Origin of the sequence: Janthinobacterium sp. HH104 (assembly GCF_001758715.1) — a bacterium.
GTDB classification, from domain to species: Bacteria; Pseudomonadota; Gammaproteobacteria; order Burkholderiales; family Burkholderiaceae_D; genus Janthinobacterium; species Janthinobacterium aestuarii.
The window spans coordinates 172,093-262,310 of the sequence record NZ_LRIB01000028.1; the positions used below are offsets into that span (position 1 = coordinate 172,093).

Genomic DNA, 90,218 nt, shown 5'->3' on the forward strand with positions numbered 1-90,218 from the left:
CAAGGCTTGAGGCGTTTTTCCATGTAAGGAAAAAACAGCGGCTCGATGCATATGTATATCCTGCCGAATGCAAAACTCCAGATAATGCTGGGTAACAACATCCATAAAAAACAGCGAAAATATATGAATTTTTTAGATTGAAGAGAAAAAGATTGATCTTCTTGTAGTGTATAAGGTGAACTCATGAATTTGGAAATGCAAAAAAAGGAATTTTATTGGCGCGAGGAAGAATCTCAGAAAGCACCAAAAGATGTGAATATTTGGCAATGTTTTTTTTTGGGTATTTATTGTAACACGCTTGTCATAAATTCTGCCTAGCATACCCACATTCAAAAACGCCGTATAGTCGTGCAAAAAAAAACGCTGTATTTGGTTCATTTTGGTGACAGTTCAGTGGCAGTGAACCAGCTGGTCTTGAAGCAGGCTGTCTTACACTGACGTGTCCAAGTCGGCCGGAAATGTGGTGGTATGGGCTTGTCCTGAGCTGCGGCGCAACGTCGAAGCGTGGGCTCGACGACCGGGCATCATGTCATCGACACTTCGAATATCCGGCATCGTTCCGCGACGCAGCCTCGCATGGACGGAGCTTGGTAGCAGCGATTGCCCTGGAATGGCCTGCGATAGTGTACGGCTTGGCCTTTTGATTCCTCAGCAGACCAATTTTGGACGCGAGGTTAGCAGTGTTTAGGCGAAGACATCGGCATTGGCCAGCAATGCGCCAAGTTTGTCCTTACCCGACAAGAGCGGTTCGCCATCCAGCGGCTAGTTGATGCCGATTGCCGGGTCATTCCACAGGAGACTACGTTCAAATTCCGGTGCCCAGTAATCGGTCGTTTTGTAGAGGAATTCAGCGCTGTCGCTGGTGACCAAGAAGCCATGGGCGAAGCCTTCAGGAATCCATATCTGGCGGTAGTTGGCCGCTGAAAGGTCGCGCCTGTCCAGTGGCCGAATGTCGGCGAGCTCTTGCTTAGGTCGACGGCAACGCCGAATACTTCGTCGGCGGTGACGCGTACGAGTTTGCCTTGCGGCTGCTGGATCTGATAGTGCAGGCCGCGCAACACCCCCTTGGTCGACTTGGAATGGTTACACTGTACGAAGTCGCGCGTGACGCCGGTCAGTTCGGCAAAGCGCTTCTGGTTGAAGCTTTCGCAGGAAAAGGCCCGGTCGTCGCCGAACACGGTGGGCTCGAGAATCAGGATATCAAGTATGGCGGTTGTTTGGATTGCATGATGTGAAATGAGCAGTAAGCCTTTTAGTATATTTTTTCTTCGAGCAGGCGCAGCAGGTATTGACCGTAGGCGTTCTTTTTCAAGGGTTGCGCCAATGCCTCGAGCTTGGCCGCGTCGATGTAGCCGCGGCGGTAGGCGATTTCTTCTGGGCAGGCAACTTTCAAGCCTTGGCGGTTCTCGATGGTCGCGATGAATTGGCCCGCTTCGAGCAGGGATTCATGCGTGCCGGTATCCAGCCAGGCCATGCCGCGCCCCATCAGCTCAACGTTCAACTGCCCGCGCTCCAGATAGGTGCGGTTGACATCCGTAATTTCCAGCTCGCCACGTGCTGACGGGGCGATGCCGGCAGCGATATCGCACACCTGGCTGTCGTAGAAATACAGGCCGGTGACGGCGTAGTTCGATTTTGGCTTGAGCGGCTTTTCCTCGATGCTGACGGCGCGACGTTGCGCGTCGAAATCGACGACGCCATAACGTTCCGGATCGTGCACGTGATAGGCGAATACGGTCGAGCCGCTGGTGCGTGCCGAGGCTTCGCGCAACTGCGTTTCAAAGTCATGGCCGTAATAGATGTTGTCGCCAAGAATCAGGGCCGATGGCGCATCGCCGACAAATTCTTTGCCAATGATGAACGCCTGTGCCAGTCCATCCGGAGTCGGCTGCACGGCGTAGCTGAGCTTGATACCCCACTGGCTGCCGTCATTCAGTAACTCTTGGAAGCGCGGTGTATCTTGTGGCGTGGAAATGATCAGGATGTCGCGTATGCCGGCCAGCATCAGCGTGGTCAGCGGGTAGTAGATCATCGGCTTGTCATACACGGGCAGCAGCTGCTTCGATACGGCCATGGTGACGGGATACAGGCGCGTGCCGGAACCGCCAGCGAGAATAATGCCCTTGCGTTCGATGGTGGTTCCCATTATTTTTGCTCCTGGGCCGTCTCGCGTGCCGCGTAGTTTTTCTCGACCCACTTCAGGTAATCGCCCGACTGCACATCGCGTACCCAAGCCTGGTTGTCCAGGTACCACTGGACGGTCTTGCGGATGCCGGTGGCAAAGGTTTCGACCGGCTTCCAGCCCAGTTCGCGCTCAATCTTGCGTGCGTCGATGGCGTAGCGGCGGTCATGGCCAGGGCGATCCTGCACATAGGTGATTTGTTCGCGATAGCTGCCGGACACCTTGGGATCGAGCGTGTCGAGAATGTCGCACAATGTATGCACGACTTCCAGGTTGGCCATTTCATTCCAGCCGCCCACGTTGTAGACCTCGCCCAGGCGTCCTGCTTCCAGGACGCGGCGGATCGCCGAGCAATGGTCGCCCACGTACAGCCAGTCGCGCACTTGCATGCCATCGCCATAGATAGGCAAGGCTTTACCGGCCCGGGCATTGCTGATGATGAGTGGAATCAGTTTTTCCGGGAAATGGAAGGAGCCATAATTGTTCGAGCAGTTCGTCGTCAGGACCGGCATGCCGTACGTATGGAAATACGCGCGCACCAGATGATCGGACGCCGCTTTCGATGCCGAGTAGGGGCTGTTGGGCGCATATGGCGTCGTTTCCGTGAACGGCGGGTCATTCGGCCCCAGGGTGCCATACACTTCATCGGTCGAGACGTGCAGGAAGCGGAAACCGTCCTTGGCTTCGCCTGTCAGACCAGACCAGTAAGCGCGTGCCGCCTCGAGCAGGCTGAAGGTGCCGTTAACGTTAGTCGAAATGAATTCGTCGGGACTATGGATCGAGCGATCGACATGGCTCTCAGCGGCAAAATGCACGATGGCGCGGGGCTGGTGTTCGGCCAGCAGGCGGGAGATGTGGGCGGTATCGCAAATATCGCCGCGTACGAAGATATGCCGCGGGTCTTGCTCCAGACTGGCCAGATTGCTGAGATTGCCAGCATAGGTCAGTTTGTCAAAATTGACCACGGGCTCATCGTTGAGCGCCAGCCAGTCGCGTACAAAATTGGAACCGATGAAGCCGGCGCCGCCAGTCACTAAGATCATACTGTTATCCTTTTCTCACTGTATAAGTTATCAAATTCTACATTGTATATTTTATTAATACGCGCCATCTTTCTTGAAGATGACTTTGACTGTTTTCAGCAGAATGACGATGTCGTTGAACAGAGACCAGTTCTTGACGTACCAGGCATCGAGATAAACGCGCGTATCATAGCTGACGTCGTTCCTGCCGCTCACTTGCCATAAGCCTGTGACCCCGGGTTTCGCCTCAAGATAATAGTCGATCTGGTTGCCGTAGCGTTCCAGTTCCGCATCGACAACGGGACGCGGACCGACCAGGCTCATTTCGCCTTTCAGCACGTTCCACAGTTGTGGCAGTTCATCGAGGCTGGTGCGGCGCAGGAAGTGGCCGATCGACGTGATGCGCGGGTCGTTCTTCAGTTTGAAATCACGGTCCCACTCGGCACGGGCTTCAGGATCGCGCTCCAGCAATTCCTTCAGCAAAACGTCGGCGTTCACGGCCATGGTGCGGAACTTGTAGCAGAGAAAATGCTTGCCATTCTGGCCTACGCGTTTGTGGCCGTAGAAGATGGGACGGCCTGATGCCATGACCTTGGCTGCGATCCACAGCAAGACCGGGGCGCCGATGATCAGTACACCGATCGAGGCTATCAGATCAAAGCAGCGTTTAATCAGCTGCAAGCCTGGCCGCGCCAGGTTATTGCGCATGGTCAGCAGCAGCACTTCATGTGCAAAGAAATGGTTCACTTCCATGCCGTACAGGGGAAGTCCACGGACGGCAGGTACTACTTGCATATTGGCAACGCAACGGCTGACCTGCTGGATCATGCCCTGATAAGCGTCGATGCCGCCTTGCTCCAGGGCGACAACCGTATGTGGGTCGCCCAGCAGTTTAAGCGTTTGTTCCGGTTTTTCGCCCAGCTGAATGCAGGGCACAATTTGCTTGCTGCGGTTGACATAACGATGTTCGAGGCGGCCTTGACCTTCGGGGATCAGGAACGCAATCAAGCGGTAGCCCATTAACGCTTCCTCATCGAAAGCGCGCGCTGTTTGCAAGGCGTTTTCACCCCATCCGATGATGACCATGGGCCGTATCCAGCCGCCAGCTTTCATCAGCAGGTATTTGATCATGCCACGCAGCAGCAAGACACAGCATGGCACCAGCAGCCAGGTAGCCAGCAGTGCCTCGCGTGAGGAGTCGCGCTTGTCGAGGAAGACCAGGGCAGCATCGATCAAGCCCATGACCATGACGATCTTCAGCAGTTCCTTGATTTCATTCGAGTACGGACGGCGCTTGGCATGATGCCCCTTCAGCTTGAAGATAGCCAGGGTGACCAGAGATAGCAGGCTGTAACTGAGCAGGCGCGAGCTATCCAGCCCGAAGCTGTTCAAGTCGGTGGCATCGAGGATCCATTTGCCAGCAAACCAGAATGCCATGAACATGGCAAGTGCATCGGCAAAGGTGAGAAAATATTTTTCTGCCCTATTGCTGCAATACCATTTCACTTCTTGTACAAAGACGCCTTCGATTGGTTTCATAATGACTTGCTAAACCTTATAAACTTCAGTGTGATTTTTTTTTGCGATGCCGACTGCGTGGTGATGACGTATTTGGTGGGTCAAGCGCGGCCGTAGCGGTCTTCAAAGCGGACAATATCGTCTTCCCCAAGGTAGCTACCCGATTGAATCTCAATCAATTCCAACGGTAGCTTGCCCGGGTTGGCCAGAGAATGGACAACGCCGAGGGGGATGTAGGTGGACTGGTTTTCGGTCAGCAAATATTCCTTGTCGCCATTGGTGATCTGGGCAGTGCCCGATACCACGATCCAGTGCTCGGCGCGGTGGTGATGCATTTGCAATGACAGCTTGGCGCCAGGCTTGACCGTAATCCGCTTGACCTGGAAGCGGTCGCCATTGCCGATGGAATCATAGGAACCCCACGGACGGAAGACTTCACGGTGCATGGTGGCTTCGGGGCGTTCCCTGGCGATCAGTTGCGCGACCATGGATTTCGTTTGTTGTGCCTGATCCGCATCCATGACCAGCACGGCATCGGCTGTTTCGACGATCACGGTATTGCGCATACCGATGGCGGTGACCAGGCGGCTACCGCTGTGCACCAGGCAATCGTTGCAATCCTGGATCAGTACATCGCCGTGGGTGCTATTCTGGCTGGCATCCTTTTCCGCCACATCGAGTACGGCTTTCCATGAGCCGATATCATTCCAGCCCGCATCGAGGGCGATCGTGGCGGCATGGCCGGTGCGTTCCATGACGGCGTAGTCGACGGCGATATCGGGACTGGCAGCGTAGGCATCCTTGTCCAGGCGAATGAAGTCAAGGTCGCTCTTCGCGGCGGCAATGGCAGCGCGGCAAGCGGCCAGTACGGCAGGTTGGAAACGCTCAAGCTCTTCCAGGTAACGGCTGGCGCGGAACAGGAACATGCCGCTGTTCCAGAAGTAATCGCCGCTGGCAATATATTGTTCTGCAAGCGCCAGGGCCGGCTTTTCGACGAATTCAAGTACGCGCTGGATCTGCCCGGTTGCCATGCCTTCGGCGCGGATATAGCCGTATCCTGTTTCTGGTCTCGTTGGCGTGATGCCAAAAGTCAGCAAATTACCTGCTTCAGCAGCCGTGCGTGCCAGCGCGATCGCGCGATGGAAAGCCGGGGTATCCAGTATGACGTGATCCGATGGCAGCACCAGCAAGAGTGGATCTTCGCCGTTCTCCATCGCATGCAAGGCGGCTGAGGCGATCGCCGGCGCCGTATTGCGGCGCATGGGTTCAAGTAACATGCGGCTATTTTCCAGGCCGATTTCACGCACTTGCTCCGCGATGATGAAACGCGACGATTCGTTGCATACCAGCAGTGCTGGCGACACGGTGTCTATGCCCGCCAGCCGCTGCAGCGTTTGTTGCAGCATGCTGCCCTGAGTCGACAAGCGCAGAAACTGCTTTGGGAACGCTTCGCGCGAAAGCGGCCATAAACGTGTGCCGGAACCGCCACAAAGAATTACCGGTAAGAGGGGAATAGTCATTTATGCTTCAATTTAAATTTAGTATTGGATAGAACTGAATAATTGGTCATTGGGTATTAAAACTTGCCCGGCTTGCCGCGCTTGTATGCTGCGGCGTATGTACTGGCAAAACGTCAATATTGTCAGTGGGGGCAATATTTTAATAAATTACAGGAATCTTTGTATTTTCTCTCGACGCGCTGGAATCTGAGAGGCGCGCACTTTAGCGCGTCCTGTATTGTAGTTTGCTACCCTGGTATTTCTACTTGGCACACAACGTTTCAAGCAAAAAAGCAACAAACACGCACACAGCCGTCATACTAAGGAGTAACACCGCTCCTGCCGCACAGTCCTTGGCAATCTTGATGCTCGGATGTAGCGATGGATGGAGGTGGTCAATCAGATGCTCCAGCGCGGTATTAAATAATTCCGCAGCCAGAACCATGCCGCAATTGAGCAATAGCAAGGCCCACCACATCAGGGCTGGTTTGTACCAGCAAAGTACGATGAACACCATCAAGGCAGCCAGGCATTGCAGGCGAAAGCTCGATTCCAGGCGGAAGGCGGCGCTTATTCCTTGCAGAGCAAATCCCATGCGCTTGAAGAAAGATTGGTTCTTCATGGCAACTGTAGCGATGGCGTGGGATATGTCAATGGCATGAAAGCGGATCTCTTAAGAAATGGATGAGGATCGCAGGCGTGATCATACGATATGGCATTATTCGTACACAGCAGAAAGACTGCTGCCAATCTTTTTGATGTTGGATAAAAAGTAAAAAAGCCCGTTTTCAAATGAAAAGGGCTTTTATTGCAATAGCTAAGATATTTGAGTATGTCAACTATTGCGGTACCAGGCCTTCATCTTTCGGCTTGAGATCAAGCTGCAGAATGGACCTACCTGTCGCTGCCTGGGCAGCCAGGTATTAATGGTGGGTTGGGGTGGTGTGCGCGGTGGTCGAATCCGAGCTGGCGGCACCGGCCACAACGGCAACTGCTGCGCCGATTGCGATCATGGTGCTGACGCTCAGGCCGGCAACGGTGGTGCCGGCAGCAGCGCCAGCTGCTGGTGCAGCTGCTGCTGGTGCAGGAGCTGGTGCCGATTGAGCCATGGCTTGTGCGGAAGCGAAGCACAGGATTGCCGAAGCGATCAGAATTTTCTTCATGGGATATCCTTTTAGGTTGAACAGCGGGAATGCTAAACTGTCACGCGATTGTAGCAACATTTCTCTTGCTAGTCTGCGCCACACCGTTCACGGTGACAATAATTTATTCTATTTTAGCCGTATACCGGACCATTCACCGTGCCTGGCAGCCTGTGATGTTGTTCTTTATTAACAAAAACGCTACCTCGCCGATGCGGCCGTCTTATCTTTTTATTCAATGTCGCGAGAGTTCCTGATGAATTCGACAGCGCCGCACAAGTTTGCCAAGTCCTTGCCATCGCGCGTAAAATGCAGGCTTCGCGGGTGTAGCTCAATGGTAGAGCAGAAGCTTCCCAAGCTTACGACGAGGGTTCGATTCCCTTCACCCGCTCCATTTCCCGCTGGCGCCTGGTTTTGTGCGGCGCGGCCACTATTTTCCTCATTCCCATGTCTTCTGATACCCCAGCAAACGGCCCGGTGCGGCCGATGATGTACGATCCGACCGAACACCGCATCCGCAGTTTCGTGACCCGCGCGGGACGGCTGTCTGTCGCGCAGGCGCGCGCGCTCGAGACCCTGGGGCCGCAGTTCCTGCTGCCTTTCGCCAAGGAGTCCATGGACTTCGAGCAGGTCTTCGGCCGTAAGGCGCCCGTCATCCTGGAGATCGGCTTTGGCATGGGCGCGACGACGGCGCATATCGCCAAGGCCATGCCGGAGAAGGATTTCATCGGCGTGGAAGTGCATACGCCCGGTGTTGGCAGCCTGTTGAAGCTGATCGGCGAAGAGTCGCTGACGAATCTGCGCCTGTTGCAGCACGATGCCGTGGAAGTGCTGACGCACATGATTCCTGCCAATTCGCTGGCCGGTATCCACGTGTTCTTCCCCGATCCATGGCACAAGGCGCGCCACAACAAGCGCCGCCTGATCCAGTCGCCGTTCGTCAAGCAATTGACCGATCGTCTGGCGCCGGGCGGCTATCTGCATTGCGCCACCGACTGGGAAGATTACGCGGTGCAAATGCTGGAAGTGCTGGGCGCCGAGCCGCAACTGCGCAATAGCGCTGAGGGCTACGCGCCCCAACCCGCGTATCGTCCACTGACCAAGTTTGAAAACCGCGGCTTGAAGCTGGGCCATGGCGTGTGGGACCTGGTGTTCATCAAGAAATAACCTGGCGGTTTTCCCACCTGTGCCGTTGGCACGAGAAAAAGCCTGCCGCGGCGACGCCGCAGGCTTTTTTATGTACGCGCTATCGTGCGCTGGCTAGGCAAGGTGGGCGAATTACGGTAGTCTTATCTTTTTTGCATTGATTGATATTATGTCCAAGAAAATACTCGTGACCGGCGCATCCGGTTTCATCGGTTCGCATACCTGTGTCGAATTGCTGGCTGCCGGTTTCGAGGTAGTCGCGGTGGATAATCTGTGCAACAGCGCGCGCGAAGCGATGGCGCGTGTGGAGCGCATTGCCGGCAAAAGCGTGCCCTTCTATGAGGCGGACGTGCGCGACCGCACGGCCATGGCCGCCGTCCTGCGCGAGCACACCATCGATGCCGTGATCCATTTCGCAGGCTTGAAAGCGGTGGGCGAATCCGTGGCGCAGCCACTGATGTATATGGATAACAATGTATCGGGCACCGTGGCCCTGTTGGAAGTGCTGGCGGCGGCGAACGTGAAGCGTTTTGTGTTCAGCTCGTCGGCCACCGTGTATGGCGACCCGGAAGCCTTGCCGATCCTGGAATCGTCGCGCCTGTCCGTGACGAACCCGTACGGCCGCTCCAAGCTGATGGTCGAGCAGATACTGGCCGATCTCGTGCATGCCGATGCGCAGTGGCAAGTCGGCGTGCTGCGCTACTTTAACCCCGTTGGCGCGCATACCAGCGGCTTGATCGGCGAAGATCCGGCCGGCATCCCGAACAACCTGATGCCTTTCATCGCCCAGGTGGCCGTGGGCCGCCGCGAGCGCCTGGCTGTGTTCGGCAACGACTACGATACGCCGGACGGCACGGGCGTGCGCGACTACATCCACGTGGTCGACCTGGCGCTGGGCCACGTGGCCGCGTTGAATCGCCTGTTTTCCACCGAGGGCGGCTTTACCGTCAACCTGGGCACGGGCCACGGCTACAGCGTGCTTGACACCGTACGCGCCTTCGAGGCCGCCAGCGGCCGCAAAGTTCCTTACGAGATCGTGCCGCGCCGCCCCGGCGATATCGCCAGCTGCTACGCCTCGGCCGACAAGGCGAAGCAATTGCTGGGCTGGCAAGCGCAGAAAAACATCGACGACATGTGCCGCGACCACTGGCGCTGGCAGCACCAGAACCCGCAAGGCTACGCGGCGTAAAAAAGTCCGCCAGGCCAGATATAAAAAATCCCGCTCACACGTCAGTGTGGCGGGATTTTTTTAGAGCGCCAGCAACCCAATGGCGCCTGAAAAATGTCTGGGGCGAGGCGAAGCAACTACGCCCCAGGCATTTTCTCAGGCAGCCATTATGGATACAGACCGCGCACTTCGCGAGCCTGCAGCACGCGCGTGCACGCCAGGATGAAGGTGGCGGTACGCATCGACACTTTCTTCTCTTGCGACACTTGCCATACCGAGTCGAACGCTTCGCGCATGATGCGGGTCAGGCGGCTGTTGATTTCTTCTTCCGTCCAGAAGAAGCTCGAGAAGTTCTGCGCCCACTCGAAGTAGCTGACGGTCACGCCGCCGGCGTTGGCCAGCACGTCCGGCACGATCAGCACGCCGCGGTCGGTCAGGATGTCGTCCGCTGCCGGCAGGGTCGGGCCGTTGGCGCCTTCCAGGATGATCTTGGCGCGGATGACTTGTGCGCGTTCAGCCGTGATCTGCTGTTCCAGCGCGGCCGGGATCAGGATGTCGCAATCGATGCCCCAGAAATCTTCGCGTGGCACGAATGCCTCGGCGCCCGGGAAGCCTTCGACGCTGCCCACTTCGGCCACGTGTGCCAGCAATTGCGGGATGTTCAAGCCGCCGGAGTGCACGACGGTCGTTTTGTGGTCTTGTACCGCGACCACTTTCGAGCCGGCTTCAGCGAACATGCGGGCAGCGACGCCGCCCACGTTGCCGAAACCTTGCACGATGACTTTTGCGCCTTCGAGCGACATGCCGACCTTGGCGGCCGCATCGCAACCGACGACGAATACGCCGCGGCCCGTCGCGTCGCGGCGGCCCAGGCTGCCGCCCAGCGAGATTGGCTTGCCCGTCACCACGCCGGTCGACATATTGCCGCCGATCATGGCGTAGCTGTCCATCATCCACGCCATGACTTGTTCATTCGTGTTGACGTCCGGCGCCGGGATATCCTTGTTCGGTCCGATGATCATGCTGATCTCGCTCGTGTAGCGGCGGGTCAGGCGTTGCAGTTCGTTGCGCGACAGGGTCTTCGGATCGACACGGATACCGCCCTTGGCGCCGCCGTATGGCACGTTGACCGCTGCATTCTTGACCGTCATCCAGGCCGACAGGGCCATCACTTCCGACAGGGTCACGTCCTGGTGGAAGCGCACGCCGCCTTTGCCCGGGCCGCGCGACAGATTGTGCTGCACGCGGTAGCCTTCGTAGTGGGCAATGGTGCCGTCATCGCGCTCGATAGGCACGTCGACCGTCAGGATGCGCTTTGGACGCTTCAGCGTTTCCACCCAGCGCGACAGGTTGCCCAGGTATGGCGTAACGCGGTCGATCTGCTCGAGGTAGACGCCCCATGGGCCAAGGTCTTCAGGATTGAGGTAGGAAGGAAGTGCGTGCTTGCTGGTCATGCTTGATAAGCTCCTGGACAATACGAATACGTTAGAGGCACAGCCGAGATGCAGCTGCGCGCAGCGGAACCGCATCGTAGGCGATAGCCTCATGCCCCGGCCAATGCTTTGTGCGCATCCGGTTATGCATTTATTGCATAGTTATATTGCCAGGATTGCCAGTCAGGATCGGGCAGCCTCGGCTGCGCGCTTGCGGCGCTTGCCCATGCGCGCTTTGCCATCTTGCGCCTGCACCAGGTACTGCCACAGGCTTTCGACGATCTGCTTGCCAGGGCGCAGGCTCGATGGGCGCTCGCGATATAAACGGATTTCCAGCTCGATTTCCCAGCCTGGCGCTCCGCCGTCGGCGCGTGCCAGATGCTTGTATTTGACGTCGCGCATGACGGCCGATTCGGGCAGGAAGGCGATGCCGCGGCCTTCCAGGGCCATCATTTTGAGGCCTTCGGCCATGTCCGTTTCGTAGCAGGTTTCCAGGAACAGTGGCGCCTTGGCGTCGGCCAGCAGCAATTCCACCATGCGTCCCAGGTAGGCGTTGCTGGTGTAGGAAAGGAAGGGCAGCGGCTCCTTGGCGCTGCCTGGCAGGACGAAGTCCGGCACCTTGTCCTGGCCGCAGCGCGCATACGCGCGCAGGGTTTCGCGGCCCATCACCAGCATGTCGTAGCGGCCGGGATCCAGCTGCACCGGTTGGCGCGGATGGTGGTAGCACAGCAGCAGGTCGCAGCCGCCGTCGACCAGCTGCAGCACGGCGTCGTGCACGTTCAGGGCCATCAGGCGGCTGTTGATCGGCGCGAAACCCTCTTCCAGCGCCGTCAGCCACTTCGGCATGAAGGTCAGCGACAGGGTATGCGGCACGGCGAAATCGACGCTCGTTTGCGTGGCCGCCCGCTTGCCGCGCAACAGGGCGCGCACGCCGTTGATCTGTCCCAGCATTTCCAGTGCCTGCTCGTAGAACACGGCGCCGGCCGGCGTCAATCGCGTCGGGTAGGAGGTGCGGTCGACCAGGTCGATGCCGAGCCAGTTTTCCAGCGACTGGATGCGCCGCGAAAAGGCGGGCTGGGTCACGTGGCGCAGGGCTGCGGAACGGCTGAAATTATGTGTTTCAGCGAGCGAGATGAAGTCTTCCAGCCATTTGGTTTCCATCGCGGGACCGTTCCGTTATCAAGGGCAAAGGCAAGGTAAAGTGGTCAGGGCGTCTCGGGCGATGCCGCCGGCTGGTACAGCGCGGCGGGCAGGCCAAAGAAGGACGGCGGACCCAGGGTCGTGCCATCGAGCGAGCCGCCCGCGTTCAAGCCCTTGTTGATGGCCGCCAGCAGGGAGCTGCGGTCGGCCAGGTTTTGCAGCAGCGCGCGCGGGCCGTTGTGGAAAGTGTGCTGGGCGATATCCGCGGCGACGACAAAGATCGGCTCGCGGCGCAAGGGGAACTCCACCCATTCGCCGTCTTCGTCCTGGGCGCAGAACGTGTCGGGCAGGGTCATGTTTTCAGCGCCGGGAAGGTGCGACGCCAGCACCAGGCCGAAAGCTTCCGGCACCACGTCGGCCAGGCGGCGCACGGTGAGGTCGTCCTGCACCAAGGCGCGTACTTGCGCTTCCACCGCATCGTCGGCGTCAGGCTGGGCGCCCAGGATTTTCACGGCCTGATAGATCAGGTCCGGCGAGAGTGCTTCCATCAAATCATCTCCAGAATCATGGCGACGATTTCGTCGCCGTACGAGGCCAGTTTTTTCTCGCCCACGCCGCTCACGCCGCGCATCTGCTCGAGCGAAGTGGGCTTGGCTTTGGCGATTTCACGCAAGGTGGCATCGACGAAAATCACATAGGCGGGCACGTTGTGCGTGCGCGCCGTCTCCACGCGCCACCAGCGCAGCTTGTCGAAGATCGCCTGTTCGCTGGTGGACAAATCCGTCTCCACATAGCCCTTCGCCACGCTGGTGCTGCGCTTGCTGGTTTTCACCGGTTTCTGGTACTGGCGCAGCTGTACTTTCTGGCCGCCCTTGAGCACGGGGCGCGAGGCGTCCGTCAGTTTCAGCGAGCTGTATTGTTCATGGTCGACCGAGACGAGACCCAGCGCGATGGCCTGGCGCAGGATCGATTTCCATTCCGCCTCGCCCAGGTCCGAGCCGATGCCAAACACCGACAAGGAATCGTGGTGCCAGGTCTTGATGCGTTCCGATTCCACGCCGCGCAGCACGTCGATCACGTGGCCGCCGGCGAAGCGCTGGTCGACGCGGTAGATGGCCGACAGCAGTTTTTGCACGGGCACCGTGCCGTCGAACGATACGGGCGGCACCAAACAGGTGTCGCAATTGCCGCACGGCGAAGCCGGTTCGCCGAAGTATTCGAGCAATCGCATGCGCCGGCAGCTGAGCGTTTCGCACAGGCCCAGCATGGCGTCGAGTTTCACGCCCAGCACACGCTTGAAGGTGTCGTCCGCTTCGGACTCGTCGATCATGCGCCGCTGCAGCACCACGTCCTGCAGGCCGTAGGCCATCCAGGCGTTGGCGGCCATGCCGTCGCGGCCCGCGCGCCCCGTTTCCTGGTAATAGCCCTCGATGCTTTTCGGCAGATCCAGGTGGGCCACGAAGCGCACGTCGGGCTTGTCGATACCCATGCCGAAGGCGATGGTGGCGACCATGACGATGTTTTCTTCACGCAGGAAGCGCGCCTGGTTGGCACTGCGCTTGGCGTACTCCATGCCGGCGTGATACGGCAGGGCGCGGATACCGCTCTGGTTCAGAAATTCCGCCGTCTCTTCGACTTTTTTGCGCGACAGGCAGTATACGATGCCGCAGTCGCCCGCGTGTTCCGTGTTGATGAAGTCGAGCAGCTGCTTGCGGCCATTCGCCTTTTCCACGATCTGGTAGCGGATGTTCGGGCGGTCGAAGGACGAGACGAACTGGCGCGCGTCTTCCAGCTGCAAACGCAAGGCGATTTCGGCGCGCGTCTGCGGGTCGGCCGTGGCGGTGAGCGCGATGCGCGGCACGTCCGGGAACTGCTCGTGCAGCACAGACAGCTTGATGTATTCGGGACGGAAGTCGTGGCCCCACTGGGCCACGCAATGCGCCTCGTCGATGGCGAACAGGGAGATCTTCGAGGCCTGGAACAGGTCCAGGCAACGCTGCGTCATCAGGCGCTCGGGCGCCACGTAGACGACATCGATGCCGCCCGTGCGCACCAGGCGCTCGATGCGGCTCGCTTCTTCGTAGGTTTGCGTGGAATTGAGGAAGGCGGCGCGCACGCCGACTTCGGCCAAAGCGTCCACCTGGTCCTGCATCAGCGCGATCAAAGGCGAGACGACGACGCCGACGCCATCGCGCAGCAGCGCGGGAATCTGATAGCACAGCGACTTGCCGCCGCCCGTGGGCATCAGTACCAGCGCGTCGCCGCCATGGCTGACGTGGTCGACGATGTCGGCTTGCTGGCCTCGGAAGGCCGGGTAGCCGAAAACGGTTTGCAGCAGGTGCAGCGCGCGCTGGTTAAGATCTTGATTCATAGTGCCTTATTCTGCCCAAACAACCCAGCCGTAGTGGGCGCTGGCCAACACCAGCAAGCCGAACACAATGCGGTACCAGGCGAAAAACGTGAAGTCGTGCGAGCTGATATAGCGCAGCAGCCAGCGCACGCACAGGAAGGCGGAGATGAAGGCGGACACGGTGCCCAGGCCGAACAGGGGCACGTCGGTGGCCGACAGGATATCGCGCGCCTTGTACAGCGAGTAGAAGGTGGCCGCCAGCAGGGTGGGGATGGCCAGGAAGAACGAGAATTCCGTGGCCGTCTTGCGCGACAGGCCCAGCAGCATGCCGCCAATGATGGTCGAGCCGGAGCGGCTGGTGCCGGGAATCAGCGCGAACGCCTGCGCGCAGCCCACTTTCAAGGCGTCGAATGGCGTCATTTCATCGACCGAGTTGACGCGCACGGTGACGGGATTGGTGCGCGCGCGGCGCTCCACCAGCAAAATCACGATGCCGCCGATGATGAAGGCCATGGCCACCGGTACTGGTTTGAACAGCGCATGCTTGATCATCTTGCCAATCGCCAGACCGATGACGGCCAGCGGCAGGAAGGCGATGGCCACGTTCAGCACGAACTTGCGCGACTTCGCTTCGCTGCCAAAGGTGGTCAGCACGCTGCCGATGCGCTGGCGGTATTCCCAGCACACGGCCAGGATGGCGCCGGCCTGGATGGCGATCTCGAAGACATCCATGACTTCTTTCGATACATCCTTGGTAAAGTCGAGCAGGCTGCCGGCCAGGATCAGATGACCGGTGGACGAAATCGGCAAGAATTCGGTAAAACCTTCGACCAGCCCCATGATGATGGCTTTTAACGCAAGAATGAGATCCATAGATGTATAAAAGGGTATAAGTACGGGTATAAGTGACAGGATGGGGTGAGTGTGCGGCGCCCGCAATGTGCGCGGGGTCGAAGCTTACCATGCCGCAGGCCCGGCTAGCCGATTTGGGCGCTGGCGGACAGCGGTTTTTTGCCGCTGCCAGCCAGGCAAGGGAAGGGTTCAGGAAGCCTGTTTTGCCGGCGCCACCAGGCGCGCGCTGGCCGCCACCAGCAGCAGGGCGGCGCCCAGCATGGCGAAGGCGATATTCAGGCTGGTAGCGTGCGCCACGAAGCCGATCACGGCCGGACCGGCCAGGATGCCCGCATAGCCGATGGTGGTGATGGCCGCCACCGCCAGGCTGGCCGGCATGGCATGTTGCTGGCCCGCCGCCGTAAACAGGATGGGCACGATGTTTGCCGCACCGAGGCCGATCAGCACGAACCCAAGCATGGCCAGGCTGGCATGCGGCGCCAGCACGGCCAGGAAGAAGCCTGCCGCCGCGCACAAGCCGCCAAAAGTAAGCACCCGCTTGCCGCCAAAGCGGCTGACCACCTTGTCACCCGTGAAGCGGCCCACCGTCATGGCGATGGCGAAGGCAGCGTAGCCGAGGCCGCCTTTGGCTTCTTCCACGCCGCGCGTGGTGGTGAGGAACAGGGCGCTCCAGTCGAGGATCGCACCTTCGGCCAGGAAGACGATAAAGCACAGCAGGCCGATGAAAATGACGGCGCCATGCGGCATGACGAACAGCGGCGTCTTTTCGCCGGTTGCGGACGCCGTGGGCAGCAGATGGCCCTGCGCCGCGCCCAGCACGCCGCACAACAGCAACATCACCACGACGCAGGACCAGGCCGGCGTCAGGCCCAGCCACAGCAGCAGGGCCATGCAGGCCGCGCCGGCAAAGCCGCCCACGCTGAACAGCGCATGAAAGCCCGACATCATGGCGCCGCCGTTGGCTTTTTCGATGATCACGGCCTGGATGTTGATGGCCACGTCAAACGTGCCCATGGCCGCGCCGAACACCAGCAGCACCAGACCCAATTGCAACGGCGTGGCGGCCAGCGCCAGGCCGGGCAAGACGGCGGTCAGCAGCAGGCCGGCGCAGACGATGACCTTGCGGCAACCGAAGCGTGCCGTGAGCATGCCCGTGAACGGCATCGCGCACAGCGAGCCTGCGCCCAGGCACAGCAGCAAAATGCCGAGCGTGGCTTCATCGAGGCCCAGGCGCGACTTGGCGTAGGGAACCAGCGGGGCCCAGGCGGCCATGCCGAGGCCGGCGGCAAAGAAAACCAGGCGCGTGGCGCGTTGTTGCAGGATTCCTGTGAGATGCATGGGGGGAGCTTTTCAAGAGTCGGGTGGATAAAATCAGGCGCGGGCGCGCAAGATCTGCACGCCCAGCCGTTCAAAGGCGGCCACGTGGGCCGCATCGGCATCGGCTTCCAGCACCAGGTGCTGCAGCAAGCCCGTGGCCAGCACGCCGAATGGCGCGGCCGTGCCCAGCTTGTCGCTGGTGACGGCGACCACTACCGCCTTGCTGGCACCGGCGATGCTGCGCTTGAACTCGGCCTCGTCGTAGTTGAATGCCGTCACGCCCGCGTCCGCATCGGCGCCGCAGGCACCGAGGAAGCACAGGTCGGGATGCATGCGCTCGACCGTGCGCAAGGCTTGCGGACCCAGGCTGGCGCCCGCGCGGCGGTCGACCCGGCCGCCAGCCATGATCAGTTCGATTTCCGGGCGTTCCATCAGTGCCATGGCGATCGCAGGCGCATTGGTGATGACAGTGAGCGCCAACTCTGGCAAGGCGCTGGCGATGGCCAGGTTGGTTGAACCCGCATCAAAAAACAATACCTGGCCCGCGCGCACGAGCGACACGGCGGCCTGCGCCAGGCGCGCCTTGCGTTCGGGCGCTTCCTGCTTGCGCTGCGTCAAGGTGCCGCCGTCGGGCGCCAGCGGCAGCGCGCCGCCATACACGCGCTGGCACAGGCCGGCCGCCGCCATCTCGCGCAGGTCGCGGCGTATCGTATCTTCGGAAACGTCGAGCTGGCGCGCCAGGTCCAGTGCCAGCACGCGACCATCGGCGTGCAATTGTTGCTGGATCAGCGCGTGGCGTTGTTTGAGGAGCAGGGTGGCGGACATGGTGAACTTGTAAACGTGCAGGAATGTGCATGAATATACGCAAACGTGCAGATGTGGTCAACCGTTATCTGCCAGCCGCCGCCGCGCCGTTCAGGGCGCCGTCAGCCGTTCCAGCTCGGCCAGCCAGCTAATCGCGTGTTCGCGGCTGTTGCCGCACATGTCCTCGGATGGCTGCAAGCCGCCGCAAAACGCGGGCCGTTCCGGCCGGCCAAAGATCTTGCAGCGGTTGTCGTCAGCCAGCTGTACGCAGCGCACGCCCGCGGGTTTTCCATCCGGCATGCCAGGAATCGGGCTGGTGATGGACGGTGCGGTGCAGCAGGCGCCGCAGGAAGGACGGCATGCCAGGGTGGCGGAGGGTGACATGGGATTTCAGGCGAGCGGTGAGGAGCCGACAGTATAGCAAGCCGGCTCCCATGCGTCGCCAAGGCGCGTTCAGCGCACGATGCTGACGCGCTTGCCCGACAGTGTGCGGCGGGCCGGATCGCCATGCACGGTGATACGGCCGGAACCGCTGGCGCGGGCGTTGACTTCATTCTGGACGGTGACATCGACGTCGCCGGAACCGTTGCTCGCCAGATAGGCAACGTCGCTGCGCAGGGCGGCCAGGTTGATATCGCCCGAACCATTCACGTTGGCGTCGAGGCGCTGTACGGCGCCGCTGGCGCTGATGCTGCCCGAGCCGTTGACAGCCACGTTGACGCGCTCGCCGCGCACATTGCCCAGCTGGATGTTGCCCGAACCGTTCTGCACCGCGTCCGTGTTGCCGCTGGCGAGGGCCGCCGCGTTGATGCTGCCGGAACCATTGTTGGCCACGTCGAAGCGTCCCACGGTGCCCGACAGTTCACTCTTCATCGAACCGCGTTGTTCCAGGCTGAAATCGTCGCCATTGAAACCGCTGGCCACCAGGCGGCCCGAGCCGGAAATGGTGATCTTCTTCAATTGCGGCGTCGTGTAGATGACGTGGATGCCATTGCTACTACGAATGTTCGTATCGCTCCAGATGCGCAGGGTATTGCCGCTCACTTCGCTATGGATGCGCGGCTGCAGATTGCTGTCCGCTTCGATCACCAGCGATGCAGCTGGCCCGACGCGCACGTCGATCTTGATATCGATGCGTTTCATGCTGTCGATGTCGAGCGTGCTGATGTTGCTGACCTGGCGCACGTCGCGGCTCACTTGCTCGTTGCCCTGGATGGCATTGCCACCCGTGTCGACATGGCGCACTTCGCCATCGTTGGGGTTGATGACGATGGCGCAACCGCCAAGGGCAACGGCACAGCACAGGGTCAGCAAGGTACGCATGGTGTTTCCTTTATGATTGTTTTAGTTTGGGAACAGAAAAAGCCGGCTGCCGCGCCGCGGCTGCCGTGCTGTCGATGACAAGGTAGCAAATCGGATACGCTTGCTGAGTGGAAATGCGATGAACTGCGCAAAATGGGGACTGAAACGCATTCTGCTTCACCCGGCGCCGCAGGCCCGGCGTCGGCACGGAGCGTACAATGCCTGTATTCGGCGTGCCCGCGTTGGACGACACATCCACTTGCACGCGTGTACTCAAAAAATCAATGGCTTACAGAAAAAGACGACACATCATATTGCACGGAACGACACATCAGATTGCACGGCCATGTCCAAACGACATATCAGTTTGCACCAGCATTTTTGGGGTTGGCGTGGATTTCGGCTGTTAGGAGTCTTTGTTGCCAAGAGTGAGCTAAAAGTATAAAACCGTTGCTGGTTGATCGGTGAACTGATAGTCGCACCAAACATATGGTTCAACCCCGCACGGCCGTATTTAGAGACTCGGAAGCGGGAGCGCAGTCGTGGCTTGGATTAATCTGATGTGCGATCCATTTTTGGTTGCACTATTGCACCAAGACTTCCGCATGGTTTGCAATGAATGAAACGTTGGAGTCCTGGCCATCCTCCTGTGCCTCCACAAAGCGCACACGCTAGGCCTTGCCTAGAGAGCAGTGCTGCATTGGATAAGCGCCTCTCCCACTCTTCTACCGAGCATTGTGAAGGGTTTGTCTCATTCATAGAAAGTTCCAAATTAATTTTTAGACAATGCTAAAGGTATTGCCAAAAAAGGCAGAATTGTTGCTATTAAAGAAATTTTTCTTTTGTCCAGGTGATATCTTGCAATGATGAAACACCGGGCTATTGGTGTAGATTATCCTATTTTGGGATAAAGTGGGCCCAGTGTTCAGATATGTGGATGAAATCTATCCATGATCCTCGCTATTGCACGTTTATAGAGCACCTAGTGGCAGCTAGAGTGAGGCAAAAAATTACTCAAACGCAACTTTCGAAATTTCTTGGGAAACCTCAATCTTACGTTGCGAAAGTTGAGAATCTCGACCGACTGTAGTGGTCAACCCATCCCGGACACTACGTTAAGTTTTTCTTCGGCGACGGCCGGTGCCAATCCGTGATTAAACTGATGTGGCCGTATCCAGTTATACCGGTGCATCAGGTAATGGCTGATGTCCCGTTGTGCTTCCTGTGCCGTCATGTAACCAGTTGACGGCAGCCATTCAGTTTTGAAGCTGCGGAACAGCCGTTCCATCGGAGAGTTATCCCAACAATTTCCCCGACGGCTCATACTCTGTCGTATCCGATAGCGCCACAAGCGCTGACGGAATTTTCGACTGGCGTACTGGCTGCCTTGATCCGAATGAAACAGCAGGCCCTGCGGTCGACCTCGCTGCTCGTAAGCCATTTCCAGCGCTTGCACAACAAGGTCGGCGTCGGGCCGTAGCGAGAATGCCCAGCCCACCGCTCGGCGAGCGCACAAATCCAACACCACTGCCAAGTAATACCATCGGCCTTGCGCCCAGACATAGGTGATGTCCCCGCACCAGGCCTGATTTGGCGCCTCCACTGTGAATTCACGATTGAGGTGGTTCGGAATATCGACCCGCTCCACCGTAGCCTGCTTATAGGCATGGCTGCCAGGCTGTTTGCAGACCAGCCCTAGCTCTTCCATCAAACGACTGACTTTGAAGCGGCCAATTGCCGTGCCTTCTTCGCGCATCATGCCCATGATGCTGCGGCTTCCCGCCGAACTGCGACTCTCGACGAACAGCTCGTGCACGCGGCTACGCAATGCCATGCGCTCAACATCAATGTGCCGGGCGCGCTCCCGATGCGCGTACAGGCATGACCGCGCTACGTCGAACACCGCGCAGATCAACTCGATTGATTCGTTACCACAAATCTGATCGATTACCTCGTACGTTCTATCCCTTCCGACATCAAGAGCGCGGTAGCCTTTTTTAAAATGGACTTCTCCCGCTCGAGACGCTCAATGCGCGCTTCGAGTTCCTGTATTCGCTGCTGATCAGGCGTCATTGCCTTACTCTGTGGCGTGATGCCTTGCCGCTCCAACTGAAGCTGCTGCACCCAGCGGCGCAGCACTGATTCGCCGATGCCGACCGACCGGCTTGCCTCCGTATGGCTATATCCTTGGTCCAGTACCAGGCATGCCGCCTGCTGTTTGAACTCAGGGGAAAACGTACGTCTTTGCTTACTCATCAAACACCTCTCCATGGCGAGCATTCTCGCCTAAATCAGTGTCCGGGTACATTAAACCACTACAACTTCAGGTAAACGAGCAACTTCGCAGGCGATTCACACATCGCCTTTCCCTCTCTGTTCAACAGAGTGAAGAGGCCGGAGACAAGGAGTGCCTCAAACTCTTCACATCGATGGCGGGTTCCCTTCCCATAACGCTCGATCCACGTCCATATGGATGGGGGGAGTTCGCCAAGAGGGTTCACTATGCAACCGACGGTCGTGTCGCCTACATCAAGAAGCTCCTGATTGGGGCATACGGTCATGCCGCCTCGGAATCCCTGAAAAGTATTTCCGTTAGCGAAATGAGCGAAGCGTTTAGCAGTGCAATCTGGCCGGAAGGTGTTGGCGCCTTAAACCCATTTCACCCAACGTTCCCATTTCGTCCATTAGATCGGCAGGGCGAACCATTTCAGATCGGAGATATGAACAGATCCGCGTATGGCCGAGGAAGGAAATGAAACCTCTACCGCTACGACCTTTGCCTGCACCATCAGAAGCGCTTACCGACTATTTTGAACGGCTTGCGTGCGCGAACGGCTACCTGGGACTTGAGCTATGGCACATTCTTGACCAGGGAGACTATTCGCACCCTGACCTGCTGTCGCAGGCTCTCAACGGTCAGCCACTACCGGTATTCTCCGGCCCATCGAGTCCCTACATCAATATTCCGGTCAATGACTTTGGGTTGCATCCATCGGATTTCACTCGCGTGCATCGGCGGTGGTGCCCTTTGTGTATTGAAGATTCCAGATGGATGCGGCCCATCTGGCGTCTGAAGCTGGCGACAATCTGTGCGACGCATCGAGTGCACCTGCTTCAGCAGTGCCCAGCATGTCATGCATACCAGACACAATGTTCGATATTGCGCGGCGCATGCGAGTGCGGAATTCAATTCGCGCGCGTGCTGGTGCGCGCATACCGTCAAGAAGTCAGAATTGCCGAAATACTGGCTAAATCGCTTGAAGTCCCTGCGACGCTGGATTTGGGTGAGACTGCACCATTACTAAACACGCCGCAAATAGTGCGCCTAGTCTGTTACGCGGGAAGGTTGATCGAAGGCCCGACATTGCAACGCCCTGGACAGGTTCGGGGACTCGAAGAATTGCCGGTCGCCTCAACGTTGATTGCCGGGACAGCGACACTTCTAGCAGACTGGCCATCTTCATTCTGGCGATGCCTAGAGCGATTTGTTGAGGCGGCTCCAGCCGATGCCAGCGTGCGCCGGGTATTCAGCCCGCTGTATCAGGTCATCTACCAAGATCTACGAGATTCCGTATTTCAATTCTTGCGCGATGCATTTGAACTGTTCCTTCTTGACCATTGGCGCGGCGAACTCTGCGGGCGCCATCGCCTATTGAATATAGAAACGATTCGAGATCACCGCCACCAAGGTGTCGCCCGCGCAGCGCGAGCGGCCGGCGTTGGCAGTCAAACGCTTCGTCGCCTGATTCACCAAGACAGGTTTCCTGCAAATCAGTTCAGTCCAACGGCGAAGAGGCATCTCGTTACGGTAGACAAAGAAGTTCTTGCACAGCTACTGCCGGTCTCCGCTGATTACCTGGATCTAAGAAGTACTGCCCGCCTCCTCGGACTAAAGCGGAGTCGCTTACGTCAATTGGTTGCAAATGGCTCTCTCATAGCGGATGCAAAGCCAAATTTTGGGCGCAGTAATCGGTGGCATTTCAGACGAAGTGAAATCGTGGCCTTTCTTGACGAAATCCGAAATAAGGCGACCTCCATTCCCTCAACGGAAGACCGAACGAGTCTGGACCACGTGCTTCGATACATGCGTGTCTCTGCCTCTGAACTAGGTAGCCTCATTCGAGCTGGGCGGCGCGGTGATATCGAATATGACCTGGAGCTTGGCGGCAATCTCAGCAAGATAAATTTCCGCGCAGCCGATCTACACGCCTGGCTGACAAGTGTACGGAATGCGACCGTTGAGTGGGTATCAGTGACTAGGGCAGCTGAGATACTTAAACTGAAGGAGCAAGTTGTCTACGAGCTGGTGTCGAGAAACCTTATTGTGGCCGAGATCAACGCTGGCAGTGGGCACGTACGTCGCCGCATAGCGCTAACTAGCCTCCAGCAATTCAAACAAGACTTCATATCCGTTGTGGAGCTAGCCCGGCTACGAAATACATCCTCGAACGCACTACTCAAAGCCATTTCTGTGCGCCCAATTACCGGCCCTTCGATTGATGGTGGTCGCCAGTATTTCTTCCGTAGAACAGACATCGTTGAGAACCCTTGTCGGCTTCAACACTGGCCTGAAGTCGTAGTAGAAAAAGCAGAATTCGGCTAACCGTTCGTCGCAAACCACAGCCATCAGAGAGGAATACTTGATCCCGAGCAAACCATTGGACCAAATACAGAAGGTAGCTTCTGAACTTCCAGCTTCAATAGCGCACGCCAGGGTTCTGCTACTGGCATTGGAGAACGAATCAATCAAATTGAAAGAGGCGGGTCTTATTCATGCAACTGCGTATTGGCGACAAGGCAGGTATTTTTGCCTTGTTTATCCGTCCAAGCCTGGATGGCCTCGCAAGATCCAATACGTGGGGCGTGACCTTAAGAAAATTCGAGCCAGTCAGGCGGCAATGCAACGAGCCGCTGAATACGACGATCTGATGGCGCGCATCGCAAGGCTTGAGCGGATTGCCGGCCAATGCTGCGGTCAGCTTGCAGAGGTAAACCGCATGTTGCTTGACTTCGGTACCTCACGACCTAGTACCTTTCGGCGAGCACATCAAAATCTTTGAGGAAATCCGTTCCCGCGGGCATCCTGTGCAACGCGCGCCGAGCGCCATTGCATTTTGTCACATTGCGAATTTGACTAAGCATCTAAGTACCACTGTTTGCCCATGCGGTTGCTCGTTTGCGAATGGACAGGCCAGCGACGTGCCTGTCGATCATCAGATCCGGCTAGGATTCAACATCTCGTCCCGGGGAGCGAAAAGAGTTTTACGAATTAGTCATAACAACTCAGTTTTTAAGCGCCAAATGGGCCTGGCGGAATCGATCATGCATGACGACCGTGAAATCCTGCAGAAGCTCGCAAGATGAGCTTGTAAAGACCTATCGACGACCTTTCCACCTTGGTCATCCACGCATTAAGTTGTTAGGGTGCTATGCGTGGACCTCAAAAAATTGGCAAGCGAGATCTCACCATTGATGAATTTACACGTCGCGACTTCCACAGTCTCAGATGGTTTCAAGCCTTCCAGTCCAATGGACGCACGGGCGAAGTTCACAGCCTCTTCACGGCGTCGCCTTTCCGCCGGAGAGATGGGGCCACTGGCCCCGCTCTGGAAGCGCTCGCACGACTGGTCCACATAGGCCCGCATAAACTCGCGCAACATATTGGCGGCCGTTTGACCCTCCAGTAAAGCAGCGGCGGAAAAAGCTGCGCGCAATTCGGCATTAACTCGGAGCGTAATCTTCACATCTTTAGCCATGGCGTGCGCCTCTCGCAAAATACAGCAATTTAGAGTGTAAGCACAGCCTCCATTTTAGCGCATGGCATCGCACAATGCGTGCGCCTAAACCACGGGTCGGGCCGGTGCGCAAGGCAGCGACCTTGGGTTTTTTTTCAGTTTTCATGTCGCGGTTCCGAGATTTTTTCACGTTTCGTGTCAAATGCGGTAAGCGACTAACTTTCGCGCACATCCATGCTGCGCAATTTGCTTGTGCGTTCTATGCTGCTACGGTCGAATGTTTCTCTGTTTCGAACGCATTCCTTCTCAGTACGGTACAGAATGACTCGCATCGGCGACGATTACTCACCTTTAAGCCAAACCTACCGCTCCAGGCCGCTCAAAATTTTGCCATAACTGCCATCGCCAAGCCTCCCCTACGAGGTTTCGAAATTTTTCAGTTATCGTGACAAGAATCTACGGATTTTTCACATTCCGTGCCAAATGCGAATTGCGCCCTTGACGAAGAAAATGGAAAATCCTTTATAAATCAAGATGCTGTTTTTCAATTTTAATGGCACACGACAAGACATAACAGCAACGAGATGTTGCCATGGCGGCCCTCTTGCAGGGCCGCTTTCTTTTTCAACATCCAGACCGTGCCCTTCGGGGATGCAGCGATCACGCTCACAGTACCTGTATCCATACCGCCGCATTTCCACGCTCTCCGTCCCCACTACCCCCAAGAAACCAGTACACTAGTTCCTGAGCGCAACTAATTTTGTACGCGCGCCATGCCGCCTGCCGTTGCCGGGAGGCGTCCCTGCCGCAAGGCCTGTTGTCTGCCTGGACGAATGGAATGTTCACTTCGCGCAGTCTGTCTCCTGCCTTCTATTACCTGTTCTTTTCAGGAGAACGGGAGCAGCAGCAGCGCTTTTTCAAGGAACTGCATTTCATTTCGATAGCCATCCTGACGTTTGGCCTGGCTTGCTGGCTGGTCACGTTCAGCCTGACCTTGCCGCGCGCTTCGTTCGATCATGCGCAGGCGGCGCTGGGTGTGACGGGCATGCTGGGCGGGCTGCTGCTGACCGTGTATGCGAAGTCCTTGCAGGCGATTATCGCCAGCGGCACCATCAGTGTGCTGTTCATCGCGTTCGGCTTTCGCGTGCTGATGCTGAGCACGGAAGACCCTGCTTTCTGGGTGTTGCCGCTGGGGGTGATGATCACCCTGACGACGGCGCCCATCTTCAGCGGCATCGCGTATTACCTGGGCGTATCGCTATGCGTGTGGGCCATGTTGGGGCTGGGGCAATTTCCCGTGCATGCGGGCCAGGCCGACCAGCATTGGCCCGTGCTGGCCGTCACCATCAGCGTCATCATCGGCCTGGCGCTGAATATCTATTTTCTCGTCCTGCGCATCCATAACTACCGCGCCCAGCGCGAGCTGGCGACGATGGCTTACAAGGATGGCTTGACCGGGCTCAACAATCGCCGCATGTTCACGCAGGGCGCCCGCACCCTGCAGCGCACGGCGCGCACGCCCGCCTATTTCCTGATGATCGACATCGACGACTTCAAGCAGATCAACGACGTGTACGGCCATGACGTGGGCGATGAAGTACTGAAAAAAATCGCCGATGTGATCGCCAAACTGTCTGGCGAGCACCTGTGCGGACGTCTTGGTGGCGAGGAGTTTGCCGTCATTTACCTGGGCGAAAAAAACGCGGCCTGCGCCTTTGCCGCGCAGCTGGTCGACAGCGTCGAGGCGGCCTTCGTGCCGGAACGCAAGGTGTCCGTCAGCATCGGCGTCGCAGAGCTGCTCAAGGAAGCGGACTTGTCGCACAGCTACCGGCGCGCCGATGAATCCTTGTACCAGGCCAAGAAAAGCGGCAAGAACCGCTACGTGCTGAACGCCGCCTGAACACCGCCGTCCGGAGTCGCGTCGAGCAGCGCCAGCAAGGCTTGCGGAGAAATCTTCCAGGGATCGCGCTGCGCGGGGTCCACCTCGTACCAGCTGTCCCGGGCACCGATCTTGAGGATGGTCAAGGGAATGTCCTTGCTCTCGAAGAATGCCAGCATGGGGCGGATCAAACGGCTCACCTTGGCGTGGTCTTCTCGGTACAACGAACTGGTATAGAAGCAGCCCTTCTCTCCCATGCGCAATTTCCTGGCCGCGCCGACACACGAGATCTGGGCCATGGCAATGGGGGCAGTGATTCAATAGCCAAGCTTGGCAGAAAGAGATTTGTTCCTGAAATGCTAAGATCGCGGCCCGCGCATGCCGGCAACCGGTCCGGCATGGCGTCTCGACAAGGATGGCCATTGAACACCCCAGGAAAAATCACTCTACGCATGCTGTCGCTGTGCGCCGCGCTGTGCCTGCCGCTTTCCACCATGGCAGAAACTATTTCTGCCGAAGATGCCGCCTTCGTGGCCGCCACCGTGCCCGTGCCATCGCCGCCGCTGCGCCTGAGTGCGCATCCGGAGATCCGCGCCGACGTCTTCAAGCTGCTCGGCTATGCGCGCGGCAGCTATACGCAGGGCAACACCCTGATCGCGCGCCAGGTGCTCGACAGCATGTATTCACTCGACGACATCACGCGCACCATGCTGCCCGACGGGCGTTCCGTGCTGGCCTCCATCGATGCCGGCACACACGGTGCACGGCGCGCCGCCATGCTGTTCGATCCGCAACGCAAGCTGTTGGCGCTGGGCCTGGTCAACGGCAATTGCCAGGCCGCCATCGGCGACGCCACCCCCGCCTGCCTGCCATCCACGCACGCCGTGCTGACGGTGTTCCTGCCACCGGGCGCGGAGGATGAGATGGCCGCACCGCTGCTGGTCTGGGCACGGCAGTTGCCGACCATGCTGGCACAGGCTGCGCCGGCACAGCGACAAAGCATTGCTGCCGTGGAATACATCACGACCCGCCCCGGCCAGCCCGGCTGGGAGCCGAGCGACGTGCCGCCCGGCTTTTCCGCCAGCCTGCTGCACCTGCTGCTGCCGAATGCGGAATTGAACAGCAGCTCCAGCGGCGGCAAGATCGTCACACCGGCGGGCCTGGCCGGTTTGCCCATGCGCACGCCGACGGAAGCGGCCGAGGCCGGTGACGAGCCCATGCCCGATGCCGACATCACCTTGCGCAGCTATGCCGATTTCCATTGGGTACTCAACACCTACGCCAAGCTGGCCAAGGGCGCGCAAGTGAAAGGCCATGACGACAAGGTGGTGTTTACGGGCAGCGATGCCAGCGGCCGCTATACGGTGACCTTGCGCGAACCAAACAAGGACGATGGCGTCCTCATCACCGTGGCCAGCTGGCGGGAAAAATAAGGTAGGCGCATAGGGAAAGCATTGCCATTACGCACAAGAGCATGGCATTTTGGCATTTTGCGGTATGATTTCCGGCCGTGCGGCGCGGCCCTGTCCCTGCCTTGCCCACCCTGCCCTTCAAGCCAGTCACGCTTGCGTCGCATCCTGCCCCTAAGGAATTCATATGTTCGGTTTTAACTTGCGCGTTGCCAAGATGGTGTGGACGGCTTTCCTCATCGCCTTCCTGCTGTTTCTCACCTACAAGGTTTCGTCGACCCTGATCGTGGTGGTCTTTGCCATTTTCTTCAGCTACCTCGTGTACCCGCTGATCGGCCTGCTCGAACGCCATGGCCCGAAACGCTTGCCGCGCACGGCCGCCATCGGCATCGTCTTCCTCGTGGTGATCTTGCTGGTGGCGGTGCTGGGCTCCATCTTCGGCGCGCGCATCGAGGAAGAGGCTATCAAGCTCAGCGATCAGCTGCCGACGCTGCTCAAGGGCAACAACTTTGCCGAGCGCATCCCGTTGCCGGAATTCATGGAGCCGTTGCGCGCGCGCCTGCTGTCGTTCATGCAGACGCAGCTGAGCAGCGGTACGGGACAAGCGATGCCGCTGGCGAAAGAGCTGGGCTTGACCGTCATGCATGCGGCCAGCAACCTGATCTATCTGGTACTGGTGCCCGTGCTGAGCTTTTTGCTGATCAAGGAAGGGCCGGACATGCGCGACGGCTTGCTGTCCTTGCTGAACCGTCCGAACAAGAAACTCTGGGGCGCCATCATCGATGACCTCGACATCCTGCTGTCGCGCTATGTGCGCGCCCTGCTGCTGTTGTCGATCGCCACGTTTGTGTCGTACAGCATCGCTTTTTCCCTGATGGGCGTGCCGTACAGCCTGCTGCTGGCCGGCGCGGCCGCCTTGCTGGAATTCATCCCGTTTGCGGGCCCGCTGGCGGCGGCCGTCATCGCCGTGGTCGTGGCCGGTTTCAGCGGCTTCGAGCACGTGTTCTGGCTGATCGGCTTTATCGCCGCCTACCGTTTGTTCCAGGATTACGTGGTCAACCCGTATTTGATGAGCGAAGGCGTGGAAGTGAGTCCGCTGATGGTGATCGTCGGCCTGCTGGCCGGCGACCAGCTCGGTGGCGTAGTCGGCATCTTCCTGTCCGTGCCCGTGATGGCGGCCATCAAGATCGTCTTCGTGCGCGCGCGAGCAGCCTTGCAGGCGCGCCACGATGCACTGGAGAAAGCGGAACAGGCCGCGGAAGAAGCGCGCGCCCAGGCCTTGGCCGAGGCGGCGCGATTACAGGAACAGGGCAGCAAGGCCACCCTGCCGGCGCAGTAACTTAGAACTCTTCCCACTCGCCGCTATTGTCGGCGGCAGGCTTGGCGGAACGCGGTTTTGCGGCAGCGACAGGTGCTGCCGCGGCGCGGGTTGGCGCCAGGCGCAGCGCCGGGCGTTTCAAGGCCGTGCTGGCGGCGGCCACGACAGGCTTGCGCAAGGCAGGCTTGGCGGCAGGACCACTATGGTTGGCATCGAGCTTGAAGATGCTGACCATTTCGGCCAGCGCCGCCGCCTGTTCCTGCATCGATTCCGAAGCGGCCGCCGCTTCTTCCACCAGCGCCGCATTCTGTTGCGTCACGGTATCCATTTCTGCCACGGCCTGGTTGATCTGGCCGATGCCCAGTTCCTGTTCGCGGCCGGCGGCGCTGATTTCGCCCATGATGTCCGTCACGCGACGGATGCTGGCCACGATCTCGTCCATCGTCGTGCCCGTCTGGCTGACCAGTTCGCTACCGGCGCCCACGTTCTGCACCGACGCTTCGATCAGCAGCTTGATATCCTTGGCGGCGCTGGCCGAGCGGTGCGCCAGGTTGCGCACTTCCGTGGCGACGACGGCAAAGCCGCGGCCTTGTTCGCCCGCACGCGCCGCTTCCACAGCCGCATTCAAAGCCAGGATGTTCGTCTGGAAGGCAATGCCGTCGATCACGCCGATGATGTCGGCGATCTTTTTCGACGATTCGCTGATGGTGCCCATGGTATCGACCACTTGCGCCACCAGCGCGCCACCCTTGACGGCCACGTCCGAGGCGGAGACGGCCAGCTGGTTCGCCTGACGCGCATTGTCGGAATTCTGCTTGACGGTCGAGGTCAGTTCTTCCAGCGACGAGGCCGTTTCTTCCAGGCTCGACGCTTGCTGCTCCGTGCGGCTGGACAGATCCAGGTTGCCCGAAGCGATTTCATTGCTGGCCGTGGCGATGGCGCCGCTGCCGTCGCGCACGCCGCGCACGGTGGTCGACAGGCGTTCCTGCATCTTCTGCAAGCCCGTCAGCAAGGCGCCCATTTCGTCGTTGCGCGTGATGACGATGTCATTGGCCAGATTGCCGTCGGAAATGGCGCCGAAATGGCGCAGGGCCTGGTCCAGCGGGCCGAAGATGGCGCGCAGCAGCAAGATGCTGGAAATAATCGTCAGCAAGGCGCCCACCAGCACGCCGCCGATGGCCATGGCCAACTGGGTGCGATAGCTGGACTGGCTTTCCGCATACATGCGGGCGGCCGAAGTGGCCTGGTACTGCGTCAATGTTTCAGCGGCCTGGTCCAGGGTGCGGTACAGCGGCGTCAGTCCCGTCATCATCAAACCGTCCGCTTGTGCGACGTTGCCTTCACGCAAAGCCTTGCTCATGACCAGCAAGCCGTTGCTCATGTAATCGCTGCGCTTCTTGTCCATGTCGTCGGACAGGCGCTTTTCATCCGCGCTTTGCGGCAAGGCCAAATACACCTTCCAGGACTTGTTCGACGCTTCCATGAATTGTTCGGCACGGGCCAGGATATCCTTGGCGTCGGCCGCATCGGGATGCACCATCACGCGGTCCATCGTGAACCGGGCGCGGCCCAGCAGAATCTGCGATTCGCCGATCGCTTGCGTCGATGCCAGCTGATTGCTGTAGACCTCGTTGAGGCTGTTGTTGGCCGATTTCAGGCTGATGATACTCATGACGCCGAGCACGGCGATCAGCAAGCCCAGCACACTCATGGTGGCAATCAGGCGCATTTTTATTGTTATGTTCGACAGCATGCAATTTTCCTTGGTAGGGGCGCAACCATGCCTGCGCCCGCCAAACGGGATAGCAGCAAACGCCTGATGGGCGGGTCACGTGAATTGTTCAGGACAGGTCGATACGGCGTGTGCGGCGGCAGGGGGGAAGGCGGCCCGCGCATATCGTCAGGAGTGCAAGACAGGGCAACGAGGTCGAGGTTTCCTGTACTTTTATTTCCTGACTGCAAGATACAGGGAAAGATTACTAGTAGCAACATCCAGCATGGATTTTCACGCTTTGTAACAAGTAGATGATGTTTTTTGCGCAGAACTGGCATTCCGCAATCGTGCGCGGTCGCGTGGGAATGCCAGTTATGTTAATAGACGGTTTCTGCAATCGAGCATGCTCAGCATTTGCCAGCCACCGTCCGGCGTCGCCTTTACGGCCCCTGTTTCACGTCATCGACATACAGGCCGCCACCGCCAGGTTCCACCCACTGGCCCTGCTTCTTGCCGTTGACATAGTTGCCCTGCCATTGCACCACGCCGTCGATGCGCCGTTCGCTGGGGCCGTTCAAGCGGTCTTTCACAAACGTGTCGTAGCCGGTGAAACTGTGCATGTCCACTTCGCGCCATTCGTCTACGCCCGGGCTCACTTCCCAGCGGCCCGTGCGCTGGCCACGCTGCATCATGCCCGTCGTCGTTTCATCGCCACTTTCATACGTCCACGGCCCTTCGGCCTTGTCATCGACAAAGGCGCCAAACGAGCGAATGGTGTTCGGCTCCTCGTAGTGCCACTGCCCCGTGCGCTTGCCCTGTGCATACTGGCCACGGGCATACACGCTGCCCACGCAGCAATTCACGTTGTACTCGATGAATAGCCCATCCTGGCTGGCGGCAAAGCGCCGCGGCTGCGTTTCCCATGTGATCCACTTGATGTGATAGCTGGGTGTGCGGTTCCCTTTCCAGCCCTTGCCCAGCAGATACGTGACCGTGAGGAAATGGCCATCCTTTTCCACGAAGGTTTTTTTATAGGCAAACGCAGGCGCATCGGCCGGCTTGCCGGGCAATAAATCGCCATCGATATTGAAATAGCCGACCAGCTTGCCATGGCCATGCTCGATGGTGTCGAACTCGGCCACGCCCGTGGGTGCGTAGGCTATGCTGTCGTCGATCTGCGGCACATGGGCCAGCGCCGTGCGCACCTGCGCCTCGTCCATGGTTTTCGCGCCGCGCTCGACGGTGCTGGCGGTGGCCATCGGTTTACCCTCGTAGAACCGCGCCGCCTGCGCTGGCGCCAAACCTCCCAGCGCCAGCAGCGCCACCATCGTGCTCATCCAAAATGTTTGCCGCATGCCCACTCCACTGCCTGAAAACCGCCATTATGCATGGCCGTTCAGGCAAGACCGGATACGCGAGGACGCCGGCCGAACAGGGGCCGCTGTACCGTCTGCGCCAGCAGCACGCCCAGCAGCGAGATGCCGCCGCCGACCAGGTGATACACATGCATGCTTTCGTGCAGCCAGACGATGGCCAGCAAGGCCGTCAGCAGGGGCAGCAGGTTGACGTAGATGCTGCAGCGGTTCGGCCCCAGCAGTTTGACGCCTTCGATCCACAGGTAGGACAGCACGATGGACGAACCGATGCCCGCATAGCCGATCAAGGGCAAGGTGGTGGCGTCCAGCCTGGCGCTGCCGGGTGGCAAGAGCAGGAAGAACGGCAGCATGCACGCCAGGGCCGCCAGCGCCTGGCAGTAAATGGCTTGCCAGGCGGGAACGGACAACCGCCAGCGGCGCAGCAGCACGCCGTACAGGGCGAAGCTCAGGGAGGCGAGCAGCATCAGCGCATCGCCCGCATGCACGCCTTGCTGCAGCAAGGCCAGCAAGTCGCCGCGCCCCACCAGATACAGCAAGCCGCCAAACGACAGCACGCCGCCGGCCGCCATGCCGACCGTCAGGCGCTCGCCCAGCAGCAGCACGCTGAGCAGGGCCGTCATCAGAGGCGCGAGCGCCGTAACGATGGCCATATTCGTCGCCGTGGTGCTTTCCGCGGCGCGGTAGGACAGACTCTGGAACAGGGCCATCGACATCAGGCCGCACAGGGCCAGCTGCCACCAGTGGCGGCGGATGGCGGCGCGGTTGCGCCACAGGGGGCCGGCGATAAACGGCGTCATCACCAGCAAGACCAGCACCAGGCGATAAAAGGTGATGGCCGTGGGGGCGATGCTGGACGCGGCCAGCTTGGACACGATGACGTTGCCGGCCCACAGCAACATGGCCAGAAATGGATACAGATAGGCGCGCACAGGCATGCGAGGCTCCATAAATAATTGCGGGTATTCATCATGCCGCAGGCACGCCGCGCCTTCTCGCGCTAAGATGTCCGAACCTATCGCAAAACTGACCTTATTTGATGGATTGTTCCTCTCCCGCCTTTCAGGAATTGCTGCCCGTCACGGCGCGCGCCATGGCGCTGGCCGTCGACTATGCGCACGGCCACGTGATTTCCGCGCACCGTCACACGCATGCGCAATTGCTGTATGCCATCGAAGGCGTGATGACCATCGAGGCGCAGGGCGGGCGCTGGGTGGTGCCGCCCACGCGCGGCGTGTGGCTGCAGCCCGGCATCGCGCACAAGGTGCGCATGAGCGGCGCCGTCAAGATGCGCACGGTGTTCGTGAACTGCGCCAATTCGCCATTGCTGCCTGGTCACAGCTGCGTGCTCGACATCAGTCCTTTGCTGCGGCAATTGATCGTGGCGGCCGTCGACATCGCGCCCGATTTCACGGAAGGCAGCCGCGACTGGCATCTGCTGCAATTGCTGTTGCACGAGCTCGACAGCCTGCCCGTGCTGCCCCTGTATCTGCCGCTGCCCATGGACGCGCGCCTGCGCGGCATTTGCGCGCGGCTGATGGAACAGCCGGGCGAACAGCAGACGGTGGCGCACTGGGCGCAGGAACTGGCGATCACCGAGCGCAGCTTGCACAGGCTGTTCCAGAAACAGACGGGCATGCGCTTTGGCCAGTGGCGCCAGCAGGCGCGATTGCTGCGGGCGCTCGAGCAATTGGCGCAAGGCGTCAAGGTCATCGACGTCGCTATGGACAACGGCTACACGAGTCAAAGCGCGTTCACGGCCATGTTTAAAAAACATTTCGGCACCACGCCGACCGCGTTTTACCAGGCTAAAGTCATTGCTGCGTAAAAAAAATGCTGCTATGCATCAATAATCATGGGCGATTGGGAGCAGGCTTGTTATCATCGCAAGCCTTATCGCACCGCGCCCATCCTGGCGACGGTGTTGACCTCATCTCCACACCACCATGACACAGAATTTCTTCCAGACATTTATCCTGCTCTTGCTCGTCACCGACCCGTTCGGCAACGTTTCCCTGTTCGTCAATGCCCTGAAACGGGTGCCCGTCGAGCGGCGCTGGAAAGTCGTGGTGCGCGAGTGCATGATCGCCTTTGGCATCTTGCTGCTGTTTATGTTCTTCGGCCGCCATTTCCTGAACGCCTTGCAATTGTCGGAAGTGGCCTTGCGCATCGGCGGCGGCGTGATTTTGTTCCTGATCGCCATGCGCATGGTGTTTCCGCAGCCAAACGCGGGCAATAGCGACCACGAGATGGGCGGCGAACCGTTCATCGTGCCGCTGGCCATCCCCGCGCTGGCCGGCCCGTCGGCCCTGGCCACCGTACTGCTGTTTTCCTCGCATGAAATGAATGAAGTGATCGCCCACGTGGCGGGGCTGACGGCCGTGGCCGTCGTCTGGCTGGCCGTCTTCCTGTGCGCCGAACGCTTGCAGCGGGCGCTCGGTCCAAGGGTCATGACGGCATTCGAGCGTCTGATGGGCTTGATCCTGACGGCCATGGCCATTGAGATGCTGCTCGCCGGCATACGCGCGTTCCTGAAATCCGTTTAACATCAGCATTCATCCACTGAAGGAGTCCAGCATGAGCCGTTGCGCCCACATTTGCCTGATGGCCGATTACAACCAGTGGATGAATGCCAAGGTCTATGCGGCGGCGGCCAGCCTGCCGCCCGGCGAGCTGCAGCGCGAGCGGGGCGCCTTTTTTGGCTCCCTGCTGGCCACCCTGAATCACGTGATGGTGGGCGACACCCTGTGGCTGCAGCGCTATGCGAAGCACCCGGCCGGCTTCCCCCTGCTCGACCCCATCCGCGCCATCACGCCGCCCGCGTCGCTCACGCACCCGCTGTTCGCGGCCGAGGATTTTGCCGCCATGCACGCGCACCGGCAATGGCTGGACCAGCTCATCATCGACTGGGCCTCCTCCATCCGCGAAGAAGACCTGGACCACCTGCTCGACTACAGCAACAGCAAGGGCCCGAACCGGCGCGAATTTTTCAGCCTGCTCATGCATTTCTTCAACCATCAGACCCATCACCGGGGCCAGGCCAGCACCCTGCTGTCGCAAGCGGGCGTGGACATTGGCGACACGGATTTACTGTTTCGCATCCCCAACCATATTGCCGACTGACGGCGCGCGGTACAGCCACGCTTTCACGCTAATCGCCGCCAGCGCCAAGGCTCCCAGCAGCGCGCCGCAGCCCAGCGCCCCCGGCATGCCGTAGGACTCGATGGCGATGCCGCCCGCCATTGCGCCCACCGTCACGCCCAGGTTGATGGCGGCGATATACACGCCGATGGCAAACGCCGGCGCCTCGCGCGCTTCGCTGCTGAGCCACACTTGCGTAACGATCAGCCCGCTCGTATGCGCGGCACCCCAGAACAGCAACAGCACCGCCATGGGCACCCAGCCGATACCGCTGCCCGCATACTGGTACAGCAGCCAGTAAGCCAGCCCCAGCAGCACGGGCTGCAGCAGCACCGTGCGCAGCACGTGCGTACCCAGCTGGCGCCCCGCGAACAGATTGCCCGCCACGCCACCGATACCAAACACCACCAGCGCCAGCCCCGTCTGGCGCGCCGACAAGCCCGCCTGCTGCTGCAGATACGCGGCCGCATACGCATACACGGCAAACATGGCGGCAAACACGAGCACGGCGGCGGTAATGGTGAACCACAGGGCGGGTTTGCGCAGCACGGCCAGCTGGCGTCCATACGCCAGCGGCGCCTCGCGCGGCGTGTCCGGCAAGAACAGATATAGCCCCAGCGCCGCCAGCGCGTTGACGAGGGCGCAGGCAAGGAACGATGCCTCGTAGCCATATTGGGCGGCGATCCACGTGGTGAGCGGGATGCCCAGCACCATGCCCATGCTGGTGCCCGTAAATGCATGCGCGCCGGCCCGCGCCGCCTGTTGCGGCGGGTACAGGGCGGCGGCCGCCACCATGGCCAGCGAGAAATACACAGGGTGGAACAGGGCCGGCACGATACGCAGCGCCAGCAGCAGCTCGAAGCGGGGCGCATACGCCGACACCACGCTGGCCAGCGCGAACACGAGCAGGGAAACGATCAACACACGCTTGCGGCGCCAGCGCGTGGCCAGCAGCACGAGAAAGGGGCCGCCCACGGCGATCACGAGGGCGAACAGGCTTACCAAGGAACCCGCCTGCGCGGCCGTCACGCCGTAGCGCTGCATGATCATCGGCAAGATGCCGACCACGCCAAACTCGATGCAGTACACGCCGAACAGACCCAGCGCGAGGAAGACGATCGGGTGCGGCCGTGTCATGGCGCCTCCATCACGCCATACACCGCCTGGCACAGTTCCGTCACGAACGGTCCCGCCATGCCTTCCAGTGCCGTATTCGTAAACGCCACCACGGACAATTCCTGCGCCGGATCGACAAACCACGAATGGCCATACGTGCCGCCCATGCGCCAGCTGCCGACGGACTCCGGCGTGGCGGCAGCAAGCGGGTCCGTCAACACGGTAAAGCCGAGGCCAAAGCCGCGGCCCGGCCAGAACGGCAAATCGAACGCCCCAGTCTGGCTCGTGCCCATCTGCTGCGCCAGACCGGCTGGCAGCAAGGGCGCGCCACCCAGGCGCAGGGTTTCCAGCAGGCGCATGAAGTCGGATGCCGAGCCGACCATGCCGGCGCCACCCGATGGATACGCCTGCGCATCGCGGGCGCGCGCCGGAGATAACACAAACCCTGCCATGCCATCGAGAAACGGCAGATGGTCTTCACCCTCATCGCGCAAGCGGCGCGGCAGGGATTCTCCCGCTGCGCGGTCCGCGTACGCGACGGCCAGACGCGCCGGGTCGGCAGCCACAAAACCCGTGTCGCGCATGGCCAGCGGCACCGTCACCAGATATTCCACGGCGTGCGCCAGCGGCATGCCGGCCGCCTGCTCGATGACGGCGCCCAGCACATCGGTGGCAATCGAGTATGCCCAGCGCTCGCCGGGCGCATATGCGAGCGGCACCGTGGCCAGGCGGCGCAGGTTGTCCTCCAGGGAAATGCGGGACGCATCCATGCCGTCGGACACCCCGGCCTGCGCATACGCGCCGCCCGGCGGCTGGAAAAAGCCATAGTCGAGCCCGGCCGTATGCGTAAGCAAGTGGCGCACGGTGATGGCCGCCACCGTACCGTCCGGCTGACGCGGCGCAAAATACGGCAGCCAGCGCGTTACCAGGTCGTCCAGGCCCAGCCTATCTTGCCCCACCAGCGCCAGCGCGGCCGCAGAGACGATAGGTTTGCTGACGGACGCCAGGCGGAACAAGGCATCCTCGCGCATGGGCGTGCCCGCCTCGCGGTCCAGGTGGCCGGCCGCGCGGCGGTAAATGTCCTGGCCACGCTGGCGCACCAGCACGACGGCGCCCACCAGGCGCTGCTGCTGCAGAACAACGTCCAGCAAGGGATCGATACGGGCGGACAGGGCCGCGGGAGAGAAGTTATAAGTCATGACAAAGCCTTTCAAATGATCAGGCTGCCAAGGTAAGGCAGGCGCGATAAAAGAAAAACAGGCTATAGTTTCTGTCTGTGCGGACGTTGGCATCCGCAATCAACAAGGATCGACATGGATAACCTGGCGGGATTCACGGCCTTTGTGCAGGCGGCCGAAACGCGCAGTTTTGTCGCGGCGGGCCGCGTGCTCGGCATTTCCGCCTCGGCCGTGGGCAAGAGCATCGCGCGGCTGGAAGAGCGCCTCGGTGTGCGCCTGTTTCACCGCAGCACGCGCAGCATCGCGCTCACCAGCGAAGGCACGGTGTTCCTGGAACGCTGCCGGCGCATCCTCGGCGAGATCGAAGCGGCCGAGCTGGAGTTATCGAACAGCAAGAGCGCGCCGCAAGGCCGGCTGCGGGTCAGCTTGCCGCAGGTGGGCAGCTTGCTCAATCCCGTGCTGGCCGCGTTCGCGCGCACCTATCCGCTGGTGGAACTCGACCTCGACTTCAGCGACCGCCGGGTCGACGTGATCGAGGAAGGCTATGACGCCGTCGTGCGCGCGGGAGAGAGCGCCGACAGCCGTTTGATGAGCCGCCAGCTGGGCCAGTTCCAGCTGCAGCTGGTGGCCGCGCCCGCTTACCTGGCGCAGCACGGCACGCCGGTGCTTCCCGCCGACCTCGTACATCACACTTGTTTGCTGTACAAATTTCCCAGCAGCGGCAAGGTCGAAGCCTGGCCCCTGCCCGAATGGCAGGCCCTGCACGCGGCCGGCTTGCCGGCCCTGCTCAACTGCAACAATGTGGAGACCCTGCTGCACTTTGCCGAAAGCGGCCTGGGCATCGCCGCCCTGCCCGACTTTGCCGTGTGCGCGGCGCTCGCCGCGGGCCGCTTGCAGCCGGTGCTGGACGCGCACCGCCAGCACGACGGCGCCTTCCGCATCCTGTGGCCCAGCAGCCGCCATCTGACGCCGAAACTGCGCGCCTTCATCGATTTCCTCGCCACCCACGTGTTTCCGGAAAGCTGAACCCGCATCAGCACCGCGCTCGTTGTTTCCACACGACAACTTAATCAAGTTGCTACCAGTTTTTCAGCTTTTCACGGACTTGATACAAGTTTTTGTATTGCAGTGCGGAATTTTGAGGAACAATTACAGGCTAGCCGCCGCTACGTATAAACCCGTAGCCCCGGCCTGTCCGATGTTTTCCCTCACTTCCGCAATACGAAAGCAATCATGTCACTCACACAATTCAAAATCGGCACCCGGCTCGGGATCGGGTTTGCTGTCGTCCTCGGCCTGCTGGTGGCTGTCTTGCTCGTCGGCTTGTATTCCATGGGACAACTGAGCGCGCGCACGCACGACATCGTGGCCGACAAGAACGTCAAAATGGCGGCCGCCAATACCATGAGCGACAACGTGCGCAACATTACCCTGGCGATCACGAGCATTGTCGTGGCGCCGACGGAAGCGCTGGTGCAGGCGGAACTGGCAAAGATCGGCGAGTCGCGCAAGAAATACGGCGCCGCCAAGAAAACCTTGCAAAAGAAAATCTCGACGGACAAGGAAACGGCGCTGATGGCCGAGCTGGACGCGGCCCTGAAATCGGGCGCGCCGCTGAACAACAAGGTCATCGAGCTGCGCAATGCGGGCCAGACGGACGAAGCGATCGCTTTCCTGACGCAGCAGGCGGCACCGAGCCTGAAACGCGTGCTGGGCGCGCTCGACAGCTTGGTCGCGTATGAAGGCGAGCAGGCGGCGCAGGCGGCAACGGAAGCCGAAACGCTGAGCAACAGCGCGCGCGCCTCCATGATTACCTTGGGCAGCGTGGCCGTGCTGCTGGGCGCTTTTGTTGCGTGGATCATCACGCGCTCGATTACCCAGCCCATCAATGCGGCCGTCAGCGTGGCCGAAACCGTGGCCTCGGGCGACTTGTCATCGCACATCGTCGTCAATTCCAGCGATGAAACGGGCCGCCTGCTGGGCGCCCTGAAAGCCATGAACACCAGCCTGCTGGGCGTGGTGGCGCAAGTGCGCAACGGCACGGATGCGATCTCCACGGCATCGAGCGAAATTGCCGCCGGCAACCTCGACCTGTCGTCCCGCACGGAAGAGCAAGCCAGCTCGCTGGAAGAAACGGCGTCGGCCATGGAAGAGCTGACCTCGACCGTGAAGCAGAACGCGGACAATGCGCGCCAGGCGAACCAGCTGGCGAAAAGCGCATCGGAAGTGGCCGTGCGCGGCGGCAGCATCGTTTCGCAAGTGGTCGACACCATGGGCACGATCAACGCCTCGTCGCGCAAGATCGTCGACATCATCGGCGTCATCGACGGCATCGCCTTCCAGACCAACATCCTGGCCTTGAACGCGGCCGTCGAAGCGGCGCGCGCGGGCGAACAGGGACGCGGTTTTGCCGTCGTGGCGTCGGAAGTGCGCAACCTGGCGCAGCGCTCGGCTGGCGCGGCGAAAGAAATCAAGGAGTTGATCGCCGCCTCCGTCGCCAACGTGGACACGGGTTCGCGCCTCGTCAATGAAGCGGGCCAGACCATGGGCGACATCGTCGACAGCATCGTGCGCGTGACCGACATCATGGGCGAGATCACGTCGGCCACGCACGAACAGACCATCGGCATCGAGCAGATCAACATGGCCATTGCCCAAATGGATGAAGTGACGCAGCAAAACGCGGCCCTCGTGGAAGAAGCGGCAGCCGCCTCGCAAAGCATGCAGGACCAGGCGGGCGAACTGGCCCACGTGGTCGGCTTCTTTAAAACCGGCAACCATGTCGCCAGCGCAGCCAAGCTGGCGCCTGTGCGCGCCACGCCAGCAGCACCAGCCATCGCGCGCCCCGCGGCCAAGCCAGCGCCAGCGCGCAAGGCCGTCGCGGCCGCGCCGGCACGCCGCAGCAATGCGGCCGCCGAGAGCGAATGGGAAGAGTTTTAATGCACGAGTTTTAACCCTCAGCAACATCGCAACGGGGGAAAGCCAGGCAGGAAGTTGCTGCCTGGCTTTTTTTCGTCTGCCAATACCACTTTTTTTTGCGGCAAAGCCCGCGCAATAGACAAAAGTGCAAAACGTGCACAGCGCATACGCTTTACAATCCTCGCTCGCTTTACAAAATATTGGTCATCATGAATCAGGCAGAACAGCAGCGCCTCCTGGCTATCCTGGAGTATTGGCACAAGATCGAATTTTTTATCCCGTTTGACCTGAATCAAATCACGGACGTTGAAGACCAGTCCACCGTGCGTCTCCTGCACCGCGAACAGCTGGCGCAATTGCCGCCGCAGTTCGCCACGCAATGGCAAGTACCGTCCGACCGCGAGATCGACGGCTTTTCATTGTTCCTCGGCGTGTTCGACAAGGCGGAAATCAACAAGGCTTGTCCGCCAGCCACTGGCCCGGAAAACATTACCGAAACAGAAAAAACAGAACTGCTGGGACGCTCGTGCTTTGCCCGCCTCAATCTCAATGCGCTGGGCGAGCCGCAGTTCGATCCGGTGTCCGTGTCGACCTTGCCGTGGGCGCTGGGCCGCGCCCGCACGCCGGACTGGTCTGGCCTGAGCCTGGACGCCTTCAGCGACAGCCAGCTGGCGCTGCAGGACAGCCTGCGCAACTTCGCGGCCAGCCGCACGCCACAGCAAGTGACGGACGAGGCCGGCAATGTCTCGTCTCCCCTGTCCGGTATGGAAATCGCGGCCCTGGCCGACCTGTTGCGCGACTGGGCCGGCTTCCACCCGTCCGCCGGCCAGCCGCTGGCCGTGCTGGAATTGCGTACGCGCAAGAAACGCGCAACGGCCACGGAAGCCGATGCGCTTGAGTCCAGCCAGAACCGCAACCTGGACTTTGGCGACGCGGTGGAACCGTCGATCGATATCCTCAACAGTTTTTACCTCGATGACCTGGAACAGATCATCCGCGCCTTGCGTGGCGGCAAGTTGCCCGCGACGGTCGCCGCCTACCTGACGCCGCTGGCGCAGGATGAGCGCATCGACCTGTACAGCCCGGCCGGACGCCAGGCGCTGGCCGCCATGCTCAATCCGGGCAATATGAACCGGGGCCACTGGCTGGAAGACGCCAGCTACGCCATGAGCCTGATGCAACAGTTCGCCATCCACGGCGCGCGCACGGGTTTGAGCGAGCGGGGCATCTTTTCCGTCAATGGCCCGCCGGGCACGGGCAAGACGACCTTGCTGCGCGAATTGTTCGCCGACAACATCGTGCGCCGGGCCAGCGTGCTGTCCTGCCTCGATCGCGCCGGCGACGCCTTCATCGGCAAGGTGGCCGTGGCCTTCGAAGGCGTGCGCGACCCGATCACCATCGCCCGCTTGCGCCCGGAACTGACGGGCTTTGAAATGGTCGTCGCTTCGTCGAACAATGCAGCCGTGGAAAACATTTCCGGCGACCTGCCAAAACCGAAGCAGCTGGGTAAGGAATGGGCACGCACGCGCTACTTTGAAAGCGTGGCGCGCCGGATCGTGGCCGACGGCAATGGCGCCAACCGCGCGCTGAGTGAGGCGGAAGCGCCATGGGGCTTGATGTCCTGCGCGCTGGGCAATAGCGCGAACCGCCGCCGCTTCGTCAGCAATTTCTATGACGACGACTGGGACAAGACCACGGCGCGCAAGACGCCGAATGCGCAAAATATCCGCCAGTGGCTGGCCAGCCACCAGGGCGTGAGCTTCGCCCAGGCGGCGCGCGAATTCCGCGAGACGGAACACGTAGTCGAAAAGGCGCTGGCCGAGCACGCCCAGTACGCGGCCCTGTGGCAAGCCGTGGGTACGTGCACGGAAGCCGAATTCATCCACAGCAGCCAGCAGGCGCTGATTGCGGCCGAAGAAGAAATGGATGCGGCCAATGGCGCCCTGTCCGACGCGCTGGCGCAGCAGGACACCCTGCTTGCCAGCAAGAAGGAATTGCTGGAAGAAGAACGCCTGGTGGCGCTGACGCAGCCCGGTTTCTTTGCCCGCTTGTTCCGCACGGCGCCGGCGCGCACCTACAAGGACGCCGTCGTCGCCAACGCCGAGGCGCAGCGCCAGGCTGCGCGCGACGTGTCCGCCATCAAGCTGCTGCTGAAGGGCGAGCTGGAGCCGCGCTGCGAACGCGCGCGCAACAGCCTGCACATCGCCCTGCGCACGGCGCAATCGCGCCAGCGCGAATGGGATGACAGCACGGAACTGCTGCGCCGCGCGCGCATGCGCTTCCCCACCATCGCCGCGCCGGCGACCCTGGACGAGCTGGACGGCGACGCGCTGCAAATTGGCGGCCTGTGGCATGAACCGGCCCTGGCGCGCCTGCGCTCGCGCCTGTTTGCCAAGGCCCTGGCCCTGCATGAAGCATGGCTGGCGGAAGTGGCAAAGAAAGGCGGACCCGGCTTTGGCGGCAACTTGCTGGCCGTGTCGAAATTGCTGAAAAACAAGCGCGCCTACGACCAGTCGCACATCGCCATGGTCTGGCACAGCCTGTTCATGGTGGTGCCCGTCGTGTCGACGACGTTTGCCTCGTTCGCGCGCCAGTTCCAGGGCATGGGTGCCGAATCGCTGGGCTGGCTGTTCATCGACGAGGCGGGCCAGGCCGTGCCGCAAGCGGCGCTGGGCAGCCTGTGGCGTGCCAAGCGCGCCGTCGTCGTGGGCGACCCGCTGCAGATCGAGCCCGTGTTCACGGTGCCGGGCCGCCTCGTGCAAACCTTGTCCGCCCTGTCGCCGCACACGCAGGATGGCAGTTATGCGCCAACTTCCGTTTCCGTACAGACATTGGCGGACAAGGCCAACCGCTATGGCGCCGTCGTCGGCGCCGGCAGCGCACAGCCGCTGTGGATAGGCAGTCCCTTGCGCGTACACCGCCGCTGCGTGGAACCGATGTTCTCGCTGGCCAACAGCATCGCCTACGAAGACAAGATGGTCTATGGCTTGAGCGAGCGCACGCCGCCGGCCGGCGCGCGGGGACTCACGCGTGGCCCCAGCTGCTGGATCGACGCCGCCGGTCCTGTCAGCTACAAGCAGGTCGTGCCCGTGCAACTCGAATTCGTGCTGGAAGTGCTGCTGAAACTGTACCGCCGCGACGGCAAACTGCCCGACATGTATGTGATTACGCCCTTCAAGGCCGTGCGCAACGAATTGCGCTCGCGCATCGTCGACATGGACTGGGACCGCCGCCTCGGCTACGGCAAGGCGCCGACTGCCCGCGAATTGCGCCAGTGGAGCAGCCAGATGGTGGGCACCGTGCATACCTTCCAGGGCAAGGAGCAAAGCGTGGTGATGCTGGTCCTCGGCGCCGATGACAGCACGGCCGGTGCCGCGCAGTGGGCGGCAGCCACGCCGAACTTGCTCAACGTGGCCCTGACGCGCGCGCAGCACCATGTGTACATCGTCGGCAACCCGCTGCTGTGGGGCCAATTGCCGCATTTCGCGCCCGCGTGTGCGCAGTTGCCGCATACGGGCATGCATGAGTTTTTGGTGGAGATGGGTTGACGGCCCCATGACCATGCTTTACGGCGTAGGTCGGATTAGGTCCGCAGGACCGTAATCCGACAATATGGTTGGCGCGTGATGTCGGATTACGCGCTTGCGCGCTAATCCGACCTACGGTCCTCGAGCGGAAACACTAAAGTGAACGTCGTGGCGGCCGCATCCGACGCCACCGTCGCGCTGCCGCCATGCAACTGCATGATGGCCGTGACGATGGCCAGGCCCAGGCCTGTGGAAGCGGCCGAGTCGCTGCGGGCCGGGTCAGCGCGGTAGAAACGCTCGAACAAATGGGGCAAGTGGCGCGCGGGGATGGCGGAGCCGAGGTTGCTTACGCTCAGTTCCACACCCTCGTTCGTCGCATGCGAGCGCAGCAGTATCGTGCTGCCGGGCGCCGCGTGGCGTATCGCGTTCGACAGCAAATTACCGAGCGCGCGGCGCAGCAGTTGCGGCTCGGCCGTCACCGTGCCGCTGCCATGGCAAGCCAGCGCCAGCTCGCGCTCTTCGGCCAGTCCCTCAAAGAAATCGGCCAGGCGCAAAAACTCGTCCTGCACGGGCAAGACTTGCTTGACGAGCACCATTTCATCCTGCTGCGCACGCGCCAGGAACAGCATGCTGTCGATCATGCGCGACAGCCGTTCCAGCTCTTCCACATTTGACGACACCAGCTGTTCATACTCGTGCGCGCTGCGCGGGCGGGCCAGCATCACCTGGCTTTGCCCCAGCAAATTGGTGACGGGCGTGCGGAATTCATGCGCCAGGTCGGCGGAAAACTGCGACAGCCTCGCATAGCCTTCCTGCAGCCGCGCCAGCATGGCGTTGAGCGCCTGAATCAGAGGCAGCAATTCCGTGGGCGCGCCGCGCGCATCGAGCTGCTGCTCCAGCTTGCCAGGCCGCACGAGGGCCGCATGGGCGGCGATATTGCGCAGCGGCCGCAGTCCCCGCAGCAGCATCAGGCTCGCCAACAGCGCCGCCACCAGCGCGCTGACGGCCACCGAGACGACGATTTGCCAGCGGTAGGCCGCAAACATGGCCGTGCGGTCGCCGTAGACCCGGGCGACGGAAATGTCCGCCATCTGCGCCGGGTCGCCGATGCGCGCGCTGGCCGCCACGACCCTGGCTGGATAACCGTCGCGGCTGGTCCAGCTGACGATGTCGTTGTTTGTCACGGGCGCATCGACGGCGACAGGAACAGGATGCGCCACCGTCTCGCCGTTCGGATTGACATCGATCAAACGCGTGCCATCGGCGCGCACGATGCGCACCAGGGAATTTTCTTGGCCGCTCATGGTGTCGCGGAAATACTGGGGCCGCTCGCGGATGATGTCGAGGGTACCCGCATTGCCCAGCAGCTGCTGGATCTGCCGCAGTTTCCCCAGCAATAATATATCGTCGCGGCGCTCGATTTCCGCGACAAATGAACGGTACAAATGCATGCCCAGCCCGGCCGACACGAGCGCCACGATCAGTACGAACACGAGCGTGACGCGCAGGGTCAGCGAGCGGCGGAGTTGCGCCAGCTTCATGCGGGCGCGCCACTGTCAGCCACGGCAGGCGCGCGCAATTCGCAGACATAGCCCATGCCCCGCAAGGTGTGGATCAGCTTGGGTTCGAACGGGTCGTCGAGCTTGCTGCGCAGGCGGCGGATGGCCGCGTCGATCACGTTGGTATCGCTCTCGAAATTGATGTCCCATACTTGCGAAGCGATGATGGAGCGCGACAGCACTTCGCCCTGGCGCCGCGCCAATAAATGCAGCAAGCCGAACTCCTTGGCCGTCAGGGTGATGCGCTGGCCTTGCCGGCTCACCTTGCGCTTCATCACGTCGATTTCCATGTCGCCGATCCGGATGACGTCGTCTTCGCGCGGCGGCCCGCGCCGCAGCAAAGTGCGGATGCGCGCCACGAGTTCGGCAAACGCGAACGGTTTCACCAGGTAATCGTCGGCGCCCAATTCCAGCCCCTTGACCCGGTCCTGCACTTCGTCGCGCGCCGTGAGGAAGATTACGGGCACGTCGGCGCCGCCCTCCTGCAAGCGCAGCGCGCGCAAGACTTGCCAGCCATCCATGATGGGCAGCATGACGTCGAGCACGATGAGATCGGGTGACTCGCTGCTGGCCATATACAAGCCGTCGCGGCCATTGCGCGCCAGGCTCACCGTAAAGCCGGACTCGGCCAGGCCGCGCAGCAGATAGTCGCCCGTCTTCGGTTCGTCTTCGATTACCAGGATGCGCATGGGTAGGGGCTTTCTTGTGGGAAGTTGAACCATTTTACGCCGCGTGCAAACCGCTGCGGATGATAAAAATGTCATGCGGCGATCATCTTCTCGTAGGGCAACACTGGCCATACTGGCGTCACTTTACTCAACGGACAGCCACATGAAAACCCTGTTATTCGGCAGTACCCTGCTGTGCCTGCTGGCCGGTCCAGCCCACGCTCAATTGCGCAAGGTCGATGACCTCTCGCTGGCGGCGGCCAACAAGCTGGCCGATGCGGCCATGGCAGCATGCCAGGCGCAAGGACGGCACATCGTCGTTACCGTGCTCGATCGTGGCGGCAATATTGTCGCTGTGCAGCGCGCCGATGGCGTCGGGCCGCACAACACGGATGCGAGCCGGCGCAAGGCCTACACGGCCCTGTCCACCAAGAATGATACCCAGGCGCTGGCCGTGGCCGCGCGTAGCAATCCCGACATGGCCAATCTGACCACCGTGCCGGAACTGTTGCTGCTGGGCGGCGGCCTGCCTTTGCGAAGCAAGGGCGAAGTGGTCGGCGCCATCGGCGTGGCCGGTGGCGGTGGCGCCCTGCAAGACCGGGCCTGCGCCCATGCCGCCCTGGCCGCCATCCCTGAACTCGATTCCCCTACCCTTTAAACTGAAAGATACGACGATGAGCACACTGAAACAATTCACCGCCGCCCTGGCCTTCGCCAGCCTGTCCAGCATGGCCCTGGCCGCCGCCAATCCCTTGAGCGTGCACATTCTCGACTTGCAGAGCGGACAGCCGACGGCGGGCGTAACGGTCACCCTGGAGCAAAAGAACGGTGAAGGCTGGCAACAACTGGGCAGTGCCGTGACGAATGCGCAGGGGCGCATCGCGGCCATGTATCCGGTGGATGCGCCCATGCAGGCGGGCGATTACCGCATCGTGTTTAAAACGGGCGAGCACTATGCGCGCCTGAAACAGGAAACTTTTTTCCCGGAAATCCCCGTGCAATTTCACGTGGAAAAGACTGACCAGCACTATCACATTCCGCTGCTGCTCAGCCCTTTCGGCTTTTCCACGTATCGGGGCAATTAACCGTTGCTCAAGCCACCGTCTTCGCCGTCTGCCCGAACAGCACGCTTTTCGCATCGCCGCTGACGGTCGGCTGCACATTGATCTCCGCCGCCCGCGCATACGCGCGCACGGTGGCGGGACGGGCGGCAATGGCCGCGAACCAGCGCGCCAGATGCGGGAAATCTTCCAGCTTCTGGCGCTGGCGTTCGTGCGGCACGATCCACGGATAGATCGCCATGTCGGCGATGGAATAGCTGTCGCCGGCCACGAATTCGCGGTCCGCCAGGCGCTTGTTCAGCACGCCGTATAGCCGGTTCGTTTCGTTGACGTAGCGCGTGATGGCGTAGTCGATCGGTTCGGGCGCATATTGCACGAAATGGTGGTTTTGCCCGGCCATGGGGCCAAGGCCGCCCATTTGCCAGAACAGCCATTGCATGACTTCGGCACGTCCCCGCACATCCATCGGCAGGAATTGCCCGCTTTTCTCGGCCAGGTATTGCAAAATCGCGCCAGACTCGAACAGCGACAGCGGCGCGCCGCCATCTTCCGGCGCCTGGTCGACGATGGCGGGAATGCGGTTATTCGGCGCGATGGCGAGAAACTCGGGCTTGAACTGCTCGCCCTTGCCGATATGCACGGGAATAAGGTTGTAGGGGATGCCCGCTTCTTCCAGGAACATCGTCACTTTGTGCCCGTTGGGCGTGGTCCAGTAATACAGGTCGATCATCGTGGTCTTTCCAGGTAGATAAGTAGGAGCAGGCGAACTTGGCATAACTATTGTCGCGCCGCAACTGATATGCATGGATATAATGCCACGTAAGCGAAAAACAAGGCGGCGCAAGCACCCACTAGCGCCGTCACGCAGGCATCCCGACATTCCCGAGCACAAAACAAAGAAAGCCGACCATGCGCAAACTCCTGATCGTCACGCTGTCCGTCCTGCTGTCAGGCTGTGTCCAGGACTTCGCCATCTACATGTTCGATGGGCAAGACCATTCCCTGACCGTGCGCCGCCAGCAACGTTATTTTTGGCAAGATACCGTGGAAGTGCAGCTGATGGCGACCAATCTGCCGCAATGCCAGCGCTTGCATACCCTGTCCACCGATGCGCCGGCCGACATCACCGTCGAGCTGTTCGCGGCCGGCGATGGCCTGTGGAATATCCGCATGGGCAAGCAGTTGTGGCAGGCGGAAACGAATACCTGCAATGAGCTGACGGAAATGGAAAACGACCCGAAAGCCGACCTGGGCCAGCCGGTCGGGCAATTCGTGGTCGTCGATGACAAGCTGGAATTCGAACCGGCGCCGCCAGCGGCGGCACCAGCCCAGTAGAACCCTAGCGCGCCGCCAGGCTGCGCAGCGGCTTTTTCGCCGCGGCGCGCGGTGCGCCAGCCGAAGTGGCCGCCAGGCGCGGCGACGTGCCCGGCTCCTGCGCCGACAGTTTGAAGCGCGCCACCAGTTGCGCCAGCACGGCCGCCTGGTCCTGCATGCTCGACGCCGCTGCCGCCGCCTCTTCCACCAGTGCCGCATTTTGCTGCGTCACGCTATCCATCTCCGTGATCGCTTGGTTGACGTGGCCGATGCCCGTGCTTTGCTCGTGCGAGGCGGCCGTGATGTCGGCCATGATGTCGGTCACGCGCGAGACGGAAGCGACTACCTGATCCATGGTCGTGCCCGCCTGTGCGACAAGCGTGCTGCCGGCCGCGATGCTGTCGACGGAAGCGCCGATCAGCTCCTTGATTTCCTTCGCCGCACCGGCCGAGCGCTGCGCCAGATTACGCACTTCAGATGCCACGACGGCAAAGCCGCGACCCTGTTCGCCGGCGCGCGCCGCTTCCACGGCCGCGTTCAAGGCCAGGATATTCGTCTGGAAGGCGATGCCGTCGATGACGCCGATGATGTCGACGATCTTGCGCGACGAGGCGTTGATGGTGTCCATGGTACCGATCACTTGCGCCACCACGGCGCCGCCCTGGCGGGCCACGGCGGAAGCGGACTGCGCCAACTCATTTGCCTGCACGGCGTTGCCCGCGTTTTGTGTCACGGTCGAGGTCAATTCCTCCATCGAGGCAGCCGTTTCTTCCAGCGAACTGGCTTGCATTTCCGTGCGCGCCGACAAGTCCATATTGCCGCTGGCGATCTCGCTCGACGCCGTGGCGATCGTCTCGGCGCTATGGCGGATTTCGCTGATCGCATCGACCAGGTTGGTTTGCATGGTTTTCATCGCGTACAGCACGCTGTGGCGATCGTTGGCATGCGTGCGCACGACGCCGCTCAAATCGTTATTCGCGATCTTTTCCGCCACGTCGGCCGCATACTCGGGATCGCCGCCCAGCGCATGGCGCAAGCTGCGGTTGATCACCACGACGACGGCGGCCAGCAAGCCGCACACGAGCACCAGCACGCCCAGCGAGGTCAGCAGCGACTGGCGGAAGGCCGCGTCGATATCGTCCATGTACACGCCCACCACCAGGGTCCAGGCCCATGGCTTGTAGGCCGCCACGCGGCTCATCTTCGGTTCGGGGGTCTTCTGGCCGGGACGGGGGAAATAATAATGAACGAAGCCCTTGCCCGTATCGCTCTTGCCGACAGCCACGATGTCGCGGTACAGATAGGTGCCGTTGGCATCCTTAAAATCCGACATGTTCTTGCCATCGGTTTGCGGCGCGGCAGGATTCATCACGACGACGGCGTCGAGGTTGATGATGGACAAATAACCGGTCTCGCCGAAACGCATGCTCTTGATGACGGCCGTGGCCTGCTTTTGCGCTTCTTCCTTCGTCAAGGCGCCGCTGGCGGCCAGGTCGCCGAACATCTTGACGGCGCCCAGGCCCAGGTCGGCGGCATTGCTCAGGTCGGCGCTACGTTCTTCGATGCGGATCTTGCGCACTTCCAGGGCGTTATAGACAAAAATAACGGTGATGCACAACAGGCTGCAAATCAGGGGAATCCATAACTTCTGCTGGAACGTCAATTTCTTCATGCTGTGTCTCCAACTATCTATTTGCGGCGGTGGGGCGTGGCCCGCTTCCTGCTCGACAGGCCAGGAATGCGGCGGCGACGATGCTCTGGCGGCACCGTTCAGACGACACCAGCATACGCTCGAAATACCGGTATTTACAATGCCGGGAGGCAATGATTTTTGCTTGGTGTTGTTAATGCGTTGCGACAATTGATGAGAATTGATGCTGCATTGCAGTAAAAAAGCATGCAGATAGGGGGTGGCAAGGCAGGCGGGGGTGGCGTGCCTGTGTCAAAATGCACGCCGGATAAAGATGAATCACGAAAGCACAGCATGACCAAGAATGAAGCCATGAAACGCATCAACGACCGCCTGGGCAAACCCACCTTGACGGACAAGAACACGCATTTTGCCAGCGTCGCCAGCTATGGCACGGACGAAGGCTGGTGGCTGAAGATCCCCTTCCTGACCTTCAAGCAGGAATTGCATTTCATCCTCAACAATGAGAAAACGAAAAGCTTCCAGCACCTGAAAATCGGCCCCAACCAGATCCTCAGCCCCGGCATGAAATTCCGCAGCACGGGCGGCGCGGCCGACGCCTTCATGTCGGCCTCGGCGCCGAAGCGCCTGGTCGACTTGCTCGACGGCGGCAGCAAGTACAATTTTACAAAACACTTTGTCAACGATTATCGCTATTAGGAACACCTGACCAAACCTGCTGCGCGTCGGTTTTGTCAGACGTTGTGTAGCCTTGTCAGATCATTTTTGGGGCGGCAGCCACGCCTTGATCAAATGCTGGGCGATATCGAGCGCGTCGTCGCGGCTGGTGCCGAAATGCAGGGGATAACCCCAGAACTTGCCGAACATCACGGCAAAGGCCTTGCCCGCCAGACGCTTGGCGGCGCTCGGTTCGACCAGCACCATGCCCTGGATATACGCACGGATGGCCGCCTTGTTCTGCTTCATCCAGAGTGACGCCCGCTTGCGCTCTTCCTGCGGGTGTTCGTGCCCATCCTCGTCAAAGCCTTCCTCGCTGAGAATGACAAACGCCTGGCGGCGCGCCAGCAGCGCGTCAAACTGGGCAAACAGCATATCGGGCTGGGCAGGCGCTGCCTCGCGGCGCATCCAGACGAGGGGAAAAGTGGATAGATCAAGCTGCATGGTGATGACTCCTTCAAGGGGTTGCCGTTCCTCCTTACCTTCATCAGAACACTGGCGGCGGCGGTTGCCGTTGAAGCGGGGCTGCGGATCTCCATACAATACCGTTGGCGGTACCGCGCGTCATTGCATAAAATAGCCACAATATTATTCAATCCAGCCAGAATCCACCCATGTCCCATCCATTGCAGCCCAACATGCTCACCACCGAGCTGGGCCTTGACGCCAGCGCCTCCCTCATGGATTTCGACGTCGATGGCGTGTTGCGCCCGCTGCTGGCCGTGGGCCTGGCCAGCGTGCCCGAGGAGGCCGAGCAGGCACCGCACCAGCACCGCAAGGGGCAGTTGCTGTATGCCACGCGCGGCGTGATTCATTGCGAGGTGGACAGCGGCGTGTGGATCGTGCCGCCCCAGTGCGCCGTGTGGATACCGGGCGGCCTGATGCATTCCGCGCAGGGCGTGGGCGAGGCCCAATGTTATTGCCTGTTTGTCGAACCGGCCATGGCGCCGGCCTTGCCCACCGTCTGCTGTACCGTGGCCGTCTCGCCCCTGCTGCGCGAACTGATCGCCAAGGCGGCCGGTTTTCCCACCTTGGCCGCGCTGCATGGCGCGCAGGAACGCCTGGTGTTCACCCTGCTCGACGAACTGGCGGCCGCGCCCGTGGAAGACTTGCATCTGCCGATGCCGCGCGATGCGCGTTTGCGCCGCCTGGCCGCCCTGCTGCTGGCGCAGCCCGCCGATAAAAGCACCCTGGCCGAGTGGGCCGGCCGCATCGGCATGAGCGAGCGCAGCATGACCCGGCAGTCACTGGAGGAATTGGGCATGAGCGTGGGCCGCTGGCGCCGGCAATTGCACGTCATCCTGGCCTTGCGACGGCTGGCGCAAGGCCACAGCGTAAAAGCGGTGGCGCTGGAACTCGGTTATGAAAATACCAGCGGTTTCGTCACCATGTTCCGCAAGGCGGCGGGCAAGCCGCCAGCGCGCTACCTGGCGGAACGGGAATCGGGAAGAGCATAAAAAAAGGCGGCATCTGCCGCCTTCGTCACGCATCATCGCCGAACAATCAGCTTTCGCGCGCCAGTGCCAGAAATTCCGTACGCAGCGCCAGGTTCGGCTGCATCTCGCCCAGCATGGCCGAGGTGATGGTTTCTTCGCCCGGCGTACGGATGCCGCGGCTTTCCATGCACAGATGGCGGCAGCGTACGACCACGCCCACCGATTTCGGTTCCAGCACTTCCATCAGGGCATTGGCGATCTGCATCGTCATGCGTTCCTGCACTTGCAGGCGCTTGGAGAAACAATCGACGAGGCGCGTCAGTTTCGACAGGCCGACGATCTTGCCGTTTGGCACGTAACCGATGGTGGCCTTGCCGAAGAACGGCGCCAGATGGTGTTCGCAATGGCTGTAGACGGGAATCCCGCGCACGACGATGAGCTCGTTGTACTGTTCCGCGCCATCTTCAAACGCTTTCAGCAAGTCCACCGGATCCTGGCCATAGCCGGACGTCCAGTGCTTCCACGCCTTGGCCACGCGTGCCGGCGTTTCCAGCAAGCCAGGACGCTGCGGATCTTCACCAAAGCTGCTGATCAGCCGGCGCCAGTCGTTTTCGGAGAATTCTTCTTGAGACATGCTACACCACCCTAAAATTTTCAATTGCCGCCAGTATATAGAAAATGCGGCAGGCTGCCCGAGCAGCCCCGGCTTTCTATGCCGTTGGCGGACGGTGGGCGCCCACCAGCAACGCGGAAATCGACACGCTCGAACTCGCCTCCGGCCACGCATCGCCGGGGCCGAACCAGCGCGCCTCGGCGATCTCGTTCTCGTCGAGGCGGATCTCGCCGTCGAGGTAATCGGCCGTAAACGCGATCATCAGCGAATGGGGAAACGGCCAGGACTGGCTCATGAAGTACTGCAGATTGTGCACGCGCAAGCCCACCTCTTCCATCACTTCGCGGTGCACGGCTTCCTCGATCGATTCACCCGCTTCCAGGAAACCGGCCAGCGGGCTGAAACGCTGCGATGGCGAGTGCTTGTGCATGGCCAGCAACACCTGTTCGCCCTTGCGGATGAGCACCATCATGGCCGGCGAAATGCGCGGATACGCGAGCATGCCGCAGGCGGCGCAGGTGAAACAGCGTTCGCCGCGCGTGCGCTGCATGGGCGTGGCGCACACGCCGCAATGGCGGTGCGTGCGCGCCCACTCGGCCAGTTGCACGGCGCGGCTGGCCAAGCCCAGGAAAGCATCGTCGACGGCATTGAACAGCGAGCGCATGCCGTGCCAGGCCAGGCCGGCACCCGGCGGCAACTCTTCGTCGGCCCAGACCGTCTGGCAATAGCGGCCCTGCCACCAGCCCACGGGCTGTGCGCGGCTCAGATCGATATCGTACGCGGCTACCTCGGCGGCCGTGGGCAAGGTCAGCTCTGGCGTACGCAACAACAAACGCCCGCGGTGAAAGACAAACGTCAGCGTATCCGTGGCGGCCGGGGCCGGTTCGGGCGCATCGATCAGGGGGACAAAGGCATCGGGAGTCTGCAGCATTCTGAAAGGAAATTTGTAAAGGTTGCTCATCATACTCCCGCCGGCGGACGCTTGCGCGCATAGCAGCGGCCGGGCCGCAAAGCAAGCATTCATCAGCCATGACAGTGTTTTTTTTGCGGCACGCCCAATCCGTTGCGTAAATGATACTGATAACGATTCTCATTTACGAAATAGCGCCCAGTTATTACAATACGGCCTATTCCGTCTCCATCGCCAGCCACTTGCCCGCGTGCCCAAGCACTGCGGCGCAGAGCCAGCCAGGAACCACTACCCTGACCTTTTCGAAAGAGCAAGATGGCAATCAAGAGCCGCAAACACGCCCCCACCCGTTTCAACCAGCACATCGGCGCCGCCCTGGCCGTGATGCTGCTGCCCGTTGCCGCCCAGGCAGCCGACCCGGCCGGCCAAAGCGCGCCCGCATCGCAGCAAACCCTGAACGAAATCAAGGTCGTGGGCTCCAAGGAAAATGATTTCAAGGCAGAAAAAGCCTCGTCGCCGAAATACACGGAAGAGCTGGTCAATACGCCGCAAACCATCGTCGTGATCAAAAAGGAATTGATCGAGCAGCAAGGTGCGCTGACCCTGACGGACGCGCTGCGCAACACGCCAGGCGTGGGTACTTTTTTCCTCGGTGAAAACGGCAACACGAACACGGGCGACGCCGTCTACATGCGCGGTTTCGATTCGTCGGGCAGCATCTATGTCGATGGCGTGCGCGACGTGGGCTCCATCTCGCGCGACGTCTTCAACATCGAACAGATCGACGTATTGAAGGGCCCGGCGGGCACGGACAGCGGCCGCGGTTCGCCGACCGGCTCGATCAACCTGGTCAGCAAGACGGCGACCATGGAAAACAAATTCAATTCGCTGCTGACAGTGGGCAGCGGCAAGCAGAAACGCGCCACGGCCGACTGGAACCGCGTTCTCGACAGCGATACCGGCACGGCATTGCGCCTGAACCTGATGACGCAGGACAGCGGCGATCCGGCGCGCGACGAAGTCAAGAACAAGCGCTGGGCCTTCGCGCCCACCGTCACCTTCGGCATCGGCAAACCGACGCGCATCACGGCCAGCTACCTGCATGTGGATCAGGACAACGTACCCGACGGCGGCGTGCCGACCATCGGCTTGCCTGGCTACTCGACGCCGGACACCATCACGAAGACAAACCCGGTCATCCGCACTTTCCTGAACGGCGCGGCCAAGGTCGATCCGAAGAATTTCTACGGCTCCACTGCGGACTACAACAAGGTCAAGGCCGATATGGGCACCTTGCGCATCGACCATGATTTCTCGCCAACCTTGCAAATCCAGAACACCACGCGCTATGGCAAGACCCAGCAGGACTACCTGCTGACGGCCTTCATGGGCAGCACCGTCAACCTGAAGACACCGGTCGCCACCGATCCGTCGACCTGGACCATGGCGCGCTCGTTGCGCACCGTGAAAGACCAGGAAAACACGATCCTGACCAACCAGACCGTGGTCAGCGCACAATTCGACACTGGCGTGCTGAAGCACTCCGTGGTGGCCGGCGCCGAGTTCACCAGCGAAAAACAGACCAACTACAGCTATGTGCCCGCCAGCCTGGGCACTTTGCAGGATGCCAATCTGTACAACCCGAACCCGCGTGACACCGTCACCGGCCATAACCCCGTACGCAGCGGCGCCTTCACCGAAGGCGAAGTCAATACGCAAAGCCTGTACGTGTTCGACACCATCAAGTTCGGCGACAAGTGGCTGTTCAACGGCGGCGTGCGTTTCGACCATTTCAACACCACGTATGATGCCGTCGCTCTGCAAGGGGCCGTGACTGCGCCTGCGGTACAGCCCTTGCCCGTCGGCACGCCGATTCCGACGCATCTGACCCTGAGCGACACCTTGGCCAACGGCAAGATCTCGGCCATGTACAAGCCAACGCCGGACAGCAGCGTGTACGCCTTGCTGGCCACGTCGAAAGCGCCGCCGGGCGTCAACTTCGCCTTGAGCGCGGGCGCCAACAGCGCGCAAAATCCAAAATATGACCCGCAGGAAACCATTACCAAGGAAATCGGTACCAAGTGGGACTTCCTGAAACAAAAACTGTCGTTCTCGGCCGCCGTCTACCAGACCACCGTCAAGAATGAAGTGGAACAAGATCCTGTGATCCCGACCATTTATTACCAGACCGGCAAGAAACGCGTGGAAGGCCTGGAACTGGGCGTGGTGGGCGAGATCATGCCGAACTGGCTGGTCAGCGCCGGCTACACGCGCATGAATACCAAGGTCGAGTCGGGCAAGGTCGTCACGGCCAGCGGCGTCAACAACCTCAGCTACACGCCAAAACAGGCGTTCACCAGCTGGACCTCGTACACCCTGCCATTCGGCCTGAAGATCGGCGGCGGCGCGCGTTACGTGGGTGAAATGCTGCGCGGCACCGATGGCGCCGTCGGCACGCCGGCACGCGTCGATGCCTACTGGGTCTTCGATGCCATGGCAAGCTACACCGTCAACAAGAACCTCGACCTGCAGTTGAATGCCTACAATCTGGCCGACAAGACCTATGTGGCGGCCATCAACAAGTCCGGCTTCCGCTACACGCCAGGCCAGCCCCGTTCGTTCAGTCTGATGGCCAATATCAAGTTCTAACGTCAAGAAAACAAGTATTACGCGACATCGAGCCCCTCTTCGGAGGGGCTTTTTTATTGTCCTGATAATCTTGCCTTTTTGACGCACTGCCGCCCTGCCGCGACTAGCGTATGAAAAGTCATACAGCGATGGCCCGCCGCGTCCAATATTTCGCGCAAGCACGCGAAGTTGCAACATCCTAACAACAAAAAAGCTTCCTTAAATCAACAACTTAAGAAGTTATGCGCCAAATGCCAATTTCAGGCATATCCTTTGCTATGTACAGGTTTTGCTGCAAATAATCGCTAGCACGCAAGGGCTTGTTTTTGAGAAATATTGACTCCAAGCTTGAGTTGCTCGCTATCAATAATCCGCTCACAGCGGCGTTTCACCGGAGGAGTCAAAATGAAAAAGAAACGGCCATTAACCCTGTACATCCTGATTGCCATGGTCCTCGGCATTATTGTCGGCTATGGATGCAACACCGCTTTCCCTGATGCCAAGCTCAGCGCTCAGATCGCTGGCAATATTTCCATCGTCACCGACGTCTTCCTGCGCCTGATCAAGATGATCATTGCGCTGCTGGTGTTCTCGACCCTGACAGTCGGTATCGCTCACATGGGCGACGGCAAGACGGCCGGCCGCATCGGCCTGAAAGCCATGTGCTGGTTCGTCGTTGCCTCGCTGGTTTCGCTGGCGCTGGGCATGGTGCTGTCGAACCTGATGCAGCTGGGTACCAACCTGGGCTTGCCGTTGCCGGACGTACACGCTTCGACGAATTTGAAAACGGCCGCCTTCACCTTGAAAGACTTCTTCACGCACCTGGTGCCGAAGTCGCCGATCGAGGCCATGGCCAACAATGAAATCCTGCAAGTGCTGGTGTTCTCGATCTTCTTCGGCGGCGCACTGGCCGGCCTGGGCGAATCGGGCAAGACCCTGACGGCCGTCGTCGACCAGCTGGCGCAAGTCATGCTGCGCATCACCGGCACCATCATGAACCTGGCCCCACTGGCCGTGTTCGCCGCGATGGCTTCCGTCATCACCACGCACGGCCTGGGCGTGCTGGTCACGTTTGCCAAGTTCATGGGTGGCTTCTACCTGGGCCTGATGTGCCTGTGGGCACTGCTGATCGGCGCCGGCTTCGTCGTCATCGGCCCGCGCGTCTTCAAACTGGTCGGCCTGATCCGCGAACCGTTCCTGCTGGCATTCTCGACGGCCAGCTCGGAAGCGGCCTATCCAAAACTGCTGACGGCGCTCGACCAGTTCGGCGTGGACCGCAAGATTTCCAGCTTCGTGCTGCCGATGGGCTACTCCTTCAACCTCGATGGCTCGATGATGTACTGCACCTTTGCCGTGCTGTTCATCGCGCAAGCCTACGGTATCGACCTGTCGATCGGCACGCAGATCACCATGCTGCTGCTGCTGATGCTGACCTCGAAAGGCATGGCCGGCGTACCGCGCGCCTCGCTGGTGGTGATTGCCGCTACCCTGAACCAGTTCAATATCCCGGAAGCGGGCTTGCTGCTGCTGATGGGCGTCGACCAATTCCTCGACATGGGCCGTTCGGCCACCAACGCGGTCGGCAATGCCGTCGCCACGGCTGTCGTCGCCAAGTGGGAAGGTGGCCTGGCCACCGAGGAAGAAGCAGCCGCGGCCAACGCGGCCAGCCAGAACACGGAAAGCCATTGGGGCGAAGCGGATCACGCTAGCAAAGCCTGATAGCGCCATGGCCCGCCACAAGCGGGCCATTTATTTGTTGTCGATGTTGAGTAACAAGCAGTCAGGTAGTGCGATCAGTAGTCATTCCAACTTATTAGAGAGATTTTCATGAAAAAAGTCCTGTTTACCCTGCTGACCCTCGGCGCAGCCTCCACCGGCGCCATGGCCCAATCGAGCGTGACCATGTATGGCGTGGCTGACGCCGGCCTGGTGTTCGACAAGGATGCGTCCGGAGACCGCCTGAACCGCGTCGCTTCCGGCGTCGCTTCGGGCTCGCGCATCGGCTTCAAGGGCAAGGAAGACCTCGGTGGTGGCCTGGCCGCTACCTTCGTGCTGGAAAGCGGTTTCAATATCGATACCGGTACCTCGGGCCAGGGCGGCCGGCTGTTCGGCCGCCAGGCGTATGTGGGCCTGACCGGCAGCGCCGGCGCCCTCACCCTGGGCCGCCAATATACGCCGTACTACCTGGCCCTGCGCGACGTGGCCGATCCGTTTGTCATCGGCCTGGCCGGCACGGCATCGAACATTATGGCGACGAATTATCGCATCGACAACATGGTGCAATACAGCACGCCGACCTGGAGCAAGCTGTCGGCCGACCTGGCGTATGGCTTTGGCGAAGTGGCCGGCGACAATGCGAAAAACCGCAGCATGGGCGGCGCCGTGCATTACATCGACGGTCCGCTGAACGTGACCCTGACGCACCACCGCCAGGAAAATGCGCTGGCGACCCAGCAAACGCGCAACACCCTGCTGGCCACGCGCTACGACTTTGGCGTGGTGCAAGGTAACTTCGGCTACGCCGACAACCGTGCCCTCGACGACAGCAAGAGCAACGACATCCTCGTTGGCTTCAGCGCCCCGTTCGGCGCCACCAAGCTGGTCGCGTCGTACATCCGCCACAACGACAAGAGCAATGCCAACCGTGACGCCCAGCAGTGGGCCATCGGCGCCTTCTATGCACTGTCCAAGCGCAGCGACCTGTACACAGGTTACGGCCACATCAGCAACAAGAACGGCGCTACCTACAAGGTTGGCAATGCCACGGACGATGGCACCGGTAACAGCGGTTTCAACCTCGGCATGCGCCACACGTTCTAAGGACGTCGGCCAAAATCTACTGCGCGGCGCGCTTTGCGGCCGGCGATGCTCACCGTACTAAAGTACGGTTGCGCTTCTCGGCCACAAATCACTGCCGCTCGCTACGATTTTGTCGGACGTTGAGATGTCCGTAAAATAGAAGTGTGGGCCGCCGGATGCATATCCGGCGGCTTTTTCTTTTTACGCAATATTTAAATGCGATACTGTGGGTTCTTGCAAGTTGGCAGCTGATTTTATGAATAGCAGTACTACCAAACCCTCCCTTTCCTGGCGCCAGCGCCTGTCGCAACGGTCGGGCCGCGAAACGCTGGCCTGGGGCGTGGTGCTGGCCGCCTGCCTGGCCACCGTCTGGCTCGTGTATTTCTGGACCGAACGCATCGCCATCGGCAAGCTGCAGGCCAGCGGCGCGCAGCGCCTCGAGGTGTATGTCAGTAGCCTTGAAAATGCGCTGGAGAAATACGACTTCCTGCCCAAGACCCTGGAACTGAACCGCGACGTGATCCGCCTGCTGCAGCACCCGGAAGATCCGGTCCTCGTCGATACGGTCAACCATTACCTCGAGCAGATGAATGCCCAGGCGAAATCGTCGACGATTTTCATCAGCAACCTCGATGGCAACACGCGGGCCGCCAGTAACTGGCAGCAGCCCGACAGCTTTATTGGCGACAATATCTCGTTCCGCCCCTACGCCCAGGATGCGCTGCGCGGCACGCCGGGCCGCTTCTATGGCGTCGGCACGACACGGCTGGAACCCGGTTACTTCTTTGCCCACGGCATCTACCAGAATGGCCACATGCTGGGCCTGGCAACGGTAAAGGTGAACCTGGAAACCCTGGAAAAACGCTGGGTGCAGGGCGCCGACAAGGTCATGCTGGCCGACGAGCACGGCGTGATCTTTCTCAGTTCCATGGCGGACTGGAAGTACAAGACCCTGGCGCCGCTGTCGCCCGCCATCGTCGAAGAACTCAACCGCACGCGCCAGTATTATTCGAAGCAGCTGGCCGCCATCCCTTTCGTTTCCGACCGACAGCTAGGCAATGGCGCCCGCGTGATCAGCGTGCGCGAGCAGGAACACGCTGACACGCCGCCGAAGATCAGCTCCAGCGTCATGACGCAGATCAAACTCAAGTCGCCGCAAGGCTGGACTTTCATTTATTTGTCCGACCTGGCCCAGGCCAAGGCCAGCGCGCGCGCGGCGGCTGCCTTCTCCTGCGTGCTGCTGGGCTTTTTCATGCTGCTGTTCTTTTACCTGCGCCAACGCCGCGCGGCCGTGGCGCAAAAATTGCGCGCCCGCGAAGATCTGCAGCATGCCTATGACAACCTGGAAGCCATGGTCGAGGAACGCACGTCGGAACTCAATGCCATGACGCAAAGCCTGAGCCAGGAAATCGAGGTGCGCAGCAAGGCCGAGCAAAAGCTGCACATCACGCAAAATGAACTGTTCCAGGCCGGCAAGATGGCCGTGCTGGGGCAAATGTCGGCCAGCATCACGCATGAACTGAACCAGCCGCTGACGGCGCTGCGCACCATGTCCGACAATGCCGTCATCTTGCTCGAGCGGGGACGGCTCGACGATGCGCGGCGCAACCTGGCAAAGATATCGCAAATTGCGGCCAGGATGGGGACCATTACGGGACAATTGAAGATTTTTGCGCGCAAGTCGACGACCAGCCTGACCTCCGTGTCGATTCCCACGGCCATCAGCAATGCCCTGTTCCTCGTCGAACGCCGGCTGCAGGTGGAAAATGTGCGTTTTACCTTGCAACTGCCGCCCGAAGACATCTTCGCCATGTGCGAAAGCAACCGCCTGGAACAAGTGCTGGTAAATCTGTACGCGAATGCGCTTGACGCCATGAATGGCAGCGACGTGCGCAGCCTGCGCGTGTCCGTCGAATGCACGCCCGAACACGTACTGATCCATGTGGCCGACACGGGCCCGGGCCTGTCGACGGAAGTGTATGAGCACCTGTTCGAACCGTTCTTCACGACAAAACCGCAAGGACTGGGACTGGGCCTGGGACTGGCCATTTCCGAACAGATCACGCGCCAGTTCGGCGGCATGCTGCGCGCCGAAAACGCCCCCGGCGGCGGCGCCATCTTCACCATCGAACTACAGATAGCAACGCAGGAGGAAAAACATGTTTGACGGCTTGAAGGTCTTGCTGGTCGAAGACGACCCCACCGTACGCGAAGGCAGCGAGCAGGCATTGCAACTGGCCGGCCTGGACGTGCTGGCCTTCCACTCGGCCGAGCTGGCCTATAAACTGCTCACGCCCGATTTCCCCGGCATCGTCGTCAGCGACGTGCGCCTGCCCGGCATGAGCGGCCTGGAATTGCTGCAAGCGGTCAAGACGCTCGATGCCAACCTGCCCGTGATCCTCGTCACGGGCCATGGCGACATCACCATGGCCGTGCATGCCATGCGCACGGGCGCCTACGATTTCATCGAAAAACCGTATTCGTCCGACCAGCTGGTCGACGTCATCCTGCGCGCGCTGGAAACGCGGCGCCTGACCCTGGAAGTGCACAGCCTGCGCCGCCAGCTCGAGGACGGCGGCGGCATCGAAGCGCGGCTATTGGGCAATTCCGTGGCGATGCGCGACATACGGCGCTTGATACTCGACGTAGCCGACGAACCGGCCGACGTGCTGATCTATGGCGACACGGGCACGGGCAAGGAAATGGTGGCCCGCTGCCTGCACGACTTCAGCCACCGCCGCAAGCACAACTTTGTCGCCGTCAACTGCGGTGCTATTCCCGAAAGCATTTTTGAGAGCGAAGTCTTCGGCCACGAACCGGGCGCGTTTACGGGCGCGGCGAAGCGGCAGGTGGGCAAGATCGAGCACGCGGACCAGGGCACTTTTTTCCTCGACGAAATCGAATCGCTGCCCCTGTCGCTGCAAGTGAAATTGCTGCGCGTGCTGCAGGAACGCTATATCGAGCGGCTCGGCTCGAACGTGCCCACGCCCGTCGACGTGCGCGTCATCGCAGCGGCCAAGCTGGACCTGGAAGACTTGTCGCAGCAGCAGAAATTCCGCAGCGACCTGTACTACCGCTTGAACCTGATCGTGCTGCACCTGCCGCCGCTGCGCGAACGGCGCGAGGATATTCCCATCCTGTTCGAACACTTCGTGCTGGCCGCCGCCGCCCGCTACAACCGCGCCGCGCCCGTCGTTTCCAGCGCGCAGATGCGCAACCTGATGGCCCATTCCTGGCCCGGCAATGTACGCGAACTGCGCAATATCGCCGACCGCTTCGTGCTGGGCATCGCCGGTGGCGCATCGAGCCTGCTGGCGAGCGGCCAGGCGAGCCCCTTGTCGCTGGCGGAACAGGTGAACGGCTTCGAACGTGCATTGATCGAGCAAGAACTGCGCGCATATGCGGGCAACGTCAGCGAAGTGAGTGCGGTGCTCGGCTTGCCGAAACAGACCTTGTATCACAAGATGCAGAAGTACAATCTGGTGGCGGAAGAATTCCGCTAGGGAGCGGCGCGGGGGAAACTTATCAAAAAGAGCAGCAATATATTGCTGTATGGTATATATTGTTTCTTTTTGATAATTTAAAATTCACAATGAAAAACCCTGCCGTCCTGTTTTCCCTGTTACTCAGTGCCTCCGGTTTTGCCCAGGATGCCGTCACCACCGAAGCACCCGCAGCTGCCGCCGCCGAAGCGGCCAGCGCCCCAGCCGTGCCGGCAACGTCCACCATCAGCCGCCTGCGCCTGTTCGGCCAAAATGGCGCCACAGCCTTCCTGTACCGCGACAGCAGCTGCATCCGCGGCATGTTCAGCGACGGCGTGGAAAAGGCCAGCGGCGGCATGAGTTCAGCCTTCGGCTCCCTGATCGGCACTGTCAGCAATACCAGCCTGGGCATCCCGGAGACGGAAACGTCGCAAAACCTGTCGCGCAAGGATGGCTTTTTCTCGAAAGCCTATTTCCGCGAATATGAAGTTCCCGCCGGCAAGCCCAGCAGCCTGCGCCTGGGCTTCCAGGATGTCTCTCCGTTTTACGTGGCCAACGGCGTGCGCTATGACAGCGTATCACCCAGCTGCCATGGCGACATCACCTTCACGCCGCGCGCCGGCGAAGATTACGAAGCGGCGTTCTCGTGGGAAGGCAAGCGCTGCAGCATCAGCATCAACCAGGTGATCGCCAAGGACGGCAAGACGGAACTGGTGCCCGTGCCCGTCACGCGCGCCCCAAGCTGCTAAAGCGCTCAGGCGGCGCCCACGCGGCCCGTGCGCAAGGGCGTGGCCCAGTCGGACCGGCCGTTGGCCAGCGCCAGCCGGGCCGCCTTTTCCCAGTCATATTCCACGGCGTATAACTGCGCCGTCCAGCGGCCATCGGTCCCCTGTTCGGCAATCGCATAGCGCGCGTGCGGCGTGCCGTTTTCCATCACGTGCGGATAACCATGGTCATCGTCATAGGCTTGCAAACCGACGCTGCCCGGGTTGACGATCAGCCGCCCGTCGGCCAGGCGTACCTGGCGCGGCATGTGCGTGTGGCCGCACAGGATCAGCGCGGCGTCTGTCTCGCCGGCCCGTTCGGCCACCTCCTGCGGCGTGGCAGCGCGGCTGCCTTGCGGCGTGACGCTGTCGAGAAAATACACAAGGTCGCTGGCGGGCGTGCCATGCACGAGCAACACATCGTGCCGCAGGCGCAAGGTGGCGGGCAGCGCCGCAATCCAATCCAGTTGCTCCGGCAACAGTTGCGCGCGCGCATAGGCGTCCGACACACCCATGCGGGCCGGATCGCCCAGCAGCTGGCGTTCGTGGTTGCCGCGGATGGTCGGCAGGCCGAGCCCCATCAGGCGCGCCGCCGTGGCGCGCGGCTGCAGATGGCCCGAGACGATATCGCCGAGGTTGACGGTCACGTCCACGCCACGCCGGGCGATGTCGGCCAGCACGGCGTCAAGTGCATCGAGGTTGCCGTGGATATCGGATATGGCGGCGATTCTCATGTTTCCTCCTGTGCGCACCATTCTGCGCGCGTCAGACGATACAGGCAATGCGTGCGCAATGCGTGTCCTGGCGCCAGGGCCGGATGCTCGAACGTGTCCGCATCGCGGCGCATGCCCAGGCGCGCCATCAGCGTGCTCGAGCGCAAGTTGGGCAACGCCGTGAACGCGACGATTTCCGGCAATTGCAAGCATTCAAAACCTGCCTGCAGGGCGGCGTGCGCCGCTTCCTGTGCATAACCTTGCCCCCAGTAATCGAACGCCAGGCGCCAGCCGATTTCCACGCACGGCGAACATGGCAGTTGCACAGCGGGAATATGCAAGCCCGTCATGCCGATGAAGGCATCGTTTTCTCGCAAGGCCACGGCCCACAAGCCCCAGCCTCGCTCGGCGATCAGGCCGCTGCAGCGCTTCGCCATGGTATCGCTGGCGTCGCGCGACAGGGCCGCGGGGAAATAGGCCATCACACGGGGATCGGCATTCAGCGCCGCGAACGGCGCGAAGTCGCTGTCGCGCCATTGCCGCAGTACCAGCCGCGGCGTCACCAGTTCCATGATTTCCTGCATCGTTGACATCCCTTCATTACCAGTTTTTACAGTTGCTTGACCGGCGGTAGGACAAGTCCGACGGACAGTTGCGCCGTGCGGCTACGTGATCTAAATGTAACAGTTGCTACCATTTCCTTATTGCACTGTTGCCCAAAACGTCGCGACAGTTTTCACTTTATCTTGAGGAGTTGCCCCATGTCTGCCATGTCCGTGTTCACCCGCCTGTCCCCACCACGCCCGCACCACCTTGCCTTGCGCGGCGCCATGATGCTGGGCGTGCTGGGTATTGCCACGGCGGCTGCCACGGCGCGGGCTGAACCGTCGCCCACCCTGGACCGCGTCAGCATTTCCGTGGGCGCGTTTTCCGCCGATCCACGCATCAATATCGGCGCCGACACGCAATTTGGCCGCATCGACGCGCCCGAATCAAAGCCAAGCCATACCACCATCCCGCGCGTCAAGGCGGACTTGCTGATCGGCGACCGCCATGGCCTGGCATTCGACTACTACCGCTACGACAAATCCTACACGCCAAGCCTGACAGGCGAAACCATCATCAATGGCCAGCCCGTCACGGGCACGGCCACGGCGAATGCCGATCTGAAGCTGGACCTGGCCAAGCTGGCCTATAAATGGTGGCTGGGCAGCGGCAACGATACCTTCGGCATCGGCTTGGGCGCCGCCTACTACCACGCCAACCTGAAAGGCACGGCCACCGGCGTCGTCAATGGTGAAACGGCCACGGCACGCGATTCCATCAGCGAGCACGCGTTTGCGCCGCTGCTGGAAGTGGGCTGGCGCCACGCCTTCACGCCGGACTTGCGCATGTATGCGGAAGCGTCGGGCATCAAGAAAAACGGCGGACGCATCAATGGCCACATCTACGGCGGCAATGTCGGCGTGGAATGGTTCCCGTTCAAAAATATCGGTTTCGTGGCCGATTACGGCATCTCGAAAATCAAGCTGCACCGCGACAGCGAACGCGATGCCGACCTGAACATCCGCCTGACGGGACCGTCGGCATATGTGAAAGTACGCTTCTAATCCAGCTCAGGCCGCAGGTTTCAGCAACGTCAGCTGGAACTGCGGCAAGTCCGGATCGTCCCACGCCTCGATCCTGGCGAACGGCAGGCGCGCAAACGCCTGCCGCCAGAACGCGCAGGCATCCGCATCGGCGCGGAACGTCGCCACCATCCACGTCTGCGTGCTGCCCAGCAGCACTCTCCGCACCACTTCCAGCGCCAGCCCCCGGCGCCGGTACTTCTTCAAAATAAAAAAGTCGCTGAACTCCTGCACCGGCAACTCGCCCGCCATGCCGGGCTCCGTGATGAAAAAGCCCGCCAGCGCCCCACCGACCTCGATCCAGACGGCCGTATGCCCGGGCGCATGCACATACTCGGCCAGCCCGGCATCGCACACATCGTAGCGGCCGTCGGCCAGCACATCTTCACCGCTCCAGGCGGTATTGTCGTAGCAGTACAGCTGGAACAGCCGCGCCAGCGTCCCTTCTTCGCCGGGCGCAACGGCGCGCAATGTCATGTTCTGTATTACCGTCATGGTCCCGTCTTTCCGCCGCATGGCGTCATTGAGATGGCGAGTGTAGCACCACGTCGCTCATCGCTTCCTCCTGCATTCCAGCCCTGCATTTCCGCCCTTGGTCGCAAAAATATTAATTTCCTTCCAATTGGTTATATATTATTGTTTTTAAGTAACATCCGCCATCGCGGCTGCAAAACAAGGGTGATCCCCTTCCACAGACCGGCAGGCATGCATCTGCCGGCTTTCATACCCAAGCTCTGGAGAGTGCTGCACATGCTATCGATCAAACAGCTGAACAAAACGTATGCCAATGGCGTCAAGGCCATCAACAATGTCAGCCTGGAAATCCCCAACGGGATGTTCGGCTTGCTGGGACCGAATGGCGCGGGCAAGTCCTCGCTGATGCGCACCATCGCCACCTTGCAAGATCCCGATAGCGGCAGCATCCATTTCGATGGCGTCGATGTGCTGCAGGACAAGGAAGGCTTGCGTCGCCAGCTCGGTTATCTGCCGCAAGATTTCGGCGTATATCCGAAGGTCAGCGCGGAAACCCTGCTCAACCACTTTGCAGTGCTCAAAGGTTTGACGGAAAAGGGCCCGCGCAAGGAGGCCGTGGAAGCCTTGCTGCAGCAAACCAATCTGTGGGAAGCGCGCAAGCGCAACCTGGGCACGTATTCGGGCGGCATGCGCCAGCGCTTCGGCATCGCCCAGGCGCTGCTGGGCGCGCCGCGCCTGGTGATCGTCGATGAACCGACGGCCGGCCTGGATCCGGACGAGCGCAACCGCTTCCTGAACCTGCTGGCGAAGATCGGCGAGCAGGTGGTCGTCATCCTGTCGACGCACATCGTCGACGATGTGACGGACCTGTGCCCGCGCATGGCGATGATCGTCAAGGGACAGGTGCTGGTGCAGGGCGAGCCGCAGGCGGCCATCGATACGCTGTTGGGCAAGGTCTGGCGCCGCAGCGTCAGCATGGACGAGCTGGCGCAGTATCAGCAAACCTTGCACGTGCTGTCGACGCGCCTGGTGGGCGGCAAGCCGCAAATCAATGTGTTTGCCGACAGCCAGCCCGACAGCGGCTTCACGCAGATCGCCCCGGACCTGGAAGACGTGTACTTCCTGCACGTGCGCAACGCCGCCCGCAACGGCGCCGCCGCGCCGGCCGCAGCCGCAGCCGCAGCGTAAGGGGCCGCCATGTGGAAGGAATTTTTCAAGTTTGACCTCGGCTATCAGCTGAAACAGCCGCTGCTGTGGATATTTGCCGTCATCCTCGCCTTGATGGCGTTTGGCGCCAGCAGCAGCGATTCGATCCAGGTCGGCGGCGCCATCGGCAACATCAACCGCAATGCGCCCACCGTGGTGGCGCAGCTGCTGACGATGTTCAGCCTGCTGTCTATGCTGCTCATCACCATCTTCATCGCCGGCGCCGTGCTGCGCGACAGCGAAGTGGGCATGGCCGACATGCTGTTCGCCACGCCCATGCGCAAGTGGGATTACCTGTTCGGCCGCTTCGCCGCCGGCTTCGTCGCCTGCCTGGTGATCTTTGCCGCCATCGCCCTGGCCATCATGCTCGGCCCCCTCATGCCCTGGGTCGACCCGCAGCGCGTGGGCGCGTTCTCGCTGCATGCGTACGCGTGGAGCTTCGGCGTGATGGTAATCCCGAACCTGCTCTTCATCGGCGCCCTGCTGATGCTGCTGGCGGCCACGACGCGCTCGATGTTGCTTGTCTACGTGGGCGTGCTGGGCTTTTTCGTGCTGTGGGGCATGGCCGGCGCCTTTACGCGCGACATCAACAACGAATGGATCGCCGTCCTGCTCGACCCGTTCGGCATGCGCGCGTTCGGCCGCATGACGCGCTACTTCACGTCCGCCGAAGCGAACGCGGGCCTGCCGCCGTTTTCCGGCTTCCTGCTGGCCAACCGCTTGCTGTGGCTGGCCATCACGGTGGTGCTGTTCGCCGCCACCGTGATCCTGTTCAAGCCGCAGCGCACGGGCACGGGCAAGCGCCTGTTCGGCAAGCACAAGGCCGTGGCCACCGCGCCGGCCGTGGCGGCGCCGCCGCACCTGCCGCGCAGCGTCCCCACCTTTACGGGCGCGACAGCCTGGCGCCAGTGGTGGCAAATCCTGCGTTTCGACGCCGTCGGCGTGTTCAAGAGCGTGCCCTTCCTCGTCATGCTGCTGTTCGCCGTAATCAACCTGATCGCCGGGGCGAATATCGGCAAGAACATGTACGGCACGGCCGTGTATCCGATGACGCATTTGATGCTGCAAAATATCAACAACAGCTTCAGCTTCATGCTGATCATCATCGTCACCTTTTATGCGGGCGAACTGATCTTCAAGGAACGGCAAGCCAGGATCGCCGACGTCAGCGACGCCATGCCCGTGCCCAGCTGGGTGCCCCTGCTGGCCAAATGCACGGCCCTGGTCGGCGTCATCGCCGGTTACCTGCTGGTGGGCGTCATCGCGGCCATCGGTTTCCAGCTCTACAAGGGCGGCGCGCCCGTGGAACTGGGGCTGTACCTGAAAGGCACCCTGCTGGGCGCCCTCTTCTTCGTGCTGATGGCCTTGTGCGCCCTCACCCTGCAAGTGCTGTCAAATAACAAGTTCATCGGCTACCTGCTGGTGATCCTGCTGATGGTGGCGCAAATGGTGCTGGGCATGCTGCACTTCGAACACAATCTGTACGCCTTCGGCGGCACGCCGGCCATCAAGTATTCGGACATGAACGGCTATGGCCACTTCCTGGCCGGCTGGTCCTGGTTCGCGCTGTACTGGAGCCTGTTCACTGTGGCCCTCGTCATGCTGGCGCAGGCATTCTGGGTGCGCGGCCTGTCCGCCGACTGGCGTGCGCGCGTGCGCCTGGCGCGCCAGCGCCTGAGTGGCGGTGCAGGTGTCGCGCTGGCCCTGGTGCTGCTGTGCTGGGCCGGCACGGGCGGCTGGATCTTCTACAACACGAATGTGCTGAATCGGTACGAAACGGCGAATGTCAGCATGGACAAGCAGGCGCGCTACGAGAAATTGTACAAACAGTACAAGGACTTGCCGCAGCTAAAGATCACCGATATCCAGGCCGACGTGGATATCTATCCCGAGCAACGCAAAGTCTTGATCAAGGGCCACTACGTGCTGCAAAACAAGACGCAGCAGCCGCTCGACACCTTGCGCATCCAACTCAATCCGGACCTGGACACGCACTGGTTGAACTTGCCTGAGCACAAGGTGGCGCTGGACGACAAGGAAGCGGGCTTCAGCATCCTCAAGCTGGCCCGTCCCGTGGCGCCTGGCGCCGCCCTGCCGCTCGACTTCACGGTGGCCGTCACGCATGCGGGCTTTACCAACAGCGGCGCGCCTGACCAGGTCAACCTGAACGGCAGTTTCTTTAACAACCAGGCGTATTTCCCGCACTTCGGCTATGCCAAGGAAATGGAGCTGACGGACCGCAACGAGCGCCGCAAGCGGGGCCTGGGCGAACCGCAGCGCATGGCCAAGCTGGAAGACACCTCGGCGTATGGCAATACGGTCTTTGGCGGCGAGGCGGACTGGATCCATTTCGACACGACGGTATCCACCAGCGGCGAGCAGATCGCCCTGGCGCCCGGCTACCTGCAGAAGAGTTGGGAAAAGGATGGCCGCCGTTATTACCGCTACAAGATGGACCAGCCGATGATGCCGTTCTTCGCCTACCTGTCGGCGCGCTGGGAAGTCAAGAAAGACGCGTGGAAAGGCTTGCCGATCGAAATTTATTTCGATAAAAAGCATGGCTACAATACGCAGCGCATGATTACCTCCGTGCAAAAGTCGCTCGACTATTACACCACCGAGTTCACGCCTTACCAGCACAAGCAGGTACGCATCCTGGAATTCCCCGGCTACCAGAGCTTCGCGCAGTCGTTTGCCAATACGATCCCGTATTCGGAAGGCATCGGCTTCATCGCCGACCTGCGCGACAAGGATGACATCGATTATGTGTTCTACGTCACGGCGCATGAAATGGCGCACCAGTGGTGGGGCCATCAAGTGATCGGCGCCAACGTCCAGGGCGCCACCATGCTGATGGAGTCCTTGGCGCAATACTCGGCCCTGATGGTGATGGAAAAGGAATACGGGCGCGACAAGATGCGCCGCTTCCTGCGCTATGAACTTGACCGCTACCTGAGCGGGCGCGGCGGCGAAGCCATCGAGGAACTGCCGCTGGCGCGCGTGGAGGGACAGCAATATATCCACTACAACAAGGGCAGCCTGGTGTTCTACCGCCTGCGCGATGAAATCGGCGAGGAAGCGCTGAACCGTGCGCTGAAACGCTATCTGCAGGACAAGGGCTACCAGCAGGCGCCGTTCACCACGTCGTCGGAACTGCTGGCCTACATCCGCGCCGAAGCGCCGCAGGACAAGCAGGCGCTGATCACGGACCTGTTCGAGAAAATCGTCTTCTACGACAACCGCGTCACGCAAGCGAGCGCCGTACAGCGCAAGGACGGTCAGTGGGATGTCACCATGCAATTGCACTTGGCCAAACTGGAGTCCGACGGCAAGGGCAAGGAAAGCCCACGCGCCTACGACGAGCCGGTGGAAATCGCCATCTTCGCGCGCCCGGCAGGCGGCAAGGAAAAAGATGAAAAAGTCCTGTTCACCGACAAGCGCGTGTTGTCGGGCAGCGACCCCGTGGTGACGATGACGGTGAAGGACAAACCGTTTGAAGTGGGCGTCGATCCGTACAACAAGATGATCGACCGGGTCCCGCGCGACAACCGCAAGGAACTCAGCGTGAATTAATCGATGGGGGTCTGACGGGGACGCCGATTCCCCGCCAGCCCCCCAATCACGCCATCAACGGTACACCAATCCCCCGTCGATCAGCGGCGCCTGGCCCGTCATGTAATCGGCATCGGGCCCCGCCAGGAAGGAGACGAGCCCTGCCACGTCGTCCGGCGTCTCGGCGCGCCCCAGCGCGATGCCGTCCACATATTTTTTATACGTCGCGCCCAGCTCGGCGCCCGTCACTTCAGCCATGCGCTTGTCGATCTCGGTCCACATGTCCGTGCCGACGACGCCAGGGCAATACGCGTTGACGGTGATGCCGTCGGCCGCCAGTTCCTTTGCCGCCGCCTGCGTCAGCGCGCGCACGGCAAACTTGGTGGCCGAGTACACGCCCAGCAAGGCAAAGCCGTCATGCCCGGCGATGGAGCAGGCATTGATGATCTTGCCTTTCTGCTTGCGCTTCTTGAAGGTCTTGGCGGCCGCCTGGATGCCCCAGAGCGTCCCTTGCACATTGATGCGCATGATGCGGTCGACCTCTTCCGGCGTCACGTCGAGCAGCGGCTGCACTTGTGCGATACCGGCGTTGTTGACGATGATGTCGAAGCCGCCCAGCTCCTGCTCGGCAAATGCCACCGCTTCGGTGACCTGAGCGAGCTGCGACACGTCGGCAATGAAGGTGACGGCGCGGCGTCCCAGCGCGCGCACTTCGGCGGCGGCGGCGTCCAGCTTTTCCTGGTTCAGATCCACCAGCGCGATATCGGCGCCATCCTTGGCCAGGCGCAAGGCGATAGCCTTGCCGATACCTTGCGCGGCCCCCGTGACGAGCGCGACTTTTCCGGAAATACCCATGCTGCGTTCCTTTCAGAGTAGTGAGAAGAGACGCTTCAGCCTACCTGAATTTCGTCTTTTTCCTCGTATTGAAACGTGCGCGCCCGGAAAAAGCGCACAGGTCAAGAAAGGAGGAAAAAACGCACCGGCACACGCTATACGAGCGCTGCCGTACTGGCCAATGGCGGCATCTGGCGTAACATGGCCAGCATCGCCGGCGAGCGCGCTGGCACCACGTTCAAGAGGAAGTCCCCATGTCGCTTCGCCATCTGCCCATCCACGCCAGCCTGCTGCTGGCGGCCCTCATTTTCACCACGCCTGCCTGGAGCGCCGACCCGGTCCACAAGGAAACAGTGGAACTGACGGCAGGAAAAACCGTGCACAGCGTGAAAGGCAAGATCAAGGGCTACGCTACGGCCGAATATACGGTGACAGGCAAGGCCGGCCAGACCCTCAGCGTCAAGCTGAAGACCAACCAACCGTCGAATTACTTCAACATCCGCCAGCCAGGCCAGGATGAAGCCCTGTTCATCGGTTCATCCGGCGGCAACAGCTACCAGGCGAAACTGCCGGCCGATGGCGAGTACACGGTACAGGTTTACCTGATGCGCAACGCGGCGCGCAGGAATGCCGTGGCCAGCTACAGTCTGGAGATGGGCTTGCGCGATTAAACAAGGGAGCTGCCAACACGGTCGATACGGCCCGCGTAACAGCCCCGCCTGGCATTATGAACATGAATATAACTGACGTCCGCATTGGCAAATAATTGTGCAATGAGGGCTTCCACGGCAGTGCCGTCCACCACGTCGGCATCGAGCATCATGCCATCGGCAGCATAGGCGCGCAGCGACAACAGGCGCCGCCGCATCGATTCCGGCACCTGGTTGACGGCATCGTACGCTTGCGTGGCGCCCTCGCGGACAAAAATGGCGTGGCAAGCCCGGTAAGGCGTCATGGCGGGCTGGCACACATGATTCAATAACAGCACGGTCTCGCCCAGCTCGGCGTCCATCAGCGTTACACGGTCAGGAAATCCGGGGTGTTGGTCGACCACCTGGCGCCGCATGCCGAGCGCCGTTAACTCGGCATCGGACAAGGAAAAATAGGGCAGAAAAGGTTCGGGCGACAGCCCCGTAATACGAAAATCCATACTGTTCTCCGGCGTCGTCAAAACCACCATCAGACCAGCATCGGGACGGCGCCGCCATCCACTTCTTGCTATGGAATGTGAGAATGCGCCCCGGATCGCCCACTACCCCGTGCGCATAAAAAAAGCCTGCTTCACGGAGGAAGCAGGCTCTTTATCGGCAGTGTCTGACGGCAGGCCTCAGAACAGCGTGCTTAGAACGGGATGTCGTCATCCATATCCGAGAAGTTCGGTGCTGGCTTCGGTGCCGGACGTGGTGCCGGTGCCGGAGCTGGACGCGGGGCTGGCGCCTGGCGCGGGGCCGGGGCGTCGTAGCCGCCGCCACCGCCACCACCGTAGCTGTCATCGCCACCGCCGGCGTCGCCGCCCATGCCGGAACGGCCGCCCAGCATTTGCATCTGTTCCGCGATGATGTCGGTTGCGTACTTCTCGACGCCGTCCTTGTCCGTGTATTTACGGGTTTGCAGACGGCCTTCGACGTAGACGGACGAGCCTTTTTTCAGGTATTGGCCGACGATTTCCGCCAGACGGCCGAAGAACGAGATACGGTGCCACTCTGTCAATTCTTTTTGTTCGCCCGTGTTGCGGTCCTTCGATTTGTACGAAGTGGCCACGGCGATGTTGGCGATCGCGTCGCCGCTAGGCATGTAGCGGATTTCCGGGTCACGGCCCAGATTGCCGACGATGATGACTTTGTTGACTGATGCCATGAATAACTCCTGATGAACTGCAGCGGGAGCCGGTGTCCCGCGCGTTAGTTTAGTGTACTAAACGAGGATTATAAGCGACCACGCGGCGCAAAGCACCCGCTTTCTGGCGGACGCCCTCTCCTGTGCGGCAGCACGTTTTTTTCACGGCAGGTGAAAACAAGAAACTTGAATACTGGTATTATATACAGTATTCAAACGTCAGTACGCATCTGCATCAAACTTTGTCAGGGCACGTTCGCCCGGCGGCGCAATCCGCCCATGGACGCCTCAGGCATGCAGAGCAAAACCCGGCTATAGTTACAGGTTGACCCGTTGTGGCTCCTCATCCGCACCCAGGCACAATGCGCCGGCCGCACCACTCACTGAAAGCAAGGCAATCACATGGAACAGATCCGCATTCGCGGCGCTCGCACGCATAACCTCAAGAATATCAATCTCGATTTGCCGCGCAATAAGCTGATCGTGATTACCGGCTTGTCCGGCTCCGGCAAGTCGTCGCTGGCTTTCGACACCTTGTACGCGGAAGGCCAGCGCCGCTATGTCGAGTCGCTGTCGGCCTACGCGCGCCAGTTTTTGCAGTTGATGGAAAAGCCCGATGTCGACCTGATCGAAGGCCTATCGCCGGCCATCTCCATCGAACAGAAGGCAACGTCGCACAATCCGCGCTCGACCGTGGGCACCGTGACGGAAATCCATGATTATCTGCGCCTGCTGTATGCGCGCGTGGGCACGCCGTACTGCCCCGACCATCCGGAAAACGCGCTGGCCGCGCAATCCGTGTCGCAAATGGTCGATGCCGTGCTGGCCATGCCGGAAGACACCAAGCTGATGATACTGGCGCCCGTCGTCGCCAACCGCAAGGGCGAACACGTGGACCTGTTCGAGCAGATGCAGGCGCAGGGCTTCGTGCGCTTCCGCGTGCAAAGCGGCACGCATGCGGCCAAGATCTATGAAGTCGATGATCTCCCGAAACTGAAGAAAACGGAAAAACACACGATCGACGTCGTCATCGACCGGGTCAAGGTGAACCAGGAGATCAAGCAACGCCTGGCGGAAAGTTTCGAAACAGCCCTGCGCCTGGCCGATGGCCGCGCCATTGCCTACGAAATGGATACGGCCCAGGAGCACGTGTATTCCAACAAGTTCGCCTGCAATGTGTGTGGCTATTCCCTGCAGGAACTGGAACCGCGTCTGTTCTCGTTCAACAACCCCATGGGCGCCTGCCCGGAATGCGACGGCCTGGGACACATTGAGTTCTTTGACCCGAAACGCATCGTCGCGTTCCCGAACCTGTCGCTTGCCTCGGGCGCCGTCAAGGGCTGGGACCGCCGCAACCAGTTTTACTTCCAGATGCTGTCGAACCTGGCCGCGTATTACGAGTTCGACTTGGACATGCCGTTCGAGCAGCTGGACTTGAATTCACAGCAAGCCGTGTTGTACGGTTCCGGCAAGCAAGTGATTCCATTTACCTATGTCAACGAACGGGGCCGCACCGTCATCAAGGAACACACGTTCGAAGGCGTGGTCAACAATCTGCAACGCCGCTACCGCGAGACGGATTCGATGGCCGTCAAGGAAGAATTGGCCAAGTTCATCAATGAAAAATGCTGCCCCTCATGCGATGGCGCACGCCTGCGCGTGGAAGCGCGCTTCGTCAAGGTCGGCACGGGCAAGCAGCAGCGCGCCATCTATGAAGTGGCGGGAAAACCGCTGCGCGAGACCCTGGAATTCTTTGAAAAGCTGAAACTGACGGGCGCCAAGAAAGAGATCGCCGACCGCGTTGTCAAGGAAATCATTTCGCGCTTGAAATTCCTCAACAATGTGGGCCTCGACTACCTGTCGCTGGACCGCAGCGCCGACACGCTCTCCGGCGGCGAGGCACAACGCATCCGCCTGGCGTCGCAAATCGGCTCCGGTTTGACGGGCGTCATGTATGTGCTCGACGAGCCGTCGATCGGCTTGCACCAGCGCGATAATGACCGCCTGATCGAAACCTTGAAACACTTGCGCGACATCGGCAACAGCGTGCTGGTGGTCGAGCATGACGAGGACGCCATTCGCACGGCCGACTACATCGTCGACATGGGCATCGGCGCGGGCGTGCACGGCGGCGAGATCATCGCCGAAGGCACCCTGCAAGACATTCTCAAAAACAAGAAATCGCTGACGGCGCAATACCTGAACGGCAAGTTGAAAATCGCCGTGCCGGCCAAGCGCCACGCCAGCAATCCGGAAAAGCAGCTGGTCATTACTGGCGCGACGGGCAACAACCTGAAAAAGGTGTCGCTGAGATTGCCTGTGGGCTTGATGACATGCGTAACGGGCGTGTCCGGCTCGGGCAAATCGTCGCTGGTCAACGATACCTTGTATCCGGCCCTGTCGCGCCATTTGTATGGTTCGCAGACGGAACCGGCGCCGCACGAGTCGATCAGCGGCCTGGAACACTTCGACAAGGTCATTTCCGTCGACCAGGCGCCGATCGGCCGCACGCCGCGCTCCAATCCCGCCACGTACACGGGCTTGTTTACGCCGATCCGCGATCTGTTCTCCACCGTGCCGACGGCCAAGGAACGCGGCTACAGCGCAGGCCGCTTCTCGTTCAACGTCAAGGGTGGGCGTTGCGAAGCGTGCCAGGGCGATGGCGTGATCAAGGTCGAGATGCATTTCTTGCCTGACGTCTACGTGCCGTGCGACGTGTGCCACGGCAAGCGCTACAACCGCGAAACACTGGAAGTGCAATACAAGGGCAAGAACATCACGGAAGTGCTGGGCATGACGGTGGAAGAAGCGCATGAATTCTTCAAGCCCGTCCCTTTGATCGCACGCAAGCTGCAAACCCTGCTCGACGTGGGCCTCGGCTACATCAAGCTGGGCCAGAGCGCCACGACCCTGTCCGGCGGCGAAGCGCAGCGCGTGAAACTGTCGCTGGAATTGTCCAAGCGCGACACGGGCCGCACCCTGTACATCCTCGATGAACCGACGACGGGCTTGCACTTCCACGATATCGACTTGCTGCTGAAAGTCATCCACCGCCTGCGCGACCAGGGCAACACTCTGGTGATCATCGAGCACAACCTCGACGTCATCAAGACTGCCGACTGGATCGTCGACCTGGGCCCGGAAGGCGGGGCTGGCGGCGGCCAGATCATCGCCACGGGCACGCCGGAAGACGTGTCACTGAACCCGGCCAGCGTGACGGGTAAATACCTGGGGCCGCTGCTCAAGCAATAACGACGGCAGCGCAATAAAAAACGGCGCGGATTGCTCATGCAATCCGCGCCGTTTCTCTTTTTGATAGCACCCCAGTCATTGCCGGCGTGTCATTTATCGCACGCCAGTCTTTGCTGGCGTGTTTCTCCCCCACTACAACTCTCAACACCTGACAAGCTACTGCGCGGCGCGCTTTGCGGCCTGCGATGCTCACCGTGCTTCAGCACGGTTGCGCTTCTTAGCCACAAATCACTGCCGCTCGCTACGCTTGTCAGATGCCGCTTTACGCTAACTTAGTTATGCACTCAGCCGCTTTTCCAGCGCAGCCTTGTTATCTGCCAATTCCTGCGGCAGATGATACGCGAGTTTTTCAAACAACTGCGTATGCAATTTCAACTCTTCCACCCACGCGGCCTTGTCGATCGAGGTGATGGTGTCGAACTGTTGCTGCGTGAATGGCAGGCCATCCCAGTTCAGGTCGCCATACTGCGGCGTCGTGCCGAACAGGTTTTCCACGCCGCCGGCCTTGCCTTCGATACGCTCCAACATCCATTTCAGCACGCGCATGTTGTCGCCAAAGCCAGGCCAGACGAACTTGCCAGCGTCATCCGTACGGAACCAGTTGACGCAGTAGATTTTCGGCAGGGCAGCCGGGTTGACCTTGCCCACCTTGACGCCCATGTCCAGCCAGTGCTGGAAGTAATCGCTCATGTTATAGCCGATAAACGGCAACATGGCAAATGGATCGCGGCGCACGACGCCCATCTGGCCCACGGCCGCGGCCGTCGTTTCCGAGCCCATCGTGGCGGCCATGTAGACGCCTTCGACCCAGTTGCGCGCTTCGGTGACCAGTGGCACGGTGGTCGAGCGGCGGCCGCCGAAGATGAAAGCCGAGATCGGCACGCCGGCCGGATCGTCCCAGGCCGAGTCGATCACGGGGTTTTGCGTTGCCGCCACCGTGAAGCGGGCGTTCGGGTGCGCCGCCTTGGTACCGGACGCCGGCGTCCAGTCCTTGCCCTGCCAGTCGATCAAATGGCTAGGTGCTTCCTTGGTCAAGCCTTCCCACCAGACATCGCCGTCGTCCGTCAACGCCACGTTGGTGAAAATCGTGTTGTCGCGCATGGACGCCATGCAGTTGTAATTGGTTTTTTCGTTGGTGCCTGGCGCCACGCCGAAGTAGCCCGCTTCCGGGTTGATCGCATACAAACGGCCATCGGCACCTGGCTTGATCCAGGCGATATCGTCGCCGATGGTGGTCACTTTCCAGCCATTAAAACTTGCCGGCGGGATCAGCATGGCGAAGTTGGTCTTGCCGCAAGCCGATGGGAACGCTGCCGCGACATAATGCTTCTTGCCTTCCGGCGATTCCACGCCGAGGATCAGCATGTGTTCGGCCAGCCAGCCCTGGTTGTTGTCCGATGCTTGGGCTTCCTGGTAGCCCATGTTCGAGGCGATGCGCAGGGCGAAACATTTCTTGCCCAGCAAGGCGTTGCCGCCGTAGCCCGAACCGAAAGACCAGATTTCGCGCGTTTCCGGGAAATGCACGATGTACTTGGTGCTGTTGCACGGCCATTTCACGTCGGCCTGGCCCGCAGCCAGCGGTGCGCCCACGCTGTGCACGCATGGCACGAATGCGCCATCGGTACCCAGCACGTCGTACACGGCACGGCCCATGCGGGTCATGATCTTCATGTTGACTGCGACATACGGCGAATCGGACAGTTCCACGCCGATGTGCGCGATTGGCGAGCCCAGCGGGCCCATCGAGAATGGCACGACATACATGGTGCGGCCGCGCATGCAGCCATCGAACAGGCCGTTCAGGGTGTGGCGCATTTCGCCAGGCTCGGTCCAGTTATTCGTGGGGCCGGCCGCTTCTTTCGTTGCCGAGCAAATATACGTGCGGTCTTCGACGCGGGCAACGTCGCTCGGATCGGAGCAGGCCAGGTAGGAATTCGGGCGCTTTTCAGCATTGAGTTTTTTCATGGTGCCGCTGGCAACCATTTCGGCGCACAGGCGCTCGTACTCTTCTTGCGAACCATCGCACCAGTAGATGCGGTCTGGCTTGGTCAGCGCGGCAATGTCTGCCACCCAGTTGATCAGTTTCTGTTGTTTAATATAAGCTGGGACGTTGAGTGCGGCGACGCCACCCATGACGGGCTGATTCATATTACCTCCAATACCAATAAAAGAAATTCTGGTCGTTCCGGCAAGACAGGCAGCATCGTTGAGAGGTGGCTGCGGCTCACTGCGGGCGGCGTGTTCACGCGGGCAGGGCTCTGGTGTCGTGTCCGCCGCGGCGCTCGCGCCAGCGGCATTTACCTGGATCATGCTCCCGGGCTGCAGGAACAGTTTGCGCTATCACTATAATCAGGAAGCTTCAAAAGTGCCGGCGATTGTACACCCGTGTAACAGCTATTCTCGCAAAAATGTAGGAGAATAGCTTGACTAATGTAGTAGGCTATTCAGCATTTCCCGTATCCTGTTATTTCCCTACCAAATCCTCACTAAAATCGGCCATCCACCATGAAAATTGCCATACTCGATGATTACCAGGATGCCGTGCGCGGCCTCGATTGCTTCCAGTTGCTTGCCGGCCACGAGGTCAAAGTGTTCAGCAATACGGCGCGGGGCCTGGGCCAGCTGGCGATCCGCCTGGCCCCGTTCGACGCGCTGGTACTGATCCGGGAACGCAGCAGTTTCAACCGGGCCTTGCTGTCGAAACTGCCGAATCTGAAACTGATTTCGCAAACGGGCAAGGTCAGCGGCCACATCGATGTGGCGGCCGCCACCGAGCTGGGCATCGCCATCGCGGAAGGCATCGGCTCGCCTACGGCGCCGGCCGAGCTGACATGGGCGTTGATCATGGCGGCGCAGCGCAAGATCGTGCCGTACGCGCAACATTTACAAGAAGGACTGTGGCAGACGTCGTCGCTGGAACCGGCACGCAACACGCTCGGTACGGTATTGAAAGGGCGCACCCTGGCGATCTGGGGCTACGGCAAGATCGGGCAATTGATCGCCGGCTACGGCCGCGCTTTCGGTATGAGCATCCTCGTGTGGGGCAGCGAAGCGAGCCGCGTGGCGGCAGTGGCGGCCGGCGATACGGCGGCAGAGTCGCGCGAGGCCTTCTTCGAGCAGGCCGACGTGCTGAGCTTGCACTTGCGCCTGTCCGACAAGACGCGCGGCCTGGTAACGAGCGAGGACCTGGCGCGCATGAAGCCGGCTTCGCTGTTCGTCAACACCAGCCGTGCCGAGCTGGTGGCCGATGGCGCGCTGGAAGCGGCGCTTCAGATGGGGCGCCCGGGCGCCGCCGCGCTGGACGTGTTTACGGACGAGCCGCTACCGCCAGGCTCGCCATTGCTGCTGCTACCGAACGTGCTGGCCACGCCGCACCTGGGCTACGTCGAGCGTGACAGCTATGAACTGTATTTTCGCTACGCCTTGCAAAACATCGTCGATTTTACGCAGGGCCAATGCACGCGCCTGCTCAATCCCGAGGTGTTGCAACATGCGCGGCAAAGCCCTCAGGAACGCTGAAAACCCTTCAGCAAGTCCGGCTCGCCCGTGATGCCGATGGCGGGCGCGGGCAGCACGTGCCGGCCCCGCCACAGGCCGGCCCAGCCGGGCGGCCAGGCGATGTCTGGCCCACTGTATGGCGCCACGCCGGCGCGCACGGCCACGACCGGCACGGGCGGCATGTCTTGCAAGGGCTCGCCTGCGGTGCGCTGCATGTCCAGGCTGTACATGTAATTGGGCAGTAAAGCGTCGCAGACGCGGCCAAACCAGTCGCTATGGTCGTCGTCGCGGCCCAGCGCCTGCGCCAGCCCCTGCGGGTCGAAGCGGGCCAGGGCATCGATCAGCTCGCCAGTGGTGGCGCCCGGGGAATCGCCCCAGCCCATCACGGGGTTGACGTTGTAATCGGCGCCCGAGCCATACCAGCCTTCGCGCCAGGGCCGCTGCATCCAGTCGCGCGGCCCCGTAAACAAATGCCAGCGCCAGTGCAAGCCGGACGGCTTGGGCCAGGCATACAGATACAGCTTTTGATAGCCGGCCTGGTGCAGCTCGCGCACCATGGCCATCAGACGCGCGTGCGGCATGCGGTCCGGCGGCGCGCGGCGAAACAGGATCGCTTCGCCATCGGCAAACTGCACGTCATCGGTCGACAGGTTCAGGTCCAGGGTCCGCGCTTCGCTGCCGAAACGGGCGGCGATCCAGCCCGTCAGCAAATTGACGGACGTGATCACCCCGTAACCGCGGTGGCGGTGAAAAATGACGGTGCCGGGAGCGAGCGCTTTCATACGGAGTCGGGGGGCAGGCAAACAAAGAAACCAGTGTACTCACAGATGGCCAAATTTTCCAGATGCGGCGCAAGCGCAGGCGGCAAGCACGCTGCCCCATCCGAAGCGCCATTCACGCAAGGGCATCAATCCACGATATCATGCGCGTCATTCTCCACTGACATCGTGACCACATCATGACATTGCGCATACTCGCCACCGGCGGCACTTTCGACAAGCACTACAACGAATTGAACGGTACCCTGGGCTTTTCCGACAGTCATTTGCCGGCAGCGATTGCCCGCGCGCGCATGACGGCGCCCGTGGCGCTGGAGCAATTGCCACTGCTCGACTCGCTCGACATGCAGGATGCGGACCGCCAGCGCGTGCTCGCTTCGTGCCGCGCGGCGCACGAGAAAGCCATCGTCATCATCCACGGCACCGACACCATGCGCGAAACGGCGCAAGTGCTGGGCGCGGCGAACCTGCAGCAAACGGTGATTTTGACGGGCGCCATGATTCCCTACGAAATCGACAACTCCGATGCCCTGTTCAACCTGGGCTTTGCCTGCGGCGTGGCGCAAACCTTGCCAGCCGGCGTGTATGTGGCCATGAACGGCCAGATCTTCGCCTGGGACAATGTGCAAAAGAACCGCGCCGCCGGCGTGTTCCAGCCCTTGTAAGCCGATGGCGGGACAGGGCGCACGAGCAGAACGCCCAACGCTCTGACTGACACTCTGTCACAATTCCACCAGCCCGCTTTCAGCGGGCTTTTTTACGTTTTTTTACTTTGCATAAATTTTGCAATACAACCTTTTTCATCTAATTATTACTGGCAAAACATCAAATTGCCAATACAGTAATTTTATGTTGCAAAAAAACGCCATTGATCATTTTTAAAAACGCAGATATTTATAAATATAAAATCCATATTTAACATTTAAATCAAATATTCTTCAGTATCTCGAATTTATTGCCAAATCCGACACGGTTGAGGTGCATTTTTTCTTGCTGAGACGACATAATGTTTGCCTCGACAAGTCAAAAGTGCATTTATAACAATATTGCACCAAGTAGTCTTCCACCTCCCACCGACGTGGTTCCGCCTACCGTACACGAGCACCGCAGACCATCTACCCGATGGCTATATCGGTGCTCGTGTGCCGCTTGTCGTTATTAAAACTACTACGGAGTAATTGTTACAATGGCATTTAAAGAAAAAATTGGCGTACGCAGCGTACGCCTGGCCCTGACCGTCCTGGCAGGTAGCGTCTTGTTCTCCGGCCAATCCATGGCGGACGAAGCAATTCAAAAAGTTGAAATTACCGGTTCGAGTATCAAGCGCATCGCTGTCGAAGGCGCACTGCCTGTACAGCGCCTGTCGCAAGAAGCGATCGCCAAATCGGGCGCCACTTCGGTAGCCGACCTGATCCAGGCCCTGCCAGCCATGCAAGGCTTCACCATCGGCGCAGTTGCTGCCGGTTCCGACTCGGGCGGCAATACCAGTGCATCGCTGCACGGTATCGGCGAGTCCTACACCCTGGTACTGCTGAACGGCCGCCGCATCGCGCCACAAGGCTCCGGCACCACGGTCAACCTGAACGCCATCCCGATGAGCGCCGTTGAGCGCGTCGAGATCCTGACCGACGGCGCTTCGGCCCTGTACGGCTCGGACGCCATCGCCGGCGTACTGAACTTCATCCTGAAGAAAAACCAGCAAGGCGCCACTCTGGAAGCCACATATGGCGGTCCGGAAGACAAAGGCGGCAACGCCTGGAATACCAGCGTCACCTACGGTTTTGGCGACCTGGACGAAGACCGCTTCAACGTGCTGCTGTCGTACCGCCACGATGAGCAATCGAAACTGCGCGCCACCGACCGCGATTTCGCCGCTACCTCGTATGTGCCATTCAGCCGCAACGGCAACAACTATGTATGGGACCGCACCAGCACCTCGGCTTCGCCAGCAGGCGCCACTGTTGCCTACAATAGCGGTGCTAAATCGACAGCCTTTACGCCTTACCTGGCGATGAATGGCAAGTGCCCTGAAGACTCCTACAAGACGACCAGCAATGCGCGCGCTTGCGGCTTCGACACGGGCTCCACCGTGGAAGTCGTACCGCAATCGAAACGCGACAGCCTGTTCTCCAAAGCTACGTACAAGCTGAACGACAACCTGAACGCGTTCGCCGAACTGGCCTACTCGCGCTACGACCTGACGGCGCGTATCGCCGCCAATCCAATCCCGATTTCGATCGCCAAGGGCAGCCCGCTGTACAACACCTATGTATCGCCGTACCTGACGCCAGCGCAACGTGCCGACGTCAAGTCGATCACCGCCAACTACCGCAGCACCGACTTCGGTCTGCGCGCCAGCAACACCATCACCGAAACCAAACACATGGTCGTTGGTGTGGAAGGCGAACTGGGCGCGTGGAACTTCGAAAGCGGCCTGACCTGGTCGCAAAACTCGATCGACGAGCGCTACACGGGCGGTTACCAGAAGAGCCAGGAATTCAAGAACATCCTCGCCAATCCGGACTTCAACCCGTTTGCAGTGACGCAAAAACCATCGGTGCAAGCGCAAATCGCTGGCGCGCAGTTCGTTGGCTCCGTGCGTACCGCATCGACCACGATGCGCGGCGTCGACACGCACGGCTCGCGTGAATTGTTCAGCCTGCCAGGCGGCAAAGCCAGCCTCGGTATCGGTGGCGACTACCGCACCTATACCTATGAGCAATCGCCAGGCAGCAATGCCACCGGTGACGATATCTACAACTTCAACACCAAGGCCGCCTACGACATGAGCCGCGACACCTACGGCGCGTTCGTCGAGTTGCTGGCACCGTTGACCAAGTCGTTCGAAATGACCGTTGGTGGCCGTCACGACGCTGTCAAGGCGATCGACGACAAGCTGAACAACAAAACTGTCGGCAAAAAAGACAGCGCCAATACCTACAAGGTATCGGCACGCTGGCAGCCAGTACAGACCGTGCTGATCCGCGGTTCCTACGGCACGGGCTTCAAGGCGCCAAGCATGCTGGAAATTGCTCAGCCACTGGTCAACGCCGGCTTTACCGCCAAGAAATTTGATTGCCCATACCCAGGCAACGCACTGTGCCGCGCGGAAGCAACGCAATACAACGCCGTGTCGCAAGGCAATCCGGATCTGCAATCGGAAAAGTCGAAACAGTTCACCCTGGGCTTCCGTGTCGAACCTAGCTCGGCCTTCTCGTTCGGCGCCGACCTGTGGGATGTGAAACTGCGCAATGCCGTGTCGGAAGTTTCCGAAGAGCAAGCATTTGCCGATCCGATCAAGTATGCGTCGAGCTTCGGAACTTATACCGAGCCATCGACCGGCATCACCTACTACTCGTTCAAGAAACTGTCGGTCAACATCGGCAAGAAGGAATACCGTGGTATCGACTGGGATCTGTCGGCCAACCACAAGTTCTCCTTCGGCAAGCTGACCGCCCAATTGAGCGGTACGCACATGTTGCACGCCAACTACACCAAAGCCGGTAGCGATAATATCTACACCAGCAACATGAACTTCTTCGGCGACACCAACGAAGTCACGTTCCGCAACCTGATGAAGCTGACGACGACCCTGGACACAGGCCGCCTGAGCAACACGGTAACGGTCAACTACCGTAACGGCTACACCGATGCAGCCGCTACCGTGTACAACCTGGCGACCCAGCAGGAAGAGAAAAACTTCCGCCTGCAAGTACCGTCGTACACGACGTTCGACTGGCAAGCACGTTTCGCCTTTGACAAGCAAACCACGATCCGCGCAGGTATCAAAAACCTGTTCGACCGTGCACCACCGCTGTCGCTGCGCGCTTCGTCGGGCCACCAGGTTGGTTTCGACCCACGCTACGCCGATCCAATGATGCGTTCGTTCTACGTCACCGGCAACTACAAGTTCTAATGTGACGTTTTGAATTAGCTTGTCCGAAAGCGCCTTGCACTTCACCGTGCAAGGCGCTTTTTTATGCCGAAACATATTGCGCAGACGAAAAAAAAGGAGCCGCAGCTCCTTTTTGTACCGGCATGACGGCTGTTACGCCGTCGCTTCGCCGCCCAAGGCTTCGACCACGTCGGCCATCAGCTTGCTCAGCTCGCCCGTCATCAGCATCACGTCGCCGTCGAAACGCTCTTCGTCGTTCTTCGTGCTCGATTCCGTTTCCTTGATCACGTCCAGCGGCTTGACGCTCTTGATGGCCAGCGACTCCGTCAGCACGAACGAGATCTTGTCGTTCCACGTCATGGCCAGACGCGTGCACTGCTTGCCGGCCGCGATGTGGCGGCGCACGTCGTCCGCTTCCAAGGTGTGGCGCACATAGCGCACGGTGGCCTTGCTTTCGCCCGTGGCGCGCAATTCCGTATCCATGTCGACCGTGAAGCCGGCAGGCGCGTCGTCCGCTTGCAGCCATTCCGTCATCACCGCTACGGGCGAACGCTGCACGCGCAGGCTTTCCAGCGGCAGTTTGTCGACGGCTTTCAACAGCAGCTTGATGACTTCATCGGCCTTCGCCGGGCTGGCCGCATCGATCACCAGCCAGCCATTGACGGGGTCGATCCACGTCCAGACGTTGCTGCGGATGCTGAAGGCGCGCGGCAGCAGCTCGTCGGCCACGCGTTCCTTCAATTCCTTCATGGCTTTCTTGCCAGGCGCAAAGCCTTGCGCTTCTTCCATCTCGGCGGCGCGGGCCTTGGCCACCTGGTTGATGACGGTCGCTGGCAGCAGTTTCTTTTCCGTGCCCAGCAGGATCAGCATCTGTTTGTTGACCACGTGGACCAGGCCGCCGTTCGGGCGTGGCGTATCCCAGCCCTGGCGCATCAGATCCATGCTGGTCGCCGGCGTAAATTTGTTCGAGGACAGCGCCTCTTCCAGTTGTTCTGGCGTGTAAGCCCACGGTGCGGGCAGGCGGTAAATCTGAAGATTCTTGAACCACATAGTTTTTGTCTTCCGTTTGTTTCAGTAGTGCCAGGGGAACGCCATTCTACACTTTCGACACGGGAATGCCGTCAAAAGCGCGGACTGGCGCGGTGTTGTTGCTGCGTGGGGAATGCCGCTACAGGGCGGGAAACAGCTCCGCCTGGGCCGGTGCCTGCCGCGTCACGATGGCCGGGTCCGACAAGGTCGAGATGCGCACGCCCAGCAGGCGGATTTTCTTGTCAAATGGCACGCGCCGCAAGCAATCGCGGCTGGCGCGCAGGATGGCGGCGGCGTCCGCCGTGGCGCTGGGCAGGGTGATGTCGCGCGTGACGGTGCTGAAATCTTCGAAGCGCAGCTTGATGCCCACCGTGCGCCCCGCCAGCGATTGCTTGTCGAGGTCGCCCGCCACGCGCGTGCACAGGCTTTCCAGTTTTTCCGACAGGGTGGCGCGGTCGCGCACCACCTGCAAGTCGCGCTCGAACGTCGTTTCGCGGCTGACGGACTTGGTTTCCCGGCTCGTCTGCACGGGCCTACCATCGATGCCCAGCGCCGCCTGGCGCAGCCAGCCCGTGTACAGGTCGCCAAACTGCGTACGCAGCATGGCCATGTCGGCCCGGGCCAGCTCGCCGATGGTGACAATGCCCAGCGCTTCCAACTTGGCCGTCGCTTTCGGACCGATACCATTGATCTTTTTCGCCGGCAAGGGCCACACGCGCGTTTCAATATCCTCCGGGTTCAGGATGGTCAGGCCGTCCGGTTTTTCCAGGTCGGAACAGATTTTCGCCAGCAATTTGTTGGGCGCCAGGCCGATCGAGCACGACAGGCCCGTCGCTTCGAACACGGCCGCCTTCAGGCGCGCCGCCATGGCCGGCGCCTGCTCGCCGTATTCGGTGAGATCAACATAGATTTCATCGATGCCCACGTTCTGGATGATGGGGCACAACTGGGCCACGGCCTGCTTGAAGCGCGCCGAATAGTCGCGGTAAGCCTCGAAATCGGCCGGCAGCAGGATGCTGTCGGGCGCCAGCTTGGCCGCCTTCATGATGCCCATGGCGGAAAACACGCCGAACACGCGCGCCGCATAGGTCGATGTGGTGACGACGCCGCGCCCCACGTAGTCGCGCATGCGCGCAAACTGCCGCGTGCCATCTTCCTGCAGCACGGGCTGCTGCAGACGCCCACCGCCGATGACGACGGCTTCGCCGCGCAATTCCGGATATTTCAACAGTTCCACGGAGGCAAAGAAGGCGTCCATGTCCAGATGCGCTATCCAGCGGCGGGCTGCGGGTGGCTCGGGAAGGGGGGAGGCAGATGTGGTCAAGGACACCTCGCGGCGGGATACTGTAGTTATATACAGTATCGCTGGAAATGCCCATGGATGCAAGTTGAAACGCACGCGCAAGGCGGTTGCTTTTCTCAATAGCAAGATTACAATCCTGACACAACTATTCAAAGGAGTCGCCTTGTCTATCGCCCATCACGCTGCGCGCCGCCGGTCCGCCTGGTTATCCATCCTGCCGGCCCTGCTGCTGTCCTCACTGGCGCCATCCGCGCTGGCCGCCGATGCCGCCACCGTCGCCACCATGTCGGCGCCCGTTGCCGCCAAGACCGCCTGGCAGGAAACGCGCCACGGCACGGTCGTCACGGACGACTACCGCTGGCTGCAAAAGAAAACCGATCCTGCCGTGATCGATTACCTGAATGCGGAAAACTCCTACACGGCCGCCGTCACGGCCCCGATCCAGCCGCTGGCCGACAAGGTGACTGCGGAAGTGAAGGGACGCATGCAGGAAGTAGACCTGTCCGTGCCTGCGCGCCAGGGCAATTTCTACTATTACACGCGCACGGAAGCGGGCAAGCAATACCCGATTCACTGCCGCCGTCCTGTCGGCAAGAACGGCGCCTACGATGCGCAGGCGACTGAGGAAATCCTGCTGGACCAGAATCAATTGGCCGAAGGCCACAAATTCTTTGCCGTACGTGCGTTTGCCATCAGCCCGAATGAACAGTTGCTGGCCTACACCACCGACACGACGGGTTTCCGCCAGTACGAACTGCATGTCAAGGATTTGAAGACGGGCAAGCTGCTGGGCGACACCATGCCGCGCGTGACCTCGCTGGCGTGGGCGGCGGACAACGCCACCCTGATGCTGACGCAGGAAGACGCCACCACCAAGCGCGCGGACCGCTTGTTCCGCCTGCCCCTGGGCGGCACCTTGCAGCAGGTCTACCACGAGCCAGTGGAACAGTTCGCCATCGGCGTGAGCCGCACCCGCGACCATCGCTACTTCGTGCTCACTGCGCGCAGCACGGATACGAGCGAAGTGCTGCTGCTGCCAACGAGCAAGCCGGAAGGCAGTTTCCAGTCCGTGCTGAAACGCGAAAAAGGCCACCGCTACGGCATCGAACACCGCGATGGACAGCTGTTTATTCTGACCAACAAAGAAGCGAAGAATTTCCGCGTCGTCAGCGCGCCGGTGACCGCCCCGCAGCCGAAGAACTGGAAGAGCGTCGTGCCGCACAACAAGGACGCCGTGATCCAGTCCATCGACGTCTTCCAGGGCTATCTGGTGGTGATGGAAAAAGCCCGCGCCCTGAACCGCGCCCGCATCCATGATTTCGCGCGGAAGAACTGGAAAACGGTGCAGTTCGACGACCCCGTCTACCTGGCCACGGCGGCCGGTACGCCGGAGTTTTCCGCCACGCAATTCCGCATGTCCTACCAGTCGCCCGTCACGCCGCCCACCGTCATCGACGTGAGCATGCAAGACGGCAAGCGCACGGTGCTCAAGCAGCAGGAAATCGTCGGCGGCTTTGATGGCAGCCGCTACACGACGCAGCGCCTGTGGGTCACAGCGCGCGATGGCGTGCAAGTGCCGCTGTGGGTCGTCTACAAGAAGGGCGTCAAGCTCGACGGTTCCGCGCCGCTGCTGCTGTATTCGTATGGTTCGTATGGCATCTCGACGGAAGCCAGTTTTTCCATCAGCCGCATCAGCCTGCTGGACCGTGGCGTCATCTATGCGCAAGCGCATATCCGCGGCGGCACGGACATGGGCGAAACGTGGCATGAAGACGGCATGCTGATGAAGAAGAAGAACACCTTCAATGACTTCATCGACAGCGCCGACTACCTGGTGCGTGAAAAATGGACGAGCCCGAACCGCCTGATCATCCAGGGCGGCAGCGCCGGCGGCTTGCTGATGGGCGCCGTCGTCAACATGCGTCCCGAGCTGTTCCACGCCGTGCACGCGGCCGTGCCCTTCGTCGACGTGATGAACACCATGATGGACGCCAGCCTGCCGCTGACGACGGGCGAGTACCTGGAATGGGGCGACCCGAACCAGAAGGCGGCCTACGACTACATGCTCAGCTACTCGCCATACGACAACATTGCGCGCAAGAATTACCCGGCCATGCTGGTGACGACGGGCCTGAACGACAGCCAGGTCATGTACTGGGAACCGGCAAAGTATGTGGCCAAGCTGCGCGCGTACAAGACGGACGGCAATCCCCTGCTGCTGAAAACGAATATGGGCGCCGGCCATGGCGGCGCCTCGGGCCGCTATAACGCCATCGCCGAGAACGCATTCAATATGGCGTGGATGCTGTCGCAGTGGAATATCACGGAATAATGTGAAAAAAGCGCTTGCAGAAGGATTTTGTCCGTCCTATAATAGCGCCTCTTCCAGACGTGGTGACAAACGTCGGGATGGTTTTCTGAGTATGCGGGATC

At 60.6% G+C, this 90,218-nt stretch carries 75 protein-coding genes, 1 tRNA gene and 1 pseudogene (1 of these 77 running past the window's edge); 34 read left to right on the forward strand and 43 right to left on the reverse strand.

What is annotated here, in order from left to right; translation table 11 throughout:
• The 8 genes and pseudogenes from JAB6_RS28945 to JAB6_RS28950 form a co-directional block, all read right to left on the reverse strand.
• Positions 1–185 carry the 5' portion of a sulfatase-like hydrolase/transferase gene (locus JAB6_RS28945; RefSeq protein WP_139143360.1) on the reverse strand. It extends 1,156 nt beyond the left edge of the window, so 185 of the gene's 1,341 nt are visible here — the first part of the coding sequence; its start codon is at positions 183–185; the stop codon falls past the left edge of the window.
• A 499-nt stretch (positions 186–684) separates the two neighbouring features.
• Positions 685–1,238 (reverse strand): annotated as a pseudogene (gene rfbC / locus JAB6_RS28420) (dTDP-4-dehydrorhamnose 3,5-epimerase).
• 14 nt (positions 1,239–1,252) lie between these two features.
• A complete protein-coding gene (gene rfbA / locus JAB6_RS11560) occupies positions 1,253–2,146 on the reverse strand; it encodes a glucose-1-phosphate thymidylyltransferase RfbA (RefSeq protein WP_070302889.1) in 894 nt (297 codons plus the stop codon).
• Positions 2,146–3,225 (reverse strand): dTDP-glucose 4,6-dehydratase, encoded by a 1,080-nt coding sequence (gene rfbB, locus JAB6_RS11565; protein WP_070302890.1) that lies wholly within the window; start codon positions 3,223–3,225, stop codon positions 2,146–2,148. Before rfbB ends, rfbA begins: the two co-directional genes overlap by 1 nt.
• Before the next feature lie 54 nt (positions 3,226–3,279).
• Positions 3,280–4,743, reverse strand: a complete 1,464-nt coding sequence (gene wbaP / locus JAB6_RS11570; protein WP_083292677.1) for an undecaprenyl-phosphate galactose phosphotransferase WbaP — start codon at positions 4,741–4,743, stop codon at positions 3,280–3,282.
• Between the two features lie 80 nt (positions 4,744–4,823).
• Positions 4,824–6,242 carry a mannose-1-phosphate guanylyltransferase/mannose-6-phosphate isomerase gene (locus JAB6_RS11575; RefSeq protein WP_070302892.1) on the reverse strand — a complete coding sequence of 473 codons (1,419 nt, stop codon included), beginning with the start codon at positions 6,240–6,242 and terminating at the stop codon, positions 4,824–4,826.
• Between the two features lie 241 nt (positions 6,243–6,483).
• Positions 6,484–6,843, reverse strand: a complete 360-nt coding sequence (locus JAB6_RS11580; RefSeq protein WP_070302894.1) for a diacylglycerol kinase — start codon at positions 6,841–6,843, stop codon at positions 6,484–6,486.
• Between the two features lie 301 nt (positions 6,844–7,144).
• Positions 7,145–7,384, reverse strand: coding sequence for a hypothetical protein (locus JAB6_RS28950; RefSeq protein WP_139143361.1), 240 nt, complete (start codon positions 7,382–7,384; stop codon positions 7,145–7,147).
• A gap of 299 nt (positions 7,385–7,683) precedes the next feature.
• Between JAB6_RS28950 and JAB6_RS11585 the strand changes: the two genes are divergently transcribed.
• The 3 genes from JAB6_RS11585 to galE all read left to right on the forward strand — a co-directional run bounded on the left by JAB6_RS11585 (position 7,684) and on the right by galE (position 9,698).
• Positions 7,684–7,757: transfer RNA gene (locus JAB6_RS11585), tRNA-Gly, on the forward strand.
• A 92-nt stretch (positions 7,758–7,849) separates the two neighbouring features.
• Positions 7,850–8,530 (forward strand): tRNA (guanosine(46)-N7)-methyltransferase TrmB, encoded by a 681-nt coding sequence (gene trmB, locus JAB6_RS11590; RefSeq protein ID WP_070302896.1) that lies wholly within the window; start codon positions 7,850–7,852, stop codon positions 8,528–8,530.
• A gap of 148 nt (positions 8,531–8,678) precedes the next feature.
• Positions 8,679–9,698 (forward strand): UDP-glucose 4-epimerase GalE, encoded by a 1,020-nt coding sequence (gene galE / locus JAB6_RS11595; protein ID WP_070302898.1) that lies wholly within the window; start codon positions 8,679–8,681, stop codon positions 9,696–9,698.
• 146 nt (positions 9,699–9,844) lie between these two features.
• Here the strand turns inward: galE and JAB6_RS11600 are convergent, their stop codons facing one another.
• From JAB6_RS11600 to JAB6_RS11640, 9 genes are all read right to left on the reverse strand, one after another.
• Positions 9,845–11,131 (reverse strand): Glu/Leu/Phe/Val dehydrogenase, encoded by a 1,287-nt coding sequence (locus JAB6_RS11600; protein ID WP_034745922.1) that lies wholly within the window; start codon positions 11,129–11,131, stop codon positions 9,845–9,847.
• A 162-nt stretch (positions 11,132–11,293) separates the two neighbouring features.
• On the reverse strand, positions 11,294–12,271 hold the full coding sequence (locus tag JAB6_RS11605) for a LysR family transcriptional regulator (protein WP_070302899.1): 978 nt from the start codon (positions 12,269–12,271) through the stop codon (positions 11,294–11,296).
• Between the two features lie 44 nt (positions 12,272–12,315).
• Complete coding sequence (locus tag JAB6_RS11610) at positions 12,316–12,798, reverse strand: hypothetical protein (RefSeq protein ID WP_070302900.1); 483 nt, start codon at positions 12,796–12,798, stop codon at positions 12,316–12,318.
• Positions 12,798–14,621, reverse strand: a complete 1,824-nt coding sequence (recQ, locus tag JAB6_RS11615; RefSeq protein ID WP_046684441.1) for a DNA helicase RecQ — start codon at positions 14,619–14,621, stop codon at positions 12,798–12,800. Before recQ ends, JAB6_RS11610 begins: the two co-directional genes overlap by 1 nt.
• 6 nt (positions 14,622–14,627) lie before the next feature.
• A complete protein-coding gene (locus JAB6_RS11620; protein WP_070302901.1) occupies positions 14,628–15,473 on the reverse strand; it encodes an undecaprenyl-diphosphate phosphatase in 846 nt (281 codons plus the stop codon).
• 168 nt (positions 15,474–15,641) lie between these two features.
• A complete protein-coding gene (locus JAB6_RS11625) occupies positions 15,642–16,790 on the reverse strand; it encodes an MFS transporter (protein ID WP_070302903.1) in 1,149 nt (382 codons plus the stop codon).
• A gap of 33 nt (positions 16,791–16,823) precedes the next feature.
• Complete coding sequence (locus JAB6_RS11630; protein WP_070302905.1) at positions 16,824–17,594, reverse strand: DeoR/GlpR family DNA-binding transcription regulator; 771 nt, start codon at positions 17,592–17,594, stop codon at positions 16,824–16,826.
• Positions 17,595–17,684: 90 nt separating this feature from the next.
• A complete protein-coding gene (locus JAB6_RS11635; RefSeq protein WP_070302907.1) occupies positions 17,685–17,957 on the reverse strand; it encodes a YkgJ family cysteine cluster protein in 273 nt (90 codons plus the stop codon).
• A 69-nt stretch (positions 17,958–18,026) separates the two neighbouring features.
• Complete coding sequence (locus JAB6_RS11640; protein WP_070302908.1) at positions 18,027–18,896, reverse strand: head GIN domain-containing protein; 870 nt, start codon at positions 18,894–18,896, stop codon at positions 18,027–18,029.
• A 916-nt stretch (positions 18,897–19,812) separates the two neighbouring features.
• On the opposite strand from JAB6_RS11640, the gene JAB6_RS29945 reads away from it, so the two are divergent.
• Positions 19,813–19,965 (forward strand): helix-turn-helix transcriptional regulator, encoded by a 153-nt coding sequence (locus tag JAB6_RS29945; protein ID WP_139143362.1) that lies wholly within the window; start codon positions 19,813–19,815, stop codon positions 19,963–19,965.
• A 3-nt stretch (positions 19,966–19,968) separates the two neighbouring features.
• On the opposite strand, the gene JAB6_RS11645 is transcribed toward JAB6_RS29945, so the two are convergent.
• Positions 19,969–21,131, reverse strand: a protein-coding gene (locus JAB6_RS11645; RefSeq protein WP_139143366.1) for an IS3 family transposase whose coding sequence is annotated in 2 segments (ribosomal slippage) — positions 19,969–20,876 and positions 20,876–21,131 — 1,164 coding nt in all. Because the reading frame shifts where the segments join, the coding sequence is not laid out codon by codon here.
• A 496-nt stretch (positions 21,132–21,627) separates the two neighbouring features.
• Here JAB6_RS11645 and JAB6_RS28430 point away from each other — a divergent pair.
• Positions 21,628–23,478: a TniQ family protein gene (locus JAB6_RS28430; RefSeq protein WP_083292678.1), complete on the forward strand. Its 1,851-nt coding sequence runs from the start codon at positions 21,628–21,630 to the stop codon at positions 23,476–23,478.
• Positions 23,479–24,286: 808 nt separating this feature from the next.
• Here the strand turns inward: JAB6_RS28430 and JAB6_RS11660 are convergent.
• Both JAB6_RS11660 and JAB6_RS29875 read right to left on the reverse strand, forming a co-directional pair.
• Positions 24,287–24,631 carry an antitoxin VbhA family protein gene (locus tag JAB6_RS11660; RefSeq protein WP_254671593.1) on the reverse strand — a complete coding sequence of 115 codons (345 nt, stop codon included), beginning with the start codon at positions 24,629–24,631 and terminating at the stop codon, positions 24,287–24,289.
• 529 nt (positions 24,632–25,160) lie between these two features.
• Positions 25,161–25,295: a hypothetical protein gene (locus tag JAB6_RS29875; protein WP_302622665.1), complete on the reverse strand. Its 135-nt coding sequence runs from the start codon at positions 25,293–25,295 to the stop codon at positions 25,161–25,163.
• Between the two features lie 153 nt (positions 25,296–25,448).
• On the opposite strand from JAB6_RS29875, the gene JAB6_RS11665 reads away from it, so the two are divergent.
• A complete protein-coding gene (locus tag JAB6_RS11665; protein ID WP_070302912.1) occupies positions 25,449–26,510 on the forward strand; it encodes a GGDEF domain-containing protein in 1,062 nt (353 codons plus the stop codon).
• Here the strand turns inward: JAB6_RS11665 and JAB6_RS11670 are convergent.
• Positions 26,489–26,788, reverse strand: a complete 300-nt coding sequence (locus JAB6_RS11670; RefSeq protein ID WP_070302914.1) for a hypothetical protein — start codon at positions 26,786–26,788, stop codon at positions 26,489–26,491. The two genes, JAB6_RS11665 and JAB6_RS11670, sit on opposite strands and share 22 nt — an antisense overlap.
• Positions 26,789–26,911: 123 nt before the next feature.
• On the opposite strand from JAB6_RS11670, the gene JAB6_RS11675 reads away from it, so the two are divergent.
• The gene (locus JAB6_RS11675) at positions 26,912–27,922 is read left to right on the forward strand and encodes a hypothetical protein (RefSeq protein WP_139143363.1); all 1,011 of its coding nucleotides are present in this window, start codon (positions 26,912–26,914) and stop codon (positions 27,920–27,922) included.
• Between the two features lie 163 nt (positions 27,923–28,085).
• Positions 28,086–29,237: an AI-2E family transporter gene (locus JAB6_RS11680; protein ID WP_070302918.1), complete on the forward strand. Its 1,152-nt coding sequence runs from the start codon at positions 28,086–28,088 to the stop codon at positions 29,235–29,237.
• A 1-nt stretch (position 29,238) separates the two neighbouring features.
• Here JAB6_RS11680 and JAB6_RS11685 read toward each other — a convergent pair whose 3' ends face one another.
• The 3 genes from JAB6_RS11685 to JAB6_RS11695 all read right to left on the reverse strand — a co-directional run bounded on the left by JAB6_RS11685 (position 29,239) and on the right by JAB6_RS11695 (position 33,241).
• The gene (locus JAB6_RS11685) at positions 29,239–30,969 is read right to left on the reverse strand and encodes a methyl-accepting chemotaxis protein (protein ID WP_083292679.1); all 1,731 of its coding nucleotides are present in this window, start codon (positions 30,967–30,969) and stop codon (positions 29,239–29,241) included.
• A gap of 401 nt (positions 30,970–31,370) precedes the next feature.
• Entirely contained in the window at positions 31,371–32,285 is a 915-nt protein-coding gene (locus tag JAB6_RS11690; RefSeq protein WP_139143364.1) for a toxin-antitoxin system YwqK family antitoxin, read from the reverse strand.
• Positions 32,286–32,326: 41 nt separating this feature from the next.
• Positions 32,327–33,241, reverse strand: coding sequence for a DMT family transporter (locus JAB6_RS11695; RefSeq protein WP_070302924.1), 915 nt, complete (start codon positions 33,239–33,241; stop codon positions 32,327–32,329).
• Positions 33,242–33,342: 101 nt separating this feature from the next.
• Between JAB6_RS11695 and JAB6_RS11700 the strand changes: the two genes are divergently transcribed.
• The 3 genes from JAB6_RS11700 to JAB6_RS11710 all read left to right on the forward strand — a co-directional run bounded on the left by JAB6_RS11700 (position 33,343) and on the right by JAB6_RS11710 (position 35,426).
• A complete protein-coding gene (locus JAB6_RS11700; RefSeq protein WP_083292680.1) occupies positions 33,343–34,131 on the forward strand; it encodes a helix-turn-helix transcriptional regulator in 789 nt (262 codons plus the stop codon).
• 118 nt (positions 34,132–34,249) lie between these two features.
• Positions 34,250–34,849 carry a MarC family protein gene (locus JAB6_RS11705; RefSeq protein ID WP_070302926.1) on the forward strand — a complete coding sequence of 200 codons (600 nt, stop codon included), beginning with the start codon at positions 34,250–34,252 and terminating at the stop codon, positions 34,847–34,849.
• Between the two features lie 31 nt (positions 34,850–34,880).
• Complete coding sequence (locus JAB6_RS11710) at positions 34,881–35,426, forward strand: DinB family protein (protein ID WP_070302928.1); 546 nt, start codon at positions 34,881–34,883, stop codon at positions 35,424–35,426.
• On the opposite strand, the gene JAB6_RS11715 is transcribed toward JAB6_RS11710, so the two are convergent.
• Together JAB6_RS11715 and JAB6_RS11720 are read right to left on the reverse strand one after the other, a co-directional pair.
• Complete coding sequence (locus JAB6_RS11715; RefSeq protein WP_070302930.1) at positions 35,391–36,581, reverse strand: MFS transporter; 1,191 nt, start codon at positions 36,579–36,581, stop codon at positions 35,391–35,393. The two genes, JAB6_RS11710 and JAB6_RS11715, sit on opposite strands and share 36 nt — an antisense overlap.
• A complete protein-coding gene (locus tag JAB6_RS11720) occupies positions 36,578–37,759 on the reverse strand; it encodes a serine hydrolase (protein WP_070302935.1) in 1,182 nt (393 codons plus the stop codon). The genes JAB6_RS11715 and JAB6_RS11720 overlap by 4 nt, the downstream gene beginning before the upstream one ends.
• Before the next feature lie 114 nt (positions 37,760–37,873).
• Between JAB6_RS11720 and JAB6_RS11725 the strand changes: the two genes are divergently transcribed.
• From JAB6_RS11725 to JAB6_RS11735, 3 genes are all read left to right on the forward strand, one after another.
• Positions 37,874–38,764, forward strand: a complete 891-nt coding sequence (locus tag JAB6_RS11725; protein WP_070302937.1) for a LysR family transcriptional regulator — start codon at positions 37,874–37,876, stop codon at positions 38,762–38,764.
• Between the two features lie 207 nt (positions 38,765–38,971).
• Positions 38,972–40,678 (forward strand): methyl-accepting chemotaxis protein, encoded by a 1,707-nt coding sequence (locus JAB6_RS11730; RefSeq protein WP_070302939.1) that lies wholly within the window; start codon positions 38,972–38,974, stop codon positions 40,676–40,678.
• Positions 40,679–40,866: 188 nt separating this feature from the next.
• On the forward strand, positions 40,867–44,205 hold the full coding sequence (locus JAB6_RS11735; protein ID WP_254671595.1) for a DEAD/DEAH box helicase: 3,339 nt from the start codon (positions 40,867–40,869) through the stop codon (positions 44,203–44,205).
• 101 nt (positions 44,206–44,306) lie between these two features.
• Here the strand turns inward: JAB6_RS11735 and JAB6_RS11740 are convergent, their stop codons facing one another.
• Entirely contained in the window at positions 44,307–45,725 is a 1,419-nt protein-coding gene (locus JAB6_RS11740) for a heavy metal sensor histidine kinase (RefSeq protein ID WP_070302943.1), read from the reverse strand.
• Complete coding sequence (locus tag JAB6_RS11745; protein ID WP_070302948.1) at positions 45,722–46,432, reverse strand: heavy metal response regulator transcription factor; 711 nt, start codon at positions 46,430–46,432, stop codon at positions 45,722–45,724. The genes JAB6_RS11740 and JAB6_RS11745 overlap by 4 nt, the downstream gene beginning before the upstream one ends.
• Before the next feature lie 142 nt (positions 46,433–46,574).
• Between JAB6_RS11745 and JAB6_RS11750 the strand changes: the two genes are divergently transcribed.
• Both JAB6_RS11750 and uraH read left to right on the forward strand, forming a co-directional pair.
• The gene (locus tag JAB6_RS11750) at positions 46,575–47,069 is read left to right on the forward strand and encodes a heme-binding protein (protein WP_070302950.1); all 495 of its coding nucleotides are present in this window, start codon (positions 46,575–46,577) and stop codon (positions 47,067–47,069) included.
• 16 nt (positions 47,070–47,085) lie between these two features.
• A complete protein-coding gene (gene uraH, locus JAB6_RS11755; protein WP_070302951.1) occupies positions 47,086–47,496 on the forward strand; it encodes a hydroxyisourate hydrolase in 411 nt (136 codons plus the stop codon).
• A gap of 7 nt (positions 47,497–47,503) precedes the next feature.
• On the opposite strand, the gene JAB6_RS11760 is transcribed toward uraH, so the two are convergent.
• Entirely contained in the window at positions 47,504–48,202 is a 699-nt protein-coding gene (locus tag JAB6_RS11760) for a glutathione binding-like protein (protein WP_070302953.1), read from the reverse strand.
• A 179-nt stretch (positions 48,203–48,381) separates the two neighbouring features.
• Between JAB6_RS11760 and JAB6_RS11765 the strand changes: the two genes are divergently transcribed.
• Complete coding sequence (locus tag JAB6_RS11765) at positions 48,382–48,807, forward strand: hypothetical protein (RefSeq protein ID WP_034754379.1); 426 nt, start codon at positions 48,382–48,384, stop codon at positions 48,805–48,807.
• A 4-nt stretch (positions 48,808–48,811) separates the two neighbouring features.
• Here JAB6_RS11765 and JAB6_RS11770 read toward each other — a convergent pair whose 3' ends face one another.
• Positions 48,812–50,458: a methyl-accepting chemotaxis protein gene (locus JAB6_RS11770; RefSeq protein ID WP_070302955.1), complete on the reverse strand. Its 1,647-nt coding sequence runs from the start codon at positions 50,456–50,458 to the stop codon at positions 48,812–48,814.
• A gap of 312 nt (positions 50,459–50,770) precedes the next feature.
• Here JAB6_RS11770 and JAB6_RS11775 point away from each other — a divergent pair, with 312 nt between their 5' ends.
• Complete coding sequence (locus tag JAB6_RS11775) at positions 50,771–51,136, forward strand: hypothetical protein (RefSeq protein ID WP_070302957.1); 366 nt, start codon at positions 50,771–50,773, stop codon at positions 51,134–51,136.
• 60 nt (positions 51,137–51,196) lie between these two features.
• Here JAB6_RS11775 and JAB6_RS11780 read toward each other — a convergent pair whose 3' ends face one another.
• Positions 51,197–51,598 (reverse strand): hypothetical protein, encoded by a 402-nt coding sequence (locus tag JAB6_RS11780; RefSeq protein WP_070302959.1) that lies wholly within the window; start codon positions 51,596–51,598, stop codon positions 51,197–51,199.
• Positions 51,599–51,768: 170 nt separating this feature from the next.
• On the opposite strand from JAB6_RS11780, the gene JAB6_RS11785 reads away from it, so the two are divergent.
• A complete protein-coding gene (locus JAB6_RS11785; RefSeq protein ID WP_254671597.1) occupies positions 51,769–52,611 on the forward strand; it encodes a helix-turn-helix transcriptional regulator in 843 nt (280 codons plus the stop codon).
• A gap of 46 nt (positions 52,612–52,657) precedes the next feature.
• Here JAB6_RS11785 and folE read toward each other — a convergent pair whose 3' ends face one another.
• A complete protein-coding gene (gene folE, locus JAB6_RS11790; RefSeq protein ID WP_034754386.1) occupies positions 52,658–53,224 on the reverse strand; it encodes a GTP cyclohydrolase I FolE in 567 nt (188 codons plus the stop codon).
• Between the two features lie 76 nt (positions 53,225–53,300).
• Positions 53,301–54,134: an NAD(+) diphosphatase gene (gene nudC, locus JAB6_RS11795; protein WP_070302960.1), complete on the reverse strand. Its 834-nt coding sequence runs from the start codon at positions 54,132–54,134 to the stop codon at positions 53,301–53,303.
• A gap of 294 nt (positions 54,135–54,428) precedes the next feature.
• Here nudC and JAB6_RS11800 point away from each other — a divergent pair, with 294 nt between their 5' ends.
• The 6 genes from JAB6_RS11800 to JAB6_RS11825 all read left to right on the forward strand — a co-directional run bounded on the left by JAB6_RS11800 (position 54,429) and on the right by JAB6_RS11825 (position 63,771).
• Positions 54,429–56,762: a catecholate siderophore receptor Fiu gene (locus tag JAB6_RS11800; RefSeq protein ID WP_070302962.1), complete on the forward strand. Its 2,334-nt coding sequence runs from the start codon at positions 54,429–54,431 to the stop codon at positions 56,760–56,762.
• Positions 56,763–57,146: 384 nt separating this feature from the next.
• Positions 57,147–58,460, forward strand: a complete 1,314-nt coding sequence (locus JAB6_RS11805) for a dicarboxylate/amino acid:cation symporter (protein ID WP_034754392.1) — start codon at positions 57,147–57,149, stop codon at positions 58,458–58,460.
• Between the two features lie 108 nt (positions 58,461–58,568).
• Positions 58,569–59,561 (forward strand): porin, encoded by a 993-nt coding sequence (locus tag JAB6_RS11810; RefSeq protein WP_051991521.1) that lies wholly within the window; start codon positions 58,569–58,571, stop codon positions 59,559–59,561.
• A 235-nt stretch (positions 59,562–59,796) separates the two neighbouring features.
• On the forward strand, positions 59,797–61,707 hold the full coding sequence (locus tag JAB6_RS11815; protein WP_070302964.1) for an ATP-binding protein: 1,911 nt from the start codon (positions 59,797–59,799) through the stop codon (positions 61,705–61,707).
• A complete protein-coding gene (locus JAB6_RS11820; protein ID WP_070302966.1) occupies positions 61,700–63,043 on the forward strand; it encodes a sigma-54 dependent transcriptional regulator in 1,344 nt (447 codons plus the stop codon). Before JAB6_RS11815 ends, JAB6_RS11820 begins: the two co-directional genes overlap by 8 nt.
• Positions 63,044–63,132: 89 nt before the next feature.
• Positions 63,133–63,771, forward strand: a complete 639-nt coding sequence (locus JAB6_RS11825; RefSeq protein ID WP_070302968.1) for a hypothetical protein — start codon at positions 63,133–63,135, stop codon at positions 63,769–63,771.
• A gap of 5 nt (positions 63,772–63,776) precedes the next feature.
• Here JAB6_RS11825 and JAB6_RS11830 read toward each other — a convergent pair whose 3' ends face one another.
• Both JAB6_RS11830 and JAB6_RS11835 read right to left on the reverse strand, forming a co-directional pair.
• Complete coding sequence (locus JAB6_RS11830) at positions 63,777–64,520, reverse strand: metallophosphoesterase (protein ID WP_070302970.1); 744 nt, start codon at positions 64,518–64,520, stop codon at positions 63,777–63,779.
• Entirely contained in the window at positions 64,517–65,083 is a 567-nt protein-coding gene (locus JAB6_RS11835; RefSeq protein WP_070302972.1) for a GNAT family N-acetyltransferase, read from the reverse strand. Before JAB6_RS11835 ends, JAB6_RS11830 begins: the two co-directional genes overlap by 4 nt.
• 177 nt (positions 65,084–65,260) lie before the next feature.
• On the opposite strand from JAB6_RS11835, the gene JAB6_RS11840 reads away from it, so the two are divergent.
• On the forward strand, positions 65,261–66,109 hold the full coding sequence (locus JAB6_RS11840; protein WP_083292681.1) for a hypothetical protein: 849 nt from the start codon (positions 65,261–65,263) through the stop codon (positions 66,107–66,109).
• Positions 66,110–66,115: 6 nt separating this feature from the next.
• Here JAB6_RS11840 and JAB6_RS11845 read toward each other — a convergent pair whose 3' ends face one another.
• Entirely contained in the window at positions 66,116–66,622 is a 507-nt protein-coding gene (locus JAB6_RS11845; protein ID WP_139143365.1) for a hypothetical protein, read from the reverse strand.
• A 255-nt stretch (positions 66,623–66,877) separates the two neighbouring features.
• Between JAB6_RS11845 and JAB6_RS11850 the strand changes: the two genes are divergently transcribed.
• Both JAB6_RS11850 and JAB6_RS11855 read left to right on the forward strand, forming a co-directional pair.
• Entirely contained in the window at positions 66,878–67,789 is a 912-nt protein-coding gene (locus JAB6_RS11850) for an ABC transporter ATP-binding protein (RefSeq protein ID WP_070302976.1), read from the forward strand.
• Between the two features lie 9 nt (positions 67,790–67,798).
• Positions 67,799–71,380: a M1 family aminopeptidase gene (locus JAB6_RS11855; protein WP_070302982.1), complete on the forward strand. Its 3,582-nt coding sequence runs from the start codon at positions 67,799–67,801 to the stop codon at positions 71,378–71,380.
• A gap of 54 nt (positions 71,381–71,434) precedes the next feature.
• Here the strand turns inward: JAB6_RS11855 and JAB6_RS11860 are convergent, their stop codons facing one another.
• On the reverse strand, positions 71,435–72,214 hold the full coding sequence (locus tag JAB6_RS11860) for an acetoin reductase (protein WP_070302984.1): 780 nt from the start codon (positions 72,212–72,214) through the stop codon (positions 71,435–71,437).
• Between the two features lie 233 nt (positions 72,215–72,447).
• Here JAB6_RS11860 and JAB6_RS11865 point away from each other — a divergent pair, with 233 nt between their 5' ends.
• Positions 72,448–72,864 carry a hypothetical protein gene (locus tag JAB6_RS11865; RefSeq protein WP_070302986.1) on the forward strand — a complete coding sequence of 139 codons (417 nt, stop codon included), beginning with the start codon at positions 72,448–72,450 and terminating at the stop codon, positions 72,862–72,864.
• Here JAB6_RS11865 and JAB6_RS11870 read toward each other — a convergent pair.
• Together JAB6_RS11870 and ssb are read right to left on the reverse strand one after the other, a co-directional pair.
• Positions 72,861–73,343, reverse strand: a complete 483-nt coding sequence (locus JAB6_RS11870; protein ID WP_070302988.1) for a DUF1203 domain-containing protein — start codon at positions 73,341–73,343, stop codon at positions 72,861–72,863. The two genes, JAB6_RS11865 and JAB6_RS11870, sit on opposite strands and share 4 nt — an antisense overlap.
• A gap of 191 nt (positions 73,344–73,534) precedes the next feature.
• Complete coding sequence (gene ssb / locus JAB6_RS11875; RefSeq protein WP_034754418.1) at positions 73,535–74,050, reverse strand: single-stranded DNA-binding protein; 516 nt, start codon at positions 74,048–74,050, stop codon at positions 73,535–73,537.
• Between the two features lie 381 nt (positions 74,051–74,431).
• Here ssb and uvrA point away from each other — a divergent pair, with 381 nt between their 5' ends.
• Positions 74,432–77,281, forward strand: coding sequence for an excinuclease ABC subunit UvrA (gene uvrA / locus JAB6_RS11880; protein WP_070302990.1), 2,850 nt, complete (start codon positions 74,432–74,434; stop codon positions 77,279–77,281).
• Between the two features lie 276 nt (positions 77,282–77,557).
• Here uvrA and JAB6_RS11885 read toward each other — a convergent pair whose 3' ends face one another.
• Entirely contained in the window at positions 77,558–79,429 is a 1,872-nt protein-coding gene (locus JAB6_RS11885) for a phosphoenolpyruvate carboxykinase (GTP) (RefSeq protein WP_070302992.1), read from the reverse strand.
• A 357-nt stretch (positions 79,430–79,786) separates the two neighbouring features.
• Between JAB6_RS11885 and JAB6_RS11890 the strand changes: the two genes are divergently transcribed.
• Positions 79,787–80,800 carry a D-2-hydroxyacid dehydrogenase family protein gene (locus tag JAB6_RS11890; protein WP_070302995.1) on the forward strand — a complete coding sequence of 338 codons (1,014 nt, stop codon included), beginning with the start codon at positions 79,787–79,789 and terminating at the stop codon, positions 80,798–80,800.
• Here JAB6_RS11890 and JAB6_RS11895 read toward each other — a convergent pair.
• A complete protein-coding gene (locus JAB6_RS11895) occupies positions 80,788–81,561 on the reverse strand; it encodes a hypothetical protein (protein WP_034754429.1) in 774 nt (257 codons plus the stop codon). The genes JAB6_RS11890 and JAB6_RS11895 overlap by 13 nt on opposite strands.
• Positions 81,562–81,737: 176 nt before the next feature.
• On the opposite strand from JAB6_RS11895, the gene JAB6_RS11900 reads away from it, so the two are divergent.
• The gene (locus JAB6_RS11900; RefSeq protein ID WP_034754431.1) at positions 81,738–82,223 is read left to right on the forward strand and encodes an asparaginase domain-containing protein; all 486 of its coding nucleotides are present in this window, start codon (positions 81,738–81,740) and stop codon (positions 82,221–82,223) included.
• Positions 82,224–82,744: 521 nt separating this feature from the next.
• Entirely contained in the window at positions 82,745–85,474 is a 2,730-nt protein-coding gene (locus tag JAB6_RS11905) for a TonB-dependent receptor (protein WP_070302997.1), read from the forward strand.
• 132 nt (positions 85,475–85,606) lie between these two features.
• Here JAB6_RS11905 and JAB6_RS11910 read toward each other — a convergent pair whose 3' ends face one another.
• Both JAB6_RS11910 and dinB read right to left on the reverse strand, forming a co-directional pair.
• The gene (locus JAB6_RS11910; RefSeq protein WP_070302999.1) at positions 85,607–86,503 is read right to left on the reverse strand and encodes a recombination-associated protein RdgC; all 897 of its coding nucleotides are present in this window, start codon (positions 86,501–86,503) and stop codon (positions 85,607–85,609) included.
• A 118-nt stretch (positions 86,504–86,621) separates the two neighbouring features.
• Complete coding sequence (dinB, locus tag JAB6_RS11915; RefSeq protein ID WP_302622668.1) at positions 86,622–87,755, reverse strand: DNA polymerase IV; 1,134 nt, start codon at positions 87,753–87,755, stop codon at positions 86,622–86,624.
• Between the two features lie 193 nt (positions 87,756–87,948).
• On the opposite strand from dinB, the gene JAB6_RS11920 reads away from it, so the two are divergent.
• Positions 87,949–90,117, forward strand: coding sequence for a S9 family peptidase (locus JAB6_RS11920; RefSeq protein ID WP_070303003.1), 2,169 nt, complete (start codon positions 87,949–87,951; stop codon positions 90,115–90,117).
• The last annotated feature ends 101 nt before the right edge of the window (positions 90,118–90,218 follow it).

Coding starts and splice junctions, on each gene's coding strand:
- rfbA (WP_070302889.1), bottom strand. CDS start 2,146: ATGGGAACCACCATCGAACGCAAGGGCATTATTCTCGCTGGCGGTTCC.
- rfbB (WP_070302890.1), bottom strand. CDS start 3,225: ATGATCTTAGTGACTGGCGGCGCCGGCTTCATCGGTTCCAATTTTGTA.
- wbaP (WP_083292677.1), bottom strand. CDS start 4,743: ATGAAACCAATCGAAGGCGTCTTTGTACAAGAAGTGAAATGGTATTGC.
- JAB6_RS11575 (WP_070302892.1), bottom strand. CDS start 6,242: ATGACTATTCCCCTCTTACCGGTAATTCTTTGTGGCGGTTCCGGCACA.
- JAB6_RS11580 (WP_070302894.1), bottom strand. CDS start 6,843: ATGAAGAACCAATCTTTCTTCAAGCGCATGGGATTTGCTCTGCAAGGA.
- JAB6_RS28950 (WP_139143361.1), bottom strand. CDS start 7,384: ATGAAGAAAATTCTGATCGCTTCGGCAATCCTGTGCTTCGCTTCCGCA.
- trmB (WP_070302896.1), top strand. CDS start 7,850: ATGATGTACGATCCGACCGAACACCGCATCCGCAGTTTCGTGACCCGC.
- galE (WP_070302898.1), top strand. CDS start 8,679: ATGTCCAAGAAAATACTCGTGACCGGCGCATCCGGTTTCATCGGTTCG.
- JAB6_RS11600 (WP_034745922.1), bottom strand. CDS start 11,131: ATGACCAGCAAGCACGCACTTCCTTCCTACCTCAATCCTGAAGACCTT.
- JAB6_RS11605 (WP_070302899.1), bottom strand. CDS start 12,271: ATGGAAACCAAATGGCTGGAAGACTTCATCTCGCTCGCTGAAACACAT.
- JAB6_RS11610 (WP_070302900.1), bottom strand. CDS start 12,798: ATGGAAGCACTCTCGCCGGACCTGATCTATCAGGCCGTGAAAATCCTG.
- recQ (WP_046684441.1), bottom strand. CDS start 14,621: ATGAATCAAGATCTTAACCAGCGCGCGCTGCACCTGCTGCAAACCGTT.
- JAB6_RS11620 (WP_070302901.1), bottom strand. CDS start 15,473: ATGGATCTCATTCTTGCGTTAAAAGCCATCATCATGGGGCTGGTCGAA.
- JAB6_RS11625 (WP_070302903.1), bottom strand. CDS start 16,790: ATGCATCTCACAGGAATCCTGCAACAACGCGCCACGCGCCTGGTTTTC.
- JAB6_RS11630 (WP_070302905.1), bottom strand. CDS start 17,594: ATGTCCGCCACCCTGCTCCTCAAACAACGCCACGCGCTGATCCAGCAA.
- JAB6_RS11635 (WP_070302907.1), bottom strand. CDS start 17,957: ATGTCACCCTCCGCCACCCTGGCATGCCGTCCTTCCTGCGGCGCCTGC.
- JAB6_RS11640 (WP_070302908.1), bottom strand. CDS start 18,896: ATGCGTACCTTGCTGACCCTGTGCTGTGCCGTTGCCCTTGGCGGTTGC.
- JAB6_RS29945 (WP_139143362.1), top strand. CDS start 19,813: ATGAAATCTATCCATGATCCTCGCTATTGCACGTTTATAGAGCACCTA.
- JAB6_RS28430 (WP_083292678.1), top strand. CDS start 21,628: ATGAAACCTCTACCGCTACGACCTTTGCCTGCACCATCAGAAGCGCTT.
- JAB6_RS11660 (WP_254671593.1), bottom strand. CDS start 24,631: ATGGCTAAAGATGTGAAGATTACGCTCCGAGTTAATGCCGAATTGCGC.
- JAB6_RS29875 (WP_302622665.1), bottom strand. CDS start 25,295: ATGGATACAGGTACTGTGAGCGTGATCGCTGCATCCCCGAAGGGCACG.
- JAB6_RS11665 (WP_070302912.1), top strand. CDS start 25,449: ATGTTCACTTCGCGCAGTCTGTCTCCTGCCTTCTATTACCTGTTCTTT.
- JAB6_RS11670 (WP_070302914.1), bottom strand. CDS start 26,788: ATGGCCCAGATCTCGTGTGTCGGCGCGGCCAGGAAATTGCGCATGGGA.
- JAB6_RS11680 (WP_070302918.1), top strand. CDS start 28,086: ATGTTCGGTTTTAACTTGCGCGTTGCCAAGATGGTGTGGACGGCTTTC.
- JAB6_RS11685 (WP_083292679.1), bottom strand. CDS start 30,969: ATGCTGTCGAACATAACAATAAAAATGCGCCTGATTGCCACCATGAGT.
- JAB6_RS11690 (WP_139143364.1), bottom strand. CDS start 32,285: ATGCGGCAAACATTTTGGATGAGCACGATGGTGGCGCTGCTGGCGCTG.
- JAB6_RS11695 (WP_070302924.1), bottom strand. CDS start 33,241: ATGCCTGTGCGCGCCTATCTGTATCCATTTCTGGCCATGTTGCTGTGG.
- JAB6_RS11700 (WP_083292680.1), top strand. CDS start 33,343: ATGGATTGTTCCTCTCCCGCCTTTCAGGAATTGCTGCCCGTCACGGCG.
- JAB6_RS11705 (WP_070302926.1), top strand. CDS start 34,250: ATGACACAGAATTTCTTCCAGACATTTATCCTGCTCTTGCTCGTCACC.
- JAB6_RS11710 (WP_070302928.1), top strand. CDS start 34,881: ATGAGCCGTTGCGCCCACATTTGCCTGATGGCCGATTACAACCAGTGG.
- JAB6_RS11715 (WP_070302930.1), bottom strand. CDS start 36,581: ATGACACGGCCGCACCCGATCGTCTTCCTCGCGCTGGGTCTGTTCGGC.
- JAB6_RS11720 (WP_070302935.1), bottom strand. CDS start 37,759: ATGACTTATAACTTCTCTCCCGCGGCCCTGTCCGCCCGTATCGATCCC.
- JAB6_RS11725 (WP_070302937.1), top strand. CDS start 37,874: ATGGATAACCTGGCGGGATTCACGGCCTTTGTGCAGGCGGCCGAAACG.
- JAB6_RS11730 (WP_070302939.1), top strand. CDS start 38,972: ATGTCACTCACACAATTCAAAATCGGCACCCGGCTCGGGATCGGGTTT.
- JAB6_RS11735 (WP_254671595.1), top strand. CDS start 40,867: ATGAATCAGGCAGAACAGCAGCGCCTCCTGGCTATCCTGGAGTATTGG.
- JAB6_RS11740 (WP_070302943.1), bottom strand. CDS start 45,725: ATGAAGCTGGCGCAACTCCGCCGCTCGCTGACCCTGCGCGTCACGCTC.
- JAB6_RS11745 (WP_070302948.1), bottom strand. CDS start 46,432: ATGCGCATCCTGGTAATCGAAGACGAACCGAAGACGGGCGACTATCTG.
- JAB6_RS11750 (WP_070302950.1), top strand. CDS start 46,575: ATGAAAACCCTGTTATTCGGCAGTACCCTGCTGTGCCTGCTGGCCGGT.
- uraH (WP_070302951.1), top strand. CDS start 47,086: ATGAGCACACTGAAACAATTCACCGCCGCCCTGGCCTTCGCCAGCCTG.
- JAB6_RS11760 (WP_070302953.1), bottom strand. CDS start 48,202: ATGATCGACCTGTATTACTGGACCACGCCCAACGGGCACAAAGTGACG.
- JAB6_RS11765 (WP_034754379.1), top strand. CDS start 48,382: ATGCGCAAACTCCTGATCGTCACGCTGTCCGTCCTGCTGTCAGGCTGT.
- JAB6_RS11770 (WP_070302955.1), bottom strand. CDS start 50,458: ATGAAGAAATTGACGTTCCAGCAGAAGTTATGGATTCCCCTGATTTGC.
- JAB6_RS11775 (WP_070302957.1), top strand. CDS start 50,771: ATGACCAAGAATGAAGCCATGAAACGCATCAACGACCGCCTGGGCAAA.
- JAB6_RS11780 (WP_070302959.1), bottom strand. CDS start 51,598: ATGCAGCTTGATCTATCCACTTTTCCCCTCGTCTGGATGCGCCGCGAG.
- JAB6_RS11785 (WP_254671597.1), top strand. CDS start 51,769: ATGTCCCATCCATTGCAGCCCAACATGCTCACCACCGAGCTGGGCCTT.
- folE (WP_034754386.1), bottom strand. CDS start 53,224: ATGTCTCAAGAAGAATTCTCCGAAAACGACTGGCGCCGGCTGATCAGC.
- nudC (WP_070302960.1), bottom strand. CDS start 54,134: ATGCTGCAGACTCCCGATGCCTTTGTCCCCCTGATCGATGCGCCCGAA.
- JAB6_RS11800 (WP_070302962.1), top strand. CDS start 54,429: ATGGCAATCAAGAGCCGCAAACACGCCCCCACCCGTTTCAACCAGCAC.
- JAB6_RS11805 (WP_034754392.1), top strand. CDS start 57,147: ATGAAAAAGAAACGGCCATTAACCCTGTACATCCTGATTGCCATGGTC.
- JAB6_RS11810 (WP_051991521.1), top strand. CDS start 58,569: ATGAAAAAAGTCCTGTTTACCCTGCTGACCCTCGGCGCAGCCTCCACC.
- JAB6_RS11815 (WP_070302964.1), top strand. CDS start 59,797: ATGAATAGCAGTACTACCAAACCCTCCCTTTCCTGGCGCCAGCGCCTG.
- JAB6_RS11820 (WP_070302966.1), top strand. CDS start 61,700: ATGTTTGACGGCTTGAAGGTCTTGCTGGTCGAAGACGACCCCACCGTA.
- JAB6_RS11825 (WP_070302968.1), top strand. CDS start 63,133: ATGAAAAACCCTGCCGTCCTGTTTTCCCTGTTACTCAGTGCCTCCGGT.
- JAB6_RS11830 (WP_070302970.1), bottom strand. CDS start 64,520: ATGAGAATCGCCGCCATATCCGATATCCACGGCAACCTCGATGCACTT.
- JAB6_RS11835 (WP_070302972.1), bottom strand. CDS start 65,083: ATGCAGGAAATCATGGAACTGGTGACGCCGCGGCTGGTACTGCGGCAA.
- JAB6_RS11840 (WP_083292681.1), top strand. CDS start 65,261: ATGTCTGCCATGTCCGTGTTCACCCGCCTGTCCCCACCACGCCCGCAC.
- JAB6_RS11845 (WP_139143365.1), bottom strand. CDS start 66,622: ATGACGGTAATACAGAACATGACATTGCGCGCCGTTGCGCCCGGCGAA.
- JAB6_RS11850 (WP_070302976.1), top strand. CDS start 66,878: ATGCTATCGATCAAACAGCTGAACAAAACGTATGCCAATGGCGTCAAG.
- JAB6_RS11855 (WP_070302982.1), top strand. CDS start 67,799: ATGTGGAAGGAATTTTTCAAGTTTGACCTCGGCTATCAGCTGAAACAG.
- JAB6_RS11860 (WP_070302984.1), bottom strand. CDS start 72,214: ATGGGTATTTCCGGAAAAGTCGCGCTCGTCACGGGGGCCGCGCAAGGT.
- JAB6_RS11865 (WP_070302986.1), top strand. CDS start 72,448: ATGTCGCTTCGCCATCTGCCCATCCACGCCAGCCTGCTGCTGGCGGCC.
- JAB6_RS11870 (WP_070302988.1), bottom strand. CDS start 73,343: ATGGATTTTCGTATTACGGGGCTGTCGCCCGAACCTTTTCTGCCCTAT.
- ssb (WP_034754418.1), bottom strand. CDS start 74,050: ATGGCATCAGTCAACAAAGTCATCATCGTCGGCAATCTGGGCCGTGAC.
- uvrA (WP_070302990.1), top strand. CDS start 74,432: ATGGAACAGATCCGCATTCGCGGCGCTCGCACGCATAACCTCAAGAAT.
- JAB6_RS11885 (WP_070302992.1), bottom strand. CDS start 79,429: ATGAATCAGCCCGTCATGGGTGGCGTCGCCGCACTCAACGTCCCAGCT.
- JAB6_RS11890 (WP_070302995.1), top strand. CDS start 79,787: ATGAAAATTGCCATACTCGATGATTACCAGGATGCCGTGCGCGGCCTC.
- JAB6_RS11895 (WP_034754429.1), bottom strand. CDS start 81,561: ATGAAAGCGCTCGCTCCCGGCACCGTCATTTTTCACCGCCACCGCGGT.
- JAB6_RS11900 (WP_034754431.1), top strand. CDS start 81,738: ATGACATTGCGCATACTCGCCACCGGCGGCACTTTCGACAAGCACTAC.
- JAB6_RS11905 (WP_070302997.1), top strand. CDS start 82,745: ATGGCATTTAAAGAAAAAATTGGCGTACGCAGCGTACGCCTGGCCCTG.
- JAB6_RS11910 (WP_070302999.1), bottom strand. CDS start 86,503: ATGTGGTTCAAGAATCTTCAGATTTACCGCCTGCCCGCACCGTGGGCT.